The following is a 113,467-nucleotide window of genomic DNA, read 5'->3' as shown; positions in this document are numbered from 1 at the left end:
CGAAGCCGACGATGCCGGTGGACATGCCGATCGGGATGAACAGCATCGCCGTCCACACGAACAGGAACGGCATGAGGCGCCCCGTGCGGTACTGGAACGCCTGCCGCAGGTACACGTAACTCCCGCCGGAGCCCGGCATCGCGGCGCTCAGCTCCGCCCAGATCAGCCCGTCGGCGAGCGCGAGCAGCGCACCCGCGACGAACCCGGTGACGGCCTGCGGCCCCCCGAACGCCGCGACCATCAGCGGGATCGTCACGAAAGGTCCGATGCCACACATCTGGCTCATGTTGATGGCGGTGGCCTGGAAGGGGCCGATGCGGCGGACAAAACCCTTGTCTGAGCCCGTTCCTGGCATGGGAGCCTCCTGGGCGCGACGGAACCGGTCGGTACGGCTGATCGTCAAAGGTACGGACGATCGCCGCCGCGCCCAAGAGGTCGGACGAAAACGGGAGTTGGGGCTGGAACGCCTTGGGGCTCAATGAGCGTTGAACGGCTCCGCCGGGCGCAGGGCGGCTATGAGGGCGCGGAGCTGGCGGGGGCCGGTGGTGAGGATGGTGTCGGGGTCGTCGCTTTCGCGTAGGTGGACGGTGCCGGTTGCCGACGCGGCGACGTATACGCAGTTGGCGGCCTCTGCGCTGAATGTGGACTTCTGCCACTGGAGTTCGGACATCGGGGGTTCCTCAGCTGTCGCGGGCGATGCGTTCGATCAGGGTGCGGGACGAGGCTTCGGGGAGGGCGCGTGACTCCATGCGGTCCAGTACGGACCGGTAGCGCTCCAACTGGGCCTCCGCGTCCAGGAATTCGCACCCATGGTCGGTGTCGAGGACCACGGTGTCGAGCTGCGGGACCGGCCCGGACGCGTACGTGATGGGCTGGCCCGAAGCCGGGAAGCGGGCTTCGCCGAAGGGGATGACCAGCACGGTGACGGTGTCGTGCTCGCTCATCTCCCGCAGATACGTGAGCTGCTCCCGGGCCACGTCGGGCCCGCCGAAGCCCATCCGCAGGGCTGCCTCGTGGACGATGGCGGTGTACGGCGTCGGCGTGCCCTCGAAGAGGACTGCCTGGCGCTTCACGCGGTACGAGACGCGGTGCTCGATCTCGTGCGGGCGCAGGGGCGGGACGGATTCGCGCATGGTGGCGCGTGCGTGGTCGATGGTCTGCAGCAGCCCCGGCATGTGCATCGTGACCGCCACGCGCAGCGCCGTTGCGTAGTGCTCCAGTTCGGCCAGGTCGAGCAGTCCGGTGGGGAGGGTGTCGCGGTACTCCTCCCACCAACCGCGCTTGCGGCCACCGGTCATCGCGGTGAGTGCGTCGATGTAGTGGTCGTCCGCGCAGGTGTAGTTCCGGGCCATGGTGCGGACGCGGTCGGCGCCCACCGCGTAGCGCCCCGCTTCGATGTTGCTGATGCGGGCCTGGGGGCCGCCGAGCAGGGCGGCCGCCGCGGTCGAGGTGAGCCCCGCGCGCTCGCGGAGCTTGCGCAGTTCGGTACCGAGTCGCTGCTGGCGCAGGGTCACGGTGTTACTGGGTGGCATCGGGCGTCACTTTCCCTGAGGCGTGCCGGAGTCGTCACCCACACGAGTGGGAATGGAAGCTCTTCGCTCCAACAATGGAAGACCTTACATTTTCGCCGCTACGGTGAGTCGTGTACGAGTCGACCCACCGTCCCCCAGGAGCCAGCCATGGCCACCGTATCCCCGCCACAACCCCCAACTCCCGCCCCCGCCTGGGCGTACGCCCTCCACCTCCCGCACGACCCCCGCTCCCCCCCGGATCGCCCGAGCCACCCTCCGCACCGTCCTCTCCGCGCACGGCCTCTCCGTACTCAACGACGTGGCCGAACTGCTGACGTCGGAGCTGGTCACCAACGCCTACCGGCACAGCGGGGGCCCCGCCGCGCTGCGGCTGCGCGAGCTGGACGGCGGGCGCGGCCTGCGGGTCGCGGTGTGGGACACCGACCCGCGCGTCCCGCCCCCGTTCGACCGGGGCGACGGCGAGCACGGCCGGTGCGGGGCCCTCCGCCCGGTCCCGCTCACCCCGGCTGCGGCGGGCGACGGGGGACGCGGGCTGTTCCTCGTCTGCCACTACGCGCACGTGTGGGGCGGCTACCCGCTGGGGGACGACCTCTTCGGCCGGGGCGGAGAGCTGCTCTGGTTCGAGCTGGGGGCGGGGCGGCCGGACGGCTGGGCGGTCGCGGCGTGAGTGCGGCGGAGGAGTCGTCCCCGTGGGGTGGGGGGCCCTTGGCTCCCGCCGGGGCTACCGTGGAGGCAGCGACACGTTCTGTAGCCGATGGAGGACCGTGGTGACCACCATGACCGAGCGGCCGGCGGCGACCATGGAGCCCTCCTCGGGTGAAACCTTCGAGGACCTGCTGCGACTCGTCGAGGAACTCAACACGCCTGACGGCTACAAGACCGAGCTCATCCGGGGGAAGATCGTCGTGTCGCCGTGGTCCAAGCTGCGCTACAAGAAGCCGATGAAGTCGCTTCGGCGCCAGCTGGAACCGCATGCCCCGGAGGGGCACGACGTCGACACGTCTCCCTTTCTCTTCAGCTTCCCGAGTGTCGGGCGGGCCTTCGGGCCGGACCTGCACGTCGCCGACGAGGCCGCGTTCGAGGGCGAGGGCCGCCACGCGGACGGCGCCGCCCTCTCCCTCGTCGCCGAACTGACCTCCGTGTCCACCAAGGACGTCGACTGGCTGGACAAGCTGGATGCGTACGGGTGCGTGGTGCCCGTCTATCTCGTGCTCGACATGCAGGCCGAGGAGGTCACGGCCTTCTGGGAACCGTCGCCGAGGGGGTACCGGTCCCGGACCACGGTGCCGTTCGGGGACGTGCTGCACATCCCCGAACCCTTCGGCTTCGAACTGGACACGGCCGACTTCGTCACTCGGGGTGCCGAGACGGCGCCCACGGCCCAGTAGCCGCCGTCAGGCGGCCTCCACCCGCTCCCGCCGCACCGAGTACAGGACGAACCCCGCCCCAAGACCCAGGAACGCCGTGCCCCCGGCCACGTACGGAGTCGTGTCGACGCTGCCGGAGTCGGCGAGGCGGCCGTCGGCGTGGGCTGTCTCGTGCGTCGAGCTCGCCGAGTGGCGCGCGATGTCGCCGGGCGCGCCCGGTGACGCGGTCGCCTTCGCGGAGGGGACGAACCACAGGGCGCCGAGCAGGGCCCCGGCTGCGGCTGCGGTCAGCAACGGTCGACGTGCGATCACGGGAAACGGATCCCCCTTGTGGAGCTGGCGAATTGGCCGTCTGGGGCGATGCTAGTGAAAGGCGCGGGTCGCGGGAAAGCCGAGCCGGTGACGGGCCGTACGCTCCGGCGTATGAGTACGGACGAGACATCACGCTTTGTGCGACTGCGCGTCGAATTGGTGGTCGAGGTCGACGGCCCCGAGGACCTGCGCTCCACCGCCCTCGGGCGCATCGCCCAGGACACGTACATGCCGGACGACGAGCGGGCGCACGCCCAGGCGGCCGTGAAGGAGGACGACGCGGAGGCGCTCGCCTACCTCGTGGACCCCGTCGACCTCGTCGGGAACGTCCCCGGCGTGGAGCTGACCCAGGCCTCGTGGAGCAGCGAGGTGATCGACTACGACCCCGATTCGCCGGAATGGGACCCGGACGAGCATGATGACGCCGAGGACGGCGACGAGCCGTAGCCGCGGCGGGCGAACAGCGTCCCGGGAAGCGTTTTCCGAAACTCGGAGCCCCGGGCGGCAACCGCCGCCCGGGGCTCAGTCGTCTCCTGGATGCACGGCAGTCCCGGCCGCACCGCCGACGTGGCGTTCACCACATCTTCGGCTGAAATGGAACGGGATGAACCGGCAAGGCGTTAGGCGGGGTTGCGGGGGGACCCGCGGGGTCTTGGGGATTCGGCGACGATGGAGAAGCGTGTAATGACGGACAGTAAGCGGCGCAGGGGTCTGATGGCCGTGTCCGCCCTGGTCGGCGGGGTGCTTGTGCTCTCCGCCTGTAGCGACGACGGCGGCGACAAGAGCGGCTCCGGCAGCGGCAAGAAGTCGCAGAACCAGGTCGACGAGGCGGCGGCCGAGAAGACCTCGGAAGCCAAGATCGAGATCGCGCCGAAGAACGGCTCCGACAACACCGGCATCAACAACGACGCCAAGGTCACGGTGAGCGAGGGCACGCTCACGAACGTGGCCATGAAGACCGAGGACGGCACCGCCGTCGCCGGCCGGATATCCGCGGACAAGAAGTCGTGGAAGCCGAGCGCCCAACTGGAGCGCGCCACCACCTACAAGATCGCGGTGACGGCGAAGGACTCCGAGGGCCGCAAGGCGCACGAGAACTCCTCGTTCACCACCGTCTCGAAGGCCAACAGCTTCATCGGCAGCTTCACGCCGGAGGACGGCTCGACCGTCGGCGTGGGCATGCCGGTGTCGATCAACTTCGACAAGGCGATCACGAACAGGAAGGACGTGCAGTCCCGCGTCAAGGTGTCCTCCAGCAGTGGCCAGGAAGTCGTCGGGCACTGGTTCGGGGCCAACCGCCTCGACTTCCGCCCCCAGGACTACTGGAAGGGCAACTCCACGGTCACCCTGAAGCTGAACCTGGACGGCGTCGAGGGCGCCGACGGGGTCTACGGCGTCCAGCAGAAGACCGTCACCTTCAAGATCGGCCGCAATCAGGTCTCGGTCGTCGACGCCAAGACCAAGCAGATGAAGATCATGCGGGACGGCAAGGTCGTCAAGACGATCCCGATCTCCGCGGGCTCGCCGGAGAACAAGACGTACAACGGCAAGATGGTGATCTCCGAGAAGTTCAAGGAGACCCGGATGAACGGCGCCACCGTCGGCTTCACGGACAACGACGGCAAGGGCGAGTACGACATCAAGGACGTGCCGCACGCCATGCGCCTGTCCTCCTCCGGCACCTTCATCCACGGCAACTACTGGGGCTCGCCGTCGATCTTCGGCAACGTGAACACCAGCCACGGCTGCATCGGTCTGCAGGACGCGAAGGGCGCGGGCGACAAGTCGAAGCCCGGCGCCTGGTTCTTCGAGAACTCGATCACCGGTGACGTCGTGGACGTCCGCAACACCGGCGACAAGGTCATCGCCCCGGACAACGGCCTCAACGGCTGGAACATGAGCTGGGCGCAGTGGAAGGCGGGCTCCGCCGTCTGACCGGCGAACCCCTCCGGCCCACGCGCAGTGGCCCGCACCCCACCGGGGTGCGGGCCACCGTCGTGTCCACGGTGTTGCGGCACCATGTTGAACCGGCCAACAACACCAACTAATCACTTCTGCCTCATAGTTGAGCAGATATCGTCCTCCTTGACATAGTGCGTGACTCAGTGCTTTCACCTTGAGGGGGAAACTTGCTCAGACAAGTACAGAAAGCGAAGAGACCGGTCACCGCGCGGCGTGCCGCAGCGGCCGCCGTCGCCACCGCCGCAGCCGTGGCGCTCGCGGCGGGCATGACCAGCCCGGCGCAGGCCGACCCGGACGCGGCCCGCCCGGCCGGTACCTCGGCTGACGAAGTCAGGGTGCCGGTACGCCACCACATCACGCTGCTCACCGGCGACCGCGTCACCCTGGACAGCTCGGGGCGCCCCATCGCGTTCGACCCCGCCAAGGGCCGTGAGCGGATACCCGTGCGGACCACCCAGCGGGACGGCCACATCCTCGTCGTACCGGCGGACGCCCAGCGCCTGATCGCCGACGGCACGCTTGACCAGCGTCTGTTCGACGTCACCGAGCTGAGCAAGAAGGCCAACCGCACCGCCCAGAAGCAGGGCCTGAAGGTCATCGTCGGCTACAAGGGCGCGGCCGGTGCGGCCAGGTCCGAGGTGCGCGACGCGGGCGGCACCAAGCTCCGCCGCGCCCTGAAGACCCTCAACGCCGACGCGGTGCAGACCCCCAAGCGGGACGCCGCCCAACTGTGGCAGGCCCTGACGGCCGAGCGGGACGGGGAGCGCACGACCGCGTCCGGCATCAGCCGCGTCTGGCTCGACGGGGTGCGCAAGGCCAGCCTCGACAAGTCCGTCAAGCAGATCGGCGCTCCGAAGGCGTGGGAGGCCGGGTACGACGGCAAGGGCGTCAAGATCGCCGTCCTGGACACGGGCGTCGACGCCACCCACCCGGACCTGAAGGAACAGGTCGTCGGGGACAAGAACTTCACGCCGTCGCCGGACACCAAGGACCGCGTCGGGCACGGCACGCACGTGGCGTCCATCGCGGCGGGCACCGGCGCCAAGAACGCCGCGTACAAGGGCGTCGCCCCGGGCGCGAAGGTCCTCAGCGGCAAGGTGCTCGGCGACACCGGCTCCGGCGACGACTCGGGCATCATCGCGGGCATCGACTGGGCCGCGGCCGAGGGCGCCGACGTCGTGAACCTGAGCCTCGGCGGCGGTGACACCCCGGGTGTCGACCCGCTGGAGGCCGCGGTCAACAAGGTCTCCGCCGACAAGGGCATCCTCTTCGCCATCGCCGCCGGGAACGACGGCTCGCCCCGCTCGGTCGGCTCGCCCGGCAGCGCGGACGCGGCGCTGACCGTCGGCGCGGTCGACGACAACGACAAGCTGGCGGAGTTCTCCAGCCAGGGCCCGCGTGTCGGCGACGGTGCCATCAAGCCCGACGTGACCGCGCCCGGCGTCGGCATCACGGCCGCCGCCGCGCCCGGCAGTGAGATCGAGAAGGAGGTCGGCCAGAAGCCGGAGGGCTATCTGACGATCTCCGGTACGTCGATGGCGACCCCGCACGCCGCGGGCGCCGCCGCCCTCCTCAAGCAGCAGCACCCCGACTGGAAGCAGCCGGAGCTGAAGGGCGCGCTGACCGCGTCCACCAAGGGCGGCAAGTACACGGCGTTCCAGCAGGGTTCGGGCCGTATCGCCGTGGACCGGGCCATCAAGCAGACGGTGATCGCCGACCCGGTGTCGGTCAGCTTCGGCACCCAGCTGTGGCCGCACACCGACGACAAGCCGGTCACCAAGAAGGTCACCTATCGCAACCTCGGCAAGGACGAGGTCACCCTCGACCTCACCGCCGAGTCCGTCGACCCGAAGGGCAGGCCCGCGCCTGACGGGTTCTTCACGCTCGGCGCGAAGAAGGTCACCGTCCCCGCGGGCGGCACGGCCTCCGTCGACCTCACGGCCGACACGCGCTTCGGCGGGGCGGTCGACGGCGGCTACTCCGCGTACGTGGTGGCGACCGGCGGCGGCCAGAGCGTCCGCACGGCCGCCGCGGTCGACCGCGAGGTCGAGTCGTACGACCTGACGGTCAAGCACATCGGCCGGGACGGACAGGCCGCGAAGCACTACAACACCACGCTCGTCGGCATCTCCGGGCTCGGCAAGGAGCAGTTCCTCCCGGTGTACGACGAGTCCGGGACCGCCAAGGTCCGGGTGCCCAAGGGCGGTTACGTCCTGGACGCCGGTGTCCTCGTCGACCCGCAGGACGTCACCAAGGGCGCCGACTGGATCTCGCAGCCGAAGCTCGACGTCACCAAGGACGCGACGCTGACGGTGGACGCCCGCACCGCCAAGCCGGTCGACATCAGCGTGCCGTCGTCCGCCGCGAAGTCCGTGTTCGCCTCGCCCTCGTACGAGATCACCGCGGGTGAGGACGGCTACGGCTTCGGCTGGTGGCTGGACTCGTACACCGGGCTGCGCAGCGCGCACCTCGGCCCGCAGGTCACCGACGGCTCGCTGTTGCAGAAGTGGGAGGGGCACTGGACGAAGGGCGAGAAGGCGCAGTACAGCACCGTCGCCGGCGGCCCCGTGAAGCAGCTCGCGACCGGCTTCACCCGCGAGTACAAGGACGCCGACCTCGCCACCGTGAAGGCGGGCCTCGGCGCGTCCTCCAGCGGCAAGCAGGCCACGGCCACCGCCTACGGCCGCCTGCCCGGCAGCTTCAGCGCCACCGGCTTCAGCGCCCCGCAGAAGGCGCCGAGCACCCGCACCCTGTACGTCTCCACGGACGACAAGGTGAAGTGGAGCCTGGAGTACGAGCAGCGGGGCGGTGTCGACGAGGACGGCTGGCCGATCATCGACGCGCAGTACACGCTCGGCAAGCCGCAGGCGTTCGCCGGGGGCAAGACGTACACCAAGACGTTCAACACGGCCGTCATCGGGCCGCGCGTCGGCGGTGACTACGGAGTCGTGCGCGACGGCGACAAGCTCGCGGGCTACCTGCCGGTGTTCGCCGACGGCAAGACGCACGCGGGCGGCTCGCTCTACACCTCGGTGAAGACGACGCTGACCCGCGACGGCACCCAGATCGGCACCAACGACGACCCGCTGACCGGCGACAAGCCGTTCACGGTCCCCGCGGGTGACGCCGAGTACAAGCTGTCGACGTCCGTGAAGCGCTCGGTGGCCGTCTCCGCGGCCTCCACGCGGGTCGACGCCAACTGGACGTTCCGCTCCAAGAAGACGTCCACCGCCACGAAGCTGCCCGTCTCCGGCGTGCGCGTCGACGCGGCGGTCGGCCTCGACAGCCGGGCCCCCGCGGGCGCCAAGCAGTCCGTGCCGGTGAAGGTGACGGGCGCGGCGGCCGGCGCCAACCTCAAGACGCTCTACTTCTACGTCAGTTACGACTACGGCCAGAAGTGGGACCCGCTGAAGGTCAAGAACGGCAAGGTCGAGGTCACGAACCCGGAGAAGGGCAAGGCGATCTCGTTCCACGCCAAGATCACGGACAAGAAGGGCAACAAGTCCACGATCTCGATCTACAACGCGTACTACGGGAAGTGACCCGCACGCCAGGGGAACTGATCCGCGTCCGGCGGGAACCGACCTGATTCCCGCGGACAGTTGAAGGAGTGTGAGGAGCGGCTCCCGAAGCCTGAAGGGCTTCGGGAGCCGCTTCCTGTGTACGGACCACACTTCGACGGCAGGGGGAGATCTTGCGTCAGCACAGGAAGAAGGCGTACGCGGCGGTGATCGCCGCGGCGCTCGCGGCGGGCGTGGTCGGGCCCGCGGCGGCGGGGACGGACGGCGGGGCGGAACGCCGGAGCCGCCAGCAGGCGTCCGGGCAGGCCGGGACCACGCACCGCCTGACCCTCGTCACCGGCGACCGTGTCACCGTCGACGCCAGGGGGCGCCTGGTCGGCTTCGCACCGGCGGCGGGGCGCGAGCGCATACCCGTGAGCACCCGGACCGTGCGCGGCCACGCCCTGGTCCTGCCGTACGACGCCGAGCGGCTCATCGCCGAGGGCAAGGTCGACCGACGGCTCTTCGACGTCACGGAGTTGACCAGCAAGGCGAACCGAAAGGCCCAGCGGCGGGGCCTGAAGCTGATCGTCGGCTACCAGGGCACCGCGCGCGGCGCCAAGGCCGGGGTCCGAGCCGTCGGTGACACCACGGTCCGCCGCAGCCTGACGTCCCTGAACGCGGACGCCGTGACCACGCCCAGGAAGGACGCGGCCGCCCTCTGGAAGACCCTCACCGGCGGCAAGCGCGGCACCGCGTCCGGCGTCGGCCGCGTCTGGCTGGACGGGACGCGGAAGGCGAGCCTCGACAAGAGCGTCGAACAGATCGGGGCGCCGAAGGCCTGGCAGGCCGGGCTCGACGGCAAGGGCGTCAAGATCGCCGTCCTGGACACGGGCGTCGACGCCACCCACCCGGACCTGAAGGACCAGATCGTCGGCGAGAAGAACTTCTCCGCGGCCGTCGACACCAAGGACCGCGTCGGGCACGGCACGCACGTCGCGTCGATCGCGGCCGGTACGGGGGCGAAGTCGGGCGGCAGGTTCAAGGGCGTCGCCCCGGGCGCGAAGGTCCTCAGCGGCAAGGTCCTCGGCGACGACGGCAGGGGCAGCGACTCCGGGATCATCGCGGGCATGGAGTGGGCGGCCGCGCAGGGCGCCGACGTCGTGAACGTCAGCCTCGGCGGCACCGACGACATCGGCGTCGACCCGCTGGAGGAGGCCGTCAACAAGATCTCCGCCGACCAGGGCGTCCTGTTCGCCGTCGCGGCGGGCAACGAGGGCTATCGCGGCTCCATCGACTCGCCGGGCAGTGCGGACGCGGCGCTGACCGTCGGCGCGGTCGACGACAACGACAAGCTCGCGGGCTTCTCCAGTCAGGGCCCGCGTGTCGGCGACGGTGCCGTCAAGCCGGACGTGACGGCGCCGGGCGTCGACATCACGGCCGCCGCCGCGCCCGGCAGTGAGATCGAGAAGGAGGTCGGCCAGAAGCCGGAGGGCTACCTGACGATCTCCGGTACGTCGATGGCGACCCCGCACGCCGCGGGCGCCGCCGCCCTCCTCAAGCAGCAGCACCCCGACTGGAGGGCGGCCGACCTCAAGCGGGCCCTGACGTCGTCCACGAAGGGCGGCGCGTACACGCCGTACCAGCAGGGTTCGGGGCGTATCGCCGTCGACAGGGCCGTCGGGCAGAAGGTGGTCGCCGACCCGGTGTCGCTGAACTTCGGCGCGCCGAAATGGCCGCACACCGACGACAAGCCGGTCACCAAGAAGGTGACGTACAAGAATCGCGGCACGAAGGACGTCACCCTCGACCTCTCGGTGACCGCCACCGACCCGAAGGGGCGCCCGGCCCCGGGCGGCTTCTACACGCTCGGCGCGAAGAAGGTGACGGTGCCCGCGGGCGGGCGCGCGGCGGTCGGCCTGACGGCGCACACCAAGCTCGGCGGCTCGGGGCGCGGCACCTACTCCGCGTACGTCGTGGCGAAGGGCGGCGGGCAGAACGTGCGCACGGCCGCCGTGGTGCAGCGCGAGGGGGAGACGTTCGACCTGACGCTGAAGTACGTCGGGCGTGACGGTCGGCCCGCGAGGTTCTACTCGTCCGGCCTGATCGGCCTGAGCGGGCCCGGCGCCGACGCGGACTTCGAGGTCCACGACGTCTCCGGAACGGTCAAGCTCCGGGTGCCCAGGGGCGGTTACCTCCTCGACGCGAAGATCTACCAGGACCCGGAGGACGCCGCCAAGGGCGTCGACTGGCTCGCCCGGCCGAAGCTGAACGTCACCAAGGACATGACGCTCACGGTGGACGCGCGGACGGCGAAGCCGGTGGACATCACGGTGCCCGACAAAGGCGCCGAGCAGGTGACCGCCTTTCCCCAGTACGAGCTGCCGGACGACATGGGCGCGGGAGTGAGCGTCGACTCCTACGCCCAACTGCGCACCGCGCACCTCGGCCCCGAGGTCACGGACGGCTCGCTGCACCAGCAGTGGGCCGGGTCGTGGGTCAAGGGCGGCGACGAGCAGTACGACATCCTCGTCGGCGGCAAGGTCGACCGGCTCGCGACCGGCTACACCAAGCACTTCGAGGACAGCGAACTCGCCACCTTGAAGACCCGCTTCGGGGCGTCGGCCAAGGGCAAGAGGGGGGTGGCCAGCGCCACGGGGTGGCTGCCCGGGGGCAGCGGCATCGGCACCGGCTGGATGGCCCCGCAGAACGCCCGCACCACGCGGACGTTCCACGTGTCCACGGCGGACAAGGTGGAGTGGGACACGTTCTTCCACCAGTTGGGGAAGGACCAGAACGGCGACGTGACCGCCGAAGCGACCTACAGCGTCCACCCGTCGGCGGTGTACCAGCCGGGCAGGACCTACACGAGGACGTTCAACACGGCCGTGTTCGGGCCACGCCTCGGTGGTGACCTGGGGATCCACCGCGAGGGCAACGGGATCTACGGCTTCGTGCCGGTGGTCGCCGACGGCGAGGGGAACGAGGGCGACTCCCTGTTCTCCTCGGTGCGGACGACCCTGTACCGCGACGGCCGCAAGATCGGAGAGAACAAGGACCCGCTGTCCGGCGACGAGTCCTTCAAGGTCCCGGCGTCTGACGCCGAGTACCGCCTCGTCACGTCCGTGCGGCGGGACCCGCGCGTGGCACCCGTCTCCTCGCGCGTCGACGCGAGCTGGACGTTCCGCTCCAAGAAGGTCGGGGAGGAGACCCGGCTGCCCGGGTCGACGGTCCGCTTCACGCCGAAGGTGGGCCTGGACAGCCGGGTGCCCGCGGGGGTGACCCAGTCCGTGCCGGTGACGGTCCAGGGCGACGCCGCGGGCGCCGGCCTCAAGTCCCTCGCCGTGTACGTCTCCCACGACCGGGGCCGCACCTGGAAGAAGGCGACGGTGCGCGACGGCCGGATCTCCGTGCGGAACCCGGCCGCGGGCAAGTCGGTCTCCTTCCGCGCCGAGGTCGAGGACAAGAAGGGGAACAGGGCGACGGTCGCGATCCGCGACGCGTACATCGGGAAGTGAGGGGCGCGTACGGAGTGAAGTGAGGGGCGCGTAGGGCGTGAGATGAGGGATGCGTACGACGCGCCCATGAGGGACGCGTGCCTCCACGGGGGTGGGGCACGCGTCCCTTCGCGGTCAGGCGTCCCGGCGCCCCGCACCGAACGGGCTGTCGATCAGATAGCGCCAGTACCCGTCGGCGCCCCGGCGCGCCACGTCCGTGGCGGTGGCCCGCACCTTGCCGTCGATCTCCCAGTCGACGAGCAGGAGCGCGATGTCGTCCGCGACGTGCACGCGCCGGGGCGTCACGGAGATGGGCAGGCCGAGGGCGAGGAACGGGGCGTTCTGCGCGGCGATCGCGTCGGCGCCGTGGACGGGGGTACCCGACTCGGGGACGAAGGAGGCACCGGGTTCGTACAACTCACGGACGGCGGCCGCGTCGCCGCTGTTGAACCGCTCGGCGAACGCCGACGGGACGTCCTCGGGGCGCTGGGGCAGGATGAAAGTGCTCATGACCGGCACAGTAGGAGGCGCGCCCGTGGCTCACCGAACGGTAAGGCAGGCACCCCCGGCCACCCGGGAGCCGCGCCCCGGCCTGCCCGACGACCCCCGCGCCCGCGTCCCCGCGCCGAGCCCCGACTGCCCCGTCGAGGTCACCCTCGCGGCGCTGCGTGGACGCTGGACGACGCTTTTGGTGCGCGAGTTGCTCGCCGGTGACGTGTACGCGTACAGCGAACTGGCCGCCGCGCTCCCGCAGTTGTCCGACAAGGTACTTGCGGAGCGGCTGGCGCAGCTGGCCGCCGCCGGAGTCGTCCGGCGCACCCGGACTCCCGGATGGCCGCCCACCGTCACCTATGAACTGACTTCGCACGGCCGGGATCTGGGTCCAGTCCTGCAGGCTCTCTGGGACTGGGGCGCCCAGCATCCGGCTCCCAGGGAAGAGGAAGCCGCCACCCCATGAGCGCCCACACCGTCGAGTACATCCGCTACCGCGTCCCCGAGGACCGCGCCGCCGAGTTCCTCGCCGCGTACACCCTCGCCGCCGTCCCGCTGGCCGCCGCGCCGCAGTGCGTGGACTACGAACTCACCCGCTGCGAGGAGGACTTCGAGCACTTCATCCTGCGCGTCACCTGGACGTCCACGAAAGACCACCTGGAGGGCTTCAGATCCTCCCAGCAGTTCAAGGACTTCTTCGCGCACATCCGCCCGTACGTCTCGAACATCGAGGAGATGCGGCACTACACCCCGACGTCCGTGCGCGGATCGGGCGCCGCCACCCCGACGCTGTACACGTGGGCGGGCGGCGCCGAGCGCTTCGACCGCCTCACCGAGGTCTTCTACGAGAAGGTGCTCGCCGACGACCTGCTCGCCCCGGTCTTCGCGGGCCTCGCCCCCGAGCACGCCGCGCACGTCGCGCAGTGGCTCGGCGAGGTCTTCGGCGGCCCGGCGGTGTACTCCAAGGAGCACGGCGGCGAGGGCGGCTCCGGCGCCCACGCCCACATGGTCGGCAAGCACTTCGGCAAGGGCATCACGGAGCCGCAGCGGCGCCGCTGGGTGAACCTCATCCAGGACGCGGCGGACGAGGCGGGCCTGCCGACGGACGCGGAGTTCCGCTCGGCGTTCGTGGCGTACATCGAGTGGGGCACGCGCCTCGCCGTCTACTTCTCGGGCCCCGACGCGGCCCGCCCCGTCAGCCAGCCGGTGCCGCTGTGGAACTGGGGGGCGGCGCCGCCGTACCAGCCCTGATCCCCGTCCGGGGAAGGGCCGGGTGGGTCCGGGGCGCGGCCGGGTCCCGTCTTCACGGGACCCGGCCGCGCCCTGGTGCCGCGCCTGACCCCTGGCGGGCTAGGACACCCCGTGCCGTGAGGAGTCCACGGCGTCGATGCCCCAGCTCGCCAGGAGTCGCAGGCCCTCCGCCGAGGGGGAGCCGGGCTCCGCGTGGTACGTCACCAAGGACTGTTCCGTGTCGTCCGTGAGGCGCATCGTCTCGAAGGAGAGGGCCAGTTCCCCGACCAGGGGATGGCGCAGGCGCTTCACGCCGTGGCCCTTCTCCCGGACGTCGTGCGTGGCCCACAGGCGCCTGAACTCCTCGCTCTTCACGGAGAGTTCGCCGACCAGGGCGGACAGGAGCGGGTCGTTCGGATAGCAGCCCGCGTCCATGCGCAGGAAGCTGACGATGTCCGACGCCTTCTGGGCCCAGGTGTCGGAGAACAGCTCCCGCATGTGCTCGTCGAGGAAGACGAGCCGTGCCCAGTTCCGCTCCTCGGCCGGAAGGCGTCCCCAGTCGCCGAACAGCGCGGCCGCCATCCGGTTCCAGCCGAGGATGTCGGAGCGCCGCCCCACCACGTACGCGGGCACACCGTCCATCGCGTCCATCAGCTGCCCCACCGCGGGCCGCATCGCCTGCGTGCGCGGGACCCGCTTCTTCTTGTGCGCGGCGGGCTTGGCGAGGTGCATGAGGTGCGCGTGCTCGGCGTCGGTCAGGCGCAGAGCGCGCGCGATGGCGTCCAGGACCTCCGCGGACACGTTCCGCCCGTTGCCCTGTTCGAGCCGGGTGTAGTACGCCACGGACACCCCGGCGAGCTGGGCCAGCTCCTCGCGGCGCAGGCCGGGCACCCTGCGGTGCCTGCCGTAGCTGGGCAGGCCCACGTCGTGCGGCTGGAGGCGGGCCCTGCGGGTGCGCAGGAACTCGCTCAGCTCGGCACGGCGGTCCAGACCCTCCGGGGGCGGCGTGCCCTGCGGGGCGTTCTCGTCCATGCACTCCAGTATTCAGGGTCGTACGCCACTGAGCCTGATACCAGTGGTGGTAGGACCGTCCTGCGTAGGCACAACGGAGGGCTGGGTGGTCCTTTCCGCAGGTGGCAGCGTCGAGGGCATGACCGCACAGACCATGAACGTCCCCGCTTACGCAGCCCCCTCGGCCAAGGCCCCGCTGGCCCGCACCACCATCGAACGCCGCCCCGTCGGCGCCTCGGACGTCCTGATCGACGTCAAGTACGCCGGTATCTGCCACTCCGACATCCACCAGGCCCGCGACGGCTGGGGCGAGGGCATCTTCCCGATGGTGCCCGGCCACGAGATCGCCGGTGTGGTGGCGGAGGTCGGTGCCGACGTCACCAAGTTCAAGGTCGGCGACCGCGTCGGCGTCGGCTGCATGGTCGACTCCTGCCGCGAGTGCGAGAACTGCGAGGCCGGCCTGGAGCAGTACTGCGCCAAGGGCAACATCCAGACGTACAACGCCCTCGACAAGGAGGGCCGGCCCACCTACGGCGGCTACTCCACCCGCATCGTCGTCGACGAGGCCTTCACCCTCCGCATCCCCGACGGCCTCTCCCTCGACGTGGCCGCGCCGCTGCTGTGCGCGGGCATCACCACGTACTCCCCGCTGGCCCACTGGAACGCGGGCCCCGGCAAGAAGGTCGCCGTCGTCGGGCTCGGCGGTCTCGGCCACATGGCCGTCAAGATCGCGCACGCCATGGGCGCCGAGGTGACCGTCCTCTCGCAGTCCCTGCGCAAGAAGGACGACGGCCTGCGCCTGGGCGCAGACCACTACTACGCGACCAGTGACGACGCCACCTTCGAGCAGCTCGCGGGCAGCCTCGACCTGATCGTCTCCACGGTGTCGGCGCCGCTGCCCCTGGACAAGTACCTCGGCCTCCTGAAGACGGACGGCGCGTTCGTGAACGTGGGCGCCCCCGAGGAGCCCGTGTCCCTCAACCTCTTCTCCCTGATCTTGGGCCGCAAGAGCCTCGCGGGCTCCGGCATCGGCGGCATCCAGGAGACCCAGGAGATGCTGGACTTCTGCGCCGAGCACGGCCTGGGCGCGGACATCGAGCTGATCCGGGCGGAGCAGATCAACGAGGCGTACGAGCGGGTGCTCGCCAGCGATGTGCGGTACCGGTTCGTGATCGACGCGGCGACGATCTGACCTGGCCTGCGGCGACGATCTGGCCTGACCCGGCCGGACGGCCCGCCTGGTCCCGGGCCCGGTCTCCGTGACCGGATCTCGCCTGGGACCAGGGGCCTAGGGCGCAATGCGCAGCGCGCGCCGACCCGCTGACCGATGTCGGGCCGGGCGCCCGTACGTAACGTGGTCGATGTCAGGCACACAGGTCATACACCGCAAGGCCTACGAGGAGGTCCGCACGATGACCATCGAGCTGAACCACACGATTGTGGCGGCCACGGACAAGAAGGCGTCCGCGCAGTTCCTCGCCGACATCCTGGGGCTCGAAGTCAGCCCGCAGTACGGCCCGTTCATCCCCGTGGAGATCCCCAACGGCGTCACGCTCGACTACTACGAGGGCGGCGGCGGCCCGTCGGTGCCGCAGCACTACGCGTTCCTGGTCTCCGAGGACGAGTTCGACGCGATCTTCGGGCGCATCAAGGAGCGGGGCCTGACCTACTGGGCGGACCCGTACCACCAGCGGGAGAACGAGATCAACACGAACGACGGCGGCCGTGGGGTCTACTGGGACGACCCGGACGGCCACAAGCTGGAGATCATCACGCGGGCGTACGGGTCCGGGGCGTAGCCCTGCGGGGCGGCGGCGTCCCGGCCGGGGCCCCGCGGCCGGGACGCCCTGCGGCCGTCGCTGTCGCCGTCACCCGGGGGTGTCGCCGTCGCGCAGGAACCCCAGCACCAACGGTGTGGCGACCTCCGCGAACTCCTCGAAGTAGGCGTGCCGCGCGCCCGGGACGAGCCGAGTCCGGGCGTCCGGCAGGCGCCGCGCGAGCAGCGGCGCGTTGGCGGTGGGGTTGAAGGTGTCGTCGTCGCCGTGCACGACGAGGGTCGGCGCCTTGATTCGGACGAGGGCGTCCCAGGCGTCGTGCCGGGCGCTGGCGCGCAGATGGCGACGGCGGGCGTGCGCGGGCATGGTCGGATCCCCGAGGGTGCCGAACTCCCGCCGCCCGCTTGCCTCCTGGGCGGCGATCCAGCCGGGTGTGTACATCAGCTCGAGCAGCGCCCGCCGTGCGGCAGCAGGGTCGCCCTGCGCGAGTGCCCGCCGCACCTCGGCCCCCCGCTCCACACCGTGCGGTGCCCCCGGCGACGTACACCCGAGCACGAGCCGCTCCACCCGCTCCGGAAACTCCGCGGCGAACCACTGCGCGACCCGTCCGCCCATGGACGTCCCGTACACATGGGCCCGCCCGATCCCCGCGTCATCGAGCACGACGCCCACATCATCGGCGAACCCACGCGTGCTGTACGTGTCGCTGTCGGGCCGATCACTGTCCCCCGTCCCCCGCCAGTCCAGCGTGACGGTGGTGAACACGGCGGCGAAGTCCTCGACAACGGGATCCCACCAGTGCCGACTGTTCGACTGCCCACTCAACAACACCAACGGCTCACCGGAGCCCCGGATTTCATAGTGCAGCGCGGTGCCGTCGGGGGCGTAGGCGTGGGGCATGGGGGTCCTTGGCCGCGGGGGATGTCGGTTACTTGTCCGCCGCCTCGGGCGCCGGAGCGATCCCCGTCGGGCAGGACACGCCCCAGTTCGTCTCGAAGGGGTCGCCCAGCTTCACGCCCGTGCCGCCGATGCCGCAGTAGCCGTCGGGGTTCTTGTCCAGGTACTGCTGGTGGTAGGCCTCGGCGGGCCAGAAGGCGCGGTCGGCCGCCGGGAGGACCGTGGTGGTGATCTGGCCGTGGCCCGCTGCCGTGAGGACCTGCTGGTAGGCGTCGCGGGAGGCCGTGGCGGTGGTCTCCTGGGCGGGGGTGTGGGTGTAGATCGCGGAGCGGTACTGGGTGCCCACGTCGTTGCCCTGGCGGAAGCCCTGGGTGGGGTTGTGGGACTCCCAGAAGAGCTTGAGCAGTTCGGCGTACGTGACCTTCGTGGGGTCGAAGACGACGCGCACGACCTCCGTGTGGCCGGTCAGGCCGGAGCAGACCTCTTCGTAGGACGGGTTGCGGGTGTAGCCGCCCTGGTAGCCGACGAGGGTCGTCCAGACGCCGTCGGTCTGCCAGAACTTGCGCTCCGCGCCCCAGAAGCAGCCGAGCCCGAAGTCCGCGACCTCCAGGCCATCGGGGTAGGGGCCGAGCAGGGCGTTGCCGAGCACCGTGTGCCGGGAGGGGACCTCGAACTCGGGCGTCTCGCGGCCCTTCAGGGCCTCCTCGGGGGTGGGGAGGACGGGCGTGCGACCGAAGATCATGGGGTTTCACTCCTTGTGGCGGGCCTGGCGGCGGCAAGTCACTAGAACGCCGGGGCGGGGCCCGGCATTCCTGCCGGTCAGTGGGGCAGCGTGGCGGGGCTGCCGCCGTTGGCCTCGTAGCCCGCGACGGCCAGGGCGCGGTAGACCGCGTAGTCCGCGGCCGGGTCGGGGGACAGGGTCCAGGGGAGGGCGCCGACGTGGCCGTCGACGTGGACCAGCTGGTCCATGGCCTCGCCCCAGCGCTCGCAGCGCACCAGGAAGAAGACCAGGAGATGGCGGACGTGGGCCAGCATCGGGTCGTCCGGGCGGGCGGAGTGCACCGCGAACTTGGCGCCCTCGATCGCCTTGGTGACGACCTCGCTCTGGTAGAACCCGCGGACCAGGTTCACCTCGGGCAGGTGCTCGTACACCGCGAACAGGGGCAGCGCGGAGAGCAGGGAGCCCTTGGGGGCGCGGGCCGCCGCCGCCTCCGCGAAGGAGTAGGCCTCCTCGCGGGTGCCGTGCCACTTCTCGCACCAGTAGTGCAGCGCCGCCAGATGCGCCCCCATGTGGGCCGGGGCGCGGTCCAGGATCTTCAGCCACAGCTGCTCGAAGTCCGCGCGCGGATAGGCCATGCCGCGGGCGATCGACAGCTCGACGATGTACGGAATCGGGTCGCCGGGGGAGAGGAGCGCGGCCTGGCCGCAGGCCTCCTTGGCCTCCTCCAGGATGATCCGGAACTCGTCCGTCCCCGCCGTCGAGGAGCGCCAGGCCTGCTGCACCAGGAACTCCGCGTGCACGGCCGCGCCGCCCGCGTCCTTCGGTGCCTCGGCCCGCCACACCCGCAGCCACTGCCCGCCCGGGGTGTCGCTGACCCCGCCCGGCCGCTGCGCCAGCTCCAAGGACGCCGCGCCCGCGAACGCCTGCACACGCTGCCACCGCCGCTCACCGTGCACCTCCGTCCCGGCGAGCAGCTGTGACGCGGCACGCCAGTCCTGCGTGCGCTGCACCAGGTCGAGGACCTCGATCAGGTCCGCGTCCGGTCCGGGCATGCGGATGTCCAGCTCCTCCTGGCGCGCGAAGCCGTAGTTCGCCGGGTCCGCCGCGTCCGGGGCGCCCGGGTGCACCTGGCGGATTCCGCCGCGCCTGCGCAGCAGGACCGGCCCGAGAACCGCCCCGATCATGACCACTGCCATCAGGACCCAGAGAATCTCCATACGTACAAGCGAACCAGACGCCTGTGACAATTGGCCAACCTGGCCGTCCCCGCCGGTCAACCTGTCCCGCGGGACCCGGGCCACCAGCCGCCCCGCCCGGCCCCGGGGCCCGCGCAGCATTACGCTCAGGCCGCATGAGTGACTCGCGCAGCAGCCAGAATTTCGAGACCGTCGCCATTCACGCGGGCAACACCGCCGACCCGCTCACCGGCGCCGTCGTCCCGCCCATCTACCAGGTGTCCACGTACAAGCAGGACGGAGTCGGCGGGCTCCGCGGCGGCTATGAGTACAGCCGCAGCGCCAACCCGACGCGCACCGCCCTGGAGGAGAACCTCGCCGCCCTCGAAGGCGGCCGCCGCGGCCTCGCCTTCGCCTCCGGCCTCGCCGCCGAGGACTGCCTGCTGCGTACGCTGCTCGGCCCCGGTGACCACGTCGTCATCCCCAATGACGCGTACGGCGGTACGTTCCGCCTGTTCGCCAAGGTCGTCTCGCGGTGGGGCGTGGAGTGGTCGGTCGCCGACACCTCCGACCCGGCGTCGGTGCGGGCCGCGCTCACGCCGCGCACGAAGGCCGTGTGGGTGGAGACCCCCTCCAACCCGCTGCTCGGCATCACCGACATCGAGGCCACGGCCCAGATCGCCCGGGAGGCGGGCGCGCGGCTCGTCGTCGACAACACCTTCGCGAGCCCCTACCTCCAGCAGCCGCTCGCCCTCGGCGCGGACGTCGTCGTGCACTCCATGACGAAGTACATGGGCGGGCACTCCGACGTCGTCGGCGGCGCGCTCGTCGTCAACGACGCCGAGCTCGGCGACGAGTTGGCGTTCCACCAGAACGCGATGGGTGCCGTCGCCGGGCCCTTCGACTCCTGGCTGGTCCTGCGGGGCATCAAGACGCTGGCCGTCCGCATGGACCGGCACAGCGAGAACGCCGAGCGCGTCGTCGACATGCTCACGCGGCACGCGCGCGTGACGAAGGTGCTGTACCCGGGGCTCGCCTCGCACCCCGGGCACGAGATCGCCGCCAAGCAGATGAAGTCCTTCGGCGGGATGGTGTCCTTCCAGGTCGAGGGCGGCGAGGAGGCGGCCGTCGCCGTCTGCGACCGGGCCAAGCTGTTCACCCTCGGCGAGTCCCTCGGCGGCGTCGAGTCGCTCATCGAGCACCCCGGCCGCATGACCCACGCCTCCGTCGCGGGCTCCGCCCTGGAGGTCCCGGCCGACCTGGTGCGCCTCTCCGTAGGCATCGAGTCGGCCGACGACCTGCTGGCGGATCTGCAGCAGGCGCTGGGCTAGGCGCGCGGGCGCTCGGGGGTGGGGGCGGCCGGGGCGACCCCGGCCGCCCCGGGTCACCAGCTGGTCAGGGGCGGGGTGCGGCTCGACGGGGGCTCCACCCACGGCTGGGCCTCCGCCGCCCAGACCGCGAACGCGACGACGGCGACCAGCAGGAGCAGCCACATCAGTCGCCGCGCGACCGTGCGGCGACGCAGCATCCGGGCCCCGCGCCGCACGGCGTCCGCGTGCAGTTCGGGCGGCACCGACGCCGGCGCCCCGGCGTCGAGCATCCCCCGCACCACGGCCTCCCGCCGCTCCTGCTGGCTCATGACGAGGCCGCCTTCCCGAGGGGCGCGCCGGGCGGCACCCCGGGCGCGGCGGGTGTGGTGGGCGCGGGCCCGCGCGGCGGATGGAGCACTGTGGCGACAGCCCGGGCGGACAGCACCCGCACCCGCTCCACGCCGAGCCCGAGCAGCGCCGCCGTCTGCTCCTCGGCCACACCCTCGTACAACCGGAGAACGAGGACGAGCCGCTCCTGCGGGGACAGCCGGGCGAGCGGCCCGCCGCGCCCGCGGGACCGCCGCCAGGCGCCCCGCGCGAAGCGGACGACGAGGACGGTGCGGGTGCGGTCGTACGGATCCTCGCCGCGCATCCTGTCCCAGGAGGCGTACGTGGACGCGAGCGCGGCCGTGAGCAGCGCCCGCGCGCGCGGGTTGGCGTCCGGCCGCTCACCGGTGAGCAGCGTGGCGGCATGCAGGAGACGCCCTGCCGCGCCCGCGACGAACGCCTGGAACTCCCGGGCACGGCGGGCCTGTTGGGCGGCCTGCCGCTCTCGCACCGCGCCTCCCGCCGTCCGGCGTAGGGGGACTCGGTTTCATCTGAGGCCAGGCACGGTGCCCAGGTCAAGAGCCCTGCGCGAGCGGAACCTGCCGCCCTGCGCCCGGCCGCGGTGGTCGGCGTACCGCGGCCGGGGGCTCAGGAGTCGGTCGGAGCGACGGGGTCCGGTACCGCCTGGGACGACTGCCGCGCCGAGAGCGCGGTGTTGAAGCGGGTGAGGAGCGCGGTGAAGCTCTCGCGTTCCGCCGGAGCCCAGTCCTGCGTGAGCTCCGCCATCAGCTCGCGCCGCGAGGAGCGCACCTCGTCGAGGCGGGCCTGCCCGCGCGGGGACAGCTGGAGGACGACGGCACGGCCGTCCTCGGGGTGGGAGGTGCGCTTGACCAGGCCGGTGTCGACCAGGGGCGCGACCTGCCGGGTCACGGTCGACGAGTCGATGCCCATGCTCGCCGCGAGCGCCTTGACGCCCATGGGACCTTCCTTGTCGAGGCGGTTGAGCAGCAGGTACGCGGCGCGGTCCATGGAGTTGCGGACCTGTCCGACGCCGCCGAGGCGGGTCTGCTCCGCACGCCGTGCGAACACCGCAACCTGATGCTGCAGGGTATCGAGGAGGCCGGGATCGCTGGCGGTCGTCATGTCCGGAGTTGTGGGCATGGCCGGGGGCTCACTTCATGGGAAGGGTGGTGGGTTGGGGGACAGGGTACGCGGCCCGGGCGCTACCCGTACCGGCGCTGCGCAAACCCGTCTCGCCGCTTGGTCACGCCGGGAGGGGGCGGGCGTGAACTGCGAGACTGCAGTCATGAGCTACCGCACGACTCGCTCCTTTCCCGCCGTCACGCTCGACGACGTACGGGGCGCCCAGAAGATGCTCGTCGGCGTCTCCAGGGTCACGGCCATGGAAGGCAGCAGGCACCTGTCGCAGTTGGTCGGCGCGCCGGTGCACCTGAAGTGCGAGAACCTCCAGCGGACCGGCTCGTTCAAGCTCCGCGGTGCCTACGTGCGCATCTCCGGGCTGCTGCCCGAGGAGCGCGCCGCCGGAGTCGTCGCGGCCAGCGCCGGGAACCACGCGCAGGGCGTGGCCCTCGCCTCGTCCCTGCTCGGCGTCCGCGCCACGGTGTTCATGCCGGTCGGGGCCCCGCTGCCGAAGGTCGCGGCGACCCGGGACTACGGCGCGGAGGTCCGGCTGCGGGGCCAGGTCGTCGACGAGACGCTGGCCGCCGCGCAGGACTACGCGCGCGAGACGGGCGCGGTCTTCATCCACCCCTTCGACCACCCGGACATCGTCGCCGGTCAGGGCACGGTGGGCCTGGAGATCCTGGAGCAGTGCCCGGAGCTGCGCACGCTCGTCGTCGGCGTGGGCGGCGGCGGCCTCGCCGCGGGCATCGCGGTCGCGGTCAAGTCGCTGCGCCCGGACGTACGCCTGGTGGGGGTGCAGGCGGCGGGCGCGGCGGCGTACCCGCCCTCGCTCGCCGCGGGGCGCCCGACGTCGATCGACAACCCTGTGACCATGGCGGACGGCATCAAGGTGGGCCGCCCCGGGGACGTGCCGTTCCGGCTCGTCGAGGACCTCGTGGACGACATCGTCACGGTCTCCGAGGACGATTTGTCGAGTGCCTTGCTGCTGTGCCTGGAGCGGGCCAAGATGGTCGTCGAACCCGCGGGCGCGAGCCCGGTGGCGGCGCTGCTGAGCGATCCGCGCGCCTTCAAGGGCCCGGTCGTCGCGCTGCTCTCCGGCGGCAACGTGGACCCGCTGCTGATGCAGCGCATCCTGCGCCACGGCATGGCGGCGGCGGGCCGCTACCTGTCGCTGCGGCTGCGTCTGACGGACCGGCCGGGTGCCCTGGCGACCCTGCTCGGGGTGCTGTCGGCGGTGGACGCCAATGTCCTCGACGTGAGCCATGTGCGGACCGACCCTCGGCTCGGGCTCACGGAGGCGGAGGTGGAACTGCATCTGGAGACCAAGGGGACCGAGCACTGCGCGGAGGTCGCGACGGCGTTGCGGGATGCCGGGTACACGGTCATCGGCTGACGCCGGACACGTTGATCGGCTGGCGTCGGGGCACGGTCATCGGCTGACGCCGGGCATGTCGATCGGCTGACGCCGGGTACGTCGCGCACGCCGTGGAGGGCGCGCGGGCGGCGAGGGGGGCGTGCGAGAGATCCCGCGCCCCACTGGTTTCTGCAAGGCTCATCCAATGCGTTGAGTGACGCGATGTATCGCGTTAGTGTTTGTGAGGCACGTCACTGAGTGTCGGGCGATCGGAACCCGGCGATTCTAAGCTTTTCGCTAGGAAACCACCCAAAACATGGGAGACCCCCTATGCCAGGCGCCATCTACGCCGAAGGTCTGGTGAAGACCTTCGGTGACGTAAGGGCTCTGGACGGCGTCGATCTCGATGTCCCGGAAGGCACGGTCCTCGGCCTCCTCGGGCCGAACGGCGCGGGAAAGACGACGGCGGTGCGCTGCCTGACCACGCTGCTCACCCCCGACAGCGGCAAGGCGTTCGTCGCCGGGATCGACGTCCTGAAGCATCCGAACGAAGTGCGGCGCTCGATCGGCCTCTCCGGCCAATTCGCCGCCGTGGACGAGTATCTGACGGGCCGTGAGAATCTCCAGATGGTCGGCCGGCTGTACGAGATGCGGGCCAAGGAGGCCAAGGCGCGGGCGGGTGAGCTCCTTGAGCGCTTCGACCTCGCGGACGCGGCGGACCGCCCCTCCAAGACGTATTCGGGCGGTATGCGCCGCCGCCTCGACCTCGCCGCCGCCCTGGTCGTGTCGCCGCCGGTGATGTTCATGGACGAGCCCACGACCGGCCTGGACCCGCGCAACCGCCAGGGGTTGTGGGAGGTCATCCAGGAGCTCGTCGCCGGCGGCACCACCCTCCTGCTGACCACGCAGTATCTGGAGGAGGCCGACCACCTGGCGCACGACATCTGCGTCGTCGACCACGGCCGCGTCATCGCCCGCGGCACCGCCGACCAGCTCAAGGCCCAGATCGGCGGCGAGCGCGTCGAGGTCGTGGTGCACGAGCGGGACCACATCGCGACCGCCACCGAGGTCCTCACCGGCTTCGGCAAGGGCGAGGCCACCGTCGACCGGCACACCCGCAAGCTGACCGTCCCCGTCACCGGCGGCGCGAAGCTGCTCGCCGAGGTCATCCGTGAGCTCGACACCCGCGGCATCGAGATCGACGACATCGGCCTGCGCCGTCCCACCCTCGACGACGTGTTCATCTCCCTGACGGGCCACACGGCCGAGGTCAAGGACGAAGAGAACGGCGCGAACAGCGCGAACGACGTGCAGGGAGGCAAGGACGCCAAGGGCGCGCCCGTCGCCAAGGACAAGCACAAGAAGGAGGCCGCCCCGTGAGTGCCGTCACGCGTACCGCTCCCGCCCCCAGGCCCGCCGGCGGTATCGGCAAGTCCGTCCGCGACTCCCTGGTCATCGCCCGCCGGAACTTGATCAGGATGTCCCGGATTCCCGAGATGGTGCTGTTCGGCCTGATCCAGCCGGTGATGTTCGTGGTCCTGTTCACGTACGTCTTCGGCGGGTCCATCCAGGTCGGCGGCTCGCTCTCGTCGCAGGACTACCGCGAGTTCCTGATGGCCGGCATCTTCGCCCAGACGGTCACCTTCGCCACGGCCGGCGCGGGCGCCGGTATCGCGGACGACATGCACAAGGGCCTCATCGACCGCTTCCGCTCGCTGCCCATGGCGCGCGGCGCCGTCCTCACCGGCCGCACCGTGGCGGACCTGGTGCAGACCGCGCTGACCCTGGTCGTGCTCGCCCTGGTCGCGCTGCTCATCGGCTGGCGCACGCATGAGAACTTCGGCAAGATCCTCGCGGGCTTCGCCCTGCTGCTCCTGCTCGGGTACGCCTTCTCGTGGATCGGAGCCCTGATCGGCCTGTCGGTGCGTACGCCGGAGGCCGCGACCTCCGGCGGGCTCATCTGGCTCTTCCCGCTGACGTTCATCTCGAACGCCTTCGTGGACTCCAACAACCTGCCGACGTTCTTCCGGCACATCGCCGAGTGGAACCCGTTCAGCACCACCGTGCAGGCGTGCCGCGAGCTGTTCGGCAATCTGCCGCCCGGCTTCAAGACGCCGGACGCCTGGCCCATGCAGCACCCGGTCCTGGCCTCGGTGCTCTGGTCGGTGCTGATCCTGGTGGTCTTCCGCACGCTCGCGGTGCGCAAGTACCGCTCGGCGGCCGCCTGACACCCGGCCGCCGAGGCCCCCGAGCCCTCCGCCCCCCGGCACCCGGCCCCCCGGCCGTCCGACCCTCCGGGCGAGGTCACCCGCAGGCGGCGTGCACCCGGCCGTCCGCGGGGGCCCGCCGCCCGGTGAGCCCCGCCTGCCAGGCGACGCGGGCCACCTGCAGCCGGCCCCGGATGCCGAGCTTGCCGCAGATGCTGCCCACGTGGTCCTTGGCGGTGTCGGAGCTGATGGTGAGGGCCGCGGCGATCTGCGGGTTGGACAGGCCCTCGCCGACGAGTTCGAGCACTTCCAGCTCGCGCGTGGACAGGGTGGCGAGGAGGGCCCGTGCCTCGTCCCGAGCCGAAGGGGCGCAGCCGGGGCACGGACAGGCGCCGGCCACCACGTCGACCAGCTCGGGGCCGAGGACCGGCCCGCCCGCGGCCGCCGCGCCGACCGCCCACGGCAGATGGGCGGCCGCCGTGGCCCGGTGCAGGACGCCCGCCGGACGGCAGGACAGGATCCGGCGCAGGCCGCCGCAGGTGAACCGGCCGGCGAGCAGCAGGACGGCCACCGGCGCGGGCGCGGCGGCAAGCCGGTGCAGGGCGGTGACCGCCGACTCCTCGTCGCCCTGGCTGACCACGAGCACCCGGGGCCGGGCGCGGCGCACGAGCGCCACCTCCCGGCCGGGCTCGTCCTCGTCGGCGACCTGATGCCGCCCCTCCGTCTCCAGGGCGGCACGCAGCTCCGCCCGTTCCGGTCCGCCGCGCGCGATGACACCGACCGAAATCACAGTTGACCCCCGTGTCTCACTGCTTCCCCGTGGTGAGTGCGCAGCCAGTGGTCCATCACGGCAGTGACTACGTGAGCAGGCTGCGTACGCCCAAGATGGTGCGACGCGGAAGGTGAACTGCGGGTGGCATGAACATGAATAGTGCGTCGGGCGTGGCGCAAAAGATCCCCTGGGCGGGGGGTACTGCCGGGGTGCGCGGGGCTGGAGGCTACAGACGCCGAGAACGTCCGGGTGGCGCGCCCCGGCCGATTCGGCCGACCGACGTACAGCCAACGAGGGGAAGTCCATGTCGAAGGTGCGGATGGGTGCGGCCGCGGCCGTGATGGCGGCGGCGATGGTGGCGGGGGCGGCGTCCCAGTCGTCCGCCGCGGCACAGGAGTTGGAGCTGGTGGCGTACCAGCCCAAGGCGCAGAACGGCAAGGTGTGGGCCAGCGGGTTCTACGAGGGGTACAAGAAGGTCTGCGTCACGCTGCTCCAGGAGAGCCTCGGGACCATCCCGCCGATTCCGGTGACGAGCAAGTGCCAGAACGTGTCGCCCAGCTCGCTGGGCAGCATCAGCGTCGGCGCCAAGTGTCCCAGGGAAGGCATCTTCCGGACCCTGCTCTCGGGCACCCGGACCAACAACCGCAAGGACATCAAGGACTCGGCGCCGCGCTTCGTCAAGTGCAGGTGAGCGCGACGGACCGACGGAACGAGGGGAAGTCCATGTCGAAGGTGCGGATGAGCGCGGCCGCGGCCGTGATGGCGGCCGGAATGGTGATGGGGGCGGCGTCGCAGTCGTCGGCCGCGGCCCAGGAGCTGGAGCTGATCGCGTACACCCCGAAGGTCCAGAACGGCAAGGTCTGGGGCAACGGGTTCTACGAGGGCTACAAGAAGGTCTGCGTCTCGCTGCTCGGGCAGACGCTTTCGGGCTGGGTGCAGCTCACCAACAAGTGCCAGAACGTGTCGCCCAGCTCGCTGGGCAGCATCAACACGTCCGTGAAGTGCCCCACCCGTGGCGCCTTCAAGACCTTCCTGTCGGGCACCAGGACCAACAACAAGGTGGATGTGAAGCAGTCCGGCGGCATCTACCTCGAATGCAGGTGACACCCGGAAAGCGGGCCCCGCGCCCGTAGCGGCGCAGCCGCCCGCCGCCCGCACGCACGAGACCCCCGGCGCGGACCGCGCCGGGGGTCTTCGGTGTCCCTGGGGGACTCAGCCCTGGTACGGCTTGGCCTCGAGGATCTTGACGGAGGCCAGCTTGCCGTTCGGCAGCTCGTACTGCGCGTTCTCGCCGACCTTCTTGCCGTTGACGCCGCTGCCGAGCGGGGACTGCGGCGAGTACGTCTCGATGTCGTCGCTTGCGTACTCCCGGGACGCGAGCAGGAAGGTCACCGTGTCGTCCTCGTCGCCGTCGAACGCGATGGTGACGACCATGCCGGGGGCGGCGACACCCGACTCGGCGGGCGCCTCACCGACCTTCGCGTGTTCCAGGAGCTGCGTCAGCTGGCGGACGCGGAGCTCCTGCTTGCCCTGCTCCTCCTTGGCCGCGTGGTACCCGCCGTTCTCGCGCAGGTCGCCCTCCTCGCGCGCCGCCGCGATCTTGGTTGCGATCTCGGTGCGCGCAGGACCAGACAGGTACTCAAGCTCGGACCGGAGCTTGTCGTACGCCTCCTGGGTCAGCCAGGTGACGTTGTCGCTGGTCTGGGTCACAGGTGCTCCTCGTAGGTACTGGGAATACAAAGCATCGCCCTACCCAGAAGGATGTTCCCTAACGGGTGGGCGAAACCACGAGCCTAACAATTTCGGTGCCGGAGGGGGAGGACATAAGCCATCAGAGAAGTGTCAGCGCAGGTGAGCGCGTGGGCGCCGGGAGCGGCGAGGCGTGTCGCGGGCGGCGTCGGGCGGGGCGGGCGGCGTCGGGCAGCGATCAGTCGGCGTGGCAGCCGACCAGCTCCGCGCTGGTGGCGCGCCCGGTCGTGCGCAGCGTGACGGTCTTGTCGACGCGCCCCTTGTCCTGGTCGAAGCGGAAGTCGGCGCGGCCCACCTCGGAGCCGTCCTCGGCCTGGGAGCGGAGCGTGCAGTAGCCGTTCGCATCCGCGTCCTTGCGCACTTCCAGGTGCACCTCGACGGCCTTGTCCGAGACCACGTCGAACTTGATCAGCTCGCCGCTGAGCTTGGCCCCGGCGATCGAGTCGTACCCGAACCAGCCGATCACGCCGAGCAGCAGCACACCGAGGACGGAACCGACGATCTTGAGCTTGCGGTCGGCACGCTCGTCCGCCGACCTGCCGTAGCGGTCCTCGGGGACCCGCGTGGCCAGGCCGCCGCTGTCGCCGCCGCTCACCGCGGTCATGATCGTCCTCCATGCGGGCAGGGAATGCCGGAATTTTCCGCCCCCCGGTTCCGTCACTATAGAAGCCCCGTACAACGCCTGATGACCGAGGGCGCCACAGCACGCACCGGCGCCGGACACCTGAGGATCGAGTCTTGACTGAGCAGCTTCGACTGATGGCCGTTCACGCCCACCCCGACGACGAGTCGAGCAAGGGCGCGGCCACCATGGCCAAGTACGTGTCCGAAGGGGTGGACGTGCTCGTCGTGACCTGCACGGGCGGAGAGCGCGGCGACATCCTCAACCCCAAGCTCCAGGGCGACACGTACATCCAGGAGCACATCCACGAGGTGCGCAAGAAGGAGATGGACGAGGCCCGGGAGATCCTCGGCGTCAAGCAGGAGTGGCTCGGCTTCGTCGACTCGGGCCTGCCCGAGGGCGACCCGCTGCCGCCGCTGCCCGAGGGCTGCTTCGCCCTGGAGGACGTCGACAAGGCGGCCGGTGAGCTGGTGCGCCAGATCCGTTCGTTCCGCCCGCAGGTGATCACGACGTACGACGAGAACGGCGGGTATCCGCACCCGGACCACATCATGACCCACAAGATCTCGATGGTGGCGTTCGAGGGCGCGGCGGACGCGGAGAAGTACCCGGAGAGCGAGTTCGGCCCCGTCTTCACGCCGCAGAAGCTGTACTACAACCAGGGCTTCAACCGGCCGCGCACCGAGGCGCTGCACCAGGCCATGCTGGACCGCGGCCTGGAGTCGCCCTACGGGGAGTGGCTGAAGCGCTGGGACGAGTTCGAGCGGGTCGAGCGCACGCTGACCACGCACGTTCCGTGCGCCGACTTCTACGAGATCCGCGACAAGGCGCTGATCGCGCACGCCACGCAGATCGACCCCGACGGCGGCTGGTTCCGCGTCCCGATGGACATCCAGCGGGAGGTCTGGCCGACCGAGGAGTACGAGCTCGCGAAGTCTCTGGTCGATACCTCCCTCCCCGAGGACGACCTCTTCGCGGGCATCCGCGACAATGCCTGACATGAGCGGAAGCGCAAGCCTGGCAGTGACGCATCTCGTCCCCCTCGCCAAGGAGGTCGACGAGAACAAGGTGACCCCCGGGGTCCTGGGGTTCATCGTGTTCGCGGTGATGGCGCTCGCGGTGTGGCGGCTGATGAAGTCCATGAACCGGCACATGGGGAAGGTGGACTTCAAGGAGTCCCCGGACTCCTCGGACCTCTCGGACTCCTCGGGTGCCCCCGAGGGTGCCGAGCCCGCGGTCTCCGGGGCGGCTCGTGCCTCCGGTGCCGCGGGTGCGTCCGGCGACAAGGGACCCAAGGGGTCCAAGGGATCCAAGGGGTCCAAGGAAGCCTGAGGCTTCTGGCGGGGGCGCCCGGGCAGGTACGCCCGGCGCGCCCCACTCGGTGCTACGCCCCCGCCCCCCCGTGATCGGCGCTCCGCGCCTCGTCCTCGAACGCCGGACGGGCTGACGCTTGTCACCTTGAGTGGTCCGCCAGTGACAGCAGCAGGTGGGCTGACTCCGGACGCAGGTGGTCGGAGTGCGCGCCCGCGGGGCCGTGGCCGTGGACGAAGACGGCGCCCGCGTCGACGCTGACGAAGCGGTGGTCGAGGGCGTCGTGCGGGTACGCCTCGTCGGTGGCCCGCATCCGGATCCCGGACACCGGCGCGGGCGCCGTCCCGATCCCCGCGTACCCGATGCCTGCCCGCTTCTCGGCCCGCAGGTGCCAGAAGCCGGTGGCACGGTCGTGTTGCGAGTACGTCGCCACCACCGGCCCGTGCAGCGGCGCCCCCGCGAGCGCGGTGAACGTGGCCGCGAAGGCGTCCCGCGCCGCCGCCATCTGCAACAGCAGCATCGAGTCGACGGTGAACGGCCGCCCCGGCGGCGCGGGCGTGCTCCACCCCAGCGTCCCGCCCGGCGGCGCCGCGGCCCACTGCACCGCCTCGCACAGCAGCCGGCAGCCGAAAGAGTGCCCGACGAGGTGCAGGTACTGGCCGCCGCGGTTGGCGAGGACGGGCGCGGCACGCGGGTCGCCCCTGTGGGCGTCCAGATAGCCCAGGAGCTGCGCGATCACGCGGGCCGCGTGGCCCTCGGCGCCCATCGCGTGGGCGCGGTCGCGGATGCGGCGGTAGCCGCCGAGCGAGGGCAGGGAGCGCGACGGCCACCGGACCAGGACCGGCCACGGGGCGAAGTCCCGGTGCCCGGGTGCGCCCCGCCGGAGCCGCGGATACAGCCCTGCCCGCTCGCCCCGCTGCCGCTCCACCAGCCCCATCAGCGTCCGCAGCGCCCTCAGCGCCGACGCCTCCGAGGTCTGCCACCCGTGGACGTACACGACGATGTCCGTCGCCCAGGACGGCGGGGTCAGCCGCTGCGCGAGGTGGGCGTCGAGGCCGGGCGGCGGCACGGGGCGCGGGCCGTCGCGGGTGGGCCGCAGCGGCCAGCCACTCGCGTCGAGGTCGACGACGGCGATTCGGCCGTGCCCGTACGCCTCGGCCATCCCCGCGCCCTCGCCCATCTCTGCGCCCTCGGCCGTCCCTGCGCTCTCCGATGCCTCGGCCGTCCTGGCGTCCACGGTTGCCTCCGCCATCTCCGTGCTCTCGGGCGTCTCGGCCGACCCTGAGTCCTCGGACATCTCGGCCGTCCTGGCGTCCACGGTTGCCTCCGCCATCTCCGTGCTCTCGGGCGTCTCGGCCGACCCTGAGTCCTCGGACGCCTCGGCCGTCCCCGTGCCCTCTGATGCCTCAGCCATCCCCGCTCCGCCCAACTCCCCGGCCGTCCCCGCACCTGTCACCCGTCACTTGTCCCCGCACCCCTCGCTCATCCCGTCCCTCTCCGTGGAGCCCTCGTTCACGCCGTGCGCTCCAAGCGGCTGTCCATGCCGCTGTGCAGGGCGTACGCGAAGCCCAGCGGGTTGTGGCAGGTGTCGGCGAAGTGCCGGGACAGGGCGTGGGCGATGTCGCCCGCCGTCTCCCGGCCGGTCAGGTAGCGGGTGACGAAGGCGAGCGCGTACTCGGCGGCGAAGCGCTGCGGCATCTCGATCTGTGGGCCGAGGATGCCGCTGGCGCCCGCGTCGAACAGGGCCCTGCCGAGGTAGGCCAGGTCGGCGTTGCCGGGGAGCCCCGCGTAGCAGGCGTTGAGCAGGACGAAGGGGCGGAACGGCACGCAGGAGTGCGGGGGCGGGCGGTGGGCGCGCAGGCTGTGCGCGTCGATGGCCCGCTGGTCGGTCAACTTCAGGACGAGGTAAGGGGGTTCGTCGCCGGACGCGGTGAAGTGGCCGTGGCACCAGAAGTACATCAGCTGCTCGTCGAGGAGAGTGTCGCCGAGGGCGCGTTCCAGTTCGTCGCGGGTGGTGCGTTCGACGAGGTCGCCGCCGTCGGCGAGGGCGGTGGCGACGTCGGCGGCCCGGGTCAGGCCCTCCGCGTCGACGCCCGTGTCGTGGTTGAGGCTGACGGCGGGGGCCGAGCGCGGCGGCGGGTCGCGGTCGTCGGCGACGCGGGCGTAGGCGTTGCCGCCGGTGTGTTCGAGCTGGTGGCGATAGCCGAGGAAACGCCCGAACAGGCTCCCGGTGCCGGGCTCCGCGTCCTCGTCCAAGGCGACGGGCAGGCACAGCATCGGCCAGGGCAGGTACAGGTCCGAGTGGAAGCGGACGCGCAGGGGCCGGTCGCTGCCGAGGGCGTCCGTCAGGAAGCCGCGGAAGAGCTTCAGCTCCTCGGACTCGCCGCCGAGGAGGACGTCGTAGAGCAACTGGGTGCCGTAGCGGGCGAGTCGGGCGAGCGCGGTGCGCAGTTCGGCCTCGGGTTCGGCGGTCAGGTCGACGAGGGAGGCATACGGGAGCGGGGTGCGGCCGGGGGCGGGGCGGCCGGACGCGTCCAGCGGCTGGAGCGCCACGAACTCGTCCCTCCACACCTGCCGCAGCCGCGCCGCCACCGAACGCACCTCGCGGGGGCGGACGTTGAGCGTCACCGTGTGCTCGGAGCCGCTGAGCGAGGGCACGGCGGGCCCGTACATCCGGGCCTGCACGGGCTCGTCCTCACGGCGCGCGTCCAGCCCGACGACGAGATCGGGGTGCCGGATGACGTGCCGGGGAAGCCGGGTGAAGCCCAGGCTCGGGTCGTGCGTGACGCGGGTCGGCAGCTCGTGGGCCATGTGTCCTAGGCCCTCCGCAGTGCTTCGGGCGACAGGGCGTCCCGCGGGCCGCCCTCGCCGTCGGTGACGTCGATGTAGGTCTCGACCTGCTGGAGGACGGTGGCCGTCGCGGAGTCCTCCACCGTGAAGAGGAGCCGGTGGCGTCCCGCCTTGTGGGGCGTGAACAGGAACTCGGCGCCGTCCTGGTCGTGGGGTGAGGGCTTGAGCGTCAGGGCGTGCGCGGGTTCGACGTCGGCGGCCGTGAGGGGGGTGGCGCGGGCGGTCAGCCAGGGGAGTTCGGGGGTGGGGGCGGACCAGGGGTGTTGTGGGCCGGGGTCGACGTGGAGGGTGATGCGGGACGCCGTACCGGCGGTGGATTCGTCGTCGAGGAGGGTGAGGCGGATGCGGGAGAGGGCGGTGGGGAAGGGGGTGGCTCTGTCGGTGCGCGCGCCCGGCTCGGGGATCAGGTGGCGGGCGGTCAAGGGGATGTGCTCGGGGTGGCGGCCCCGGTCGAAGGCGTTGGAGCGCAGCGACATGGCCCACCCTTGACCGTGGGAGTCGCCGATGGCCTCGAACCGGCGCTCGGCGTCGCGGTAGAGGCCTGCCTCCGCCCTCGCCAGCGAACTTCCCCCCTCCCGCCGCCACAGCCGTGCCAGCTCCAAGGTGTTCCAGGCCTGGCCGTGCAGGCAGCCGCATCGGTTGAAGAGGTCCATCGCCGATCGGAGCTTCGGTGATATCGCAAGACTGGGGAACGGCAGGAGCGCACGACAGTGCTGTGCCCAGGCGGTGCCCAAAAGGTCGGGGACGTTGCGCAACTCCCGTTCCGCCGTACGGGCCAGAGGCGCGGCCCCCTCCCGGTCGCCGAAGGCCTCATGCGCGAGGGCGAGGTACAGGTACGTCCAGCCCTTCCCGCGCACGTCACCGTTCGACAGGTGAAGGCCGAGCGCCTTGTGCAACTGGTGGAGCGCCTCCGTGTGGCTCCCGAACAGCGCCTGGTTCCTGCCGAGTTCGGTCTCCGTCCAGGCCTGGCCCTGGCGGTCGCCGAGCTCCACGAACATGTGCCGGGCGGCCTCCAGCCGCTTCTGTGCCTCCTCCAGGTCGCCGCGCACCATCCGCAGCCGCCCGTAGTGGTGGATGGCCCAGGCCTCGCCGCGGGCGTCGCCCCGGACCTGGTGGGCTTCCACGGCGCTGCGCAACAGCCGGTCGACCCCGCGGAGTTCACCCATGTCGCACTGGACGGCAGCGCGGGTGTGCAGCACCCAGCCGTCCGGCGGTACGGCGTCGGGGGCGGCGTCGAGCGTGGCCGCGGCCTCGCGCAGGTGGCCCGCGCAGCGCTGGGCGACCGCCTTGTGGAAGGCGGCACGCGGGGAGTCGAGCGTGGCCAGGGTTTCCGCGGCGACCAGTGGCCTGCCGGTATCCCGGGCCGCGACGGCCGCCGTGAGCCTCGCCGGCTCCCAGTCGCCCGTCCGGTGCCAGTACGACTGCTTCAACCGCAGCAGCCTGAACACGCCCTGTTTACCGGTAAGTTGGGGTTCGAGCAGTTCGACCAGCGCGGTGGCGGTCTCCGCCGCCCCGGCCCGGGTGAGACGGATCACGAGGTCGACGTACGCGTCAGCGCCGCCGCGCGGCTCGACAGTGCCGTCCAGGAGCGCTTCGGCGAGGCCGGCGTCCAGGTGCCGGGCGGGCCCCGTGCGCAGGTCCGGGTGCGGCCGGAACCACTCGGGCCGCGTGGCCTGGAGCACTCCGCGGGCGGACAGCTCCCGCAGCGCCTGCCGGGCCCATGCGACGGGCCGCGGCCGCGCCGTGCGCAGCGTCGACGCGTACAGCCCCGCCGCCACCGACGCGTTGGCCTCTTCACCCTCCCAGTGCGCGAGCACCCGCAACAGCGCCCGGGTCGGCGCACTCAGCCCGGCGAACCCGGTGCCCCCGGCGTCCCCGCCGCCCGTGACCTGGTGGGAGCCCACCGGCACCTCGGTCACCTCGTGCGCGACCCCGGACACGGCAAGGACTCGCGAGTCCGAGCCCCGGACGAGCCACGCGGCAAGCCGCAACAACTCCGCCCCAGCCTCCCCGGTGGGCAGCCCGTCGAGCACCACCAGGTGGCGCCCCTGCACGAGTGTGTCGTGGCACGGCCAGGCCAGCGCGTCCTCCAGCCGATCGGGCTCGGCCAGCACCATGTCGTACAGGGAATTCGGCGGGCGGCCGTCAAGCAGCAGCTCAAGGAGGCGCAGCAGGACCAGGTCCGGCGTGGCGTCGGCCGCCCCGAGCGGCACCCAGCAGGGCGTGAACCGCACCCCTTCCGACGTGTCCCAGGCCGAATGGGCGAGCCGGACCGCGAGGTCGTACGCTCCGGCGCCAGGCTCCCCGTGCAGCTCCATGACCGCGGGGCCCTCGTCATCGGGACCCGGCCGCAGGAACGCGCGCAGCGCGCCCGGCAGCTCCGCCACCTCGCGAGGCCCGTCGTACGGCGACAGATCGTCCGGCAGCCACCCCTTCACGTACCCCACCCCCCGCTGCCCCCGAAGCGCCCAACTCCCCTACTATGGCCCGCCGCTCAAGGCGTGGTCACCGAAACCCCCATGATCTCCCTGGCATGCCGATCCGGCGTCATCCCCAACCGCCACGCCTGCCACCCCGCGTCCAGCTCGGCCCCGCGCTCAAGAAGCAGCAGATACGCCTCCACGTACTGGTCGAGCTTGCCGTCCCGCGACGGATGGACGGCGCGGGCCAGTTGGACCAGCTCCTCCTGGGCGACGGCCGTGCCGATCTCCCAGCCGCCGGGGGAGGCGTAGGGCAGGAGCGTGGCGCGCAGGAAGTGGGCCCAGTCCTCGCCGCGCCGGTCGCCGTAGGAGGCGAAGAGGGCGATGGCCTCGTCGCAGAGGGAGAGCGCGGCCTGCGTGCGGGCGTTGCCGGCGTCGACGACGGCCAGCTCCAGGCACGTCCAGGCCTCGCCGTGGGCGACCCCGATGCGCTGGAAGTCGGCGCGGGCGTCCATCAGGAGCTGGCGGGCGAAGCCGGAGTTGCGCAGCGAGCCGGTCTGCGCGGCGCGCTGGTCGCGGGTGACGCGGGCCGAGTGGTGGCGGGCGCAGGCGAGGCCGTACACGTCCCGCATGCGGGAGAACATCGTGCGGGCCCGCTCCAGGTCGCGGACGGCCTGTTCGAGGTTGCCGGTCTCCTCCAGGGCCTGGCCCAGGTAGTACAGGGACCAGGCCTCGCCGCGGGCGTCCTCGTTGTCGCGGTGCCGGGAGACCGCCTGGCGCAGGCCGTCGACGGCGGGCGCCGGGTCGCCCGCGACGAGCCGGGCCCGGGAGAGCTGGGTGAGGGCCCACGCCTCGCCGCGGGCGTCGCGCGTGCTGCCGTACAGGTCGAGGGCGCGCCGCAGCTCCTCCTCCGCGCGCGGCACATCGCCCTTGCGCAGGCACACCTGGCCGAGCTGGAAGTGGGCCCAGGCCTCGCCGTGCACGGACTCGCTCTCGCGGTGCAGGACCAGGGCGGTGCGCAGCATCTCCTCGGCCTCGCCGAGGCGGGAGCGGTCGCGTTCGACGGCGGCCAGGGCGTGCAGGGTCCAGGCGCGGTCGCCCGCGAGCTGCTCGGACACCTGCAGGTCGAGCGCCTCGCGGAGCCGGGCGGCGGCCTCGGACAGATTGCCCTGGTGGTGCAGGGTGATGCCGAGGGAGCCGAGCGCGCGGGCCGCGCCCGCGTCCTGGTGCGCCTCGAAGTACAGGTCGACGACGGACGACAGGGTGGAGCGTGCCTGGTCGAGGTCGCCGATCTGGCGGGCCGCTATGCCGGTGCGCCACTGCACGCTGCGCTCCATCCGGCCCCGCCCCGCCGCGCCCCCGGTGGCCGCCGCGCCCTGCTCCAGCTTCTCCAGGGACTGCGCGAACTCGCTGATCTCGCCGAGGCGGTAGAGGTCGCCGCGCAGCAGGCAGTAGTCGCACAGGGCGCCGAGCAGATTGAGGACCGCCTGCGGGTCGACGCCCTCGGCGTGCCGCAGCGCCGCCGTGATGAAGCTCGACTCGTCGTCGAGCCAGTGCAGCGCGGAGTCCAGGGACGTGAAGCCGTGCTGCCCGAAGTGGTCGGCGCGGGTGGAGGTCTTGCCGTCGACGAGGCGGATCACGGAGTCGGCCAGCTCGCCGTAGCTGACGATGAGACGTTCCTGCGCGGCGGTGCGCTCCCCGGGCTCCTCCTCGTCGGCGAGGCGTGCCTGGGCGAAGGAGCGGACGAGGTCGTGCAGGCGGTAGCGGTCGCCGCGGACGTGGTCGACGAGGCCCGCCCGGGACAGCGCGGTGAGCTGGCGGCCCGCCTCGGCCTCGTCGGTGGCGAGCAGCGCGGCGGCCGCGGCCGCGCCGAGCGAGGCGCGCCCGGCCAGCGCGAGCCGCCGCAGCAGTCGGCGCGCGGGCTCCGCCTGGTCGGCGTAGCGCAGCGAGAGGGCGCGCTCGACGGGGGCGAAGGCATGCGGAGGGCCGTACGCGGAGAGGTCGTTGACCAGCTCGAGCGGGGTGCGCGGCCCGAGCGAGGACCCGGCGGCGCGCAGCGCGAGCGGAAGGCCGCCGCACAGGTCCCGCACGGTCTCCAGGGACGCCGCGTCGTAGGGTCCGGTCAGCTCCTCCGCCGAGCTGCGCAGCAACTGCTCGGCGCCCGCCGCGTCCAGCTCCTCCACCGGCAGCTGGTGCACCCACGCGGGCAGGTCCTCGGGCAGGTCGAGGGGTTTGCGGGCGGTGACGAGGACGAGGCTGTCGGAGCGCTCGGGGATGAGGGTGCGCACCTGGTCCGGGTCGCAGGCGTCGTCGAGCACGACGACCACCTCAAGGCCCGTCAGATGCTGGTGGTAGATCTCGCTGAGCCGTCTGACCTGCTGCTCCTGCGTGGAGCGCTCGCGGAACAGAAGCTGTTCGCGGGGTGCGCCGAGGCGGTTGAGGAGGTGCAGGAGCGCGTCGCGGGTCGACAGGGGCGGGGTGTCGGGGCTCTCGCCGCGCAGGTCCACCAGGCAGGCCCCGCGGAACTGGTCCTTCACGTCGTGCGCCGCCCGCACGGCGAGCGCGGAGCGGCCCGCCCCCGGCGCCCCGTGCAGCACGACGACCGTCGGCTTGGTCTGGGTGCTGGCGCGCGCCGCGTGCACCCACTGCGCGATCCGCCCCAGCTCCGCCCGGCGTCCCGCGAACGTGCCGTGGGGCTCCGGCAGTTGGGCGAAGGACTGCTCCAGGACGGTGCGCCGCCGGGCCGCCGCGCTCTTGTCGGTGCGGCGCAGTTGCGGGGCCGCCTTCTTCTGGCCGCCGCTGCCGCCGGTCACCCCGCCGCCGCTCGCCGCGTTGAGGACCCGCTGCTGGTCGAGGAACGGCCGGATCCCGCGCACCTCAAGGGCCGTCAGCCACTGGAGCCGCAGTTGCTCGGGCCCGCCCGGCTGGCTCACCGCGCCCGCGTGCCGCTGTGCCGCCGGGACGTGCGACGCCGTCACCTTCACCACCGTCGCCGCGGCGCCCGCCACCGCGACCGCCGCGCCCGCGCCGAGCGCCGTGCCGCCGCCCGTGCCGAGCGCGAGGTCGGCGGCCGTGGCCGCGACGGCGGCGACGGCCACGACGAGCAGCGGCGTGCCCGCGCCCTCCTTCGCGTACCGCTGGGCGAAGGTGAGCTGCCCGGCCGCCGCCTCGTCCAGGGCCCGCGTGTACGCCTCGTACTCCTCGGCCGCCGTCTGCGCCATGGCGTCCAGAGCGCCGCGCGCCCGCGACAGGAGCACCCCGCCGTCCGTGCGCCCCCCGGTGCGCCGGACCTCCTCCTCGACGGCTCGTGCCAACAGCCGCTCGGCTTCGGCCCGATGGCTGTCCCGCATGTGGTCCCCCTCCGAGAGCGGCACGTGCCGTCGACACGTGTCCGTGCGTGTGCCCCGCGTAGGGGTACGTCTGCCCCGTACCTCTACATGTACGTGTCAGTGTCCTGCGTACGTGGCGTCGGCGCGAGGGAGTCGGCGGATCAGGGGCCGGTGTGCGCGAGGATGGGACCATGCCGAACCGACTGGCCCATGAGACGTCCCCCTACCTCCTCCAGCACGCCGACAACCCCGTCGACTGGTGGCCCTGGTCGGCCGAAGCGTTCGCCGCCGCCCGTGAGCGTGGGGTGCCGGTGCTGCTCTCCGTCGGGTATTCGAGCTGCCACTGGTGCCATGTGATGGCGCACGAGTCGTTCGAGGACGAGACGACGGCGGCGCTCATGAACGAGCACTTCGTGAACATCAAGGTCGACCGCGAGGAGCGCCCCGACGTCGACGCCGTCTACATGGAGGCCGTGCAGGCCGCGACCGGGCAGGGCGGCTGGCCCATGACGGTCTTCCTCACCGCCGACGCCGAACCCTTCTACTTCGGCACCTACTTCCCGCCCGAGCCCCGCCACGGCATGCCGTCCTTCCCGCAGGTCCTCGACGGCGTGCGGCGGGCGTGGACGGACCGGCGCGACGAGGTCGGCGAGGTCGCCGCGAAGATCACCCAGGACCTGTCGGAGCGTCAACTGGCCGTCGGCGACGGCGGCCGACCCGGCGAGGAGGTGCTGTCCCAGGCGCTGCTCGGCCTGACCCGGGACTACGACGCGACGCACGGCGGCTTCGGCGGCGCCCCCAAGTTCCCGCCGTCCATGGTCGTGGAGTTCCTGCTGCGCACCCACGCCCGCACCGGCTCCGACGGCGCCCTGGAGATGGCCGCCGACACCTGCGAGCACATGGCCCGCGGCGGCATCTACGACCAGCTCGGCGGCGGCTTCGCCCGCTACTCCGTCGACCGCGAGTGGGTCGTGCCGCACTTCGAGAAGATGCTGTACGACAACGCGCTGCTGTGCCGCGCGTACGCCCACCTGTGGCGGACCACGGGATCGGACCTGGCGCGCCGCGTCGCCCTGGAGACGGCCGACTTCATGGTCCGTGAACTGCGCACCGGAGAGGGCGGGTTCGCCTCCGCCCTGGACGCCGACAGCGAGGACGCCACGGGCAAGCTCGTCGAGGGCGCGTACTACGTATGGACGCCCGCGCAGCTCCGCGAGGTCCTGGGCGAGGCGGACGGCGACCTCGCGGCCGCGTACTTCGGCGTGACCGAGGAGGGCACCTTCGAAGAGGGCTCCTCCGTGCTCCAGCTTCCGCGCGGCGAGTACGGCACGGTCGCCGACGCCGACCGGATCGCCGGCATCCGCGAGCGCCTCCTCGCCGCCCGCGCCGAGCGGCCCGCGCCCGCACGCGACGACAAGGTGGTCGCCGCCTGGAACGGCCTCGCCATCGCCGCGCTCGCCGAGACGGGCGCCCTCTTCGACCGCCCCGACCTGGTCGCGGCGGCCGTCGCCGCCGGAGACCTGCTCGTCCGCCTCCACCTCGACGACCGCGCCCGGCTCGCCCGCACCTCCAAGGACGGGCACGTCGGGGCCAACGCCGGGGTCCTGGAGGACTACGCCGACGTCGCCGAGGGCTTCCTCGCCCTCGCCTCCGTGACCGGCGAGGGCGTGTGGCTGGAGTTCGCCGGGTTCCTGCTCGACCACGTCCTCGCGCAGTTCGTCGACGCGGAGTCCGGGGCGCTGTACGACACGGCGGCGGACGGGGAGCGCCTCATCCGGCGCCCGCAGGACCCCACCGACAACGCGGCGCCCTCCGGGTGGACCGCGGCGGCGGGCGCGCTCCTGTCGTACGCGGCGCAGACCGGGGCGAGCCCTCACCGGGAGGCGGCCGAGCGGGCGCTCGGCGTGGTCGCGGCCCTGGCGCCGCGCGCGCCCAGGTTCATCGGGCACGGGCTCGCCGTGGCGGAGGCCGCCCTCGACGGGCCGCGCGAGGTGGCCGTCGCCGGGGAGGTCGGCGGCGCCCTGCACCGCGTCGCGCTCCTGGGGACCGCGCCCGGCGCCGTCGTCGCCGCCGGCCGGCCGGACGGCGAACTCCCGCTGCTCGCGGGGCGGTCGCTGGTGGACGGCGAGGAGACGGCGTACGTGTGCCGGGGCTTCGTCTGCGACCGCCCGACGACGGACGCGGAGGAATTGGCGCGGGCACTGGGGGCGTCCCGCTAGCGGCCCCTGCCCGTCCCGGGCCACGGCCCACCGTCTGGTCCGGGGTCGTGCCTCCTGCCTGGCCTCGGGTCGTGCTTTCTGTCTGTTCCGGGCCGTGCCCACCGTCTGTCCCGGGGTCGTGCCCTCTACCCGCCCTCGGGCCGTGCCGTCTGTCTGTCCCGGGGGCGCACCCTCTGCCCGTCCCGGGCCGCATCCACCGCCCGCCCGGGGCCGCACCCACCCCCCCGCCCGGGGCCGCTCCCTCCCCCCCCCCCGCCCCGGACCGCACCCTCCACCCACCCCCGCCCCGTGATCCGTCAGCGGACCGTCAGTGGCCCCCGGCCAGCATCGACTGCCATCGGCACCCTTTGATGGAGGTCCCATGGCAGTCAGTCGGCGCAATCTGCTGCGGTCCGCCGCGGCCGTCGTACCGGCGCTCGCGGTCGGGAGCGCGCTGCCCGGCGCGGCCTCGGCGGCGGGCGTGGCGCAGGGGCGGTGGCAGGTCTTCCCGGTCGACGGGTCGAGGGGAGGCCACGCGTTCAACCGGCTCGGCTTCGCCCCGGGCGGCGGCGCCACCGCGCTCGCCACGTACGTCTCCTTCGACGGGAACAGCACCCAGCGGGAACCGGCCGCCTTCCAGTTCGACGGCAGGGACTGGCAGCCGTCCGCGTTCCACAGCTTCCCCGACGGGACCAGACCCCTGAACGGCCTGGCGGTCCAGGCGGACGGGGCCTGGGGCGTGGGTCTGAGGTGGAACAGGCAGACGATGCGGGACGACGCCCAGATCCTGTACTGGGACGGCACGACGTGGGCCGACCGGACGGCGGGCGCCGACATCGGCGAGCCCTTCGAGGCCGACGGGACAGGGAACGACGTCTGGGTGGTCGGCGGCGCCAAGCACCCGGCTCCCGGGGCGGTGGCGCTGCGCCGCAGCGGCTCGGGCTGGACCTCGGTCGGCCTGCCGTCCGGGCTCGGCGCCGGTGCCCGGCTGCTGACCGTGCGGGTCGTGGCCGCCGACGACGTCTGGGTGGGCGGCTTCACGGCCACCGAGGCCTTCGGGACGCGAACGCCGCTGGTGCTGCACTGGAACGGGTCGTCCTGGAAGCGGCTGCCCAACCCGTTCGGCACGGCCAACGGGCAGGTGTCCGCGCTCCTGCCGCACGACGGCGTGCTCTGGGCCGGGGGCTACTCCGGGACCGGCATCGGCGGCGGGAGCGGCGACCGCGCCGCCGTGGCCGCCTGGAACGGCGGCGCGTGGTCGCCGCGGACCCCCGCGGGCCTGGAGGCTTCCGAGGCCACGCAGTTGGCGGTGTACGGCACGGAGGTGTGGGCCGCGGGCCGGCGCACGCCGCTGCAGCGCTGGACCGGCGGCTCCTGGTCCCCGGCGGCGGGACCCGAGCCGGAGCCGCTGACCGTGGGTGCGCTGGCCACGGCTCCGGACGGGTCGCTGTGGCTGGGCGGCAACACGGAGGGCGGGCGTTCCTACTTCTTCGCGCGGCTCCCGGCTGCTTCCTGACCCGAGGGCGGGGGGGCTAGCCCGGCGGCAGCCCGACCGTGCCCTCCGACGCGGCGACGGCCTGCCGGACGATGGACTGGAGCCGTTCGTGGTGGGCGCCCCGCCAGTACACGCGGGCGCAGTCACCGCACTCCGCGAACACGTCGTACGTCCCCCGGGTGCCGCCCTCAAGGCGCTCCGCCACGTCCTCCTTGGTGGCGGCCCGCAGCGTTCCGTTGCAGGCCGTGCAGCGCGTCCACGGTCGCAGCGGCGGCGCGAACCGCTCCAGGATGTCGCTGAGCTGGTCCTCGGGCCGGTCGCTGTAGACGTACGCGCCCGCCCACAGCTCACGGCGGCGCAGCAGCCCCCGGTCCCGGCTCAGGAGCACACGGCGCTCGGCGGCGGACAGGGCGGCGAGCGCGGGGTCGCCGATGTCCGTGCTCTCGTACGCGGTGTCGACGCCGAGCAGCCGCAGGCGCCGGGCGAGGGTGCCGAGGTGCACGTCCAGGAGGAAGCGCAGCGGCTCCTCGGGGGGCTGCTCGTCGGGCCGCACCCGCTGGGGCCGCGGCACGCACCGCACTTCGACGCGCTGCCCGGCGGCGGGCACATGGCCCGCCGGGACCTCGTGGCCGTCCACGACGAGCGCGCCGACCTCGGTGAGGGGGACGCCTAGCGACTCCACGACATGCCCCAGCGAGGACGCGCCGTCGGTGACGGCGGTGGTGGTGCGGCCGCGCCGCTCGTGCGGGACGAACAGGGCCAGGTCTGGGGCGAAGTCGATGAGGATCTCCGGACCGTTCATGCGGCCCAGGATGGCATGTTCTGGCGGGGGTGCCTTGGGGTTTGTGGGTGCCGCCCTCGGCTGGGGCTGCGCCCCTTTCCCCCGCTTCGTCGGCGCTTCGCGCCTCGTCCTCAAGCGCCGGACGGGCTGGATCTTCCGGCCCCGTCAGTTCAGACGTGCGGGTCAGTACCAGGTCAGCCGCGACCCCTGATTGCCCTCATCTCTCACGCGTGCTGATACGCCACCATCGAGATCCCCACGTAATGCACCGCGAACGCCGCCAGAGTGAACGAGTGGAAGACCTCGTGGAAGCCGAACCAGCGGGGGGAGGGGTTGGGGCGCTTGAAGCCGTAGACCACGCCGCCGACGCTGTAGAGGAGACCGCCCACGACCACCAGGACCAGGACGGCGATGCCGCCCGTGCGCAGGAAGTCAGGGAGGAAGAAGACGGCTGCCCAGCCCATGGCCAGGTAGCAGGGGGTGTAGAGCCAGCGCGGGGCGCCGACCCAGAACACGCGGAAGACGATGCCCGCGGCGGCGGCCGCCCAGATGCCCCACATCAGCCACTGGCCCTTGGCGTCGGGCAGGAGGAGGAGGGTCAGCGGGGTGTACGTGCCCGCGATGATCAGGAAGATGTTGGCGTGGTCGAGCCTGCGCAGGACACCGTCCGCGCGGGGGGACCAGTCGCCGCGGTGGTAGAGCGCGCTGACGCCGAACAGCAGGCAGGCCGTGAGGACGTAGATCCCGCACGCTATGCGGCCGCGGGTGGAGTCGGCGAGGGCGGTCAGGAACAGACCGGAGACCAGCACCGCGGGGAACATCCCGGCGTGCAGCCAGCCGCGCAGTTTGGGCTTCACCGGATGGGTGGGCGCGGACGTGTCGGCCGCGGCCGCGTCGGGGCCGCCTGCGGGGGAGTTCACGAGCGCGTCGGGGGCGGGTGAAGTCATGGGCGGCATCGTACCTACGCAACCGTAAGTTAGGTGTCAAAGGTGACGCGGGCACAGCCTACTAGTGGTGAGGCTCACGGTCACGGGGTGCGGAGTGGCAATGCTCACGCCGCTCAGTTGTGAGGCACTCTGGACAGATGCGCATATGCGTCGGATGATCAAATGAGTGCGGTCGGCACCGGATGAGCGCCAGGGAGATCGAAGCAGTGAAGCATCCGGGTCGCAGCCCCCACGGGGCCCCAACCACAAAACCCTCGTATAGGAGCAATCGTGGCGCGCGATATCGCGGCTCCCCCGTCAGTGACGTCCCCGGACACCGTCCCCACCGACCACCAGGCACTCGTGTCCTGGGTGAACGAGATCGCCGAACTGACCCAGCCGGACAGCGTGGTCTGGTGTGACGGCTCCGAGGCCGAGTACGAGCGCCTGTGCGAGGAGCTCGTGGCCAAGGGCACCTTCAAGAAGCTGGACCCGATCAAGCGGCCCAACTCCTACTACGCGGCCTCCGACCCGACGGACGTCGCGCGCGTCGAGGACCGCACGTTCATCTGCTCCGAGAAGGAGGCGGACGCCGGGCCGACGAACCACTGGAAGGACCCGGCGGAGATGCGCGACATCTTCGCGGGGGAGAAGGGTGTCTTCCGGGGCTCCATGCGCGGCCGCACGATGTACGTCGTGCCGTTCTGCATGGGCCCGCTCGGCTCGCCGCTGTCCGCGATCGGCGTCGAGATCACCGACTCCGCGTACGTCGCCGTGTCCATGCGCACCATGACCCGCATGGGGCAGCCGGTCCTGGACGAGCTGGGCTCCGACGGCTTCTTCGTGAAGGCCGTGCACACCCTCGGCGCCCCGCTGGAGCCGGGCCAGGCGGACGTGCCGTGGCCCTGCAACTCCACGAAGTACATCTCGCACTTCCCGGAGTCCCGCGAGATCTGGTCGTACGGCTCCGGCTACGGCGGCAACGCCCTGCTCGGCAAGAAGTGCTACGCCCTGCGCATCGCCTCCGTCATGGCGCGCGACGAGGGCTGGCTCGCCGAGCACATGCTGATCCTCAAGCTGACGCCGCCGACCGGTGAGTCCAAGTACGTCGCCGCCGCCTTCCCGTCCGCCTGCGGCAAGACCAACCTGGCCATGCTGGAGCCCACGATCTCCGGCTGGACCGTGGAGACCATCGGCGACGACATCGCCTGGATGCGCTTCGGCGCGGACGGCCGCCTCTACGCGATCAACCCCGAGGCCGGCTTCTTCGGCGTCGCGCCCGGCACCGGCGAGCACACCAACGCCAACGCGATGAAGACGCTGTGGGGCAACTCCGTCTTCACCAACGTCGCGCTGACGGACGACGGTGACGTCTGGTGGGAGGGCATGACGGAGGAGACTCCGAAGCACCTCACCGACTGGAAGGGCAACGACTGGACCCCCGAGTCCGGCGTCCCCGCCGCGCACCCGAACGCCCGCTTCACCACGCCCGCCTCGCAGTGCCCGATCATCGCGCCCGAGTGGGAGGACCCCAAGGGCGTGCCGATCTCGGCGATCCTCTTCGGCGGCCGCCGCGCCTCCGCGGTGCCGCTGGTCACCGAGTCCCTCAGCTGGAACCACGGTGTCTTCCTGGGCGCGAACGTCGCCTCCGAGAAGACCGCCGCGGCCGAGGGCAAGGTCGGCGAGCTGCGCCGCGACCCGTTCGCCATGCTGCCGTTCTGCGGCTACAACATGGGTGACTACATGGCCCACTGGGTGGACGTGGCCAAGGACAAGGACCAGTCCAAGCTGCCGAAGATCTACTACGTGAACTGGTTCCGCAAGAACGCGGACGGCAAGTTCGTGTGGCCCGGCTTCGGTGAGAACTCCCGTGTCCTGAAGTGGATCGTCGACCGCCTCGACGGGCGCGCCGAGGGCGTGGAGACCCCCATCGGCGTCCTGCCGACGCCCGCGTCCCTGGACACGAACGGCCTCGAACTGCCCGCCGCCGACCTGGAGTTCCTGCTCACGGTCGACAAGGAGGTCTGGCGCGAGGAGGCCGCGCTGGTCCCCGAGCACCTGAACACGTTCGGGGACCACACCCCGAAGGAGCTGTGGGACGAGTACCGCGCGCTGGTCGCCCGACTGGGCTGACCCCGTCGGCAGATGACACCCGGGCCGCACGCCGCTGAGGCGCGCGGCCCGGGGTCGTTCAGGCGGCGCCCACGAGGTGGGCGGCGGCCGCGTGCGCGTCCATGCGCTCGGCGGCCAGGATCGCCGCGCCCGTGTCGGCGCGGGACGCGGCCACGACCAGGGCACGGCCCGCGAGGGCGTGCGCGCGCTGGTGCAGGCCGGACGCGTGGGGCTCGTGGATGGCGGCGACCACGCCCGCGCGGACCGGCGGCAGCCCGCCGCGCAGGCGGGTCACCTGGGCCGCCAACTGCTCGGCGGCGGCGTCGAGGCCGGGGGAGGGGGCGAGCGCGCGCAGCTCGTCGGTGACGGCGAGCAGTGCGGCGAGGTGCCCGGCGAGCTGGATGTCCAGCTCCTCCTCGCGGGAGCGGTGCGGGAAGTCGCCCGGGTCGGCCATGGCGTGGACCGACTTGGTGCGGATCGGCTCGTACATGAGAGGGCCTCCAGGCGGTTGCTTGAAAGCCATCCTAGCTTAGATTCTGTCTAAAGTTGAGTCGATCCTGGAAAGCGGGATCAAGGGCGGCCGCGGGGGCGGGTCACGGCTGGCTGTAGCCGTCCAGGAAGGTGCCGATCCGGGTCACCGCGTCCGCCAGGTCCGGCGCCGTCGGCAGGGTGACCACGCGGAAGTGGTCGGGCTCGGGCCAGTTGAAGCCGGTGCCGTGGACGACCATGATCTTCTCGGCGCGGAGCAGGTCGAGGACGAGCTGACGGTCGTCCTTGACCTTGAAGACCTTCGGGTCGAGGCGCGGGAAGAGGTACAGGGAGCCCTTCGGCTTCACACAGGTCACGCCCGGGATCCGGGTCAGCAGGTCGTACGCCGTGTCGCGCTGCTCCAGGAGGCGCCCGCCCGGGAGCACCAGGTCGTTGATCGTCTGCCGCCCGCCGAGCGCGGCGACCACGCCGTGCTGGCCCGGCATGTTCGCGCACAGGCGCATGTTCGCCAGGATCGTCAGGCCCTCGATGTACGAGGCGGCGTGGGCCTTCGGCCCGGAGATCGACATCCAGCCGACGCGGTAGCCGGCCACGCGGTACGCCTTCGACATGCCGTTGAACGTGAGCGTCAGCAGGTCCGGGGCGACCGCGGCGGTCGGCGTGTGCGTGGCGCCGTCGTACAGGATCTTGTCGTAGATCTCGTCCGAGCAGACCAGGAGGTTGTGGCGGCGCGCGATGTCGGTGAGGGCGCGGACCATCGCCTCGTCGTAGACCGCCCCGGTCGGGTTGTTCGGGTTGATGATCACCATCGCCTTGGTGCGGTCGGTGATCTTGCGCTCGATGTCGGCGAGGTCGGGCATCCAGTCCGCCTGCTCGTCGCAGCGGTAGTGCACGGCGGTGCCGCCGGAGAGGGAGACCGCGGCGGTCCACAGGGGGTAGTCGGGCGCGGGGACCAGGACCTCGTCGCCGTCGTCGAGGAGGCCCTGCATGGCCATCACGATCAGCTCGGAGACGCCGTTGCCGATGAAGACGTGCTCGACGTCGGTCTCGATGCCGAGGGTCTGGTTGTGCATCACCACGGCGCGGCGCGCCGCGAGCAGGCCCTTCGCGTCGCCGTACCCGTGGGCGTCGCCGACGTTGCGGAGGATGTCCTCCAGGATCTCCGGGGGGCACTCGAAGCCGAAGGCCGCGGGGTTGCCGGTGTTGAGCTTGAGGATGCGGTGGCCTGCGGCTTCCAGGCGCATCGCCTCATCGAGCACCGGGCCCCGGATCTCGTAACAGACGTTGGCGAGCTTGGTCGACTGGATCACCTGCATCCCCCGAGCGTACCGGGCGGGGCGCCTTGGGCAGGGAGAGCTCGGTCACGGTCCCTGTCGTTCGCGGGTGCGGCCCGTCGGGGGCTGGTCGCGCAGTTCCCCGCGCCCCTTTGGGGTGCGGTCTTGTCCCGCCCGCCGGATACCCCAACAATGCGCATGACAAAACCGAGGGCTCAAGAGGCCCTCGGTCACACAGGCATCAGAGGGGACCCCCACATGAACAAGCCTCTCGTCGGAGCCGCACTCACCGCCGTACTCCTCGGCGCGGCGAGTGTGCCCGCGGCGGCCGTCAGCAATGACGCGCCGTCGTCCGACAAGCGGACGGCGGCCGCCGTCAAGGCACCGGCCGCCAAGGCCGTGAGCTTCGCCGGCACCGTGGCGCTCAGCAACTGTTCCGGCTCCGTCGTCCGCGTACCGTCGTCGCAGCCCACCGACCCCGCGCTCGTGATGTCCAACGGGCACTGCCTGGAGACCGGCTTCCCGGCCCCCGGCCAGGTCATCGTCGACCGCGCCTCCTCCCGCAGCTTCACGCTCCTGAACGCGAGCGGCGGGAACGCGGGCACCGTGCGCGCCAGCAAGATCGCGTACGGCACGATGACCGACACGGACGTCTCGCTCTACCAGCTGACCAGCACGTACAAGGACATCGAGACCCGCTACGGCATCAAGGCGCTGGAGCTGGACTCCGTGCGTCCGGCGCAGGGCAAGGCCATCACGGTCGTGTCCGGCTACTGGAAGCGGATGTACAAGTGCAACGTCGACGGCTTCGCGTACCAGTTGAAGGAGGGGCGCTGGACCTGGAAGGACTCGGTCCGCTACACCTCCGCGTGCCAGACGATCGGCGGCACGTCGGGCTCGCCGGTGGTCGACGACGCGTCCGGCAAGGTCGTCGCCGTCAACAACACCGGCAATGAGAACGGCGAGCGCTGCACGGACAACAACCCGTGCGAGGTCGACCAGAACGGCAAGGTGACCGTCCGCCAGGGCATCAACTACGGCCAGCAGACGTACACCATCGTCCCCTGCGTCGGGGCCGGTAACAAGATCGACCTGAACCGTCCGGGCTGCACGCTGCCCAAGCCCTGACCCCCCGGGATCAGGTTCCGGTCCGGCGCACGGCACGTCCCGCGAGGACGTCCGTGCGCCGGCCGTCCTCGATCACGAACCTGCCGTCGATGAGGACGTGCGGGATGCCCACCGGCAGGGTGCGCGGCGCCTCGAACGTCGAGCCCGCCGCGACCGTGTCCGGGGCGAAGAGGACCAGGTCGGCGCGGTAGCCCTCGCGGACGAGGCCCCGGTCGGGCAGGCGGAGGCGGGCCGCAGGGCGCGAGGTGAGGTGCGCGACGCACTCCTCCAGGGACAGCACCCCCAACTCCCGCACGTACTTGCCCAGATACTGCGGAAATGTGCCGTACGCCCGCGGGTGCGGCTTGAAGCCCTGCAGGATGCCGTCGCTGCCGCCCGTGTGCACCGGGTGGCGCATGATCGCCCGGACGTTCTCCTCGTGGCCCACGTGCTGGAGGATCGTCGAGCCGAGCCGGTCGTTGATCAGCAGCCGCCGGGCCGTCACCCACGGCTCCTCGCCGCGCATGTCCGCCGACTGCTGGATCGTCTTGCCCACGCAGGAGGCGAGCCCGGGGTCGGACACGCCCGAGATCTCGATCGTGTCCCACTCGATGGGCACGCCGTGGCACCCGTCCGCGCCGATGACCTCCATGTGGTGACGGATCCGCGCCGCCGTCCCGTCGTCCCGCAGCCGGGCGAGGATCGCGTCCGGGCCGCCCTCGCTCGCCCAACTCGGCAGCATCGCCACGAGCGTCGTGCAGCCGGGCGTGTACGGGTACGTGTCCAGGGTGATGTCGGCCCCGGCCGCGAGCGCGTCGTCCAGGAGCGCGAGGAGCTCCGGGGCCCTGCCCTTGTTCACGCCGAAGTTCATGGTGGCGTGGGCGAGGTGGAGGGGGCAGTTCGCGGAGCGCGTCAGCTCCACCATCTCCTCGTACGCCTCCAGGGCGCCCGCGCCGTAACTGCGGTGGTGCGGGCAGTAGTAGCCGTCGTACGCCGCCACCACCCGGCACAGCTCGGTGAGTTCGGCGTCCTTCGCGTACATGCCCGGGGTGTACGTCAGGCCCGACGACATGCCGACGGCGCCCTGCTCCATGCCCTCGGCCACCAGCCGCTTCATCCGCTCCAGCTCGGCCGGGGTGGCCTCGCGGTCCTCCCAGCCCACCGCGTACATCCTGACCGTGCCCTGCGGGATCAGGTACGCCGCGTTCACCGCGATGCCCCGGCCGTCGTGCGACCTGTCCAGGCGGTCCAGGTACTCGCCGACCGTGCGCCAGTCGAAGTCGATGGACGTATCCCCGGGCGCACCGCCGTTCCAGCCCGTGATCGCCTGGCGGACCTGGGTGAGGGTGCGGTCGTCCACCGGGGCGTACGACAGGCCGTCCTGGCCGATGACTTCCAGGGTGACGCCCTGGGCCGCCTTCGCGCTGTGGTCGGGGTCGCGGAGGAGGGCGAGGTCGCTGTGGGCGTGCATGTCGATGAAGCCGGGGGCCAGGGCGAGGCCGTCAGCCTCCACGGTTCTTGTGCCCGCCGTGGCCGTCGGGCGGGGGCCCGTGCCCTCCTGGCGGATCTCGGTGATGCGGCCGGCTGTTATGGCCACGTCGGCTCTGTACGAGGCGCCGCCCGTGCCGTCGATCAGGCGGGCTCCGCGGATGAGCAGGTCCATGGTGGGGTGCCTTTCTGGTGCGGGTGGTGGTGGCCTCGCGGGGCGCCCCGGGCCCGCCCCTTCTCCGAAACCGGGGCTGCGCCCCGGACCCCGCTATCGGCGCTTCGCGCCTCGTCCTCAAACGCCGGACGGGCTGAATGCCTCCCCGGGGCGGGCCGGAGAGGTGTTTCGGGGCCAGGGGGTGCCGGGCTTCTGGGCGGCCCTGGGGGAAGGTTGGGCGGGTGGGTGGGAGAAAGCCCGTCCGGCGATTGAGGACGAGCGCGGAGCGCGATTCGGGGGTGCCCCTGGACGGGCGGTCAGAAGTAGGTGCGGATGTAGTCCGTGACCGTTCCGTCCGCCTCGACCAGAGGGATCAGCTGCCACTTGTCGAAGGACGTGCAGGGGTGGGAGAGCCCGAGCCCGACCCAGTCCCCGACCTCCAGCTCCACGCCGGAGGCGGTCCGCAGCCACCCGTGCTGGTCGGAGAGCCCGGTCACGACGACCCCGTCGGCGGCGGCCTCCGTCCCGTCGCCGCGCCGGACGACCTGTGCGGCGGGCAGGTCCAGGTCGTACGCCGCGTCCCGCTTGCCGGCGTTGACGAAGGCCTGTTCGGCCGTGGGCCGCGACACGACCTGCGCCCACAGCCGGAAGGCGGGCTGGAGGGCCCCTTCCTCGGGGACGCGGTTGAAGGGGGTGAGATGCGCGTAGTGCCCGTCGTCGTGGGAGACGTACGCCCCGGACCGAAGCAGCTTGAGGACGGGCAGGGAAAGCCGCGGGACGGAGGCGAACTCGTCGGCCACCGCGTCGAACCACGCGGACCCCCCGGCGCTGACGACGATCTCGTCGAGCCCACCGGACTTGAACCGCCCCGCCACGTCGAACTCCTCGGCGAGCGCGACGAGCCGCCGCAGCCAGGTGTGCACCCGCTCGGGCGTGGCGTCCGGCACCTCCCCCTCGTACCCGGCGACGCCGACGAGCCGCAGCGTCCCGACGGCGGCGACGGCGTCGGCGACGTCCGCGCAGTCCGCCTCGGTGCGCGCGCCGGTGCGGGCACCGTCGCCGGCGGCGAGTTCGACGACGACGTCGACGGGGCGGCGGGCGCCCGCCGAGCGGAGGGCCGCGTCCATCAGTTCCACGCCGCGTACCGAGTCGACGTAGCAGATGAAGCGGAAGCCGGGGTCGGCGTCGAGTTCGGCGGCGAGCCAGCGCAGCGCGGCCGCGTCGACGAGTTCGTTGGCGAGGAAGATCCGCTCGACGCCGAACTCGCGGGCCACGCGCACCTGGTGGGGGACGGCGAGGGTGATGCCCCAGGCACCGTGGGCGAGTTGGCGCTCGAAGAGCTGGGGAGCCATGGACGTCTTGCCGTGCGGCGCGAAGGCGAGGGCGTGCCGGGTGGCGTACTCCTCCATGAGCGCGAGGTTGTGCTCCAGGCGCTCGGCGGAGAGCGCGAGCACGGGGGTGGTGAAGCCGCCGGTGAAGAGGTTGCGGCGCTCCGCGGCCAGCTCGCCGACGGTCAGCCCGTCGGCGTCCGGCGGCAGCGCCTTGAAGCGGTGGTCGATCCGCTCGTCGGCGAGGCGCGCGACGGCGTGCGCGCGGCGGTCGGCGGGGGCGGGCTTGTCGGCGGCCATGGGGCGCCTCCTCGGCTCTTCGGGCCCGTCAGCCTTGCGCTGCCCGAGCTCGTCGGTGTGGCTTCGCAACGCCCCCCATCGTGGGCGTTGCACAATATGCAACGTTCATTGCGTATGTCGCTTACTGCTGTCTAACATCCGAGCCAACGCCGGGTCAACGGATCCGGCGGGCGAGTGAAGCGAGCGAGAGGCTGACACCGACGTGACCCGAGCAGGCGCCGCCGGAGACACGAACTCCCTGGACACCGACGTGGTGGCGGTGGGCGAGTCCATGGTGACGTTCCTGCCGTCGCGCCCGGGACGGCTCGCCGACGTACCGTCGTTCGAGCGCGGCATCGGCGGCGCCGAGTCGAACGTCGCCTGCGCCCTGGCCGCCGCGGGCCACCGCGCCCGCTGGGTCAGCCGCGTCGGCGCCGACGGATTCGGCGACCACCTGGTCGAGACGATCGGGCAGTACGGCGTCGACACCTCCGCCGTCGGCCGCGACCCGCACCGCCCCACCGGCATCTACTTCCGCACCGCCGACGACCGGGGCGCCGACGCCCACGAGGTCGTCTACTACCGCGCGGGCTCCGCCGCCTCCGCGATGTCGCCCGCGACCATGCCGCACGACGCCCTGTGGTCGGGCCGCGTCCTGCACCTCTCCGGCATCACCGCCGCCCTCTCCGCCGACTGCCTCGCCCTCGTCCGCGACCTGTGCCACCGGAGGCCCGGCCGCCGCTCCCTGGTCTCCTTCGACGTCAACCACCGCCCGGGCCTGTGGCGCGCGGACGACGGCGCCGAGGTCCTGCTCGACCTCGCCCGCGGCGCCGACCTCGTCTTCGTCGGCGAGGACGAGGCCGCCGCGGCCTGGGACGTCACCGGCGGCCCGGCCGCGATCAGGGCCGCCCTGCCCGAGCCCGCCGTGCTCGTCGTCAAGCAGGGTGCCCGCGGCGCGACCGTCTTCGCCGCCGACCACGCCACCGGGTGCGACACCGTCACCTTCGTCCCCGCCCTGCGCGTCGACGTCGTCGCGCCCGTCGGCGCCGGGGACGCCTTCGCCGCCGGTTTCCTCTCCGCGACCCTGCGCGGCCTGCCCGCCGAGCGCCGTCTGCGCCACGGCCACCTGATGGCCGCCGCCGCCCTCACCGTCCCCGGCGACCTCGCGACCCCGCCGTCGCGCGGCCACGCCGACACCCTCGCCGCCCTGGACCCCGCCGACTGGGAGACTCTGCGTCTCCGCCCCGGCTGGACGGCGGCGGCCGACCCGACCAGGGCCACCGCCGTGGCCGACGAGGAGGTACGTCCGACATGAGCCAGACCGTCGACCGCGCCCTGTCCATCCTGCCGCTGCTCGCCGAGGGCCCCGCCGACCTCGGCCAGGTCGCCGACCGCCTCGGCGTGCACAAGTCCACGGCCCTGCGCCTGCTTCGCACCCTGCACGAACACGGCCTGGTCTTCCGCCAGTCCGACCAGCGCTACCGCCTCGGCGCCCGGCTCTTCGCGCTCGCCCAGGAAGCCGTGGAGAACCTCGACGTGCGCGAGATCGCGCACCCCCACCTCCTCGCCCTGAACGAGAAGTGCGGCCACACCGTCCACCTCGCCGTGTACGAGGAGCAGGAAGTCCTCTACATCGACAAGGTCGAGAGCCGCTACCCGGTCCGGATGTACTCGCGCATCGGCAAGCCCGTCGCCATCACCGTCGCCGCCGTCGCCAAGCTGCTCCTCGCCGACTTCCCCGAGGCCGAGCGCCGCGCCCTCGCGGACAAGCTCGACTATCCCGCGTACACGTCCCGTTCCACGCCCAACGCCGCCGCCTTCCTCAAGGAGCTGGCGCAGGTGCGCGAACAGGGCTGGGCCACCGACCTCGGCGGCCACGAGGAGTCCATCAACTGCATCGGCGCCCCCATCCGCGGCGCCGACGGCCGGGTCGTCGCCGCCATGTCGGTGTCCGCCCCGAACGTCGTCGTCACCGCCGAGGAACTCCTGCGGCTGCTGCCGTTGGTACGGCGTACGGCGGAGGCCATCAGCAGGGAGTACTCGGGGCACGCCCCGGAGAAGTAGTACTCCCGAGAAGCAACTCGACGTGACGGCGCGACGACGTGACCAAGTAGCGACGTAACGACGCAACGAAGCAACACCCCTACGGAGAAGGCAAGTCCATGAGCGAGAAGACCGCCATCACCCCCGCCACCCACACCGCCCCGCCCGCGAAGTTCTCGCACGGCGTCAAGAAGGGCAACATCCTCCAGGTCGCAGGCCAGGTCGGCTTCCTGCCCGCCGAGGAGGGCAAGGCCCCCACCCCCGCGGGCCCGACCCTGCGCGAGCAGACCCTGCAGACCTTCGCCAACGTCAAGGCGATCCTCGAAGAGGGCGGCGCCACCTGGGACGACGTGATGATGATGCGCGTCTACCTCACGGACGTGGACCACTTCGCGGAGATGAACGAGATCTACAACCAGTACTTCGAGGAGCAGGGCCTCAAGGCCCCGGCGTCCGCCCGCACCACCGTGTACGTCGGCCTGCCCAAGGGCCTGCTCATCGAGATCGACGCGCTGGCCGTACTCGGCTGATCGCCGCAGCGGGCGACGGCCGCACCGGTCACCACCCCTGACCGCGGCCCGTCGCCGCCCCCCACCCGCAAGCCGCACGTCATCACGGCGCGGTGCCGACCCGGGCGCCGCGCCGCGATCCCCCCTGCCCAAGAAAGCCCCATGCACTTACGAGGTCAACGATGTCCCCGTCCTCCCCCGTGTCCGCGACGCTCGCGGCCACCGCCCCCGCACAAGAGACCCCACCGCACACCGGCGGCCTGATGGCCCTGATCGACGGCACGGCGGGCCTTTTGACCGTCGCGGCCCTCGGCATCCTGCTGCTCCTCTTCCTGATCATCAAGGTCAGGCTCCAGCCGTTCGTGGCCCTCCTGGCGGTCTCCATAGCCGTCGGCCTGGCAGCGGGCCTGTCGGTCACCGAACTCTTCGGCACGGTCCAGAAGTCGGACGCGGTCTCCCTCATCGAGACCGGCATGGGCGGCATCCTCGGCCATGTCGCGATCATCATCGGCCTCGGCACCATGCTCGGCGCGATCCTCGAAGTCTCCGGCGGGGCCGAGGTGCTGTCCCGGCGCCTCCTCGACCTCTTCGGCGAGAAGCGCGCCCCCGTGGCCATGGGCCTGACCGGCCTCATCTTCGGCATCCCGGTCTTCTTCGACGTCGGCATCTTCGTCCTCGCGCCGATCGTGTACGCCGCCGCCAAGCGCAGCGGCAAGTCGATCCTCCTGTACTGCCTGCCGCTGCTCGCGGGCCTGTCCATGACGCACGCCTTCCTGCCCCCGCACCCCGGGCCCGTGGCGGCGGCCGGACTGCTGAAGGTGGACCTCGGCTGGGTCATCCTCATGGGCATCGTCTGCGGCGTCCCCGCCGTGCTCGCGGCCTGGGTGTTCTCCGCCTGGATCGGCAAGCGAATCTTCGTCCCCGTACCGCAGGACATGCTGGAGGCCTCCGAGGAGGCGAAGGCGGCCGTCGCCGACGAGCAGCGCGCGCAGGGCCTGACCCCGACGGAGGAGCCGGTCGCGCTGAGCACCGTGTTCCTGATCATCGGCACCCCGCTGCTGCTCATCCTGCTCGCGACGTTCTCCTCCATCGCCTTCGACCCGTCCACGCTCCGCAGCGTGATCGAGTTCTTCGGCCACCCCTTCGTCGCCCTGACGATCGCGCTCCTGATGGCGTACTACCTGCTGGGCATCCGCCGCGGCTGGTCCCGCAAGTCCCTGGAGACGGTGTCGACGGCGTCCCTGAAGCCCGTCGGCAACATCCTCCTCGTCGTCGGCGCGGGCGGGGTCTTCGGCGCCGTGCTCAAGGGCAGCGGTGTCGCGGGCGCCCTCGCCGACACCTTCAACGACGTGGGTCTGCCGGTCATCGTCCTCGCGTACCTCATCTCCCTGGTCCTGCGCGTGGCCCAGGGATCGGCGACGGTCGCGATCGTCACCACGGCGGGCATCGTCGCACCGCTGCTCGCCGAGGGCGACTACTCCAACGCCTTCACCGCCCTGGTCATCATGGCCATCTCCGCGGGCTCGATCTTCGCCTCGCACGTCAACGACGGCGGCTTCTGGATCGTGGCGAAGTACTTCGGCATCTCCGAGCGCGACACCCTCAAGACCTGGACGGTCCTGGAGTCGGTGCTCTCGGTGGCGGGGTTCGCGGTGGCGGCGGTGGTGAGCCTGTTCGTGTAGCCGTACGTCCGCTGTCCGGCGGCATGTGAACGGGGATGCGCGGCGATCCGGCCGCGCATCCCCGTTCACATGCCGCCCGAGGGAAGCCCCTCGGCCTCAGTACGGCTGCTTCTTGCTGACCGCGTGGGCCACGCTGTAGGCGCCGACCATGGCCACGGCCAGGCCCGCGAGGGCGATGCCGCCGTTGAGGCGCTCCCACCAGAACTTGTGCGGAGACATGGGCTCGTGGTCGAGCATCGCCTCGAGCAGGTCGGTGCCGCCGATGTCGAGCAGGGTGAACACATAGCCGTTCGCGACGCCGAGGTACGCGCCGAGGGCGGCCAGGATCGCGGCCCAGACGTGCGGTCCGGCGGCGCGGCCGCCCGTGCGGCCGGTCACCACGCCCACGACCACCGCGAGCACCGCGGCACAGGCCAGATAGGTGGCCTGGAGCCCCACCCGCGAGAGGTCCTTGTGGCTGGCGACCAGCAGGCCCGCGTAGGCAAGGCCGATGCCCAGCGAGACGAGCAGTCCGAGGAAGAAGGCCCTGCCCGGCTGCGCGCGGCCGCCGGGGGGCGGGAAGCCGGGGGCGTAGGGGTAGCCGTGCGGCGCCGGCTGCTGGGGAGGGTAGGGGGCCATGTTCTGGCCCGGGCCCGGATAGCCGTATCCCGGCTGCTGTGGTGGCTGGCCGTACTGCGGTGGCTGGCCGTACTGCGGTGGCTGCGGCTGCCAGTTGCTCATGAGTCCCCCGATGGTGGATGTCTTCCCTGCACATGGGTGCGTGAGCGGTCAAGGTACCAAGGGGTCCGTGCGGCCACGGAGCCCGCGACGGAGGGCGGTGCCGTACGGCCTGCGAGCCCGCCGGGGCGGGCTACAGGATGGGTACGGGTCGGCAACGGGAGTGCTACGCGTGCCGACGCCGACGGATTTCCGGGAGCGACCGGGTAGCCTGCCCGGGGCTCTACGCCTTTCAATCACCTGTTCGCACCGTCCGCTCTGTGCGAACTGTCGGAAAAATTCAGTACTCGGGGGATCAGTACATGCGTGTCCGTCGCGCCGTCGGCGCCGCCGCTCTCGCTCTCACCGCCGTCGCCGTGCTCTCCGGTTGCACCGACAACCCGGAGGACAAGGCCTTCGGCGGTGGTGACGCGCCCGCGCCACCGACCATGCCGACCATGCCGAATCCCTCGCTGTCGCCGAACCCCAGCGGGCTGCCCGACACCCCGGGCACGTCGTCGGGCGGCTCCAGCGATTCCGGCGGGCTCAGCTCCGGCGGCTCCAGCGGCTCGGGCGGGCTCACCTCCGGCGGGTCCACCGGCTCGGGCGGGCTCAGCTCCGGCAGCAGCAGCCAGCCGACGTACGACTCGAACGCCATCGGCGAGGTGATCGGCCAGAACTGCAGCTACGAGCGCACCAACGGCCGGATCACCTACGACGTCGACATCCAGAACTCCTCCTCCGACCAGGCCTTCCGGTACTCCTTCTCGGTGGTGTTCAAGGTCGGCCAGTCATCCAGCTCCGCCGTCGCGAGCAGGACCCTCGCCTACCGGAGCGACACGGTGACCGTCTCCTCGGGCGGCGACCGGACCGTCGAGATGCACGCGCCGTACAGCACCAACGACCGCCTCGTCTACTCCTGCCAGGTGACCTCGGCCCGCAAGTACCCGGCGACGTAGCAACGGCCGCGCGGAACAGACCGCCGTCCGACCCGGATCCGACCCCGAACCGCCCCGCCGCGCCCCGTTCCCGACCGGCCCCTCGTGTGCAATGGGAGGCCGGGGGGAGCCGGGTGGGCGGGGCTTGTGGCGGGTGTGACGCGGTGCGATCCTTGCCGCCATGCCGGTCACTCCCCGTCCACCCGATCACGGATCGGTTCTCGCGGAGGTGAGGAGAGTGCGGCGTGCCGGACTCCTCAGGCTGCGCGAACTCGAGACACCCGAACTGATCCGCATAGCCCGCGAGTTACCCTCGGCGGCGCCGTCCCCGACGGACAGCGGAGCCGTGGAACGGCTGCTGCGGACCGCCGTCTCCGCCGTCGGCGGCGGCTCGCTCCAGGAGGCCGCCGAATTCACGCTCGGGCTCGCCCAGGGCACCCGGGACTGGCCCGCCTCCTCCCGGCGCAGGCGCGCCGCGCAGGTCTACGGCGTCAGCGTCGAACGCTTCCGCAAACACCATGAGCTGATGGTGCTCGGACAGATCGCGGAGCGGATCGTGGACATCGCGGCCCCGCGGCCGTCCCCGGAGGCGGCGGTGGGGGCGGTGGCGGCGGTGGGCGCTGCGGAGCGTGCCCGACCGGGTGCCGAAGTCCCCGCGGCCGCCCAGCGGCTGACCCTGCCGCCCGCCCACCGCACCGTCCCCGTCCGCCTCGCCCACCGCACCGTTCCCGTCACCGTGCACGTCCACTCGGTGGACCTCCTGCGCGACGTCGACGTCGTCCTGTCGCCGTCCAACACCTACTTCTCGCTGCCCGCCGCCTACAAGTCGTCCGTCGCGGCGACCCTGCGCAGGGCCGGGGCGCGCAGGGACGCCTCAGGGGGACTCGTCGAGGACCGCGTCCACGACGAGCTGGCGCGGTGGGCCGCACGGCACGCGGCGCCGGGGCGCGAGGCGCTGCCCGGCACGGTCGCCGCCACCTCGGCGGGCGCGCTCGCCGAACAGGGCATCCGGCGCATCTACCACGTGGCCGTGGCCGTGCCCCGGCCCGGCACCAACGACTACGACGTCCAGCCCGCCGACCTGACCCGCGGCGTCGCCCGCGCCCTCGCGCTCCTCACGGCCGAGAACGCGCACGCCGAACCGCCGCTCACCTCCGTCTGCCTGCCGCTCCTCGGCGCGGGCCGCGGCGGCCTGTCACCGCTGGAGAGCTTCTCCGCGCTGTGGGCGGCCGTGGAGGCGGAACTCGTCCGCGGCGCCGACCTCGACGTGCACTTCGTGGTCCGCAGACACGCCCGCGGCGACCTCGTCGAACGGCTCCTCGCCGGACTCGGCGGAGCGGACGGCCCATGAGGCCCGGGGCGCGGCGGCATCGGCCAACACCCAGGAAAGCCGGGCCCACCCGGCACCGACGCATCGACGAACGCCCATGAAGGCCGGGCCCACCCGGCACCGACGCATCGACGGACGCCCATGAAGGCCGGGCCCACCCGGCACCGACGAACGGGAGAAGGCCAGTGAATCCGTACGTCGTACTGGGCGCCGCGGCGGCCACCTGGGACCGCCTCGCCGCCCGGCTCGCGGGCCCGCCCCGCGACCGGCTCGCCGAGCTGCTCGCCGTCGTACGCCGTCGGGGCGCGGCCGAGACCGAACGGCGGGAGGCGGCCGAGCGGGCCGCGGAGCTGCTGCGGCACCGGTTCCCGGAGGAGTTCGGCGCCGGGCCGGACGCGCGCCTCGCCGGCGGCCTCATCGACGTCGCCGCCGACACCGACCCGCACCCCGCCTACCAGGGCTACTCGGCCGAGGACTTCGCCGTCCTGGTGATGGACGGACACCGCATGGTGGGGCCGGTGCTCGGGCCCGTGCGTGAACGGCTGCTCGCCGAGCCCGCGTGGGACGCCGACGTGCTGGCCCGGCAGGGCGGCGACCCGGAACTGCCCGCGCTCATCAGGCTCCCCGGCGAGGGCGGGCGACGGCGACTGCCCCGCTTCCAGTTCGACGGCGACGAGGCGGCGCCCCGCCCGGTCGTCCTGGAGGTCAACGCACACCTCGCCGCCGACCGGGACCCCTGGGGCGCCGCCGACTGGTGGCTGTCGGACAACGCCTGGCTCGGCGAGCGCCCCGCCCGGCTCCTCGACACCGGCAGGGACCGCCAACTGGTCGACACCGCACGGCTGTTGATGGAGGAGGGGTAGACGTGCCGAACTACCGCCCCCCGGCCGAGCCACAGGGCACGCCCGCCAAGGCGACCCTCCCGCGCGGCACCACCCTGTACCGCGTGCACTCCGGCCACCGCGACGCCGCCGCCTTCAACCCGCGCCCCTCCCACTGCCTGTACGGCGGCGGCCGGTTCGACGGCACGTCCTGCGATCCGTACGCCTACCTCTACGCGGGCATCGGCACGGCCGCCGCCGTCTGCGAGACCCTGCTGCGCTCCCTGCCCTTCGACCCGGACGGCGGGCCCCGCCTGCTGCCCCGCGTGAGCGTCGAGCACCGGCGCCTGAGCACCCTGCGGCTCGCCGCCGACACCGACGTCGTCTCCCTGACCACCGCACGGGACCTCGCCGCCGTGCACCAGGACAGCTGGCTGGTGCACACCGAGGCGAGCGAGTACGCGTACACCCGTGACTGGGCGCACTGGATCCGCGACCACACCGGCCCCTGGGCCCGGGGCCTGCTCTGGGCCTCCAAGCGGGAGCCGGGCGACCGCGCGGTGGTCCTCTTCGGCGACCGCTGCCCGCCGGGGACCGTCGAGGTCGTCGAGGACGGCGTCGTGGACTTCGGCACGGATGAAGGCCAGGAGTGGCTCAACTCCCTCCTTGAGCCGTACTTCGTCCGGATCGCGCCCTGAGCCCTGCTCCTTCCCGCCCACCGCGGGCCCCGCCCGTCGCCGTCCGCCGCGGGCCCACCCCGCCCCTTCCCGTCCCGTGCGGGCCCGCCCCGCTCCTCTCACCCCGTGGAGGCCGCCCCGTGACCACCGAAGACGCCGCGGCCCCCGCCGGTGCCGACGGCCTCCGCGCCCAGCGCGACGAACTCCTCGACATGCTCTGCGGGCTTGCCCCCGACGACCCGGACGCGCCCGAACTGCACGCCCGCGCAGGGTTCCTCGGCCTCCTCGCGTTCATGGAGGAGTGGCGCCCGGACGACCTGAGCCGGGCGGCCACGGCGTTCGACGCGGCCTTCCTCGCCCCCGGCGACTCGGCCGACTGGAGCCTGTGGCGGGCCGCGTACGCGCACGTCGTCGCGTTCCGCTACGAGGCCGACCCGCGGCCCGAACTCCTCGACGAGGCACTGCGCCGCTACGAGGAAGCGGTCCGCTGCGAGGGCCTCGACGACGCCGTCGTCCTCGGCATCCGCGCCAACCAGGGCCACCTGTACCTCCAGCGCACCCTGCGGCACGGCGGCACCGCCGCCGACGCCGAGGCGGCCGCCGCGCACTACGGGGCGGTCCTCGACGCGGGTCATCCGTCCAGCGACCTGCAGGAGGTGCGGTACGGCCTGGGGGTCGCGCTGGCGGAGCTGGCGTTCGCGTCCGGGAGCCTCGTGGCCAGGACGGTCGAGCGGGCCCGACTAGAGGAGGCCGCGGCGGAGTTGGACCGCGCGCTCAGCGAGGTGCGGCAGCGCCCGGGGGACGAACCGCCCTGGGTGCGGGACGCGGTGCTCCGCTCCGTCTACGTCCGCAGCGCGGTCTGGAGCGCCTGGCCCGATCCGCAGCAGGCCGAGGCCCTTGAGGGGAAGGTGCTCGACCTGCTCGACGACCCGGGGTACGAGGCGCTGCTCGGTCCGGGCCACTTCGACGGCTTCGGGAAGATCCTCTACGAGCGGGCGACACACCGTGGTGACGCCGCGGGCCGTGACCGGGCCATCGACCTGATCCGGCGCGCGATCGCGGTATGGCGGCCCGAGCGGGACGGCGGCGTCGCCAGGACGGCGCTGTGCCTGGCCCAGTTCCTCCAGGCGCGCTACTACGACGACAAGGACATACGCCGCGTCCAGGAAGTCGCCGAGGTCGCGGAGCTGGTCCTCGCCGAGGGCCGGGCCGAGGACCGGGTGTCCCGCGTCGTGCACGCGGGCGGGCAGATGATGGCCGGCTGGGCCCGGTTCGTCCTCCACGAACGCGGCCTCGTCCCGGACTCCGGCGACGCCATGTCCGCGGCCATCCAAGGGATGATGGACGCGGTGGAGGAGGGGTCGCTCTACTTCGACCACAGCGGCGGCGTCGAGGGCATGCCGGGCTGGTCGTCCGGCGCCACGCCGTCGGACGAGCTCGTCCCCCGCCTCGACCGGGCGTTCGCCGCCTGGAGCAGGGAGGAGTCCGAGGAGCACCGCGCGGAGGCGGCCCTCGAAATGCTGCGGTACATGCCGCACATGCCGATGTTCTTCGACCGGGCGAAGGAGAAGGACGCGCTGATCGCCTGCGTCCTCGCGTTCCGCCCGGACGACCCCGACTGGCAGCGGCAGGCCCACGCCGCGGTCGGCAACGTACGGCTTCGGGACTCCGTGGCAGGACTCGACAACCGGTTCGACGACATCGTCGACCACTTCATACGGGCCGGAGCCCGCCCGGCCACGGGAGCACCGGGAGCCCCCGGGGACGCGGACGAAGCCGGTGCCGTGACGGACGCGGAACGGCAGCACCAGCACGCCGCGGAGATCGGCTACCTCCAGGCCCTCGGCGCGCGCTCGGAGCACGCCGCGACCGGCGACGACCGGGACGCCGCCCGGGCGACGTGGGCGCGCCTTCGCCACAGCCCGCAGATCACCGAGCACAACCGCCGCCTCCTGGACGCCAAGTACGCCGCGGCCGACACCCTGGACGCCGTGGCGCGCGGCGACGTGGCCGAGGCCGACCGGAACATCCGCGTCGCCGCCGAGGCCCGCGACGGGCTCGCGGACGACCACCCGGCACGCGCCGAACTCGGCACGGTCATCGAGGACCTGCTCTACGCCCGCGACCGGCTCGCCCGCGCCCTCGGACTTCCGCCCGCGCCGCCCCTCGCCGACCGGCTCAGCGCGGCCCGGATGCGCGCGGAGGCCCGCCGCCTGCCGCGCGACCGCCGGGCCCGGGTCCTCGGCGACAGCGGCGCCGTGCGCGTGGGGCGCGCCGCCGACCCCTGGGACCCGGCCGCGTTGCGGGAGGCCATGGAACTGCTGCAGGACGGGTACGACCTGGCCGAGCAGGGCAGTGACGACAGCCTGCGGTACGCCACGGGTCTCGGCGGGGGCCACTGCACCCTCGCCGAGGCGGAGCGCGACCCCGCCGCCCGCGCCCGCTCCCTCGCGACCGGCATCGACCTCCTGGAGACGGCGCTGCGCGGCTGCGGCGGCCCCGAGCACCGCCTCTACGCCCACACGGGCCGCACACTCGCCCATGCCCTGCGCCTGCGCGGCGACCTCGACACCGCACGCCGCACCGGACTCGACGCCCTCCGCGGCCACACCTGGGCGGCCCTCCTGCAGTCCGGCACCGGCCACGCCGCGCAGGCCGCCGCGCAGGCCACCGACGCCGCACTCGAAGTCGCCGCCTGGTGCCTGCGCGACAACGCCCTGGAGGAGGCCGTGCAGGCGCTCGACGCCTGCCGCGGCCTGGTCCTGCACGCGGCCACCACGTCGAGCACCGTGCCCGAACGCCTCGTCGCCGCCGGCCACGAGGAACTGGCCCGGGAGTGGCGGGAGTCCGGCGCGGAGGCCGCGCTCGACCCGGCCGCCGCCGCGCCGACCCTGCCCAGCTCGCTGCGCCGCCGCGTGCTCGCCGCCCTCACCGGCTCCGGCGGCGCCCAGGGCCGGCTCCTCGACCCGCCCACGACGGCCGAGATCGCGGCGGCCCTGCGCACCCAGGGCAAGGACGCCCTGGTCTACCTGGTGCCCGCGTCCGACGACATCGGCGGCACCGCCGTCGTCGTCACGTCGAGCGGTGACGTGACGTGCGTACCGCTGCCGCTCCTGAACCGGGACGCGGCGCCGCTGCGGGAGTACGCTCCCGCAGCTCCCGCAGCTCCCGCAGCTCCCGCAGCTCCCGCAGCTCCCGCAGCTCCCGCAGCTCCCGCAGCTCCCGCAGCTCCCGCAGCTCCCGCAGCCACCGCAGCCCCTGCCACCGCCGCCGATGCCGCCCCCGCAGTCACCGCCGCCGATGCCGCCACCGCCGCCCGCGACCTGGGCCCGGTGCCGGGCGCCGCGCCCGGCCGCCGCCCGCGGCCGCCCCTGCGCGCCCAGCTCGACCGGCTCTGCGGCTGGGCCTGGTCCGCCGGATTCAAGCCGCTCCTCGACGCCTTCGCCGCCCCCGCGGGGCGCGGCCCGCGCCTGGTCCTCGTCCCGATGGGCACCCTCGGCCTGGTCCCCTGGCACGCGGCCTGGACCCGAGACCCCGACGGCCGCCGCCGGTACGCGCTCGCCGACGCGGAGATCTCCTACGCCGCGTCGGCGCGGCTGCTCTGCGAGGTGGCCGCCCGCCCCGCCGTCCCGCACACGGGCGCCGCCCTGGTCGTCGGCGATCCCACCGGCGACCTGCGGTACGCGGGCGAGGAGGCGGACGCCGTGCAGCGCGTCTTCTACCCGCGCGGCCAGTTCCTCGGGCGCCGCGCGGTCGGGGACGGCGCCGGTCCGGGGACGCCGCACGAGGTGGTGTCCTGGCTGACGCGCGACGGCGGCGACGACGGCGCCGTCCTGCACCTCGCCTGCCACGCCGCCGTCACGCCGAGCGCCCGGCGCAGCTCCCACCTGAGCCTGTACGGCGGCGAGTTGTCGGCCGAGGAACTCACCGAGGCGGTCGGCGCGGGCCGCCGGGGACGGCTCGGCCTCGTCCTGCTCGCCGCCTGCCGCAGCCATGTCTCCGGACACGGCCACAACGAGGCGTACAGTCTCGCGACCGCGTTCCTGGTCGCGGGCGCGCGGTCCGTCGTGGGCTCGCTCTGGCCGGTGCCCGACGACGCCACGTCGGTCCTGATGTTCATGGCCCACCACTACCTCAGGGCCGAGGGCGAGCCGCCCGCGCGGGCCCTGCGCCGCGCCCAGTTGTGGATGGTCGACCCGGACCGGGTCCTGCCACCCACGCTCCCCGCGTCGCTCGCGTTCCGGGCCCGCCGCGTCGACCCGGACGACCTGAGCGCGTGGGCGGGGTTCACGCACCTGGGTCAGTAGGCGTCAGTAGGCGTCCGGTAGGTCAGCAGGCGTCCGGCACGACGGTACGCAGGCTGATCGTGCGGGCGGTCCAGCGGCCGGGGGACCCGGAGCTGACGCCGCCGAGGTCACGGCCGGCCGCTTCGGGCGGGTCGAGCCGCAGCGCCCCCGTACCGAAGCCGACGACGGCGTCCCGCGCCCCCGAGCGATCCGCGTCCCACGCGGGCAGGTGGAACGGCACCGTGTTCAACTCGCCCTCGGCGACGACGAGCTTCAACCAGTCGCGCGCGAACGCCCCCGGCACGGCCGCCCGGGACGCGGGCAGCGACAACTGCACCGGCTCCCCGTCCAACGCGTGGCCGGTGCGGCCAGGCCCGATGAAGTGGCCCGGAAACAGCACCGAGTGGCTTCCGTAGCTGTCGGTGAGATCGAGCAGCAGACACCACAGCGTGCGTCCGGGCGACCGGTTGTGCAGCCGGATCGACACCCACGGCTCGCGCGGCTCCGCCCCCTCCGGCCCGTACGCGCAGACGATCTCACCGCTGCCGTCCGGCACCAACGCCTGTCCCGGCGGGGCGCCCCACGGTGTGATCTCCACCTGGATCAGGTTGTCGAGCACCGAGGGCCGCGGCGCCAGATCGCGGATCTGATGCCAGCGGGTGAGGTGCGACAGGCAGTTCACGAGCCGCGGTACGTCACCGGGCTCGGCGAGGGGCAGCGGCGCGGTGAGGGGGGTGTCGTCGCGCCGGAGGATGTGGGCGAGGCCGTCTCGGGGGGATATGCGGAAGTGGAGGTCGGCGGGGGTGGACGGGGTGGACGGGGTGGCGGTGGCGTCCGCGTCAGTGGGGGCGGCGGTGGCGTCCGCGTCGGCGGGGGCGGAGGGGGTGGCGGCCTCCGAGTCGGCGGGCGTGGGGGCGGAGGCCAGGCGGAGCAGGGGGGAGGGGCCGTTGCCTGGGCCGGAGGTCGCGACGGCGTGCCTGAAGTCGGCTTCCAGGGCGGAGAGTCGCTTGCCGGTGGGTTCGGCCGCGCGCGTCCCGCCCGAAGGCGCCTCGAAGCTCACCGTTGCAAGCGGAAGCGCCAGGGCCGACAGCGCCACCGGGTACACCCGCCCCGCGTCGGGCTCCCACCCCAACGGGTCCACGAGCGTACGGTCGGCGTACACCTCGCGCGCCCGCAGCTCCCGGGCCCGGGCTTCCTGTGCCCGGGATTCCTGTGCCTGAGGTTCCTGTGCCTGAGGTTCCTGTGCCTGAGCGTCCCGGCCCTGCGCGGGACGCTCAGCCGCGCCCTCGATCTCCCCTCCGTCCCCGACGCCCTCGTCCCCCACAACCCGGAACTCCGTCCCCGAAGCCCCCGCCCCGTCCCGCAGCCCGTGCCCCGTCCCGCAGTCGACCTCCCACCCCCGCGCGCCGAACCGCAGCAGATAAGGACCCGGCACCCGGACCACGGCCCCACCCAGGAACGGCAGATCGGCGACGCCCCCCGGAGTGGCCGGGAACAGCACCGGCTGCTGCCCGACGCCACCGCGCCGCACCCGCGCGTCCGCCGCCGCGAGAAGATTCCGGTACGTCACGTCGGGCCCCGCGTCCCGGACGGCGCCGAGGAGGGCGTACGTGAACGCGCCGTGCGGTCGACCGCCGAACTGCCCCTCGTACGAAAGCTGGTCGAGCCGACTCGCGGCGAGGAGCACGTGCCGCGCGGTGTCCTCGCGTACAGGCACGTCCCGGGCCTCGGCTGTGCGGGAGGCACGCGGGTGCGACGGCTCGGAGGCGGGCGTGGGCGCAGGCGCGAACCGGGCGATGAGGCCCTCCGGCTCCCGGGTCGCACCGCCCGAGAAACAGCAGTCGAGGACGGCGGCGACGTGCGCGCCGCGCGCGGCCACCGCGTCGAGCAGCGCGCCGAGGCGCTTGTCGGGCAGCGGCCCGTCCGCGCACAGCAGGGCCTGGTTCCGGCCGGTCGCCTCGACGAGCAGGTCGGCGCCCGTGGCCCAGGTGCGCGTGCCGTGCCCGGAGAACCAGAAGAGCGCCGTGTCGCCCGGCCCCGCGGCGCCGAGGAAGCGCCGGATGCCGGCCTCGACCACGTCCACGGTCGCCTCGCCGTCACACACCAAGGCGGTCCTGGCGGTGCCGTTGGTACGCCGGGTCAGCAACTCGCGGGCGGCGGTGACGTCGTTGACGCAGCCGCGCAGGGGCCTGGCGAGCCGCGGATCGTAGGCGTTGAGGCCCACGAGGAACGCGAAGATCGATCCCATGCCGGGAGTCTGACAGTGGGGCAGCACCGACGAAATGCTTCAACTGGGCGTCAGCTGGCTGACTTTGGGGTCACATCGGGCCACGTGTCCCTGAGGCGGGGCTGTGAGTCGTCGGGCGGGCGCCCGCTGTGGCTGCCGGGACGCGCCGTTCGCGGCAACGCACGTGCTTTGGCTGGTACGGCGCGGTCGTCGGCGCGTGGTGTTCCGTGAGCGTGCCTGGACAGGGCAAGGCGCCGGGCGACGGAGTCGGTGGGTCGGCCTGGTGGACCTGGACCTCGTGATGGCTGGAACTGACGTCATGGGTGATCATCTGAATACGGACTGTCGTACCCCGTGGCTAGAGTTGCTCAGTAGTTCGCGATAGCTATGTGATCTGACTGTGGTCGTTCGGGGGTGGACTGGTGCTGTCAGGCTCGGGTGGGGCGACGCCGTCAGGGAGGTCGGGCGCCGCGTCGTGGATGCCGGACGTGCTCGGCGGCGTACGGGACGCGGCCGCTGATGTGGCCACGGAGTTCTCGTCCTTCGTCAAGTTCAAACAGCGCGTCGACGAGCTGATCCACGACCTCAAGGGGTCCCCGGCAGGCCCGGGCAAGGTGGGACAAGAGCCGCTGGCGCGCGCCCAGTTCGGCGCCGGGGACGGGGCCTGGGCCGAGGCGTCCGGCGTCTTCGGCGCGTACGAAACGGTGATCACCGAACTCGAGACCCTGTCCAAGCTCCTTTCCGACTCCATAGAGGGCATGGGCATCGCCGTCCTCGCCTCGCACAAGGGGTATCGGAACGTCGACGACGACATTCGCGATCGCATGGCGGAGATCAGCGCGGGGATCGCGGAGCGGTACGGGTCCGGTGGCGCGGGTGGCGCAGGGGGCACCGGTGGCAGGGAGGAGCCGGGCCGGGTGGACCGGGGCCCGGCGGATCGGGCGGGCGACGCGGGAGGGACGATCTGATGGGCGGCACCTCGTTCGAGTCCATGAGCCACGAGCAGATGCTGGCGTAGCTGGACCAGGCGAACAGCGGCCACGTCCACGCGGCCGCGGACCGTCTCGTCGCCGCGGCCACGGAGATCCGCAAGATCGCGGACGAACTGGACGTGCGCCCGCAGTGGGTGCGGTGGAAGGGCGAGGGCGCGTCGGCGTTCCGTACGTGGAGCGGGGACCTGGCCAACTCGACGCTTCGCCTCGGGGACTTCAGCGAGGAGTCGGCGAGGTGGCTGTCGCGGGCGTCGGAGGCGATCGCCAACGCCCAGGCGTCGATCCCTCGTGACAAGGGTGCCGCGCAAGGGAACTCGGCGGCGGCGCAGGCCAACGCCAACGACCCGGACGCGCGGGCGGTCGGCGCGAAGTCGGCGGACGAGCTGGAGCGGATCGCGGCGGCCAAGGAGAAGGTCCGGCAGGAGGCTGCGGCGGAGATGCGGAAGCTGGGGCAGGCGTATCGGTTGAGCGACCTGGCCACCGGCGGAGGCTGCGCCGACAGCGCGGCCTTACTGAAGCGCAAGGCGGAGCTGGCCGACTGGAAGGGCGTCAACGCCACGGTGGGCAAGGCGTTCGTAGTGAAGACGGCGTCCGAGTTCGACGACGCCGTCACACGTCGGCGCAGAGCGTACTCGCGGTCCTTCAGGGTGCGCTGAAGGCGTTCGCCCAGCACAAGGACGAGATGGAGCGCGTGGCGGACGGCGCAGCGAAGCGCAACATCCGCATCACCCCGGCAGGCGGGGCGGAGGCCCGCTCGCCGCGGTAAGCCGCCAAGGACGGCACTCCCACGCAGGCGGATCTCGTCGCGGTCATGCTGGACGCCACCCGCGTCCTGCGAGAGGCGGACGAGACGGACCACATCGCCGAACGGGCCCTACGCGCACTGGCACGCGGCAAGCACGACTTCTCCGACGTCCGCGTGAACAGCCTCGACCACGCGAAGGACCTCCAGGGCCGGGCGGACGCGAACCGCACGGCAGTAACGCGAACATCGGCAACCTCGGCATGACGACCGTGCGGAATCTCCTGGGAACGGTGGGTACGGACCCCGGAGCCTACGGCGCCATCCTCAACGCCCAGCAATCCACCACGACCCAGCTCATTCACGAGACGGTCCAGAAACCCTGATGGCCTTTCTGAGGCGACGGTCAAGAGCGATGTGAGCAACAGGGTCGCCCCGGGCGCTGGGATCGCCGGAATCATGGCCGAAGCGCGCGCAAGCTGTCCATGACGACCGAATCGCGGCTGACGAGGAATTCAACAGCAGCATCGATACGACGGGCAAGTGGGCGGAACGCGCCATCACGATCGGCGTGAGTGGTATTCCCTACGTCGGCGATGTAGTGGGCTGGATCGCTGAGGACGCACGTGAGAGTGTCGTCGACAAGTACCGCAGAGATTCCAGTGAAGACGCGGCGCAGGAGCGGCAGGAATTCCTGGACGAGCAGCGCGAGAATTCTGCCGATGCCACGTACGATGCCGTGCGCAGCGCGGCGAGGCAGCATGGGCAGAGTCCTGCCGAGTTGGACACGGACAGCTTCAAGACTCGTCACGAGGCGGAAGAACAAGTCGAACGTGTCGCCAGCAACCCGGGAAGTGCCCCGCTGCGACTCGGTGAAGCTCGGGGATACACCTCGAAGCGTGCCGCTGTGCTGCTCCTGAACTGCCCAATGCAGGGCTACCCGGGCGCTATCACAGCGAGGGTCTACGACATGGACGAATTCCCGTCGGACAGCTCGGACGCCAAGGCCTTCGCCGAACTGACCGCCGAAACCCTGCGCCTGGCCGCCCAGAAGGTCTACAAGTGCGGCACCAGCCCGGCCCTCCCCGCCGGCTCCCCGAGCCTCGGTCAGCCGAGGAGCGAGTGACGAGTGACGAGTGACGAGTGCCGAGTGACAGACAGGAGTACGGCGAGCAGCAGGAACACGGCGAGAGGTCTCAAGGAGACACCCCTCGCCGTGCCCGCGTAGCCCTGACTGCCGTCAGTCGGCTGCCGTCAGCCGCCGTCAACTACCGGAGCAGTACTGCTGCTCCTTCCCGATGGACCGATACATGCAATCCGCGTTCTCCAGAAGCTGGAGCACAGCGTCCCGGTTCCGGGACGTCTCGCGTTCGATGACCTCGTCGGGCGGGTAGAAGCCGCCGCCACCGGAGCGCGGGTACATCTCGAAGGTGTAGCTGAAGATCTTCTGGTTGCCCCACAGCCAGTCGTCGATGGAGCCGTCGGTGATGTAGAGGTCGCTGGCCTGTTCGGGGGTGTAGCCGTTGCTCGCGGCCATCTTGCGGCCGACGGCCGCGTGCGCGTCGCGGTCGTCCTGGGTGAGGCCGGGGGCCGTGTCGGCGGTGGTGTAGCCGTAGGGCCACAGGATCAGTTCGCTGTAGGTGTGGAAGTCGATGCCGGCCTTGATCTGCTGCTTGCCGCCGACGACCCGGCTGCGTACGAAGTCCGCGACGACCTTGACCTCGGGGGCGGACTCGGCGCGCGGCCCGCGGTAGGTCTCGGAGCCGGTGGAGCCGGAGGAACCGCCGCAGCAGCCCCACTTGAAGTTCCAGTTGCGGTTCATGTCGGTGCCGACGTTGGCCGAACCGGCGTTGGGCTGGCGGTTCTTGCGCCAACTGCGGTAGGAGCCGCTGGCGATGTCGTACTCGCCGCCGTCGGGGTTGAGGTCCGGCACGATCCAGATCTCGCGGGAGTCGACGACCTTCTTGACGCGGGCGTCGGTGGAGTAGCCGGCGCCCAGCTCGCGCATCAGGTAGAGGGCCATCTCCACCGTGAGGTGCTCACGGGCGTGCTGGTGGTGGGTGAAGAGGACCTCGGGCTCGCTCTCGTCGGTGCCGACGTTGTCGCTGATCTTGATGGCGACGATGTCGCGGCCCTGGTGGGTCTTGCCGATGACGCGCTTGCTCATCAGGTTCGGGTACTGCTGGAGCCGCTGGTCGATCTCCGCGTTCATCTCGGCGTAGTTGTGGTAGCGGGAGTCGGCGGGCGGGAAGTCGCGCACCTCGACGCGCTTGCCGTCGGTGCGGGCGGGCGGCGCGGGAAGCACCTTGAGCTTGTACCCGAGGGCGCGCAGCTTCTTGGCCTGGGCGGCGTCCGCGGTGACGACGACCGCGTGGTCGTCGGCCTCGTCGATGGACACGCCGGTGGCGGCGACCGCCGTGCGCGCGGCGGGGGTCGAGGGACCCGGGATGGAGTACTGGCGGACGTCCTCGTCGGCCGCGGTGGCGGCGGCCGCCTTCTTGGCCGAGGGGGACGAGGAGTCGGACGCGTTGGCGCTGAGGGGCGCCGCGACCGCGAGGGCCAGCATGGCCGCGAGGGCCGCTGATCTCTTTCCGCGTATGCGAAGTCGCATGAATGCTCCTGTGGGGGTGGGGGGTTGTGCCGTGCGGCGTGCGGCTTACAGGAGGAGCGGGGCGCGCGGCGTACGCCGAGTGCGGCGCGTACGCCCGGTGGTACGGCCGTGCGGGCCCATGGTCGCGGCATGGCATGCTCCGGTCAATGGCGCCTTTGAGCCGTCCCTGCGCGCCTCTTGTGCACCAGGAGTCTTTGCGCTTTCTTGATCGCATGGCTGAAATCACGGGTGGCGAGGTCGGTGAGAACGGCGGAGCGGGTGCGGGCGGGGTCAAGGTCCCGCTGCGCAAACCCAGCTGGAAGTACGTGGGCCCGGGCATCGTCGTCGCCGCGACCGGCGTGGGAGCGGGCGACCTCGTCGCCACGCTGATCGCGGGCAGCAAGTTCGGCTACACCCTCCTCTGGGCCGCGATCATCGGCTGCCTGGTCAAGATCTCCCTCGCGGAGGCCACCGGCCGCTGGCATCTGGCCACCGGCCGCACCCTCTTCGAGGGCTGGCGCAGCCTCGGCCAGTGGACGACGTACTACTTCGGCGTCTACGTCGTCGTGTGGGGCTTCGTGTACGGCGCCACGGCGATGTCGTCCAGCGCGCTGCCGCTGGTCGCGCTGTTCCCGGACGGGCCGGGCCTGAAGACCTGGGCGGTCGTCTGCGGGCTGCTCGGCCTCGCCTTCGTGTGGTTCAACCGGTACGCCGTCTTCGAGAAGGTCATGACGGTCGTGATCGGGATGAAGTTCCTGGTCGTCGTGTACGTCGCGATCAGGGTCGCCCCCGACCTCGGCAACGCGTTCGCGGGCCTCGCCCCGGTCCTGCCGGACGGCTCCATCCTCTACACCCTCGGCCTGATCGGCGGCGTCGGCGGCACCATCACCATGGCGGCGTACGGGTACTGGGTGAACTCCAAGGGCTGGACCGACATCACCTGGATCCGGGTGATGCGCCTGGACAACCGCGTCGCGTACATCACCACCGGCGTCTTCGTCGTCGCCATGCTCATCATCGGCGCGGAGCTGCTTCACTCCTCGCACATCGCGCTCACCTCGGGCGACAAGGGCCTGATCCAGCTCGGCGACGTCCTGGAGGACCGCTTCGGCGCGGTCACCGCGAACCTGTTCCTCATCGGCTTCTTCGCGACGTCGTTCGGCGCGCTGATGGGCGTGTGGCACGGGGTGAGCCTGATGTTCGCGGACTTCGTGGAGCGGTTCCTGCGGGAGCGGGGGGCCGGGGACGGCGCCGCGGTGTCCGGGGGCGCCGAGGGGGAGGCCGTCAGCGCCGACACGGGCCCGGACCCCACTGCGGGGGTCGCCGCCGAGAGCGACATGGTCAAGGAGGTCGCCGCGGGCAGGCGCGAGAAGTCCCTCCCCTTCCGCGCCTACCTGCTCTGGCTGACCTTCCCGCCCATGGGCCTGCTCTTCCTCGACGAGCCCTTCGGCCTGGTCGTGGCGTACGGCGTGCTCGGCGCGTTCTTCATGCCCTTCCTCGCCCTCACCTTGCTCTGGCTCCTCAACACCTCGCGCACACCGGCCCCGTGGCGCAACAGCTGGCTGAGCAACGGCATGCTGACGATCGCGGGCCTGCTGTTCCTGGTGCTGTGCGTCAAGCAGGTCATCGACGTGGACTGGGAACGCCTCTTCTGACCCGTACGAGTCCGAGGACGCCCCCGTGCAAGACGGCAGCGCCGCCGGGGGAGCGGCGGCGCTGCGGACAGAGGGTGACCCCGGACGGTACGGCTACGGCAGCCCGTGTACGTGCGGACCCACGGCGTTGGACCACGCGTTGCCGTTGGCCGCGTCCCAGTTGGTCGACCAGGTCATCGCGCCCCGGATGCCGGGGTAGGTCCTGGACGGCTTGAAGGAGCCGCAGTTGGTGCCCTTGGCCAGGCAGTCGAGGGCGTTGTTGACGACGGACGGGGCGACATGGCCCGACCCGGCGCCGCGCGTCGAGGCGGGGGTGCCGATGCCGACCTGGGACGGCGCGAGCCCGCCCTCCAACTGGATGCAGGCGAGGGCGGTCAGGAAGTCCACGGACCCCTGGCTGTACACCTTGCCGTCGCACCCGAGCATGGAACCGCTGTTGTAGTACTGCATGTTGACGACCGTGAGGATGTCCTTCACGTTCAGGGCCGTCTTGAAGTACTCGTTGTTCTTGTTCTGCATGTCGATGGTCTGCGGCGCCATCGTCAGGACGAACCCGGGACCGGCCTTCTGCCCCAGCGACTTCAGCGCCTGCGTCATGTAGGTGGAGTTGAGCCCGTTCTCCAGGTCGATGTCGACGCCGTCGAACCCGTACTGCTGCATCAGGGAGTAGACGGAGTTCGCGAAGTTCGTGGCGGCGGCGGAGCTGTTGACCGCGACGGCACCGCGCTCACCGCCGACCGAGATGACGACGGACTTGCCCGCCGCCTTCTTCGCCTTGATGTCGGCCTTGAACTGATCGACGGTGTACCCGCCGAGCCCGGCCGAGTCCAGGTTGAAGGTCACCTGCCCCGGCGTCCCGGTGGCATCGGCGAAGGCCACCGCGATGATGTCGTACTGGTCCTGCACCTGGCTGAGCTTCTGCACGGTGGCGCCGTTGTTGAAGTTCTGCCAGTAGCCGGTGAGGGCGTGCTTGGGCACGGCGTTGGCCCCGGCGGCGGCCTGCGTCCCGGCGGCCGCCCGGAAACCGGTGTCCTTCGCGTCCGGCGACGCGTCGGCGCTCGCGGTGCCACCGGTCGCGAGCCCGGCGATCGCGAGCCCGAGCGCGGCGAGCCCGCCGACGAGGGCGCTCCTCTTCCTGTGTGCGCGGTCCATCTTCTGCCTCCGTGGGGGGAGTTGGGGAGGAGGTACGAAAACGGGTGGCCACCGCTGGTCGTACAAGCTGGTCCAGACCATTGGGGTTGTCAAGACTTCTTGCGCGACCGGGTGCGCGCCGGGCGGGCGGGCCCGCGCGAGCCGCCACGAACCGCCCCCGGTGGCCCGTGGACCGCGGGCGATCGACCCTCCGGACACTCCGGCGAGCACAAGCAACACGACAACCCGGAGGTGAACAGTGCGAAGTTGGGTGTTAGCCAGGGCTCCGCGTGGATATGGTGCACAGTCAGAGGCGCACGTGAACGTGGGCGTGCGGACGGGAGCGTGAGGACTCGGAGCCGGGGGTGTGCGCATGCCGACCGCGATAGCCGTCACCAGCCCCGGGCTGGTGCTGCCCTCGCCCGACCGGCACACCCCGACCGCCGCCGTCCTGCAGAGCGCCGTGCAGGCCGCGCGGGGGCACGCGGGCAAGGGGCACGCCGCCAAGTCGGCGGTCGCCAAGGCCTCCGCCGGGAAGACGAAGGCGCAGGCGTCCCAGGCACAGTCCCTGGACCAGGCGCTCACCGAGATGCACACCCTCATCGAGCACCACGGCTACGTGATCGTGCTCTGCCCGTCCTCCGCCCCGCCCGCCGTCCTGCACCGGCTGCACGCCATCCGGTCCGTCCTCGAGAGCGACCGCATCGCTCTCGTGCGCAGTGACCTGCCGCCGCTCGGGCTCTCCGTCCTCGCCCTCCAACTGCGGCAGTTGTCGATATGCGACTTCAGCCCAGGGGTGCTCGCCTGCGCCGCCCGGCTGCTCAGCCACTACATCTACGCGGGCGCCCTCCTCGGCTCCGTCGCCAAGCTCGACCGGGTGCCGGTGACGCTGCGGTCGCACACCAAGTCATGGGTTCCGGGAGCGCAGTTCGCGGTACTCGCCGCGCCGCGGCCCGAGCTGGTGAAGGTGGGCGGCGACGGGCTCCCGGCCGGGCCCGGGTTCAGTACGAAGCTGCTGTACGCGGCCGGACAGCTCGCCCCCGACTGGGTCGTGGACACGCTCGCGCCCGCGTGGAACGTCCAGGGTTGCGCCGACATGGAGCTGCCCGCGGAATCGCCGCGCTGGTGGGCCACCGGCAAGCTCGTCGAGTTCGCCGCCGCCATCCCGGACATCTCCGTGCTCTACCAACTGGTGTCGTCCGTGCGGAGGGAGGACTGCCACTGGTGCGGCCTCGAACTCATCGGTGACCGCTGCGCCTTCTGCGCCGCCCCGATGCCGTCCGCCGCGCCCGAACCGGCGGTGCACGCCCTGCCCCGCGGCGGGACCTAACGCCGAACCCGCCCGCGTACCCACGCGTCCGACACCCACGCACCACCCCGCTCACTGTCCGTAGCCACACGCACTCGCTGCACGAACGAGGTAGGTAGTCCGGCCCATGAACTCACGCCAGCGCCGAGGTGTCATCCTGCTGGTCCTGTCGGTCCTGTGCGCGCTCGGCGCGTTCGCCGGGGTGCTCTCGGTGATCCGCGACGTGAACTCCAAGGTCGGGCCCGAGGTCGAGGCGTACGAGCTGAAGAGGGACATCGCGCCGTACAAGGAGCTGGCGCCGGACCAGTTCAAGAAGGTCGAGATGCCCGAGCGGTGGCTGTCCGACAACGCCGTGACCAACCTGCGGGAGATCCGCGGGAAGATCGCCGTCACGCAGTTGCGGAAGGGCTCGCTCCTTCAGACCGACATGATCGTGAAGCGGCCCCAACTGGAGCCGGGACAGCAGGAGATCGCGATCATGATCGACGCGGCGACGGGCGTGGCGGGCAAGATCACACCCGGTTCCACCGTCAACATCTACGCCACCTTCAAGGCCGAGACCGACCGCGGCAAGGACCAGTCGAAGGTCATCGTGGAGGGCGCCAAGGTCATCGACGTCGGGAAGCTGACCGCCCTCGACAGTGACCGTGACGACCGCAGCCGCCGCCGCGACGACGAAGCCGTGCCCATCACGTTCGCCCTCGACACGCGGGACGCCCAACGCGTCGCGTACGCCGAGTCGTTCGCCTCCCACGTGCGGCTCGCCCTGGTCGGGCAGGGGGGCGAGGCCGATGTGCCGCGCGGGGACCGTACGTACACCCTGGACGAGGACAAGTAAGGGGAGCAGGCCTATGTACGTGCCCTCTCGTCGCACCCGCCGGGTCAGGACCCGGGGAGGCCGCGCGTGACCACCCGCATCCTGCCCGCCGTCGGTGACGTGGACGCCGCCCGCGCCCTCACCGGCCTCGCCGCGCAGCTCCCCGACGCCGAACCCGCCGCGCCCGTCACCGACTCCACGGCGCTCCTCGACACCCTGGCCCGGCTCGCCGCGGCCTCCCTCGACGAGCTGCCCGAGGTCGTCCTCGTCCACGAACGCATCGCGCCCGTGCCCGCGCTCGACCTGATCCGCGACCTGGTCCTGCGGTTCCCGGCGGTGGGCGTCGTGCTGGTCACGGCCGACACCAGCCCGGCGCTGCTCACCGCCGCGATGGACAGCGGTGCCCGCGGCATCGTCACCTTCCCGCTCGCCTACGACGCCCTCGCCGAGCGGGTGCAGGCCGCCGCGGCCTGGTCGAGCGGGATGCGGCGGCACCTGGGGTCGAGCGCCGTCGAGCTGTACGGCGGCGGGCCCGGCGCCGCGGTGCCCGGCGGCGGGCAGGTCGTGGCCGTCACCGGCGCGAAGGGCGGCGTCGGCACCACCCTCGCCGCCGTCCAGCTCGCCCTCGCCGCGCAGGCCTCCGGCCGCAGCACCGCGCTGCTCGACCTGGACCTCCAGTCCGGCGACGTCGCCTCCTACCTCGACGTGCAGTTCCGCCGCTCCGTCGCCGACCTCGCCGCCATCAGCGACATCTCGCCACGTGTCGTCCAGGACGCGGTGTACGCCCACGAGTCCGGCGTCGGCCTGCTGCTCGCCCCGGCCGACGGCGAGCGCGGCGAGGAGATCACCGACCGGGTCGCCCGGCAGACGGTCAACGCGCTGCGCGGACGGTACGACGTCGTGGTCGTCGACTGCGGTACGTACGTCACGACCGCCACCGCCACCGCCGTGGAGATGGCCGACCAGGCCGTCCTCCTGGTCACCCCCGACGTGGTCGCCGTGCGCGCCGCCAAGCGCATGGTGCGGCTCTGGGACCGGCTCCAGATCCGCAAGGCGGAGGAGACGGTCACGGTCGTCAACCGCGCCGCCCGCGGTGCGGAGATCCAGCCGTCCCTCGTCTCCCGCGTCACCGGCACCCGCGCCGCCCGCGCCACCGTGCCCGACGCCCCCAAGGAACTCCAGGCCCCCGTCGACGCCGGCCGCCTCCAGGACCTCGACAGCAAGTCGACGGTCAAGCAGGCCCTGTGGGGGCTCGCGGGCGAACTCGGCCTGGTGGAGCCGGAGTCCGCGGGGCACGGACGCAAGGGCGGGCGCGGGACGCGGCGGCTCGGGAAGTCGGAGCGGGGGCGGGGCGACGGTCCCGGGAGCGGTGCCGGGGGCGGGGGTGGGGGTGGGGGTGGCGGCGGCGTCGGCGTCGGCAAGGACGGGCTGCGGTCCGACCGCGGTGCCGTCACCCTCGAATTCGCCGGGATGTTCCCGCTCCTGCTCACCGTGATCGGGCTGCTCTGGCAGTGCGCCCTGTACGGCTACTCGTACTCGCTCGCCGGGAACGCCGCCGACGAGGCGGCACGGGCCGCGACAGCCGCGGCGGCGGTGCACGGTGACGCCCAGGGCGCCTGCCAGGCCGCGGGCAAGGACCACCTGCCCGGCGCCTGGCAGGACGCCGACATCGGCTGCGCGCCGGAGGGCGACGTGTGGAAGGCCCACGTGGACGTGGAGGTCCCGCTGTTCTTCCCGGGCGTCGACGCCGGGTGGACCGTGAACGCGGAGGCGGGGGCGGCTCGCGAGGGGGACTCGCCGTGAGGCGCGGGGTGCGGTGGCCGGGGGCGGCCCTCGGCGTGCGCCGGGCCCGGGTCGCCCGCCGCCGGAACCACCCCCGGCCCCGCCGCCCCTACGACGACGCGGGCGTCTCCATCCTCGAATTCGCCGGCTTCCTCCCCATCCTCCTCATCGTTGGCCTCGCCGCGATCCAGCTCGGCCTCGTCGGCTACGCCGCGAACCAGGCGGGTTCCGGCGCCCGCGCCGCGGCCCGGGTCGCCTCGCAGGGGGAGGGCGGCGGGCAGGCGGCCGGGTACGCCGCCATGCACGACGGACTCGGCGCCGACGTGGACGTCGAGGAGGGCGGCGAGACGTCGACGGCGACCGTCACCGTCGAGGTCCCCACGCTCCTCCCGTTCGTGGACACCGACTGGACCGTCGAGAAGTCCGTGACGATGCCCAACGACGACCCCGAGGCCGGAGGCTGACCCGGATGAGCCTGAGAGCCCGTATCGCCTCGCCCGCCGACGCGGTCACGCCCGACCGCGACGAGGGCCTCGTGGCGACGTACCGCGCGAAGCTCCTCGAAGAGATAGACCTGGCCGAGATGTCGTCGCTCGCGGCGGCCGACCGGCGGCTGCGCCTGGAGCGCGTGCTCAACCACATCATCAGCCGCGAGGGCCCGGTCCTCTCCTCCTCCGAACGCGCCCACCTGGTCCGCCGCGTCGTCGACGAGGCCCTGGGCCTCGGCGTGCTCGAACCGCTCCTCGCGGACGCCTCCATCACGGAGATCATGGTCAACGGCCCCGACTCGATCTTCGTGGAGCGCGCGGGCCGCGTCGAACAGCTCCCGCTGCGCTTCGCGTCGAACGACCAGCTCATGCAGACCATCGAACGCATCGTGTCGACCGTCAACCGCCGCGTCGACGAGTCGAATCCGATGGTCGACGCCCGCCTGCCCACCGGCGAACGCGTCAACGTCATCATCCCGCCGCTGGCCCTGACCGGCGCGACCCTCACCATCCGCCGCTTCCCGCGCGCGTACACGCTCCCCGAACTCATCGGCCTGGGCTCGCTCGACGAGCACATGCTGATGCTGCTCGCCGCGTTCGTACGGGCCCGCTTCAACATCATCGTCAGCGGCGGCACGGGCTCCGGCAAGACGACCCTCCTCAACGCCCTCTCCGGTCTGCTCCCCGCCCACGAACGCATCATCACCATCGAGGACTCCGCGGAACTCCAGCTCCAGCAGGACCACGTCATCCGCCTGGAGTCGAGGCCCCCCAACGTCGAGGGCAAGGGCCAGATCACCATCCGCGACCTCGTACGCAACTCCCTGCGCATGCGCCCCGACCGCATCATCGTCGGCGAGGTCCGCGGCGGCGAGACCCTGGACATGCTCCAGGCGATGTCCACGGGCCACGACGGCTCCCTGGCGACCGTCCACGCGAACACCGCCGAGGACGCCCTGATGCGGCTGCAGACCCTCGGCTCCATGTCCGAGGTGCAGATCCCCTTCGAGGCGCTGAAGGACCAGATCAACTCGGCCGTCGACGTCGTCGTCCAGCTCGCCCGGCACGCCGACGGCTCCCGCAAGGTCGCCGAGATCGTCCTCCTCGTCTCGCACGGCCGCGAGCACTTCCGCATCGCCCCCGTCACCCGCTTCGTGGCCCACCCGGTCGGCCCGGACCGCATCGTCCACGGCTACTTCGAGCATCTGCCGCTGCCGCGCCCCGTCGCGGAGAAGCTGTACGTGGCGGGCGAGCCGGTGCCGCCCGCCTACGGCGTGGCCGAGGCCGTCGACGTACTGAACACCAGGGAGGCGATCGGCTGATGGACACGAACACGAGAGAATCGATCGGCTGATGAACAACCCCACGCTGCTGGCCCTCGGCGCCACGCTCCTCACCGGCACGCTGGCCGTCGCCGGACTCCAGACGTACGCGTCCGGGCGCGCCCAGCGCCAGGCCCTGGAGGACCGTCTGGCGGGCGAGGGCTCGCGGCCGGCCCTCGAGGGCGGCGGCCGCGTCCGCCGCTTCACGGCCGTGGACCGCCGCCTGCGCCGCACCCGCGTCGGCCGCGAGCTCCAACTCCGCCTCTCCGCCACGGGCCTGGACCTGACCCCCGGCGAGTTCTTCACGTACGTCATGGCGGTCGTCGCCGCCCTCTGGCTGATCGCGGCCGCGTCCCTGGCCCCCTTCTTCGGCCCCATCGCCGGGATCGTGGCCGTCTGGAGCGCGGTCATCTTCCTCAACTGGCAACGCCAGAAGCGCATCGAGGCCTTCATCAACCAGCTCCCCGACGTGGCTCGCATCCTCGCCAACGCCACGGCGGCGGGCCTGGCCCTGCGCACGTCCCTGGCGATGGCCGCGGAGGAACTGGAGGCCCCCGCGGGCGAGGAACTCTCCCACGTGGCGCACCAGCTCACCCTGGGCCGCTCGATCGACGACACCCTCGAGGAACTGGCCCAACGCCTCCCGTCCCGCGAATTGATAGTCCTAGTAACCACCCTGGTCCTCTCCAACAAGGCGGGCGGGTCAGTGGTGAACTCGTTGCGGAATCTGACCCAGACCCTGGAGGACCGCAAGGAGACCCGGCGCGAGGTCCGCACGATGCTGTCGGAGGTCCACGCGACGGCGTTCACGGTCCCGCTCCTGGGCCTGGGATCGTTGTTGCTGATCAACTCGTCGAACGAGGGCGCCCTTGAGCGCGTGACCGGCTCCCCCCTCGGCCAGACCCTGATCCTGATCTCCCTCGGCCTCTACGCCGTCGGCTTCTTCGTGATCAGGCGCCTCGGAAAGATCGAGGTGTGAGGGTGGACGCCACACGCGTACGAGGGGAGCTGGGGCCCCGATGACCGCACTGCTCCTCGCCGCCCTCATGGCCCTGGCCGTGGCCGGCGCCGCCCAGGGCATCCGCATGTACCGCGCGGAGGCGAAACTCCCGGCCGACCTCGCCGTCGCCCTGGAGGTGGGCGCGTCCCGCGTCTCGGTGGCAGGCGGCGCGGTCGACCGCCTGGGCATGCGTTTCGCGCCACTCGTCCTACGCCTCATGGGCCCGAAGCGCGTCACCGCCAAACGCCGCCGCATCGACATGGCGGGCAACCCCGGCGGCCTCACGATCGACCGCTACGCGGCGCGGAGGGCGGTGTATGGCGTGTTCGGGGCGGTGCTCGGCCTGATCTTCCTCACCAACGGCCAGCCCCTCTTCGCGGCCCTGACCTTCGCCTTCGGCGCGGTGGCCGCTGACGCCCTGATCTGGCAGGCCGTACGCGAACGCCGCGAGGTCATCGACCGCACGCTCCCCGACTTCCTGGACGTCCTCGCGGTGGTCGTGTCCGCGGGCCTCGGCTTCCGCCAGGCCCTCGACCGCGTAGCCGAAAAGTACGAGGGCCCTTGGGCGGACGAACTCCGCATCACCCTCCGCCAGATGGACATGGGCGTGAGCCGCCGCCAGGCCTTCGACGAACTACGCAAACGCAACTCCTCGGAACAGGTGGCCCAGTTCGTCTCCGCCCTCCAACAGGGCGAGGAACTAGGCTCCCCCATCGCCGAAACCCTCATCCAACTAGCCACCGACATGCGCCGCACCGACGCCCAGAACTCCCGCCGCCGCGCCGCGAAGACAATCCCGAAGGCGACGATGGTGACGCTCGTCTTCATGCTTCCGGCGACGATGATCCTGATCGCGGCGGGGATGTTTCTGGGGTCGGGGTCGGACTTCGGGTCGATTTTGGGACGGTGAGAGTGGTCAATGTCTTCCCGGAAGCAACGCGCGAAGGGCGTGGCGGAGAAGTTTGCGCGCCGCCTCACCGCACATCGGCGAATACGCCAACCTGCTGCGTGCGGGGGCGCAAGCCGGTTGCGCGGACGGCCTCTTGGGGCAGTTGTTGTGTCGTACGGTGCGCGCGAGCATGTGCGCGTGATCGGCCAGTTCGGCCGGTTCGGTCAAGTTGTCGGTATCGGGTGGGAAAGAAGGGTCGTCCGTCATGCTGAAGGATCGCGTGCTGGGAGCGTGGATGACGTGGACGCTGACGGTGGCTTCCCGGGTTCGGGGGATGCGGGGGAGCGAGCGGGATCGGGGGGCGGGGTTCGTGGAATACGCGGGGTTGATGATTCTGATCGCCGGGATCTTCGTCCTCATCGACGGCCTCGGCCTGGACGGACAGATCTCCGGAGCCATTCAGGACGCCGTGTCCGACGTCATCGGCGGCTGAGGCGGGCCCGACTCCGCAGTGACGCGGGCTCGACTCTGCCCCTCTACATCTGGTTGACGGGAATCATCCTCTTCGTCGCACTCGCGTTCTTCGCCTTCGCCCAGGCCGCCTCGGCACGCAACGGGGCCCAATCCGCGGCGGACGCTGCGGCGTTGGCGGCCGCGCAGGACACCCGCGACGAACTGGTCGAGGGGCTGGGCGAGGCGATTGCCTCAGGGGAAGAGGACGAATGGCTGGACTGGCTCGAGGGTGACATGGCCACGGGCGAGGGTGCGCAGGGAGCGGCGGACGCCCTGGCTGCGGAAAACGACGCGTACGTGAGCGATTTCGGAGGGACCGAGGTCGAGGGCTACCCGGGCTACGACGTGGAGGTGACCACCAACTACACCGTCGGGGACTCGATCATCCCGGAGACGGAGGGCCAGCACGCGAAGGCCGACGCGACCGCCGTTATCAAGCCCCGTTGCGATGTGGCCGAGTCAGCCGATCCGGAGAAGGCTGTGGAGTTCGTCTGCGACGGTGATGATGTCCCCATCGAGATCGACCCGGACGACTTCGACCTGGACGACCTCCCGGACGCCTCGACGCTCTTCTCCGTACATCTGGCCAACTGACAAGCGAGCAGAGAGAAAAGGAAGCCGTAGCGATGAAACTTCGGCGCACCATGAAGACCCGCAGGGCTATGACCGCGGTGGCGATCACGACTGGGCTGGTCCTCGCGGTGGCCGGCTGCGGCGGAGGTGACGGCGGGGACGACGACTCGAAGAAGAACCCTTCGTCCGAGGCCCCCAAGAACGACCAGAACGGTGACGAGACACAGGAGGAGGAACAGCCGCAGTCCTCCGACGAGGTGCTGGCCGAGGTCAAGGGCGAGGAGAGCATCACGCTGACGGTCAAGTCGGCGGTCCGGGACGAGGGCGGCTTCGTCACGGTCTCCGGCACCGTCACGAACAACGGCAGCCGCTTCTTCGCGGCGGCCAACTGGCGTGGCGAGGAGCGCGAGCTGAACAAGAACGGCTCGTCCGTGGCCGGCGCGAACCTCGTCGACGGCAAGGGCAAGAAGCGGTATCTCGTGCTGCGTGACACCTCGGGCCGCTGCCTGTGCACGAAGTTCACCGGCGGCGTCAAGCCCGGGCAGACCAGCGACTGGTACGCACAGTTCCCCGCCCCGCCGGAGGGGACCAGCGATATGACCTTCCAGGTCGGCGCGATGCCCCCCGCCCTCATCGAAATCTCCGAGGGCGAGTAGCCATGACCCGCTCCCGATCCCTGGCCACCGCCACAGTCACCACCCTCACCGCCTTCCTCCTCCTCGCCCCCACCCCCGCCGCCTGGGCCGACGACGAGGACCCCAGCGCGCCCCCCGGCAGCTCCACCACCTCCCCGCCCCCCAAGGTCGACTCGAACAGCCCCGGCCTGAAGCTCGCCGACGGCGCCACCCTCGCCCCCGCCAAGGTCCTCGACATCAAGTCCGTCGTGGAGGACATGGGCGGCGAGGAGCGCCGCGAGGACACCAACACGGACGTGAAGTTCGCGCTCCAGGCGGAGGTCCTCTTCCCCAAGGACAGCCCCAAGCTGAACCCGGAAGCGGCGGCCCGCATCAAGGCGATCGCTGAGGAGGCCAAGGCCCAGAAGGCCACGGACGTCCGCGTCTTCGGGTTCACGGACAACCTCGGCTCGTACGGCCACGGCAAGAAGCTCTCGAAGGACCGCGCCGAGGCGGTCCACGACGAGCTGGCGACCCACTTGGGCCCGGAGGTCACGTACGCCGTGCGCGGCTACAGCGAGGACTATCCGATCGCGGACAACAGGTCGGAGGAGGGGCGCAAGAAGAACCGGCGGGTGGAGGTGTCGTTCCCGCGGGGCGCTTCGAGCGGTCCCTCGGCGGAAGGCGGCAGCTGAAGGAGGGTCTCGTTTTTCGTGGCACAGTCTCAGCCGTGAGGGGTGAGCAGGCTGGGGGTGCCGTATGCCGGTATCGGCTGAGGCGGACGGGGTCGTACCGTACGTCGAGGCGTCGTGCGTGGAGGGCAAGTGCGAGCGTGAAGCTTTCCCTTGATCCTGGACACCTGGACACCTGGACACCTGGACACCTGGACACCTGGAGACTGGGACCTGAGGTTTCAGAGGAAGTAGCACCAGGTGGGAAACAAGTACGCGAAGCGGTACGCGGAGGAGTTCAAGCGGGACGTGATCGCGCCCGTCGATTCCTCGGGCAGGATGGTCACCGCCGTGGCCCGGGAACTCGTCACTTGATGCGTTCCTCGAGTTGGATGGTGACCTTGTCGCCGGGGCCCTTTCCGAGCAGCTCGCGTACGGCGGTCTTGACGGGCAGCTTGTGCGTGCCGTCGCCCAGCGCCATGAAGGAGCTCCGGAATGGGTGGCCGTCGATCGTCCCTCGGATTTTCACGAGCCCGCGGGTGCCGAAGTATTCGGCCGATCCGGGCATCACCACATAGGTCCAGCCGCCCTTGTTCGGGCTTTTCTGCAGGGTCGCGGTGAACTCTTTGTCCAGTGCGGTCATGGCGCGCTCCTATTCGACGACAACCAGGATGTTGCCGTCACGGTCCCGAAGGGTGAACATGGGCGGCACTCCAGGCCACTGGAGCAGCTCGTCCACGTCGGCCTCCTGCTCCTTGAGACGTGTGTGGACGGCCGGGACGTCGCCGGCGTTGAGCCTGATCCCGGTGTCGACGCCGGTGGGCTCGCCGGGGATCAGCGCGATGCTGGTCACAGCCCCGACGGGGGCGACGGTGATCCAGCGCCCGCCGATCTGCTCCAGCGGAACATCCATCCGCTTCTCCAGCCCCAGGACGCCGACGTAGAACTCGACGGCCTTGTCCTGGTCGCTGACGGGAACGGCGACGGTGCCGATTCCGGTGATGCGTGCCTGGTCGTGCTCAGCCATCTGTGCTCTCCCCGGTGTGGTGGATTCACCCACTAAGACCGGCGGGCCCGGCAAAACTCATCGCTCCACCCCTCTGAATCCGTCCCAAGAAATCACCCGAACATCCCGGCCGTCGGCGGCCGCTCACTACCACGCAGGGCACACGATGTTCGAGCGAGTCAACGCGAGCCCCGGAGCTGACTGGACGCGTGTCAGTCAGCGGTCGCCGCGCATCAGCCTGGGCCGATGACGGCCCGGGTCTCCTGCTCGACGATCTCCCACAACGGCGCGCCGTCCTGGTTGGTGAGGATGACGCCGACCCAGCCAGTGTCGGGATAGATGGTCCAGTTGGCGCCGACGCCGGGGTTGGCGCCGGCGCGGCTCCACACCCACTGGCCGCTGACCAGGCTGACCGGCACCTGGTAGGCCCCGAACGACGCGTCGGCGGTGGCTGCCCGGCGGGCCAGGCCGCCCCCCTCGGGGGCCAGGGGGATCTTGGGTCCGGTGAACAGTTCGGCGTAGTGCCGGTCCAGCACTGTGCCGTCGCCCAGCGCACGCGCGAACCGGACCAGATCTGGGGCGGTGGCGAAGCCGCCGTCCCCAGGGGCATCGATGAAGGCGCGGCCCGGGTTCTTGCCCCGTACATACGGGTCTGGACTGCCCTTGTCCAGATTCCGGACCGCGTCCACGTGGCTGCCGTCGGACAGCGCCATGTACGGGTGCGCGATGTGCTGGTCGGTGAGCCACTGCGGCCTGGTGTAGAACCCCGAACCGGTCATGCCGCAGCGCTTGAAGATGTTCTCCTGGACGTAGTCCCAGTAGGTCTGGCCGGTCACGGCTTCGATGATCTGCGCGGGAATGGCGACCTCGGCGCCTGAGTGACTGCTGGGTGTGCCGGGAGGAGCCTCCGGCGTCGCCTGCCGGGCCCACTGCTCGTAGAACTCGTGCACCTCCTTCCGGCTCTGGAAGATGCGTCGCACGTCCTCATCCGGGGTTTTCATCCCGGAGGTGCCGGTGAGCAGATGGTGGATGGTGATCCGCTCGGCGATCTCCTTGGCGTAACCCGTCAGGTGAGTGCCCACCGTGTCCGACAACTGCAGCTGGCCCCGCTGCGCCAGCTGCAAGATGGCCACCGCGTGGAACGGCTTGCCCGCCGAGCTGAGGCTGAACGCGGTGTTCTCGCCGTTGGGGACCCCCTTTTCCTTGTCGGCCATGCCGTAGCTGCGCGACAGCACCGTCCGGCCCCGGTGCGACAGCATCACCACGCCGGAGAACCTGCCCTCGGCGGCCAGTTTCGCCACGTACCGGTCGTAGGCTCCGCCGGGCCGGGTGTCCGGCGGGATGCCGGAGCCGGCCGGGGCCGCATCGGCGCGGGCGGGCCGGGCGCCCACCAGCGGCGCGCCCGCCGCGACCATCCCGGCGGCAGCCAGCCCGCCCCACCCCAGCAGCCGCCGCCGGTCGACACCACCTACGGAATCCGAATCCATGATCACGGTCCTTTTCTGATCGACGAACTGACCGTGCCTCCACTCAAGACGGACGACTGTTGCTGTGGCGTATGCGTTTTTCGATACGCCCGCGATACACCCGGCCCCCCACTCCCCAGCACCTGGAACATGGATCGGCCAGACGAGGGGCGTGGACCCGTGCGGCGACGACGGAGTCGCTGGTGGGGTTCGAGTCACGGCTGGAGCGGGACCGGGCCATGCTCCTCGCTCATGACCGGAGGGTGGTGGGGCCGGCCTCGCGGTGAGACAACAGGGAACCAGCAGGTCACAGAAGGTCGCCATGCCATCGGCGGCGAGACCCTGCATCGCTGACCGCCCACACTCGCCCTCAGTCGCCCTGAGAAGTGTGGTGCGCGGGCCAGGCGTCGCGAAGTTGCCACTCCTTGGCAGGGGGGGCAGGGGGGCAGGAGGCAGGGGCGCGGCATCCACGCTCAGTGTCCGCTCGCCGGTCGCGGTGGCAACTGTCTCCCCGTAGGGACCGGTCGCGCGTTCGCGGTATCCGCCGGGGGGAGAGAGACGATCTCAGGCCAGGCCGATGGCTTCCGCGTCGAAGGGAGCCTCTTATTCCTCGGACTTCCTCGGACTTCCTCGGACTTCCTCGGACTTGTGCGCTGTGATGCCGCGACATGCGGTAGCGGAATCAAGCCCCTTCTCTCCCAACTGCGTTGCGTCTGCAATGTGGTGTGGGAGAGTATGTTCGATGCGCTACGTGGCGTGTGTGCCTGGTGGGCGTGGAGTGATGTCGTTGCGCCGGTCAACTACTGGTTGGTCGGCGGATGGTTCGAGCGGGGGTGGCTTGTGAAGTTCGATATGGGTGAGACGACGCTTGCTGTGTTGGGGAGGCAGACGTCGGGGTCGAGTGATGATCTGGGGTCGTTGATCCGGGCGTTGGTGTCTGCGGCGGAGCCGTTGGAGGGGAAGTTCAACGGTGCGGGTAAGGCGACGTTTGATTCGTTCAAGTTGCGGGCGGATGAGATCACGGCTGCGTTGAACGGGTCGTTGTCGTCGATTCTGGGTGGTCAGGCGGGGATGGACGAGGCGTTCGGTACGGGTGTGCAGGAGCAGTCGGACAACGCGCACAAGAACATGGGCGCGGCTAATTTTCAGGCGGCCCGGTTCTCCGGCTGAGGGCTTTGACCGCGGGGTAGCCGGGGGAGCTTGCCCCTTCCACCACTCAACAACACACCGTTACACGGGGAGTTTCGTCATGGCTGGGAACCAGGACCGGCGTTCGTACGACACGGGTGCGTCCGCCGATGTGCAGGGCGGCCTGCACATCATCATCGGGAATCTGGAGCGGGTCCTCGGTGACCGGGACCGCGCCGTGAAGGCGGCGATGGCCGACTACCAGGCCGACGGAGTCTCGGACGAGTACCACGGCAAGGAAGTCCGCTGGAACAAGGCGGCGAACGAGGTGCGGGAGATCATCCGCCTTGTGCGGTCGACGTTGGAGGAGAACGACGGGACGGCGCAGACCACGTTGTCGCGGGCGCGGGCCGCGGTCAACAACATCGGCTGAGTACGCGCCGCGCAGGTATGTCGACGAACCGGATCGCTGGCAGGTGGTCCGGCGCACGGAGATCGAGGGGGCGTGTGATGACGGCGTGGGACATCGAACCCGGTGGAGTCCAGGGAGTACTCCAGCGGGCCGGTACAGCCGCCGAGACCATGGCGACCGCCGGCAAGCAGATGCAGAAGACGCTGCCGCAGGCGGCGAAGCACGCGGGGACCATCACAGAGGGTGGGCACGAGGGGCAGGGCACTCAGGGGCCGGTGGGATCCGCCCTTGGTGTGTTCTTCAACCAGTGGTCGAAGAGCCTCACGTACATCGCGAAGAGGACCGGAAGTTCGCTGAACGGCGCCAACTTGGCCACCCAGGAGTACATCAAGGGTGACCTGGACATGGCTGCGACGAAGCAGGGCAAGGCGCTCGCCGAGATGCCGGTGCCCGACATGCCCGGTGTCGGTGGTGGTGCGCGGGGTGGTGGAAAGTGAGCAGCGAGCTCATTGACCCCAATGGCATACCGCAGTTCACGGGCGACCTGGAGCAGCTTGAGCGGGACGCCACGGACCTCAGCATGGAGGCATCGCTGTTCCGCCTCAGCGGCGGCCAGGTGCATTCCACTTTCCAAGGGCTCTCGGCGTTCTACGAGGCTCCTGAGGCGGAGGATCTGTTTGCGACGACCAAGCCGGTGGCCACGCGATCGGATGCCTTCGCGGGCCAATTGGAGAAGGTCGCCCAGGCCTTGAGCGACTACGCGTCCGAAGTGCGGCCGCTGGCGAAGAAGCTCAAGCAATTGCAGATCGAGGCCAGTGCCTTTGTCATCGACGACGTCTCGACCGACGACGAATGGCGCAAGGACCAGGACAAGGTCGACCACAACAACCGGATGGTGGAGGACGTCAAAGCCGCCACGCAGGCCTTCCACGCGGCCGAGATCGCCTGCCACAACACGATCACCAAGCTGGTCGACGGCATTCAGCTGAAGCCCAGCAGCGACGGCAACACCAGCTGCGGAACGTATGGCTACACCGATGAGGTCCTCGACCAGGCCGAGGAACTTCCCTGGGGCGCCAAGGCGGAGCGGGACTACGACGGTGTCGACTGGTTCGTCCACCAAGCGAAGGAGGTCGGCAAGGGCTTCTTCGTGGACGGTGTGGTCGGCACGGCCAAGGCACTTGGCACGCTGGCGGGCAAGGACGGCTGGGGCGCGGCCGGGGAGGCATGGACCAACCTGGCCAAGCTGAGCACCGGTCTGACGCTGACCATGACACCCCTCGGCGGAGCCTTCTGGATGGCCAAGGACGACCAACTGCCCGGCTGGCTCCGGGATTCCCGCCAGGCCGTGGTCGCCACGGGCAAAGGGTTGATCGCCTACGACCAGTGGAGCAGGAACCCGGCGCGGGCCGGAGGGCTGGTCGGCTTCAACGCGGTGACCATCGTGGCGACGCGCGGCGCGGGGGCGGCGGCCAAGGGCGGGGCCATGGCGAAGGTGGTCTCGGCGACCGGCAGAGTGGGCCGGGCGGTCGATCCGTTCACATACGCCGCGAAGGGCGTGAAGTTGGCGACGGTCAAGGTCGGGGACTTGGTGGCGCCGCTGAAGAACTCCCGCCCGGGTGCGTACGCGGACATGGCCGAGAACGGTTTTCGGCTGCCGGAACGCGGCGCGGATGTGCCCGTGCGTCCTGCGGCTGTGCCGGACAATGCGCTGCGGTACGTCGACGGCAAGGGTAGATCGGTCTACCTCACCAAGGAGGGGGCTGTCCTCGACGGGAACGGCAAGGTGCTGCAGAAGGCGGAGGACGCCCGGCCGGAGCCGTCCGCTGCGGACCGCGCTGCCCCGGTGGTGAAGGAGGAGGCTCCGCCTGCCCTTCGTGCGCCGGATCGTCAGCCTGTGCTTGCTGGTAGGCATGCGGGTGAGCACGTGGATGGTGCCGTGGGCCGGGTCGGTGATGATCTTCAGGACGGCGGCGCAGCTCGCGATGCCACTGGTGAGGCCGGCAGGCGCACCCAGGGTGGCAGGGCTCATGAGGCGGGTCACGATGCGTCCGCTCATCACGAGCCTCCTGCGGGGCCGCCACGTGACGGTTCCTCGTCTGGTGCAGGCTACGGGTCCAGCGGCGGGCACCACGGTCCTGACGGGGCTCACCACAGCGGCGAATCGCCACCCAACGGCCACTCTGGGGATGGTCACACAGCAGACTCATCCAGTACCGGGCACGACATTCCGGGCCACGCGGACGCTCCCCATGGCTCTGGTAACCCCGCAGACCATTCGCCTGGTTCTGGTCCGTCAGGGCCGTTGCAGTTGGGCGGGGATGCCGAGCATACGCTGCGGGAAGCGATCAAGGGCATCCCCAAGAACACCATGAAACCCAAGGTTCTCGAGCGAGCGATCAGCCGCCTGGCGGAACATCCGTACGGCCGCGAAGTCGCGGAGGTCATCAGCTCTGGCAAATTCTCCCATGCGACCGGATTTCGGGACCTCGTGTCCCAGTTGGGCTCGGGAGTGGCCGGGCAGCACATCCGTGCCATCGACCAGATCAGGTTTGGCGATCAATTGCACGCGAGTGGCCTGCGGAACATTGAGTTCGAGATCAAGAACTCAGCGCACAAGGCGGATCTTGATGTCAAGGTGACGGACGATGCCGGGAACTCCTACGGCTACCAGATGAAGCGGCTCAACAACCCCAAGGACCCCTTTGAGCAGATCGCGCGGGCCGATTATCTGGGGCAGCTGTCCAAGTCGCAGGCGGACGTCAGAGTCATGCTGGTGGACGGTCAAGGGACCGTGGCGGACTGGACGAGCAGGGGCATTCCAGACGAGTTGCTGCGAGTCCATCGCGGCGAGCACGCGCTCAAGAGTGAAAAGGGTCGTGGCATTCTGTTCGTGCTCCGACTCGATGACGGGACGATCGTGATCCCGCCGGGCGCCAAGGTCGATCCGCGAGGTGTTCTGTGATTACGACGATTCCCGTCGGCAGCTGGTACTGGGAGACCAAGACACAGGGTGGCGGTGACGATCTTGCCTGTCGCGGTGTCCGGGACCTCCTCGAAGTGTGGGGTGTCATGACCGATGTCGGTCTCGCCCGGGGAGACGCTCGGGCGGACATCAGTGTGCAGGATCGCGCCGATGGCGCCGTCGTGTTCACCAAGCGGGATGTGCAGGTGGCGGCCGGGACCGAGGCCGCCGAATCGGATCTGCTCCTGATGTTGAGGTCCGTGGCCCAGACGCAGAGCGCGGGGCTTGTGACGGTCGACCTTTCTGTCCCGGGTGTTTGCCTGCGGGGAGGCAAGAGTGTCCAGGTCGAGAAGCTCTTCCTGATCTCGGTCGACGCCTGGCCCAGCGGGGCGGGGACCGTGGCGCTGCACGCCTACTCCGACGTGTGGATGACCCATGACCTGCGAGGGCGAAAGCACCCTGATGTTCAGAGGGAGAACGCCCCGCTGTTGGCGGCTGCTCTTGCTGGGATCGCCAGGCTCTTGGGAGCTGACGTCATTCCTGGAGATGCCACCTCTTATGGTGTGCCGTCGGCGACCGGGTTCGAAGACCTCCCGGACGAGGATCCGGACCTGCTGGATTCCTGGTACATGTTTGAAGTGCCCCGAAGGACTGAAGCGCTTCAGGCTCGACTGCCCTCAGAAGCACCGCAGTTCGCGACGGACACCGAATTGCCCGTCAGCTTTGTGGAGATTGCGATGGGAGGCAAAACCATCGGCTACTTGTGGGTGGCCGACGGCGACAGCGCTGCTGGGTACGAGCCGTACACCCCTGCTGGCGACGTTTCGGTCGAAGCTGGTGTGCGTTGGCTGGAGCGGTTGAGCGATGCCAAAGCGCGCGGTGCGGCTCCGTCTCACGCGCTGCGCCTGCTGGCGTCGGAAGCCGACGAATCGACGTCTGGGATGATTGTTCCTGGCTCCCAGGGAGTCGCCGACTCGCTGGAGGATCTGCAAGAGCTGTCCGGACGCGAGGACCGTTCTTTCAGCGGCATCTAGTGACGAATGGGTACCTATGGCGGCTCAGGACTATGACAGTCAGTTGTTGGAATCCGTGGCCGTCCGGCGGCGGCGTCTGCGTGATGCCGTCGTGTTCGGTGGGGAGCGGCAGCGGCGGGGGTGGGACGAGCGGTTGGGGAAGTTGGTCGGGGGGATTGTGATCGGGGCTGTGTTGTGTGCGGGGTGTGTGGGGTGGTCGTTCGTTTCGCATCGGGTGATGAAGGACAAGCCCGGGGGAGTTTCCTCCGTGCCCGGTTCGGGTTCCTCGGTTTCGCCTTCGAGCGGTGCGTCTAAAACGCCCTCTGTGTCCGCTTCTTCTCGGTGATAGGTTCGAACTTGTGATATCTGCGGGGGCAATGAGCCGTAGCCAGGGGCGAGTGGCGTTGAGCCGGGTGACCTTGGTGGGGGAGCGGCGGCGGGTCGATCTCGTACTGCCTTCTCAGGAGCCGGTCGGGCTGTTGCTGCCCGAGGTGATGCGGCTGCTTGACGATCGGGTGGGGGCTCGGCCCGAGTTGCGGTATCTCGTGGCTGCTGATGGGGCCGCGCTCGCGCAGGACAGCACGCTGGAGTCGGCCGGTGTCGCCGATGGGGCCGTGTTGCGGCTCGTGCGCGCCGAGGACGCGCCCTCCGCGCCCGTCGTGCATGACGTCACCGATGAGGCCGCTGGTGATCTGGATGTGCGGGCCTGGCGGTGGGGCGCGGGTGCCCGGCGTGTGGTGTGTGGTGTTGCTGTGGGGGTGTGGGCTCTCGTAGCCGCGGTGCTGGCCCGGGAGGAGTTCGACGACTCCCGGGTGGGGGCGGGGCTGCTCGGGGTCAGTGCGGTGACCGCTGTGTGCGGTGCGGTGCTCGGGCGGGCGCGGCGGCGCGGGCTTGCCGCCACGCTCATCGGGGCCGCGGGTGCGCTTGGAGTCTTTGGGTCTTGGACGCTGGGGGGCGCGAACGGCTGGTCCGGGGGCGCGCGGTTGGCGAGTGTCGTCTGCGTTCTGGTTGTTGCCCTGTTGCTGCTCGGGTGGTTCACGCCATTGGGGCGTGGTGGGCTCGTCGGCGGTGGCGCGGTCGCCGGGTGTGCTGTGGTGTGGGAGGGCGTACTCGGGATTCAGGGCGGTGGGCACGTCGACCGCGTGGGTGCCGTGCTCGCCGTGGTGTCGGTCGTCGCCCTCGGCGTGCTGCCGCGGCTCGCCCTGATGGCCGCAGGGCTCTCCGGTCTCGACGACCGGCGGTCGGGCGGGGCCTCCGTCAGTCGGTACGACGTGGGGAGCGCCCTTGCCGCCACCCACCGCGGGCTCGCGCTCGCCACGGTGGCGTTCGCCGTGTCCGCGGGGGCTGCCGGAGTGCTTGCCCTGCGTGACGTGTCCGTGTGGTCGGTGCTCCTCGCGGCGGCGGTCGCCCTGGTGCTTGCCCTGCGTGCGCGGGCGTTTCCGCTCATCGTCGAGGTGGTCGCCCTGCTCGCGGCCGCGGCGGCCGTTGTGGGGCGGCTCGCGTGGGTGTGGCTCGGCGAGTCCGGGGCCGCGGGCGGGCCGCTGACGCTGCTGGTCGTGCTCGCGCTGGCCCCGCTCCTCGTACTCGCCGTGCGGCCCGCCGAGCATGTGCGGGTGCGGCTGCGCCGGGTCGGGGACGCGCTGGAGTCGCTGGGCGTCATCGCTCTGATTCCGCTGGCGCTCGGGGTGTTCGGTGTGTACGGGCGACTGCTCGACACCTTCGCGTGAGGGTGCGGGACGACGACATGGCTGAGGCTAGGGACTGGCAGCGGGATTTGCTGCGGGAGCTGGGCGCTGGCGCGGCTGCGGGGGGCGGCGGGAGGTCGACCCCGACGTCCGCGCCCGCCGTTGCGCCGACGCCAACACCCACCACTGGTACGCCCGCACCCGCCGCCGTCACCGCCGCGAGTGTGCCGGCCACACCCGGACCCACGGCCCCCGCGCCCACAAGCGGCCCACCCGCTCCCCGACGCGGAGCGCCCCCCACTCCCGAATCCACCCCCACAGCCGACCCCCGCCTGGCCCTCGCCCTCGGCCGTCCCCAGCACGGGGACTCCCTCCCTCGGCGCACCAGCCGCTCCCTGCGCAAGCTCGTCGGCTCCGCGTCGCAGGACGTGGCGGACGAGAGCCGGATAGCCCGCGAGGTGCAGCAGCCGGTCACCACCGGCCGGGTCGTCGCGGTGACGTCGATTCGGGGCGGGGTCGGCAAGACCACCGTCTCGGCGCTGCTGAGCCGGACGTTCCACCACTACCGGCACGACCCGGTCCTCGCCCTGGAGGCCGACGCCGCCCTCGGCACCCTGCCGGTGCGGCTCGGCGCCGATTCGGTGCGCTGGTCCTGCGCGGACCTCGCGCGGATCCTGACGCCGTCCATGCAACTGACCGACATCACCGGCTACTTGGTGCCGGTGCCGGACGGCGGCTGGCTGCTGCCCGCCAGCCAGGGCCGCGTCGGCGCCCCCCTCGACGTACCCACGTACCGCACCGTGACCCTCGCCCTGCGCCGCTACTTCGCCGTCACCGTCGTCGACTGCGAGACGCTGCCCGGCGAGGTGGCCCGCACTGCCATGGACACCGCCCACGCCCGCGTCGTCGTCGCCCCCATGACCGTGGAGGGCGTGCACGGCACCCGGCTGGTCCTGGACTGGCTGGCCCAGCTGCCGCACTCCGCCCTCGCCACCACCGTCGTCGCCCTCACCGCCAACTCGCCGGACATGACCCTCGACCTGAAGACCGCCGCCGCACACCTGCGGGAGACCGGCGTGGCCGTGGTGCCCGTCGCGTACGACCGCCATCTCGCCCAGGGCGGCCCCATCCGCGGACCCCAGCTCGGCAAGGCAGCCCGCGACGCCGCCGTCCACCTCGCCGCCGAGGCGATGAGGCGCGCGGTACGCGTGCGATGAGCGGGACGACCACCGCCGCCGGGACCACTGCCGCCGCAACGGCCACCGCTCAGGCAGCAGAGGCCGCCCTGGTGACCGAGGCCGACACCACACCCATGAGGACGCGATGACCCACCGCCTCGTACACCGCCCGGCCCGCTCCACCCGCCCCCCGTCCGCCACCGCCCAACGCACCATCGAACCGCCCCCGAACCTCCCCGAGGGCAAGATGGGCAACGCCGCCACCGCGCTGCTGCCGATGGCCGGTGTCATGGGCTCGGTCGTGATGATGACCGTCATCCGCAACAGCCAGTTCGCCGCCCTCGGCGCCATCGTGCTGGTCTTCGCGCTGCTCGGCGGCGTCGCCCTGTTCTGGTCACAGCGCGGCAAGGCGCAGCGCACCCGGCGCACACAGCGGGAGCGATATCTGGAGTACGTGGAGGAGCAGCGCGACGAACTCGGTGCCACGGAGAGGGAGTTGCGCCAGCGGGCGCGGCTGCTGAACCCGCCGCCGCAGGCGCTCTACGACCTGGTACGGGATCCGGCCCGGCTGTGGGAGCGGCGCCGCGGCGATGCGGACTTCCTCGCCGTGCGGGTGGGCTGTGGCGACGTACCCGTACAGGAAGTGGTGATCGGGCAGCACGGCGGCAGTGGGGTACTCACGCCGCCGGACCCGTTCATGCTCAACGAGGCGCGCGCCCTGCAGGCGCGGTTCGCCGTCGCGCCGGACTTCCCGCTGGCCGTGCCGCTCGACCGGGCGGGAAACGTGAGCGTCGTCGGCGACCGCGAGGGGGTGCTGCGCGTCGTCCGTGCCCTGCTGGTCCAGGCCGCCGTGACGCACGCGCCGGACGATCTGGGGATCGCGCTCGGTGTGCCGGGGGAGCGGCTAGCGGAGTGGGAGTGGGCGAAGTGGCTGCCGCACGTCCAGGACGCGACGGCCGACCCGGAGGCGTGCGACGGGCCGGTCGCCGCCCGGCGCATCGCACCGGACGTGGCGCAGCTCGCCCGGCTGTGCGGCGCCGACCTGCGCCGCCGCTCCTCGTACGCGGCCGAGGTGCGGCGCGGGCTGTCCGGCAGGAACGCGCTGCGGCTCACCGATCGGCTCCTCGTGGTCAGTGACACCCACAGCGAGACCGCCGCGGAACTGCCCCGCCCGGACACGGCGGTCGGCCTCGCCGACATGGGCGTGACCGTGCTGCACCTCCTTGAGCGGCAGATCCACGAGCCGGACGAGGTGAGTGTGCGGATCACCGTCGACGGTGATCAGGTCGCGGTCGAGGACCTGCGTGCGCCGAGGGCGGGTGGCGCCCAGCCAGACGCCGCGCAGCCGACCGCCGGGCAGCCCGCCGCCGGGCAGCCCGCCGCCGCCCACGGCCTCGCCGACGACGTCAGCCTCGCCGGCGCCGAAGGGCTCGCCCGCATGCTGGCATCGCTGTGCCTGTCCGCCGAGTCCGCCGCCGAAGGCACCCCGGTGTCCGGCCCCGTCGACTTCCCGGCGCTGCTCGGCATCGACGACCCGGCCGCGGTGGACCTGGACCGGCTGTGGGCGCCGCGCACCGAGCGGGACTTCCTGCGCGTGCCGATCGGGCTCGACGACCGGCACGAGCCGGTGCTGCTCGACCTGAAGGAGTCCGCCGAGCTGGGCATGGGCCCGCACGGGCTGTGCGTGGGCGCGACCGGCTCGGGCAAGAGCGAGCTGCTGCGGACCCTGGTCCTGGCGCTCACCGCCACGCACTCGCCCGAGGACCTCGCGATGGTCCTCGTCGACTACAAGGGCGGCGCGACGTTCGCCCCCTTCACGGGCCTGCCGCACGTGGCCGGTGTCATCACGAACCTGGAGAACCAGGCCGACCTCGTCGAGCGCGTCCACACCAGCCTCGCGGGCGAGATCAAGCGCCGCCAGCAGGTACTGAAGGACGTCGGGAACATCGCCGACATCGGGCACTACGGCGCCCTGCGGGCGAAGGAGCCGGGCCGGGGCCTTGAGCCACTGCCGCACCTGTTCGTCGTCATCGACGAGTTCGGTGAACTCATCACCGCCAAGCCGGACTTCATCGACCTGTTCCTGTCCATCGGCCGCATCGGCCGGTCCATCGGCGTACATCTGCTGCTGTCCAGCCAGCGCATCGAGAGCGGCAAGCTGAAGGGTCTGGAGACGTATCTGTCCTACCGGCTCGGGCTTCGGACCTTCTCCGCCGACGAATCCAGGACGGTTCTTGACCGGGTCGACGCCTTCGAGCTGCCGCCACTGCCGGGCTTCGGCTATCTGAAGGTGGACACGTCCACGTACACGCGCTTCAAGGCGGGGTACGTCTCCGGGGCCCATCACGGCCCCACGGCGGGCGAGCCCGCGGATGACGCGCCGCGGGCCTGGACGTACCCGGCGTTCAACGCTCCCGCACGGGGCACGGACGGACCCCAGGAGGAGACCGGGACACGGGAGCGCGAGACCGGGCCGACCGTGATGTCCACGATGGTCGGTCAACTCGCCGTCGCCGCCGCCCCGGTCCGCCGCATCTGGCTGCCGCCGCTGCCCGACGCCGTCACCCTGGACGCGGCGGCGGGCCCCCTCCACGTCTCCGAGCACGGCCTGCGGCTGTCCCGCGGTGACGGCCACCTGCGCGTTCCCCTCGGTGTACTCGACGACCCGGCCCGGCAGTGGCAAGGGCAGTGGCTGCTCGACCTGAACGTCGCGGGCGGCCACGCGGCGGTCATCGGAGGCCCCCAGTCGGGCAAGACCACCCTGCTGCGCACCCTCGCCCTCTCCCTCGCCCTGACCCACACACCCGCCGAAGTCGCCGTCTACGGCCTGGACCTGGTGGGTGGCGGGCTCACCGCGCTGGCCGGGCTGCCCCATGTGGGCGGCATCGCCACCCGTGCCGACCCCGAGCGCGCCGCCCGCACCGTCGCCGAGGTGGGAGCCCAACTGGCCCTGCGCGAAGAACTGTTCCGCGAGCACGGCATCGACTCCCTCGACCAGCTGCGCCGCATACGCGCCAAGGGCGGGCTTCCCGAGCTCGGCTCCACCGACATCGTGCTGCTCGTCGACGGCTTCGGCGCGCTGCGCGAGGAGTTCGACGAGCTGGACGAGCGCATCGCCGAACTCCTCAAGCGCGGCGGCGGCTACGGCATCCACGTCGTCGCCGGAATGCTGCGCTGGAACGACGTGCGCATCGCCACCCAGTCCATGTTCGGCACGCGGGTCGAGCTGCGCCTGAACGACCCGTCCGACTCCACGGTCGACCGCAAGCTCGCGGAGACGTTCACCGCGGACACCCCGGGACGCGTCCTCACCGACGGAAAGCTGTTCGCGCAGACCGCGCTGCCGCGTACCGACGGCCTGCCGAGCGCCGAAGACCTGGGCGCCGCCCTCGACGACGCGGCGCGCACCATCGCCGCCACCTGGCACGGCGAACTCGCCCCGCCCGTACGCGTCCTGCCCACCCGGCTGCCCGCCGCCGGCCTGCCCTCCGCCCACGCCGAACCGCACCGGGTGCCGCTCGGCGTCGACCAGGACACCCTCGGCCCGGTGCTGCTCGACCTGTTCGGCCAGGACCAGCACCTGCTGATCCTCGGCGACAACGAGTGCGGCAAGACCAACCTGCTGACCTTGATCGTCGACCAGCTCATCGCCCGCCACGGCGACGACGCACTCGTCTTCGGCGTCTTCGACCCGCGCCGCGGCCTGCGCGGCGTCGTCCCCGAGCCCTACCGCGGCGGCTACGCCCACAACGCCAAGCTCGCCGCGGCCCTAGCCACCGGCATCGCGGGCGAGCTCGACAAACGCCTCCCGGAGACCGCCGACCCCGACGCGACCAGCCTCGAACCCGCCTTCACCGGCCCGCGCATCGTCATCCTCGTCGACGACTACGACATCCTCACCACCGCGGGTCAGCAGCCCCTGGCCGCCTTCCTGCCCTACGTCTCCTCCGCCCAGGACATCGGCCTGCACTTCGTCGTGGCCCGCCGCACGGCGGGATCCGCCCGCGCCCTGTACGAGCCGTTCCTCACCACCCTCCGCGAGACCGGCACCACCACCCTCCTCATGAGCGGCGACCGCGCCGAGGGACAGCTCTTCCCCGGCCTGTACGCCTCCTCGCAACCCCCTGGCCGAGGCACCCTCGTGCGCCGCGGGCACTCCCACCGGCTGATCCAGACGGCCCTCGCCCACGAGACCGAAGCCCCGGACGACGAACCGGAAGCGACGAAGCACCTGTGACCAAGGACGTCATCGCCCTCACGCCCGCGATGCCCGACGCCATGGCCCTGCTGGCGGGTCTGCACGCGGGCGGGCCCGATCTCAGCGTCCACTCCCTGGCCGACGGAGCCGTCGTCCAGTTGCGTACGCAGGACGGCCGGCCCCTGGTCTCCGTCGAGGCACCCGTGCTCGTCCAGACGCCCGGGGAGGCCCAGCGCCTGCTCGGCTCCCACTTCGCGGCGCCCGACGTGCCGTTCTGGTGGACGGAGGTCCGCGCGTCCACCGCCGTCGCCGAGGCGGCGGACCTCGCCGGATCGTTCTGCGGCCGCCTCACGCTGTTGCTCGGCGGCACCACGTGGCCGCCGGAGGCCGCGACCATCGGTGTCGTCCACATGCCCGACGGCCCGACCGGCGAGGAGGCCGTTCCCGAGCCCGAAGGCGCCCTGCCCGCCGTCGACGTCCTCACCGACTCCACCGCCGTCGTCCTCGCCGACCGCCCGGTCGTCGCCCTGACGGCCTGGCTCTCCGAAGTCCTGCGTGCCACGGCGGCCTCGGGCAGGGCACTGCACCTCGTCACCCCGTCCCCTTCCCGCCTGAGCCTGTCCCTGCGCACCGCCCTGACCGGCCCGCCGAACCGATGGGTGGTGCAGGCTCCCGAAGGCGGCTACTACGACGGCCTGTCCGGCGCCGTACTGCAGTGGCGGGACGGCACCTTCACTCCTGCTCTCGACAACGACGGCGAGACCGTGGCGGCCAAGGGCTTCACGCCGCCCGAGCCACCGTCCGAACAGCAGCTCACCGTCTCCGTGCGCACCCACCACACCCCCGACGCCGACCTCGTTCTGGGCCGCACCCTCGAAACCGCCTGGCACCACCTCACCGGCGCGGCCCCGGCGGGCTGGGGCACCGCCGAACCCGTCAACCTGCCTTGGTCACCTCGCCAGTTGACCGCACTGGCCCGCGACCGGGCCCCGGCCCCGAGCCACCTCCTGGCCGTCGGCCACGCCGACCGCCCCGCGATCGGGAGCCTCCGGGTGACCCGTACGAGGTCCGGAGTCGCGGAGGAGGCCGCGCTCACTCTCGGATACGCGGCCGACGAGCCTCCGCCCCTGGACACCCTGGAGACGCTGGCCGAAGCCCTCGCGTCCGCGCCCGGCCTGAGCGCCATGCTCATCACCCTGCGCCGAGCCCGCCACGACCTCACGGTTCCGGCCCACCTCGAAGGCCCGCCCATCCCCGTCTCGTTCACGCTGGGTCCCACGGACGTACAGGCCATCGGCCTCGACCACGCCCGCCGCCCGCCCCTGCCCCAGCGCCCCACCCCGCTCGGCCCCACCACCGCCCCGGCCCTGCACTACCACCTGAGCGACGGCACGAGCCCGGACGCCTGGACCGATCTCGGCGTGCTCACCCGACACCTCAGAAACACATAGCCCGCCCGGCGCCCCCGTGCCTACGATCACCCCCATGCCCACATCGCCCACCTTCGACCAACTCGTCGCCGAAGCCGAAGCCGCCCCCACCGAAGGCTGGGACTTCTCCTGGTTCGAGGGGCGGGCCACCGAGGCGCGGCCTTCGTGGGGGTACGCGCGGGCCATGGGGGAGCGGCTCGGGCGGGCCGGGGCCGCGCTCGACATTCAGACCGGTGGTGGGGAGGTCCTCGCCGCCGCGCCCGCGCTGCCCCCGCTCGCCGTCGCCACGGAGGGGTGGCCGCCCAACGTCGCCAAGGCCGCCGCGCTGCTGCACCCGCGCGGCGTGGTCGTCGTGGCCTCGCCCGAGGACGCGCCGCTGCCGTTCGCGGACGGGGTGTTCGACCTCGTCACCAGCCGGCATCCGGTGACGCCGCACTTCGACGAGATCGCCCGCGTCCTGCGGACCGGCGGGACGTACTTCGCCCAGCACGTGGGGCCGAGCAGCGTGTTCGAACTGGTGGAGTACTTCCTGGGGGAGCAGCCCGCGGAGGTCAGGGGCGCGCGGGACCCGGAGGGGGAGCGGGCCGCCGCCGAGGCCGCCGGGCTCGATGTCGTCGCGCTGCGCGCCGAGCGGCTGCGGATGGAGTTCTACGACATCGGGGCCGTCGTCCACTTCCTGCGGAAGGTCGTGTGGATGGTGCCCGGGTTCACCGTCGACGCCTACCGGCCGCGCCTGCGCGAGCTGCACGAGCGGATCCGCGAGGAGGGGCCGTTCGTCGCCCACAGCACCCGGCACCTGTTCGACGCGGTCAAGCGGTAGGCAGAGGTTGTCGGTGGCGGTCGGCCGTATTCATCCGTTCGGCGGTACTGTCGGTTCGGTAAGTGAGGCGGCGGAGCCGGTACGTGGACGAGGAGTTGGCATGGCGCATCGCAAGGGACCGTACCTCTGCGGCCTGGACGCGGCCGTCGATGTCGTCGGCGGCAAGTGGAAGCCCCTGATCCTGTGGGCGCTGCACGCCGGTCGTACGCTCCGCTTCGGTGAGCTGCGACGGCACGTGCCCGGCGTCAGCGAGAAGATGCTCATCCAGCAGCTCCGCGAGATGGAAGCCGATGGCATCGTCCACCGCGAGGTCTACCGCGAAGTGCCGCCCAAGGTCGAGTACTCCCTCACCGAGCTGGGCCAGACCTTGAACGCGGCCCTTGTGCCCCTCGGTATCTGGGGCGACAAGCACATGGAGCGGCTGGTGGAGCGGCACGCCGAGAAAACCGGCGCCACCTCCGTGCAAACCGGGGCAAACTGACAAGGTTCCGCCAGTCGATTCCGCATCGTTATGCGAACTGGCTCGATTCCGCTCCACGCGTCCCGTAAGTTCAGACCAACGCTAATTCGCGTGAGCAAATCCGCGCGGGCGGTGCCGCGCAGTGGAGGGGGCTGCGCGGCCTCGCGCACCCCTCGAAGTCCGGCCTCTCCCCGGCTTCCGCCCATCGAGCCGCGCCCTCGCCCTGCTCCCGCCCCGCCGGTCCACCCATCGCCGTCAAGCCCGCTCCCCACGCCCGCGTCACCCTTCGGGAGTACCCGCGCCCGGCGACCGGATCCCGCCGGGAGGGCCGAAATCCGGTGGGAGAACAGGCTCAGCCAGTTGTCGGGCGATTTCGGAGCGTAGTTGTGGCACGCCGATGCACCCCGAACCACTTACGAAGGGTTATGGTGGAAACCCCCCCTCGGGCCGGTCCGTCTCCCCCCCCACGGACCGGCCCGTTTTTTGTGCCCACTTCCGCACCCGCCGGAGGGCATGCGCCGGACACCCACTCAGCCCGTCCGGCGCTTGAGGGCGAGCGCGCAGCGCGACCGGGGGCGCCCCGGCCACGAGCAACCGTCCCCGGCCAAGAGCAACCGCCCCGGCCAAGACCCCCTGCGCAAGGGCACCCCCAGGCCACCCAAGGCCCCCGGCCAGAACTAGCTCCGACCAGCCCAGATGTTCGTCCCGGGCGTGGACACCGCGAACGTGTCGATCTCCGCGAGCTCCCCATCCGTCAGCTTCGGACCCGAAAGCGCCGCCACGTTCTCCTCCAACTGCTTCACGCTGGAGGCCCCGATGAGCGCGGACGTCATGCGCTCGTCGCGCAGGACCCAGTTCAGCGCCAGTTGCGCGAGCGACTGGCCGCGCCGGGAGGCGATGTCGTTCAGGCCATTGAGGCGGCGTACGACCTCGTCATTGAGCAGCTCCGGGTCGAGGGACTTGCCCTGGGTGGCGCGGGAGCCCTCGGGGATGCCCTTCAGGTACTTGTTCGTGAGCAGGCCCTGGGCGAGCGGCACGAAGGAGATGCAGCCCATGCCGGCCGCCTCCAGGGTGTCGAGCAGCCCGTCGTCCTCGGTCCAGCGGTTGATCATCGAGTACGACGGCTGGTGGATGAGGGGACGGACGCCCATCTCGCGCAGCAGCCGCGCCGCCTCCGCGGTCTGCTCGCTGTTGTACGAGGAGACGCCGACGTACAGCGCCTTGCCCTGCTGGACGGCCGAGGCCAGCGCGCCCATCGTCTCTTCCAGCGGGGTGTCCGGGTCGAAGCGGTGCGAGTAGAAGATGTCGACGTAGTCGAGGCCCATGCGCTCCAGGGATGCGTCGAGCGAGGACAGCAGGTACTTGCGGGAACCCCACTCGCCGTACGGGCCGGGGTTCATGAGGTAGCCCGCCTTGGTCGAGATGACCAGCTCGTCCCGGTAGGGGGCGAAGTCCTGGGCGAAGAGCTTGCCGAAGTTCAGCTCCGCGCTGCCGGGCGGCGGGCCGTAGTTGTTCGCCAGGTCGAAGTGGGTGACGCCCAGGTCGAAGGCGCGGCGAAGGATCGCGCGCTGGGAGTCCAGGGCGCGGTCGTCGCCGAAGTTGTGCCAGAGGCCGAGGGAGACGGCGGGCAGCTTCAGGCCGCTGCGACCACTGCGCCGGTACTCCATGGAGTCGTAACGGTCCGCCGCCGCGCGGTATTCGGAGGTGTCGTTCATGAGGACGAAGCTACTTCAGGGAACCGCGACGTGGCCCGTACGCGTGTACTCACAAGGCCCGTGCCGGAAACGGAAGGCGGGCCGCACCCCGGATCGGGAGGCGTCCGCGCAGCGGTACGCTTTCGCCTTCGGGGACTGCCGTCTGTATGGAGGGGCTGACAAAGGTGAAGCTGCGCGACCTGGTGTACGGACTCTACGCACGCCGGGTGGAAGGCCGCCTCGACCACGACCAGGTGCCCAAGCACATCGGCGTCATCCTCGACGGCAACCGCCGCTGGGCGAAGGCCTCCGGCGGCACCACCGCCCAGGGCCACCAGGCGGGCGCGTACAAGATCGAGGAGTTCCTCGGCTGGTGCGCCGAGACGGACGTCGAGGTCGTCACGCTGTGGATGCTCTCCACGGACAACTTCGACCGCCCCGAGGAGGAGCTGGGCCCGCTCCTCGGCATCATCGAGGACACCGTCCGCAGCCTCGTCGACGACGGCCGCTGGCGCGTCCACCACGTCGGCGCCCTCGACCTGCTCCCGGCCCGCACCCAGGGCGTGCTGAAGGAGGCGGAGCAGGCCACCCACACCCGAAGCGGAATACTCGTCAACGTCGCCGTGGGCTACGGCGGCCGCCAGGAGATCGCCGACGCCGTCCGCTCCCTGCTGCTCGACCACGCCGAGCGCGGCACCTCCATCGAGGACATCGCCGAGAGCGTCGACGTCGAACAGATCTCCAAGCACCTCTACACGAGCGGCCAGCCCGACCCCGATCTGGTGATCCGGACGAGTGGAGAACAGCGTCTGTCGGGCTTCATGCTCTGGCAGTCCGCTCACTCCGAGTACTACTTCTGCGAAGTCTTCTGGCCGGCGTTCCGGAAGGTCGACTTCCTGCGTGCGCTGCGCGATTACGCCGCGCGCCACCGCCGTTACGGCGGATGACGCAAGCACCCCGATGAGGTCTCGGTAACCAGGAGTTAACCAACGCGCCGTCATATGCCATGGCATGGCTGCGCTTGTTCGAGGGAATACCACTTGCAGGTCGGCGTCCGATTCACGGACGCCGGATCTCAGCGGACGGCACGGGGCCGTCCGCCCGGGAGGCCCTTTGCACCAGGACGACCGCGCGCCGAGCGCGGACGACAGGGAGGGCCGGTGCTCGGCCCGCGCAGGGCGGCCAGTCACCGGCCCAGTTCCCTCCGTCGCTCCCCGACCTCATCCGAGGGGGTACGTCCTTCCGTGGTGACCAGCACAAAGCGCCAGCAAGGCCGGCGCACCTATGTTCTTGACACCAGCGTTCTGCTCGCCGACCCGAACGCCCTGTCCCGCTTCGACGAGCACGAAGTCGTGCTGCCGATCGTCGTCGTGACGGAGCTGGAGGCCAAGCGGCACCATCCCGAGCTCGGCTACTTCGCCCGGCAGGCGCTGCGCCTGCTCGACGACTGCCGGATCCGCTTCGGGCGCCTGGACGCGCCGATCCCGATCGGCGACCTGGGCGGCACGCTGCGCGTCGAGCTCAACCACTCCGACCCCGGCGTGCTCCCGGCGGGCTACCGCCTGGGCGACAACGACTCACGGATCCTCGCGGTGGCACGCAACCTCCAGGCGGAGGGGTACGAGGTCACGGTCGTCTCCAAGGACCTGCCGCTCAGAATCAAGGCATCGTCCGTAGGTCTCCTCGCCGAGGAGTACCGCGCGGAGCTCGCCATCACGGACGCCTCCGGCTGGACCGGAATGTCCGAACTGACCCTCTCGGGGGAGCAGGTCGACCTTCTCTTCGAGACGGAGAGCCTGTACGTCCCCGAGGCCGCCGACCTGCCCGTGCACACGGGCCTGACCATCCAGTCCGAGCGGGGCAAGGCCCTCGGCCGGGTCTCGCCCGAGGGCAACGTCCGTCTCGTACGCGGCGACCGGGAGGCCTTCGGCATCAAGGGCCGCAGCGCGGAGCAGCGCATCGCGCTCGACCTCCTCCTCGATCCGGACATCGGCATCATGTCGATGGGCGGACGCGCGGGCACCGGCAAGTCGGCGCTCGCCCTCTGCGCGGGCCTGGAGGCCGTCCTGGAGCGCCGCCAGCACCAGAAGGTGATGGTGTTCCGGCCGCTGTACGCGGTGGGCGGGCAGGAGCTCGGCTATCTGCCGGGCACCGAGGCCGAGAAGATGGGGCCCTGGGCACAGGCCGTCTTCGACACCCTCGGGTCCGTCGCGGGCAAGGAGGTCATCGAGGAGGTCTCGGCGCGCGGCATGCTGGAGGTGCTGCCGCTGACCCACATCCGGGGCCGCTCGCTGCACGACGCCTTCGTCATCGTGGACGAGGCCCAATCCCTGGAGCGGAACGTCCTCTTGACCGTTCTGTCCAGGATCGGGGCGAATTCACGTGTCGTACTGACCCATGACGTCGCCCAGCGCGACAACCTCCGGGTCGGCCGGTACGACGGAGTCGTGGCCGTCATCGAGAAACTGAAGGGGCATCCGCTCTTCGCGCATGTCACCCTCACCCGGTCCGAGAGGTCGCAGATCGCGGCACTTGTGACCGAAATGCTGGAGGATGTTCAGATCTGACACCGCCTGGTACCAGCGGACCGAGAGGTCCGATGGATCTGGGGCATCTGTCCAAGTTCGGTTCCCCTACGGGGTAGTTGGCGCCGCCCGGCGAAGCGAGTGAGCCTAGCCGGGCGGCGTCTTGATGTGCGGGGGTTTCCGCAAAACTCCTGGGGCAAACGGGGTGTGAGCTTTCCCACGCAACGCGGAATTGCCTCCCGGTATCCCGCTACGGCAGAGTCTGGGTCCTGTCAGGCCCCGCATACGGCACTCCTGTACCCCCAGCGGTACGGAACAACAGAACTTCATAGTGGTAGCCGTATGCCGCCCGAGCATCAAGCGGCGCTCCTGTCCCAGGAGTTGTCCACCGGGCCCGCGCCTCCCGTGACCGATGTACCCAGCGGAGGCCAGCGTCAGGGGCACGATTGCGTCCGCGGGGTCACCTATGCGGGCGATGCTGGAAGGAAACCGTGTGAGCCGGATCTCGGTCCGGGGATTCGCGGTGGCTTCGGCCACTGCGGTCACCACCGTCGGCGCCGTCGTGGGAGTCGCCTCGGGCGACACCCAGTCCTCGAAGTCCAACGACCTCGAGACGACGGCAAGCGACGCGACTCTCCTCGCAGACATACCCGCGGGTCAGCACGCCCAGGTGCAGACCACCTCCGTGGCGCAGCAGGCCGACGCCCAGGCGATGGCCGCCGACACGGCCGCGAAGAAGTCCGCCGCCGAGGCCGCGCGCAAGCAGGCCGCCAAGGACGCCGTGGCCAAGCAGCAGGCGGCCGAGAAGGCGGAGAAGGCCGAGAAGGAAGCCGCCGCGAAGAAGGCCGCGGAGAAGAAGGAGCGTGAGAAGGCCGCCGAGTCCAAGGCGAGCCGCTCCTCCGGACGCGACGCCTCCAGCTTCGCGCCGCAGAGCTCCTACTCCGTCGCGCAGGTCCAGGCGATGGCCCGGCAGATGGTCCCGGCCGGTCAGTTCCAGTGCTTCAGCAACATCGTGAACCACGAGTCGACCTGGAACTACAAGGCCACCAACGCCTCCTCCGGCGCGTACGGCCTGGTCCAGGCACTCCCCGGTTCCAAGATGGCCTCCGCGGGAGCCGACTGGCGCACCAACCCGGCCACCCAGATCAAGTGGGGCCTCAACTACATGAACGACCGCTACGGCAGCCCGTGCGGTGCCTGGGACTTCTGGCAGAACAACAACTGGTACTGAGGTGCGCGACCGGCGCTGACCAGCAGTGGACAGCGCCGAGATCGCTCTCAACCTTCAGGGACCCCTCACCGTCCTACGGTGAGGGGTCCCGTCCGTGTACGGTCGGTCCGGCAGTCCCCCGAGAAGAACCCGGGGGACTTGGTACGTGGTGGGGCAAGACGGGGGTAGAGGACGGATCATGGCGCGAGTTCCAGGGTGGCGCGGCCGCGTGGGCGGCGCGCTGACCAGGATGGGAGAACGCCTGGGCGGCTCCAAGGAGCAGTCGGCGGTGGGCGCGGGCGCGGCGGCGGATGAGTCCGGCGCCGGGGCGCGGGACGTACCGGCCGACGCGACGCCGGTCGGCGTGGCCGCGTCCGCCGCGGGTGCCGACTCCGCCTCCGGCGCGGGTGCCGCCGCCGTGCGTGCCTCCGGCAGCGCCCCGGCCAACGGTGTCACCGCCGACGGCGCCGGCGCCCACGGGAAGCTGTCGCTGCGCAAGCGGTACGCGGACCGGGTGCGGGCCGCCGCTGCCGCCGAGGACGAGCTGGACCGCCTCGACGACCTGTCGGACGACGACACGTCGGGGGAGACCGGTGCGGGTGGCTCCGGCACCGCCGACCAGGTCCCCGCGCCGCCCGCCTACGCGCCCGACATAGGGGCACGGCCCGACCCCGTCGCCGCCGTGCCCTGGGGCGTGCGGGTCGCCGCCGAGGCCGGCTGGCGGCTGCTCGTCCTCGCCGGGACCGTCTGGGTCCTGATGAAGGTCATCAGCGCCGTCCAGCTCGTCGTGTTCGCGTTCGTCGCCGCGCTGCTCATCACCGCGCTGCTCCAGCCCACGGTGGCCCGCCTCAAGCGGCTCGGGCTGCCGCGGGGGCTCGCCACCGTGTGCACCGCCGTGCTCGGCTTCGTGGTCATGGGGCTCGTCGGCTGGTTCGTGGTCTGGCAGGTCATGGAGAACGTGGACACGCTCTCCAGTCAAGTCCAGGACGGCATCGAGGACTTGCGGAAGTGGCTGCTCAACAGCCCCTTCCACGTCACCGAGGACCAGATCAACGACATCGCCAAGTCCCTGCGCGAGGCGGTCGGTGCCAACTCCGAGGAGATCACCTCCGCCGGGCTCGAGGGCGTCACCGTCATCGTGGAGGCGATGACCGGGATCCTCCTCGCGATGTTCTCCACGCTCTTCCTGCTGTACGACGGGCCGCGCATCTGGAAGTGGTTCCTGAAGCTGGTGCCCGCCGCGGCCCGGCCGGGGGTCGCGGGGGCGGGGCCGCGGGCGTGGCGGACGCTCACCGCGTATGTGCGGGGCACGGTGATAGTGGCTCTCATCGACGCCGTGTTCATCGGCGTCGGCATCTACTTCCTCGGCGTGCCCATGGCCGTGCCGCTCGCCGTCTTCATCTTCCTGTTCGCGTTCATCCCGCTCGTGGGCGCCGTGGTGTCCGGGGCGCTCGCCGTGGTCGTCGCGCTCGTCACGCAGGGCGTGTTCACGGCGGTGATGGCGCTGATCGTGGTGCTCGCCGTGCAGCAGATCGAGGGCCACATTCTGCAGCCGTTCATCCTGGGGCGGGCTGTGGCCGTGCATCCCCTGGCCGTGGTGCTCTCCGTGGCCGCCGGGGGGATGGTCGCCGGGATCGGCGGGGCGGTGGTGGCGGTGCCGCTGGTCGCGGTGACGAATACGGTCGTCGGCTATCTCCGCGCGTACGCTCGCGAGGCCGCGCTCAAACAGGCCCCCCAGCCCCGCGGTGCCACAGCCTCCGAACTGGCCCCCACCCCCACGAAGCCGGACGCCTGAACGGCCGGGCCGGGGGCCCTGCGCGGGGCCGGGTGTCCCGTGCGGGTGGGACGGGCCTCCGCCGATCGGGGTGGGGTACGCGTAGGGCCCCGCTCGATGTGAGCGGGGCCCTACGCGTGCGTAGCAGGAGCCGGCGGCGGGTCAGCCGGCCAGGTGCTCCTCGGAGTCCAGGGTGACGCCGACCGCCTGGAGGACGGCGGCGATCTTGACTGCTTCCTGGATGGTCTCGCGGTCGACGCCGGCCTTGCGGAGCACCTGCTCGTGCGAGTCGAGGCACTGCCCACAGCCGTTGATCGCGGACACCGCGAGGGACCAGAGCTCGAAGTCGACCTTCTCCACACCCGGGTTGCCGATGACGTTCATCCGCAGACCGGCCCGCAGCGTGCCGTACTCCGGGTCGGAGAGCAGGTGCCGCGTGCGGTAGAAGACGTTGTTCATCGCCATGACGGCGGCAGCCGACTTGGCAGCGGTGTACGCCTCGGGGGAGAGGTTCGCCTTCGCCTCGGGCTCGAGCTCGCGCAGCACCTTCGGGGAGCGGGAGGCGATCGCGCAGGCGAGCACCGTGCCCCACAGCTGCTGCTGCGGCAGATCCGAGTTGCCGATGACCGAGCCGAGGTTCAGCTTCAGGTCCTTGGCGTAGTCCGGGACGGCGGACTTGAGCTCATCGAGGGCCATGCTCACTCACCGGCCAGGAGCGCGACCGCGTCCAGGGTGTCCTCGCCCTTGCTCCAGTTGCACGGGCAGAGCTCGTCCGTCTGGAGGGCGTCGAGGACCCGCAGGACCTCCTTGGGGTTACGGCCGACGGAACCGGCGGTCACCATCGTGAACTGGATCTCGTTGTTCTGGTCCACGATGAAGACGGCGCGCTGCGCGAAGCCGTCCTCGCCCTCGATGCCGAGGTCACGCATGAGCTCGTGCTTGGAGTCCGCCAGCATCGGGAAGGGCAGGTCGGTCAGGTCCGGGTGGTCCTTGCGCCAGGCGTGGTGCACGAACTCGGAGTCGCCGGAGAAGCCGAGGACCTGGGCGTCACGGTCGGCGAACTCGTCGTTCAGCTTGCCGAAGGCGGCGATCTCGGTCGGGCACACGAAGGTGAAGTCCTTGGGCCACGCGAAGACGATCTTCCACTTGCCTTCGTAGGTCTTGTGGTTGATCTGCTCGAACTCCTTGCCCTTCTCCAGCGAGACACAGGCAGTCAGGTCGAACTCGGGGAACTTGTCACCGACAGTGAGCACGCGCTCTCCTTGCAGCGTAGGGGCCCGGTAAGGGGCTCCAGGGGGTTGGACTGCTGTCGATCGTGGCACAGAGTGCATTGATTAGGGAAATAGCTACACTCGGTCGTGTTGATCGGAGGTAGTTATCAGTGCGAGCCATAAATAGGGGCAAGCAACCCAGCCTGGCGCAGCTGCGCGCGTTCGCGGCCGTGGCCGAGCATCTGCACTTCAGGGACGCGGCGGCAGCAATCGGGATGAGTCAGCCCGCGCTGTCCGGAGCGGTGTCCGCCTTGGAGGAGGCACTGGGTGTCCAGCTCCTGGAGCGCACCACCCGCAAGGTGCTGCTGTCCCCGGCGGGGGAGCGGCTCGCGGTGCGCGCCAAGGCGGTCCTCGACGAGGTCGAGGCGCTGATGGAGGAGGCGGACGCGGTGAAGGCGCCGTTCACCGGCGCGCTGCGGCTCGGTGTGATCCCGACGGTGGCGCCGTATCTGCTGCCGACGGTGCTCGCCCTCGTCCACGAGAAGTACCCGGACCTGGACCTCCAGGTGCACGAGGAGCAGACGTCCTCGCTGCTGGAGGGCCTCGCGGCGGGCCGCCTCGACCTGCTCCTGCTCGCCGTACCCCTCGGCGTACCCGGCATCACCGAACTCCCCCTCTTCGACGAGGACTTCGTCCTGGTCACGCCGCTGGACCACTGGCTGGGCGGCCGCGAGGGCATTCCGCGCGAGGCGCTGCGCGAGCTGAACCTGCTGCTGCTCGACGAGGGCCACTGCCTGCGGGACCAGGCCCTGGACATCTGCCGCGAGGCGGGCCGTGGCGACGCCCCCGTCACCACCACCGCCGCCGGGCTCTCCACGCTCGTCCAACTCGTCGCGGGCGGCCTCGGCGTGACCCTGCTGCCGCGCACGGCGGTCCGCGTGGAGACGAGCCGCAGCAGCCAACTCCTGACGGGGTACTTCGCCGACCCGGCCCCGACGCGAAGGGTGGCCCTCGCGATGCGCACGGGCGCGGCGCGGGCGGCGGAGTACGAGGAACTGGCGGACGCCTTGAGGGAGGCGCTGCGGCCGCTGCCGGTACGGGTGTTGTGAGAGTGCCCCCGGGGGGCGCGCTTCATGGGCGGGCCAGCAGCCGGGGGCACTCCGGGGACAAGCTTCACGGGCGGGCGGGTGGGAGCGGCCGCCGCGCAGCGGCGGCGAAGGGCTGCCGCGCCGTGGACATCACTCCGTACGGAGCCCATCCGGCCGCATCATCCGCCACAGCGCCGGCAGGCTCAGCAGCGTCACCACCGCGACCAGCGCGGCACCCGCCGCGCACAGCGGCAGGAACACCAGCCAGTCGGTGACGGACTTGTCCACCATCCGGCACATCACGGTCCCGAGGGCCAGGCCGCCGGTGATGGCGAGGCCGAGGCCGAGCACCACCGGGATGGCCGTCTGCCACAGCACCGACCAGGCCATCGACGAGCGCCGGGTGCCGAAGGCGGTCAGGGCCGCCAGGAGCCGCTTGCGCTCGCGCAGTTGCTCAAGGGTGGAGACGAGCATGGACGCGGCGATCAGCAGCATGGTGGCGATCGCGCCCGCCTGCAGCCCCTTCTGCACCGAGGCGTACTGCTTGTCGCGCTCGATCATGCGGATCGTGTACACGCGGATCAGCGGATCGATCTGCGTGGCCGCGTTGCGCACGTACTCCTCGGCGTCCGTGACCTTCGGGTCGATCTGCACCAGGGCCTGGGTGCTCGCGTCCGACAGCTTCGCCACGTCGATCGCGCCGGGCGTCACGAAGACGCCGTTGTAGCGGTCGCCCACCGGGTCGGGGCGCGAGGTGACCGTGCGGGTCGACTTCGGCAGCGTCCACGGGGCGTGCTTCCCGCGTGCCTCGCTCGCGTAGTCGCCCCAGCTCTCGCTGTTGAGGTCCAGCTTCTTGCCGGGCCGTGCAGTCTGGTCCACCCACTGGTCGAGTTCGCGGTCCCCGGTGTGCACGACGAAGGTGTCGCCGTCCTTGCAGGAGCTGACCCGCGCCAGCTCGCGCAGGGTCGCGCAGGTACCGACGGACAGCTCCGTGGTGGGCCGCATGTCGTCGGCGTTCTTCAGCTCGCCCGGCTTGACCACGTACGACGAGACCCGGCCGATGACGCCCTTGACGCCCTTCGCGGCGCGGAAGTCGTCGATCATCCGCTGGGCGAGCGGACCGCTGGCCTCCGGCGAGCTGACGTTGAGCTGGGCGCGCCGGGGGTCCTGGTCGGTGGTGGTGTTGAAGTCGTCGTGCATGGACGCGAAGAGCATCTGCAGGGCGACCGCGCCCGCCACCGCGACCGTGATGCCGCTGACCGCGCGGGCCGCCGTGCCGCTGCTCAACTGCAGCCGCCGGGTGGCGAGCTGCCAGGGCACGGGCCCGCCGCGCAGCCGGGCCACGGCCGCCTCGACCAGCCAGGGCATCAGCGTCGCGAGGCCCACCAGGACGAGGGTGGCGCCCAGGGCG

General features: G+C 71.5%; 101 protein-coding genes and 1 pseudogene (2 of these 102 only partly in view). 64 read left to right on the top strand and 38 right to left on the bottom strand.

Annotation, left to right across the window (positions count from 1 at the left end; genetic code table 11):
* The 3 genes from ACZ6BG_RS11260 to ACZ6BG_RS11250 form a co-directional block, all read right to left on the bottom strand.
* Positions 1-355 carry the 5' end (the start) of an APC family permease gene (locus ACZ6BG_RS11260; protein ID WP_468999653.1) on the bottom strand. The gene continues 1,145 nt to the left of window position 1, outside the view, so the window shows 355 of its 1,500 coding nt (coding positions 1-355); its start codon is at positions 353-355; the stop codon falls past the left edge of the window.
* A 120-nt stretch (positions 356-475) separates the two neighbouring features.
* Positions 476-670 carry a DUF397 domain-containing protein gene (locus ACZ6BG_RS11255; RefSeq protein ID WP_468999652.1) on the bottom strand — a complete coding sequence of 65 codons (195 nt, stop codon included), beginning with the start codon at positions 668-670 and terminating at the stop codon, positions 476-478.
* A 10-nt stretch (positions 671-680) separates the two neighbouring features.
* The gene (locus ACZ6BG_RS11250) at positions 681-1,532 is read right to left on the bottom strand and encodes a helix-turn-helix domain-containing protein (RefSeq protein WP_468999651.1); all 852 of its coding nucleotides are present in this window, start codon (positions 1,530-1,532) and stop codon (positions 681-683) included.
* Positions 1,533-1,830: 298 nt separating this feature from the next.
* Between ACZ6BG_RS11250 and ACZ6BG_RS11245 the strand changes: the two genes are divergently transcribed.
* Positions 1,831-2,199, top strand: a complete 369-nt coding sequence (locus tag ACZ6BG_RS11245; protein ID WP_468999650.1) for an ATP-binding protein — start codon at positions 1,831-1,833, stop codon at positions 2,197-2,199.
* 109 nt (positions 2,200-2,308) lie between these two features.
* On the top strand, positions 2,309-2,920 hold the full coding sequence (locus tag ACZ6BG_RS11240) for a Uma2 family endonuclease (protein WP_469000215.1): 612 nt from the start codon (positions 2,309-2,311) through the stop codon (positions 2,918-2,920).
* A 6-nt stretch (positions 2,921-2,926) separates the two neighbouring features.
* Here ACZ6BG_RS11240 and ACZ6BG_RS11235 read toward each other — a convergent pair whose 3' ends face one another.
* Positions 2,927-3,211 (bottom strand): hypothetical protein, encoded by a 285-nt coding sequence (locus ACZ6BG_RS11235; RefSeq protein WP_468999649.1) that lies wholly within the window; start codon positions 3,209-3,211, stop codon positions 2,927-2,929.
* A 111-nt stretch (positions 3,212-3,322) separates the two neighbouring features.
* Between ACZ6BG_RS11235 and ACZ6BG_RS11230 the strand changes: the two genes are divergently transcribed.
* The 4 genes from ACZ6BG_RS11230 (at position 3,323) to ACZ6BG_RS11215 (ending at position 12,191) form a co-directional block, all read left to right on the top strand.
* Entirely contained in the window at positions 3,323-3,658 is a 336-nt protein-coding gene (locus ACZ6BG_RS11230; protein WP_385714259.1) for a hypothetical protein, read from the top strand.
* A 237-nt stretch (positions 3,659-3,895) separates the two neighbouring features.
* Positions 3,896-5,146, top strand: coding sequence for a L,D-transpeptidase (locus ACZ6BG_RS11225; RefSeq protein WP_468999648.1), 1,251 nt, complete (start codon positions 3,896-3,898; stop codon positions 5,144-5,146).
* 293 nt (positions 5,147-5,439) lie between these two features.
* The gene (locus ACZ6BG_RS11220) at positions 5,440-8,715 is read left to right on the top strand and encodes a S8 family peptidase (protein WP_469000212.1); all 3,276 of its coding nucleotides are present in this window, start codon (positions 5,440-5,442) and stop codon (positions 8,713-8,715) included.
* Between the two features lie 152 nt (positions 8,716-8,867).
* Positions 8,868-12,191, top strand: coding sequence for a S8 family peptidase (locus ACZ6BG_RS11215; protein ID WP_468999647.1), 3,324 nt, complete (start codon positions 8,868-8,870; stop codon positions 12,189-12,191).
* 114 nt (positions 12,192-12,305) lie between these two features.
* Here ACZ6BG_RS11215 and ACZ6BG_RS11210 read toward each other — a convergent pair whose 3' ends face one another.
* Positions 12,306-12,680: a YybH family protein gene (locus tag ACZ6BG_RS11210; RefSeq protein WP_468999646.1), complete on the bottom strand. Its 375-nt coding sequence runs from the start codon at positions 12,678-12,680 to the stop codon at positions 12,306-12,308.
* 25 nt (positions 12,681-12,705) lie between these two features.
* On the opposite strand from ACZ6BG_RS11210, the gene ACZ6BG_RS11205 reads away from it, so the two are divergent.
* On the top strand, positions 12,706-13,128 hold the full coding sequence (locus tag ACZ6BG_RS11205; RefSeq protein ID WP_468999645.1) for a winged helix-turn-helix transcriptional regulator: 423 nt from the start codon (positions 12,706-12,708) through the stop codon (positions 13,126-13,128).
* Positions 13,125-13,913, top strand: coding sequence for a globin domain-containing protein (locus tag ACZ6BG_RS11200; protein ID WP_468999644.1), 789 nt, complete (start codon positions 13,125-13,127; stop codon positions 13,911-13,913). The genes ACZ6BG_RS11205 and ACZ6BG_RS11200 overlap by 4 nt, the downstream gene beginning before the upstream one ends.
* A 99-nt stretch (positions 13,914-14,012) precedes the next feature.
* Here the strand turns inward: ACZ6BG_RS11200 and ACZ6BG_RS11195 are convergent, their stop codons facing one another.
* Positions 14,013-14,924 carry a helix-turn-helix domain-containing protein gene (locus tag ACZ6BG_RS11195; protein ID WP_468999643.1) on the bottom strand — a complete coding sequence of 304 codons (912 nt, stop codon included), beginning with the start codon at positions 14,922-14,924 and terminating at the stop codon, positions 14,013-14,015.
* 118 nt (positions 14,925-15,042) lie between these two features.
* On the opposite strand from ACZ6BG_RS11195, the gene ACZ6BG_RS11190 reads away from it, so the two are divergent.
* Both ACZ6BG_RS11190 and ACZ6BG_RS11185 read left to right on the top strand, forming a co-directional pair.
* Positions 15,043-16,095 carry an NAD(P)-dependent alcohol dehydrogenase gene (locus ACZ6BG_RS11190; RefSeq protein WP_468999642.1) on the top strand — a complete coding sequence of 351 codons (1,053 nt, stop codon included), beginning with the start codon at positions 15,043-15,045 and terminating at the stop codon, positions 16,093-16,095.
* Positions 16,096-16,315: 220 nt separating this feature from the next.
* Positions 16,316-16,702 (top strand): VOC family protein, encoded by a 387-nt coding sequence (locus tag ACZ6BG_RS11185; protein WP_469000209.1) that lies wholly within the window; start codon positions 16,316-16,318, stop codon positions 16,700-16,702.
* Between the two features lie 69 nt (positions 16,703-16,771).
* On the opposite strand, the gene ACZ6BG_RS11180 is transcribed toward ACZ6BG_RS11185, so the two are convergent.
* From ACZ6BG_RS11180 to ACZ6BG_RS11170, 3 genes are all read right to left on the bottom strand, one after another.
* Positions 16,772-17,578: an alpha/beta fold hydrolase gene (locus ACZ6BG_RS11180; RefSeq protein WP_468999641.1), complete on the bottom strand. Its 807-nt coding sequence runs from the start codon at positions 17,576-17,578 to the stop codon at positions 16,772-16,774.
* A gap of 28 nt (positions 17,579-17,606) precedes the next feature.
* Positions 17,607-18,317, bottom strand: coding sequence for a peptide-methionine (S)-S-oxide reductase MsrA (gene msrA / locus ACZ6BG_RS11175; RefSeq protein ID WP_468999640.1), 711 nt, complete (start codon positions 18,315-18,317; stop codon positions 17,607-17,609).
* A 77-nt stretch (positions 18,318-18,394) separates the two neighbouring features.
* Positions 18,395-19,513 (bottom strand): hypothetical protein, encoded by a 1,119-nt coding sequence (locus ACZ6BG_RS11170; protein ID WP_468999639.1) that lies wholly within the window; start codon positions 19,511-19,513, stop codon positions 18,395-18,397.
* A 134-nt stretch (positions 19,514-19,647) separates the two neighbouring features.
* Here ACZ6BG_RS11170 and ACZ6BG_RS11165 point away from each other — a divergent pair, with 134 nt between their 5' ends.
* Positions 19,648-20,802 carry a cystathionine gamma-synthase gene (locus ACZ6BG_RS11165; RefSeq protein WP_468999638.1) on the top strand — a complete coding sequence of 385 codons (1,155 nt, stop codon included), beginning with the start codon at positions 19,648-19,650 and terminating at the stop codon, positions 20,800-20,802.
* Positions 20,803-20,855: 53 nt separating this feature from the next.
* On the opposite strand, the gene ACZ6BG_RS11160 is transcribed toward ACZ6BG_RS11165, so the two are convergent.
* The 3 genes from ACZ6BG_RS11160 to ACZ6BG_RS11150 form a co-directional block, all read right to left on the bottom strand.
* A complete protein-coding gene (locus ACZ6BG_RS11160) occupies positions 20,856-21,110 on the bottom strand; it encodes a hypothetical protein (protein ID WP_468999637.1) in 255 nt (84 codons plus the stop codon).
* The gene (locus ACZ6BG_RS11155; protein WP_468999636.1) at positions 21,107-21,619 is read right to left on the bottom strand and encodes a sigma factor-like helix-turn-helix DNA-binding protein; all 513 of its coding nucleotides are present in this window, start codon (positions 21,617-21,619) and stop codon (positions 21,107-21,109) included. The genes ACZ6BG_RS11160 and ACZ6BG_RS11155 overlap by 4 nt, the downstream gene beginning before the upstream one ends.
* 137 nt (positions 21,620-21,756) lie before the next feature.
* On the bottom strand, positions 21,757-22,269 hold the full coding sequence (locus tag ACZ6BG_RS11150; protein WP_468999635.1) for a MarR family winged helix-turn-helix transcriptional regulator: 513 nt from the start codon (positions 22,267-22,269) through the stop codon (positions 21,757-21,759).
* 145 nt (positions 22,270-22,414) lie between these two features.
* On the opposite strand from ACZ6BG_RS11150, the gene ilvA reads away from it, so the two are divergent.
* The 3 genes from ilvA to ACZ6BG_RS11135 all read left to right on the top strand — a co-directional run bounded on the left by ilvA (position 22,415) and on the right by ACZ6BG_RS11135 (position 25,833).
* Positions 22,415-23,644, top strand: coding sequence for a threonine ammonia-lyase (ilvA, locus tag ACZ6BG_RS11145; RefSeq protein WP_468999634.1), 1,230 nt, complete (start codon positions 22,415-22,417; stop codon positions 23,642-23,644).
* A gap of 291 nt (positions 23,645-23,935) precedes the next feature.
* Positions 23,936-24,985 carry an ATP-binding cassette domain-containing protein gene (locus ACZ6BG_RS11140; protein WP_468999633.1) on the top strand — a complete coding sequence of 350 codons (1,050 nt, stop codon included), beginning with the start codon at positions 23,936-23,938 and terminating at the stop codon, positions 24,983-24,985.
* Entirely contained in the window at positions 24,982-25,833 is an 852-nt protein-coding gene (locus ACZ6BG_RS11135) for an ABC transporter permease (protein ID WP_468451194.1), read from the top strand. Before ACZ6BG_RS11140 ends, ACZ6BG_RS11135 begins: the two co-directional genes overlap by 4 nt.
* 76 nt (positions 25,834-25,909) lie before the next feature.
* On the opposite strand, the gene ACZ6BG_RS11130 is transcribed toward ACZ6BG_RS11135, so the two are convergent.
* Positions 25,910-26,602: a helix-turn-helix transcriptional regulator gene (locus ACZ6BG_RS11130; protein ID WP_468999632.1), complete on the bottom strand. Its 693-nt coding sequence runs from the start codon at positions 26,600-26,602 to the stop codon at positions 25,910-25,912.
* A 286-nt stretch (positions 26,603-26,888) separates the two neighbouring features.
* On the opposite strand from ACZ6BG_RS11130, the gene ACZ6BG_RS11125 reads away from it, so the two are divergent.
* Positions 26,889-27,275: a hypothetical protein gene (locus ACZ6BG_RS11125; RefSeq protein ID WP_468999631.1), complete on the top strand. Its 387-nt coding sequence runs from the start codon at positions 26,889-26,891 to the stop codon at positions 27,273-27,275.
* A gap of 32 nt (positions 27,276-27,307) precedes the next feature.
* A complete protein-coding gene (locus ACZ6BG_RS11120; RefSeq protein WP_468999630.1) occupies positions 27,308-27,688 on the top strand; it encodes a hypothetical protein in 381 nt (126 codons plus the stop codon).
* 108 nt (positions 27,689-27,796) lie between these two features.
* Here ACZ6BG_RS11120 and greA read toward each other — a convergent pair whose 3' ends face one another.
* Positions 27,797-28,294, bottom strand: a complete 498-nt coding sequence (greA, locus tag ACZ6BG_RS11115; RefSeq protein ID WP_468451200.1) for a transcription elongation factor GreA — start codon at positions 28,292-28,294, stop codon at positions 27,797-27,799.
* A 217-nt stretch (positions 28,295-28,511) separates the two neighbouring features.
* Positions 28,512-28,937: a DUF4307 domain-containing protein gene (locus ACZ6BG_RS11110; protein WP_468999629.1), complete on the bottom strand. Its 426-nt coding sequence runs from the start codon at positions 28,935-28,937 to the stop codon at positions 28,512-28,514.
* A 134-nt stretch (positions 28,938-29,071) separates the two neighbouring features.
* Here ACZ6BG_RS11110 and mca point away from each other — a divergent pair, with 134 nt between their 5' ends.
* Together mca and ACZ6BG_RS11100 are read left to right on the top strand one after the other, a co-directional pair.
* Positions 29,072-29,953: a mycothiol conjugate amidase Mca gene (mca, locus tag ACZ6BG_RS11105; RefSeq protein ID WP_468451204.1), complete on the top strand. Its 882-nt coding sequence runs from the start codon at positions 29,072-29,074 to the stop codon at positions 29,951-29,953.
* Positions 29,946-30,191 (top strand): annotated as a pseudogene (locus tag ACZ6BG_RS11100) (hypothetical protein); the annotation flags it as partial. The gene mca and the pseudogene ACZ6BG_RS11100, both read left to right, overlap by 8 nt.
* A gap of 217 nt (positions 30,192-30,408) precedes the next feature.
* Here ACZ6BG_RS11100 and ACZ6BG_RS11095 read toward each other — a convergent pair.
* From ACZ6BG_RS11095 to ACZ6BG_RS11080, 4 genes are all read right to left on the bottom strand, one after another.
* Positions 30,409-31,680 carry a hypothetical protein gene (locus tag ACZ6BG_RS11095; RefSeq protein WP_468999628.1) on the bottom strand — a complete coding sequence of 424 codons (1,272 nt, stop codon included), beginning with the start codon at positions 31,678-31,680 and terminating at the stop codon, positions 30,409-30,411.
* A gap of 98 nt (positions 31,681-31,778) precedes the next feature.
* Positions 31,779-33,077: a CHAT domain-containing protein gene (locus tag ACZ6BG_RS11090; RefSeq protein ID WP_468999627.1), complete on the bottom strand. Its 1,299-nt coding sequence runs from the start codon at positions 33,075-33,077 to the stop codon at positions 31,779-31,781.
* Positions 33,078-33,082: 5 nt separating this feature from the next.
* Positions 33,083-35,554, bottom strand: coding sequence for a hypothetical protein (locus tag ACZ6BG_RS11085; RefSeq protein ID WP_468999626.1), 2,472 nt, complete (start codon positions 35,552-35,554; stop codon positions 33,083-33,085).
* 56 nt (positions 35,555-35,610) lie between these two features.
* Positions 35,611-38,886, bottom strand: coding sequence for a tetratricopeptide repeat protein (locus ACZ6BG_RS11080; protein WP_468999625.1), 3,276 nt, complete (start codon positions 38,884-38,886; stop codon positions 35,611-35,613).
* A 170-nt stretch (positions 38,887-39,056) separates the two neighbouring features.
* Here ACZ6BG_RS11080 and ACZ6BG_RS11075 point away from each other — a divergent pair, with 170 nt between their 5' ends.
* Complete coding sequence (locus ACZ6BG_RS11075) at positions 39,057-41,084, top strand: thioredoxin domain-containing protein (RefSeq protein WP_468999624.1); 2,028 nt, start codon at positions 39,057-39,059, stop codon at positions 41,082-41,084.
* Between the two features lie 361 nt (positions 41,085-41,445).
* Entirely contained in the window at positions 41,446-42,579 is a 1,134-nt protein-coding gene (locus ACZ6BG_RS11070) for a hypothetical protein (protein WP_468999623.1), read from the top strand.
* A 16-nt stretch (positions 42,580-42,595) separates the two neighbouring features.
* Here the strand turns inward: ACZ6BG_RS11070 and ACZ6BG_RS11065 are convergent, their stop codons facing one another.
* Positions 42,596-43,360: a Mut7-C RNAse domain-containing protein gene (locus ACZ6BG_RS11065; RefSeq protein ID WP_468999622.1), complete on the bottom strand. Its 765-nt coding sequence runs from the start codon at positions 43,358-43,360 to the stop codon at positions 42,596-42,598.
* Positions 43,361-43,563: 203 nt separating this feature from the next.
* Positions 43,564-44,286, bottom strand: coding sequence for a PAQR family membrane homeostasis protein TrhA (gene trhA / locus ACZ6BG_RS11060; protein WP_468999621.1), 723 nt, complete (start codon positions 44,284-44,286; stop codon positions 43,564-43,566).
* A 270-nt stretch (positions 44,287-44,556) separates the two neighbouring features.
* Here trhA and ACZ6BG_RS11055 point away from each other — a divergent pair, with 270 nt between their 5' ends.
* The gene (locus ACZ6BG_RS11055; RefSeq protein WP_468999620.1) at positions 44,557-46,398 is read left to right on the top strand and encodes a phosphoenolpyruvate carboxykinase (GTP); all 1,842 of its coding nucleotides are present in this window, start codon (positions 44,557-44,559) and stop codon (positions 46,396-46,398) included.
* Between the two features lie 58 nt (positions 46,399-46,456).
* Here the strand turns inward: ACZ6BG_RS11055 and ACZ6BG_RS11050 are convergent, their stop codons facing one another.
* Positions 46,457-46,867, bottom strand: coding sequence for an SCO4983 family protein (locus ACZ6BG_RS11050; RefSeq protein WP_468999619.1), 411 nt, complete (start codon positions 46,865-46,867; stop codon positions 46,457-46,459).
* Positions 46,868-46,970: 103 nt separating this feature from the next.
* The gene (locus ACZ6BG_RS11045) at positions 46,971-48,182 is read right to left on the bottom strand and encodes a pyridoxal phosphate-dependent aminotransferase (RefSeq protein WP_468999618.1); all 1,212 of its coding nucleotides are present in this window, start codon (positions 48,180-48,182) and stop codon (positions 46,971-46,973) included.
* Positions 48,183-48,398: 216 nt separating this feature from the next.
* Here ACZ6BG_RS11045 and ACZ6BG_RS11040 point away from each other — a divergent pair, with 216 nt between their 5' ends.
* Positions 48,399-49,268: a S1 family peptidase gene (locus ACZ6BG_RS11040; RefSeq protein ID WP_468999617.1), complete on the top strand. Its 870-nt coding sequence runs from the start codon at positions 48,399-48,401 to the stop codon at positions 49,266-49,268.
* A 10-nt stretch (positions 49,269-49,278) separates the two neighbouring features.
* Here the strand turns inward: ACZ6BG_RS11040 and ACZ6BG_RS11035 are convergent, their stop codons facing one another.
* Both ACZ6BG_RS11035 and ACZ6BG_RS11030 read right to left on the bottom strand, forming a co-directional pair.
* Positions 49,279-50,910: an N-acyl-D-amino-acid deacylase family protein gene (locus ACZ6BG_RS11035; RefSeq protein ID WP_468999616.1), complete on the bottom strand. Its 1,632-nt coding sequence runs from the start codon at positions 50,908-50,910 to the stop codon at positions 49,279-49,281.
* A gap of 296 nt (positions 50,911-51,206) precedes the next feature.
* Positions 51,207-52,517 carry an alanine racemase gene (locus ACZ6BG_RS11030; RefSeq protein ID WP_468999615.1) on the bottom strand — a complete coding sequence of 437 codons (1,311 nt, stop codon included), beginning with the start codon at positions 52,515-52,517 and terminating at the stop codon, positions 51,207-51,209.
* Between the two features lie 202 nt (positions 52,518-52,719).
* Here ACZ6BG_RS11030 and ACZ6BG_RS11025 point away from each other — a divergent pair, with 202 nt between their 5' ends.
* The 4 genes from ACZ6BG_RS11025 (at position 52,720) to ACZ6BG_RS11010 (ending at position 56,730) form a co-directional block, all read left to right on the top strand.
* The gene (locus ACZ6BG_RS11025; RefSeq protein ID WP_468999614.1) at positions 52,720-53,811 is read left to right on the top strand and encodes a sugar kinase; all 1,092 of its coding nucleotides are present in this window, start codon (positions 52,720-52,722) and stop codon (positions 53,809-53,811) included.
* On the top strand, positions 53,808-54,560 hold the full coding sequence (locus ACZ6BG_RS11020) for an IclR family transcriptional regulator (RefSeq protein WP_468999612.1): 753 nt from the start codon (positions 53,808-53,810) through the stop codon (positions 54,558-54,560). Before ACZ6BG_RS11025 ends, ACZ6BG_RS11020 begins: the two co-directional genes overlap by 4 nt.
* A gap of 98 nt (positions 54,561-54,658) precedes the next feature.
* Positions 54,659-55,069, top strand: a complete 411-nt coding sequence (locus ACZ6BG_RS11015; protein ID WP_030357976.1) for a RidA family protein — start codon at positions 54,659-54,661, stop codon at positions 55,067-55,069.
* 161 nt (positions 55,070-55,230) lie between these two features.
* A complete protein-coding gene (locus tag ACZ6BG_RS11010; protein WP_468999611.1) occupies positions 55,231-56,730 on the top strand; it encodes a GntP family permease in 1,500 nt (499 codons plus the stop codon).
* Positions 56,731-56,826: 96 nt separating this feature from the next.
* Here ACZ6BG_RS11010 and ACZ6BG_RS11005 read toward each other — a convergent pair whose 3' ends face one another.
* The gene (locus tag ACZ6BG_RS11005) at positions 56,827-57,450 is read right to left on the bottom strand and encodes a hypothetical protein (RefSeq protein WP_468451242.1); all 624 of its coding nucleotides are present in this window, start codon (positions 57,448-57,450) and stop codon (positions 56,827-56,829) included.
* Between the two features lie 299 nt (positions 57,451-57,749).
* On the opposite strand from ACZ6BG_RS11005, the gene ACZ6BG_RS11000 reads away from it, so the two are divergent.
* From ACZ6BG_RS11000 to ACZ6BG_RS10980, 5 genes are all read left to right on the top strand, one after another.
* The gene (locus ACZ6BG_RS11000; RefSeq protein ID WP_468999610.1) at positions 57,750-58,385 is read left to right on the top strand and encodes a hypothetical protein; all 636 of its coding nucleotides are present in this window, start codon (positions 57,750-57,752) and stop codon (positions 58,383-58,385) included.
* 160 nt (positions 58,386-58,545) lie between these two features.
* The gene (locus ACZ6BG_RS10995; protein WP_468999609.1) at positions 58,546-59,715 is read left to right on the top strand and encodes a macro domain-containing protein; all 1,170 of its coding nucleotides are present in this window, start codon (positions 58,546-58,548) and stop codon (positions 59,713-59,715) included.
* Between the two features lie 164 nt (positions 59,716-59,879).
* Positions 59,880-60,557 carry a hypothetical protein gene (locus ACZ6BG_RS10990; RefSeq protein WP_468999608.1) on the top strand — a complete coding sequence of 226 codons (678 nt, stop codon included), beginning with the start codon at positions 59,880-59,882 and terminating at the stop codon, positions 60,555-60,557.
* A 2-nt stretch (positions 60,558-60,559) separates the two neighbouring features.
* The gene (locus ACZ6BG_RS10985; protein WP_468999607.1) at positions 60,560-61,213 is read left to right on the top strand and encodes an RES family NAD+ phosphorylase; all 654 of its coding nucleotides are present in this window, start codon (positions 60,560-60,562) and stop codon (positions 61,211-61,213) included.
* A 119-nt stretch (positions 61,214-61,332) separates the two neighbouring features.
* Positions 61,333-65,499 (top strand): CHAT domain-containing protein, encoded by a 4,167-nt coding sequence (locus ACZ6BG_RS10980; RefSeq protein ID WP_468999606.1) that lies wholly within the window; start codon positions 61,333-61,335, stop codon positions 65,497-65,499.
* A 22-nt stretch (positions 65,500-65,521) separates the two neighbouring features.
* Here the strand turns inward: ACZ6BG_RS10980 and ACZ6BG_RS10975 are convergent, their stop codons facing one another.
* The gene (locus ACZ6BG_RS10975; protein ID WP_468999605.1) at positions 65,522-67,726 is read right to left on the bottom strand and encodes a caspase family protein; all 2,205 of its coding nucleotides are present in this window, start codon (positions 67,724-67,726) and stop codon (positions 65,522-65,524) included.
* A 401-nt stretch (positions 67,727-68,127) separates the two neighbouring features.
* Here ACZ6BG_RS10975 and ACZ6BG_RS10970 point away from each other — a divergent pair, with 401 nt between their 5' ends.
* The 3 genes from ACZ6BG_RS10970 (at position 68,128) to ACZ6BG_RS10960 (ending at position 69,706) form a co-directional block, all read left to right on the top strand.
* Complete coding sequence (locus ACZ6BG_RS10970; protein WP_468999604.1) at positions 68,128-68,673, top strand: hypothetical protein; 546 nt, start codon at positions 68,128-68,130, stop codon at positions 68,671-68,673.
* A gap of 143 nt (positions 68,674-68,816) precedes the next feature.
* The gene (locus tag ACZ6BG_RS10965; RefSeq protein WP_468999603.1) at positions 68,817-69,353 is read left to right on the top strand and encodes a hypothetical protein; all 537 of its coding nucleotides are present in this window, start codon (positions 68,817-68,819) and stop codon (positions 69,351-69,353) included.
* A gap of 155 nt (positions 69,354-69,508) precedes the next feature.
* Positions 69,509-69,706 (top strand): hypothetical protein, encoded by a 198-nt coding sequence (locus tag ACZ6BG_RS10960; protein ID WP_468999602.1) that lies wholly within the window; start codon positions 69,509-69,511, stop codon positions 69,704-69,706.
* Positions 69,707-69,896: 190 nt separating this feature from the next.
* Here the strand turns inward: ACZ6BG_RS10960 and ACZ6BG_RS10955 are convergent, their stop codons facing one another.
* Positions 69,897-70,202 (bottom strand): hypothetical protein, encoded by a 306-nt coding sequence (locus ACZ6BG_RS10955; protein ID WP_468999601.1) that lies wholly within the window; start codon positions 70,200-70,202, stop codon positions 69,897-69,899.
* A gap of 207 nt (positions 70,203-70,409) precedes the next feature.
* On the opposite strand from ACZ6BG_RS10955, the gene ACZ6BG_RS10950 reads away from it, so the two are divergent.
* Positions 70,410-70,565: a hypothetical protein gene (locus ACZ6BG_RS10950; RefSeq protein ID WP_468999600.1), complete on the top strand. Its 156-nt coding sequence runs from the start codon at positions 70,410-70,412 to the stop codon at positions 70,563-70,565.
* 138 nt (positions 70,566-70,703) lie between these two features.
* Here ACZ6BG_RS10950 and ACZ6BG_RS10945 read toward each other — a convergent pair whose 3' ends face one another.
* Positions 70,704-72,050, bottom strand: a complete 1,347-nt coding sequence (locus tag ACZ6BG_RS10945) for a M14 family metallopeptidase (RefSeq protein WP_468999599.1) — start codon at positions 72,048-72,050, stop codon at positions 70,704-70,706.
* Between the two features lie 212 nt (positions 72,051-72,262).
* Between ACZ6BG_RS10945 and ACZ6BG_RS10940 the strand changes: the two genes are divergently transcribed.
* Positions 72,263-73,684, top strand: coding sequence for an Nramp family divalent metal transporter (locus ACZ6BG_RS10940; protein WP_468999598.1), 1,422 nt, complete (start codon positions 72,263-72,265; stop codon positions 73,682-73,684).
* A 93-nt stretch (positions 73,685-73,777) separates the two neighbouring features.
* Here the strand turns inward: ACZ6BG_RS10940 and ACZ6BG_RS10935 are convergent, their stop codons facing one another.
* Positions 73,778-74,836, bottom strand: coding sequence for a chitinase (locus ACZ6BG_RS10935; protein WP_468999597.1), 1,059 nt, complete (start codon positions 74,834-74,836; stop codon positions 73,778-73,780).
* Positions 74,837-75,188: 352 nt separating this feature from the next.
* Here ACZ6BG_RS10935 and ACZ6BG_RS10930 point away from each other — a divergent pair, with 352 nt between their 5' ends.
* The 11 genes from ACZ6BG_RS10930 (at position 75,189) to ACZ6BG_RS10880 (ending at position 84,817) form a co-directional block, all read left to right on the top strand.
* Positions 75,189-76,145, top strand: a complete 957-nt coding sequence (locus tag ACZ6BG_RS10930) for a hypothetical protein (RefSeq protein ID WP_468999596.1) — start codon at positions 75,189-75,191, stop codon at positions 76,143-76,145.
* A gap of 106 nt (positions 76,146-76,251) precedes the next feature.
* Complete coding sequence (gene cpaB, locus ACZ6BG_RS10925; RefSeq protein WP_468451276.1) at positions 76,252-76,962, top strand: Flp pilus assembly protein CpaB; 711 nt, start codon at positions 76,252-76,254, stop codon at positions 76,960-76,962.
* Positions 76,963-77,028: 66 nt separating this feature from the next.
* A complete protein-coding gene (locus ACZ6BG_RS10920) occupies positions 77,029-78,744 on the top strand; it encodes an AAA family ATPase (protein ID WP_468999595.1) in 1,716 nt (571 codons plus the stop codon).
* Positions 78,741-79,187: a TadE family protein gene (locus ACZ6BG_RS10915; RefSeq protein WP_468999594.1), complete on the top strand. Its 447-nt coding sequence runs from the start codon at positions 78,741-78,743 to the stop codon at positions 79,185-79,187. The genes ACZ6BG_RS10920 and ACZ6BG_RS10915 overlap by 4 nt, the downstream gene beginning before the upstream one ends.
* A gap of 5 nt (positions 79,188-79,192) precedes the next feature.
* Complete coding sequence (locus tag ACZ6BG_RS10910) at positions 79,193-80,533, top strand: CpaF family protein (RefSeq protein ID WP_468999593.1); 1,341 nt, start codon at positions 79,193-79,195, stop codon at positions 80,531-80,533.
* A gap of 31 nt (positions 80,534-80,564) precedes the next feature.
* Positions 80,565-81,512, top strand: coding sequence for a type II secretion system F family protein (locus tag ACZ6BG_RS10905; RefSeq protein ID WP_468451284.1), 948 nt, complete (start codon positions 80,565-80,567; stop codon positions 81,510-81,512).
* A 40-nt stretch (positions 81,513-81,552) separates the two neighbouring features.
* Complete coding sequence (locus ACZ6BG_RS10900; RefSeq protein WP_468999592.1) at positions 81,553-82,443, top strand: DUF5936 domain-containing protein; 891 nt, start codon at positions 81,553-81,555, stop codon at positions 82,441-82,443.
* Positions 82,444-82,717: 274 nt separating this feature from the next.
* Positions 82,718-82,915, top strand: coding sequence for a hypothetical protein (locus tag ACZ6BG_RS10895; RefSeq protein WP_380845098.1), 198 nt, complete (start codon positions 82,718-82,720; stop codon positions 82,913-82,915).
* 53 nt (positions 82,916-82,968) lie between these two features.
* Positions 82,969-83,529 (top strand): pilus assembly protein TadG-related protein, encoded by a 561-nt coding sequence (locus ACZ6BG_RS10890; RefSeq protein WP_468999591.1) that lies wholly within the window; start codon positions 82,969-82,971, stop codon positions 83,527-83,529.
* Positions 83,530-83,561: 32 nt separating this feature from the next.
* The gene (locus ACZ6BG_RS10885; protein WP_468999590.1) at positions 83,562-84,164 is read left to right on the top strand and encodes a hypothetical protein; all 603 of its coding nucleotides are present in this window, start codon (positions 83,562-83,564) and stop codon (positions 84,162-84,164) included.
* A 2-nt stretch (positions 84,165-84,166) separates the two neighbouring features.
* Positions 84,167-84,817, top strand: coding sequence for an OmpA family protein (locus ACZ6BG_RS10880; RefSeq protein WP_468999589.1), 651 nt, complete (start codon positions 84,167-84,169; stop codon positions 84,815-84,817).
* Positions 84,818-85,035: 218 nt separating this feature from the next.
* On the opposite strand, the gene ACZ6BG_RS10875 is transcribed toward ACZ6BG_RS10880, so the two are convergent.
* From ACZ6BG_RS10875 to ACZ6BG_RS10860, 4 genes are all read right to left on the bottom strand, one after another.
* Entirely contained in the window at positions 85,036-85,164 is a 129-nt protein-coding gene (locus ACZ6BG_RS10875) for a hypothetical protein (RefSeq protein WP_468999588.1), read from the bottom strand.
* Complete coding sequence (locus ACZ6BG_RS10870; protein ID WP_468999587.1) at positions 85,161-85,436, bottom strand: DUF1905 domain-containing protein; 276 nt, start codon at positions 85,434-85,436, stop codon at positions 85,161-85,163. Before ACZ6BG_RS10870 ends, ACZ6BG_RS10875 begins: the two co-directional genes overlap by 4 nt.
* Before the next feature lie 9 nt (positions 85,437-85,445).
* A complete protein-coding gene (locus ACZ6BG_RS10865) occupies positions 85,446-85,820 on the bottom strand; it encodes a VOC family protein (RefSeq protein WP_468999586.1) in 375 nt (124 codons plus the stop codon).
* Between the two features lie 212 nt (positions 85,821-86,032).
* A complete protein-coding gene (locus ACZ6BG_RS10860; RefSeq protein ID WP_468999585.1) occupies positions 86,033-87,286 on the bottom strand; it encodes a serine hydrolase domain-containing protein in 1,254 nt (417 codons plus the stop codon).
* Positions 87,287-88,105: 819 nt separating this feature from the next.
* On the opposite strand from ACZ6BG_RS10860, the gene ACZ6BG_RS10855 reads away from it, so the two are divergent.
* The 12 genes from ACZ6BG_RS10855 to ACZ6BG_RS10800 all read left to right on the top strand — a co-directional run bounded on the left by ACZ6BG_RS10855 (position 88,106) and on the right by ACZ6BG_RS10800 (position 102,575).
* Positions 88,106-88,435, top strand: coding sequence for a hypothetical protein (locus tag ACZ6BG_RS10855; protein WP_469000205.1), 330 nt, complete (start codon positions 88,106-88,108; stop codon positions 88,433-88,435).
* Positions 88,436-88,514: 79 nt separating this feature from the next.
* Entirely contained in the window at positions 88,515-88,826 is a 312-nt protein-coding gene (locus ACZ6BG_RS10850) for a pore-forming ESAT-6 family protein (RefSeq protein ID WP_468999584.1), read from the top strand.
* A gap of 77 nt (positions 88,827-88,903) precedes the next feature.
* A complete protein-coding gene (locus ACZ6BG_RS10845; protein ID WP_468999583.1) occupies positions 88,904-89,302 on the top strand; it encodes a DUF6507 family protein in 399 nt (132 codons plus the stop codon).
* On the top strand, positions 89,299-91,770 hold the full coding sequence (locus ACZ6BG_RS10840) for a hypothetical protein (RefSeq protein ID WP_468999582.1): 2,472 nt from the start codon (positions 89,299-89,301) through the stop codon (positions 91,768-91,770). Before ACZ6BG_RS10845 ends, ACZ6BG_RS10840 begins: the two co-directional genes overlap by 4 nt.
* A complete protein-coding gene (locus ACZ6BG_RS10835; RefSeq protein ID WP_468999581.1) occupies positions 91,767-92,804 on the top strand; it encodes a hypothetical protein in 1,038 nt (345 codons plus the stop codon). The genes ACZ6BG_RS10840 and ACZ6BG_RS10835 overlap by 4 nt, the downstream gene beginning before the upstream one ends.
* Positions 92,805-92,820: 16 nt before the next feature.
* On the top strand, positions 92,821-93,129 hold the full coding sequence (locus tag ACZ6BG_RS10830; protein WP_468999580.1) for a hypothetical protein: 309 nt from the start codon (positions 92,821-92,823) through the stop codon (positions 93,127-93,129).
* A gap of 31 nt (positions 93,130-93,160) precedes the next feature.
* Positions 93,161-94,510 (top strand): type VII secretion integral membrane protein EccD, encoded by a 1,350-nt coding sequence (eccD, locus tag ACZ6BG_RS10825; RefSeq protein ID WP_468999579.1) that lies wholly within the window; start codon positions 93,161-93,163, stop codon positions 94,508-94,510.
* Positions 94,511-94,527: 17 nt separating this feature from the next.
* On the top strand, positions 94,528-95,685 hold the full coding sequence (locus ACZ6BG_RS10820) for a hypothetical protein (protein ID WP_468999578.1): 1,158 nt from the start codon (positions 94,528-94,530) through the stop codon (positions 95,683-95,685).
* Between the two features lie 106 nt (positions 95,686-95,791).
* The gene (eccCb, locus tag ACZ6BG_RS10815) at positions 95,792-99,883 is read left to right on the top strand and encodes a type VII secretion protein EccCb (protein WP_468999577.1); all 4,092 of its coding nucleotides are present in this window, start codon (positions 95,792-95,794) and stop codon (positions 99,881-99,883) included.
* Positions 99,880-101,295: a DUF6177 family protein gene (locus ACZ6BG_RS10810; protein WP_468999575.1), complete on the top strand. Its 1,416-nt coding sequence runs from the start codon at positions 99,880-99,882 to the stop codon at positions 101,293-101,295. The genes eccCb and ACZ6BG_RS10810 overlap by 4 nt, the downstream gene beginning before the upstream one ends.
* 34 nt (positions 101,296-101,329) lie before the next feature.
* Positions 101,330-102,094: a methyltransferase domain-containing protein gene (locus ACZ6BG_RS10805; protein WP_468999574.1), complete on the top strand. Its 765-nt coding sequence runs from the start codon at positions 101,330-101,332 to the stop codon at positions 102,092-102,094.
* 100 nt (positions 102,095-102,194) lie between these two features.
* Positions 102,195-102,575, top strand: a complete 381-nt coding sequence (locus ACZ6BG_RS10800) for a winged helix-turn-helix transcriptional regulator (protein WP_468999573.1) — start codon at positions 102,195-102,197, stop codon at positions 102,573-102,575.
* Positions 102,576-103,231: 656 nt separating this feature from the next.
* Here ACZ6BG_RS10800 and mgrA read toward each other — a convergent pair.
* Positions 103,232-104,269 carry an L-glyceraldehyde 3-phosphate reductase gene (gene mgrA, locus ACZ6BG_RS10795; RefSeq protein ID WP_468999572.1) on the bottom strand — a complete coding sequence of 346 codons (1,038 nt, stop codon included), beginning with the start codon at positions 104,267-104,269 and terminating at the stop codon, positions 103,232-103,234.
* Between the two features lie 164 nt (positions 104,270-104,433).
* On the opposite strand from mgrA, the gene ACZ6BG_RS10790 reads away from it, so the two are divergent.
* The 4 genes from ACZ6BG_RS10790 (at position 104,434) to ACZ6BG_RS10775 (ending at position 109,778) form a co-directional block, all read left to right on the top strand.
* On the top strand, positions 104,434-105,195 hold the full coding sequence (locus ACZ6BG_RS10790) for an isoprenyl transferase (RefSeq protein ID WP_468451732.1): 762 nt from the start codon (positions 104,434-104,436) through the stop codon (positions 105,193-105,195).
* Positions 105,196-105,492: 297 nt separating this feature from the next.
* Complete coding sequence (locus ACZ6BG_RS10785) at positions 105,493-106,815, top strand: PhoH family protein (protein ID WP_468999571.1); 1,323 nt, start codon at positions 105,493-105,495, stop codon at positions 106,813-106,815.
* 451 nt (positions 106,816-107,266) lie between these two features.
* Positions 107,267-108,004, top strand: coding sequence for an aggregation-promoting factor C-terminal-like domain-containing protein (locus ACZ6BG_RS10780; protein ID WP_468999570.1), 738 nt, complete (start codon positions 107,267-107,269; stop codon positions 108,002-108,004).
* Positions 108,005-108,182: 178 nt separating this feature from the next.
* The gene (locus ACZ6BG_RS10775) at positions 108,183-109,778 is read left to right on the top strand and encodes an AI-2E family transporter (protein ID WP_468999569.1); all 1,596 of its coding nucleotides are present in this window, start codon (positions 108,183-108,185) and stop codon (positions 109,776-109,778) included.
* A gap of 141 nt (positions 109,779-109,919) precedes the next feature.
* Here the strand turns inward: ACZ6BG_RS10775 and ACZ6BG_RS10770 are convergent, their stop codons facing one another.
* Both ACZ6BG_RS10770 and ACZ6BG_RS10765 read right to left on the bottom strand, forming a co-directional pair.
* Positions 109,920-110,453, bottom strand: a complete 534-nt coding sequence (locus ACZ6BG_RS10770) for an alkyl hydroperoxide reductase (protein WP_468999568.1) — start codon at positions 110,451-110,453, stop codon at positions 109,920-109,922.
* A gap of 2 nt (positions 110,454-110,455) precedes the next feature.
* The gene (locus ACZ6BG_RS10765) at positions 110,456-111,010 is read right to left on the bottom strand and encodes a peroxiredoxin (protein ID WP_150512830.1); all 555 of its coding nucleotides are present in this window, start codon (positions 111,008-111,010) and stop codon (positions 110,456-110,458) included.
* Positions 111,011-111,138: 128 nt separating this feature from the next.
* On the opposite strand from ACZ6BG_RS10765, the gene ACZ6BG_RS10760 reads away from it, so the two are divergent.
* Positions 111,139-112,077 (top strand): LysR substrate-binding domain-containing protein, encoded by a 939-nt coding sequence (locus ACZ6BG_RS10760; RefSeq protein ID WP_468999567.1) that lies wholly within the window; start codon positions 111,139-111,141, stop codon positions 112,075-112,077.
* Positions 112,078-112,206: 129 nt separating this feature from the next.
* Here the strand turns inward: ACZ6BG_RS10760 and ACZ6BG_RS10755 are convergent, their stop codons facing one another.
* Positions 112,207-113,467, bottom strand: the 3' portion of a protein-coding gene (locus tag ACZ6BG_RS10755; protein WP_468999566.1) for an ABC transporter permease. Its footprint extends 1,169 nt past the window's final position; only the last 1,261 of its 2,430 coding nucleotides appear in the window; its start codon lies beyond the right edge, outside the window; the stop codon is at positions 112,207-112,209.

Source organism: Streptomyces sp. NPDC041205, assembly GCF_055591765.1.
This window is presented reverse-complemented; position numbering and strand designations above follow the sequence as displayed.

What these genes read in the sequence shown, in the direction of transcription:
- ACZ6BG_RS10885 (WP_468999590.1), top strand. Translation starts at nt 83,562, where the DNA reads ATGAAACTTCGGCGCACCATGAAGACCCGCAGGGCTATGACCGCGGTG.
- ACZ6BG_RS10960 (WP_468999602.1), top strand. Translation starts at nt 69,509, where the DNA reads ATGCTGGACGCCACCCGCGTCCTGCGAGAGGCGGACGAGACGGACCAC.
- ACZ6BG_RS11000 (WP_468999610.1), top strand. Translation starts at nt 57,750, where the DNA reads ATGCGTGTCCGTCGCGCCGTCGGCGCCGCCGCTCTCGCTCTCACCGCC.
- ACZ6BG_RS11170 (WP_468999639.1), bottom strand. Translation starts at nt 19,513, where the DNA reads ATGGAGATTCTCTGGGTCCTGATGGCAGTGGTCATGATCGGGGCGGTT.
- ACZ6BG_RS10850 (WP_468999584.1), top strand. Translation starts at nt 88,515, where the DNA reads ATGGCTGGGAACCAGGACCGGCGTTCGTACGACACGGGTGCGTCCGCC.
- msrA (WP_468999640.1), bottom strand. Translation starts at nt 18,317, where the DNA reads ATGATCTTCGGTCGCACGCCCGTCCTCCCCACCCCCGAGGAGGCCCTG.
- ACZ6BG_RS10995 (WP_468999609.1), top strand. Translation starts at nt 58,546, where the DNA reads ATGCCGGTCACTCCCCGTCCACCCGATCACGGATCGGTTCTCGCGGAG.
- ACZ6BG_RS11095 (WP_468999628.1), bottom strand. Translation starts at nt 31,680, where the DNA reads ATGGCTGAGGCATCAGAGGGCACGGGGACGGCCGAGGCGTCCGAGGAC.
- ACZ6BG_RS11110 (WP_468999629.1), bottom strand. Translation starts at nt 28,937, where the DNA reads ATGACCGCGGTGAGCGGCGGCGACAGCGGCGGCCTGGCCACGCGGGTC.
- ACZ6BG_RS10900 (WP_468999592.1), top strand. Translation starts at nt 81,553, where the DNA reads ATGACCGCACTGCTCCTCGCCGCCCTCATGGCCCTGGCCGTGGCCGGC.
- ACZ6BG_RS11220 (WP_469000212.1), top strand. Translation starts at nt 5,440, where the DNA reads ATGACCAGCCCGGCGCAGGCCGACCCGGACGCGGCCCGCCCGGCCGGT.
- ACZ6BG_RS10910 (WP_468999593.1), top strand. Translation starts at nt 79,193, where the DNA reads ATGAGCCTGAGAGCCCGTATCGCCTCGCCCGCCGACGCGGTCACGCCC.
- ACZ6BG_RS10955 (WP_468999601.1), bottom strand. Translation starts at nt 70,202, where the DNA reads ATGCTGCCTCGCCGCGCTGCGCACGGCATCGTACGTGGCATCGGCAGA.
- ACZ6BG_RS10830 (WP_468999580.1), top strand. Translation starts at nt 92,821, where the DNA reads ATGGCGGCTCAGGACTATGACAGTCAGTTGTTGGAATCCGTGGCCGTC.
- ACZ6BG_RS11180 (WP_468999641.1), bottom strand. Translation starts at nt 17,578, where the DNA reads ATGCCCCACGCCTACGCCCCCGACGGCACCGCGCTGCACTATGAAATC.
- ACZ6BG_RS10775 (WP_468999569.1), top strand. Translation starts at nt 108,183, where the DNA reads ATGGCGCGAGTTCCAGGGTGGCGCGGCCGCGTGGGCGGCGCGCTGACC.
- ACZ6BG_RS11195 (WP_468999643.1), bottom strand. Translation starts at nt 14,924, where the DNA reads ATGGACGAGAACGCCCCGCAGGGCACGCCGCCCCCGGAGGGTCTGGAC.
- ACZ6BG_RS10905 (WP_468451284.1), top strand. Translation starts at nt 80,565, where the DNA reads ATGAACAACCCCACGCTGCTGGCCCTCGGCGCCACGCTCCTCACCGGC.
- ACZ6BG_RS11015 (WP_030357976.1), top strand. Translation starts at nt 54,659, where the DNA reads ATGAGCGAGAAGACCGCCATCACCCCCGCCACCCACACCGCCCCGCCC.
- ACZ6BG_RS10950 (WP_468999600.1), top strand. Translation starts at nt 70,410, where the DNA reads ATGGACGAATTCCCGTCGGACAGCTCGGACGCCAAGGCCTTCGCCGAA.
- ACZ6BG_RS10880 (WP_468999589.1), top strand. Translation starts at nt 84,167, where the DNA reads ATGACCCGCTCCCGATCCCTGGCCACCGCCACAGTCACCACCCTCACC.
- ACZ6BG_RS11070 (WP_468999623.1), top strand. Translation starts at nt 41,446, where the DNA reads ATGGCAGTCAGTCGGCGCAATCTGCTGCGGTCCGCCGCGGCCGTCGTA.
- ACZ6BG_RS11020 (WP_468999612.1), top strand. Translation starts at nt 53,808, where the DNA reads ATGAGCCAGACCGTCGACCGCGCCCTGTCCATCCTGCCGCTGCTCGCC.
- ACZ6BG_RS11030 (WP_468999615.1), bottom strand. Translation starts at nt 52,517, where the DNA reads ATGGCCGCCGACAAGCCCGCCCCCGCCGACCGCCGCGCGCACGCCGTC.
- ACZ6BG_RS10805 (WP_468999574.1), top strand. Translation starts at nt 101,330, where the DNA reads ATGCCCACATCGCCCACCTTCGACCAACTCGTCGCCGAAGCCGAAGCC.
- ACZ6BG_RS11210 (WP_468999646.1), bottom strand. Translation starts at nt 12,680, where the DNA reads ATGAGCACTTTCATCCTGCCCCAGCGCCCCGAGGACGTCCCGTCGGCG.
- ACZ6BG_RS11185 (WP_469000209.1), top strand. Translation starts at nt 16,316, where the DNA reads ATGACCATCGAGCTGAACCACACGATTGTGGCGGCCACGGACAAGAAG.
- ACZ6BG_RS10820 (WP_468999578.1), top strand. Translation starts at nt 94,528, where the DNA reads ATGGCTGAGGCTAGGGACTGGCAGCGGGATTTGCTGCGGGAGCTGGGC.
- ACZ6BG_RS10930 (WP_468999596.1), top strand. Translation starts at nt 75,189, where the DNA reads ATGCCGACCGCGATAGCCGTCACCAGCCCCGGGCTGGTGCTGCCCTCG.
- ilvA (WP_468999634.1), top strand. Translation starts at nt 22,415, where the DNA reads ATGAGCTACCGCACGACTCGCTCCTTTCCCGCCGTCACGCTCGACGAC.
- ACZ6BG_RS10945 (WP_468999599.1), bottom strand. Translation starts at nt 72,050, where the DNA reads ATGCGACTTCGCATACGCGGAAAGAGATCAGCGGCCCTCGCGGCCATG.
- ACZ6BG_RS10975 (WP_468999605.1), bottom strand. Translation starts at nt 67,726, where the DNA reads ATGGGATCGATCTTCGCGTTCCTCGTGGGCCTCAACGCCTACGATCCG.
- ACZ6BG_RS10800 (WP_468999573.1), top strand. Translation starts at nt 102,195, where the DNA reads ATGGCGCATCGCAAGGGACCGTACCTCTGCGGCCTGGACGCGGCCGTC.
- ACZ6BG_RS11080 (WP_468999625.1), bottom strand. Translation starts at nt 38,886, where the DNA reads ATGCGGGACAGCCATCGGGCCGAAGCCGAGCGGCTGTTGGCACGAGCC.
- ACZ6BG_RS11160 (WP_468999637.1), bottom strand. Translation starts at nt 21,110, where the DNA reads ATGAGCCAGCAGGAGCGGCGGGAGGCCGTGGTGCGGGGGATGCTCGAC.
- ACZ6BG_RS11010 (WP_468999611.1), top strand. Translation starts at nt 55,231, where the DNA reads ATGTCCCCGTCCTCCCCCGTGTCCGCGACGCTCGCGGCCACCGCCCCC.
- ACZ6BG_RS10770 (WP_468999568.1), bottom strand. Translation starts at nt 110,453, where the DNA reads ATGGCCCTCGATGAGCTCAAGTCCGCCGTCCCGGACTACGCCAAGGAC.
- ACZ6BG_RS11075 (WP_468999624.1), top strand. Translation starts at nt 39,057, where the DNA reads ATGCCGAACCGACTGGCCCATGAGACGTCCCCCTACCTCCTCCAGCAC.
- mgrA (WP_468999572.1), bottom strand. Translation starts at nt 104,269, where the DNA reads ATGAACGACACCTCCGAATACCGCGCGGCGGCGGACCGTTACGACTCC.
- ACZ6BG_RS11250 (WP_468999651.1), bottom strand. Translation starts at nt 1,532, where the DNA reads ATGCCACCCAGTAACACCGTGACCCTGCGCCAGCAGCGACTCGGTACC.
- ACZ6BG_RS10845 (WP_468999583.1), top strand. Translation starts at nt 88,904, where the DNA reads ATGACGGCGTGGGACATCGAACCCGGTGGAGTCCAGGGAGTACTCCAG.
- ACZ6BG_RS11035 (WP_468999616.1), bottom strand. Translation starts at nt 50,910, where the DNA reads ATGGACCTGCTCATCCGCGGAGCCCGCCTGATCGACGGCACGGGCGGC.
- ACZ6BG_RS11045 (WP_468999618.1), bottom strand. Translation starts at nt 48,182, where the DNA reads ATGCAGGTGATCCAGTCGACCAAGCTCGCCAACGTCTGTTACGAGATC.
- ACZ6BG_RS11255 (WP_468999652.1), bottom strand. Translation starts at nt 670, where the DNA reads ATGTCCGAACTCCAGTGGCAGAAGTCCACATTCAGCGCAGAGGCCGCC.
- ACZ6BG_RS11200 (WP_468999644.1), top strand. Translation starts at nt 13,125, where the DNA reads ATGAGCGCCCACACCGTCGAGTACATCCGCTACCGCGTCCCCGAGGAC.
- trhA (WP_468999621.1), bottom strand. Translation starts at nt 44,286, where the DNA reads ATGACTTCACCCGCCCCCGACGCGCTCGTGAACTCCCCCGCAGGCGGC.
- ACZ6BG_RS11090 (WP_468999627.1), bottom strand. Translation starts at nt 33,077, where the DNA reads ATGGCCCACGAGCTGCCGACCCGCGTCACGCACGACCCGAGCCTGGGC.
- ACZ6BG_RS11140 (WP_468999633.1), top strand. Translation starts at nt 23,936, where the DNA reads ATGCCAGGCGCCATCTACGCCGAAGGTCTGGTGAAGACCTTCGGTGAC.
- ACZ6BG_RS11065 (WP_468999622.1), bottom strand. Translation starts at nt 43,360, where the DNA reads ATGAACGGTCCGGAGATCCTCATCGACTTCGCCCCAGACCTGGCCCTG.
- ACZ6BG_RS11005 (WP_468451242.1), bottom strand. Translation starts at nt 57,450, where the DNA reads ATGAGCAACTGGCAGCCGCAGCCACCGCAGTACGGCCAGCCACCGCAG.
- ACZ6BG_RS11150 (WP_468999635.1), bottom strand. Translation starts at nt 22,269, where the DNA reads ATGCCCACAACTCCGGACATGACGACCGCCAGCGATCCCGGCCTCCTC.
- ACZ6BG_RS11120 (WP_468999630.1), top strand. Translation starts at nt 27,308, where the DNA reads ATGTCGAAGGTGCGGATGAGCGCGGCCGCGGCCGTGATGGCGGCCGGA.
- ACZ6BG_RS10935 (WP_468999597.1), bottom strand. Translation starts at nt 74,836, where the DNA reads ATGGACCGCGCACACAGGAAGAGGAGCGCCCTCGTCGGCGGGCTCGCC.
- cpaB (WP_468451276.1), top strand. Translation starts at nt 76,252, where the DNA reads ATGAACTCACGCCAGCGCCGAGGTGTCATCCTGCTGGTCCTGTCGGTC.
- ACZ6BG_RS11230 (WP_385714259.1), top strand. Translation starts at nt 3,323, where the DNA reads ATGAGTACGGACGAGACATCACGCTTTGTGCGACTGCGCGTCGAATTG.
- ACZ6BG_RS11225 (WP_468999648.1), top strand. Translation starts at nt 3,896, where the DNA reads ATGACGGACAGTAAGCGGCGCAGGGGTCTGATGGCCGTGTCCGCCCTG.
- ACZ6BG_RS11190 (WP_468999642.1), top strand. Translation starts at nt 15,043, where the DNA reads ATGACCGCACAGACCATGAACGTCCCCGCTTACGCAGCCCCCTCGGCC.
- ACZ6BG_RS11165 (WP_468999638.1), top strand. Translation starts at nt 19,648, where the DNA reads ATGAGTGACTCGCGCAGCAGCCAGAATTTCGAGACCGTCGCCATTCAC.
- ACZ6BG_RS11240 (WP_469000215.1), top strand. Translation starts at nt 2,309, where the DNA reads ATGACCGAGCGGCCGGCGGCGACCATGGAGCCCTCCTCGGGTGAAACC.
- ACZ6BG_RS10895 (WP_380845098.1), top strand. Translation starts at nt 82,718, where the DNA reads ATGACGTGGACGCTGACGGTGGCTTCCCGGGTTCGGGGGATGCGGGGG.
- ACZ6BG_RS11050 (WP_468999619.1), bottom strand. Translation starts at nt 46,867, where the DNA reads ATGTACGAGCCGATCCGCACCAAGTCGGTCCACGCCATGGCCGACCCG.
- ACZ6BG_RS10865 (WP_468999586.1), bottom strand. Translation starts at nt 85,820, where the DNA reads ATGGCTGAGCACGACCAGGCACGCATCACCGGAATCGGCACCGTCGCC.
- eccCb (WP_468999577.1), top strand. Translation starts at nt 95,792, where the DNA reads ATGACCCACCGCCTCGTACACCGCCCGGCCCGCTCCACCCGCCCCCCG.
- ACZ6BG_RS10940 (WP_468999598.1), top strand. Translation starts at nt 72,263, where the DNA reads ATGGCTGAAATCACGGGTGGCGAGGTCGGTGAGAACGGCGGAGCGGGT.
- ACZ6BG_RS11125 (WP_468999631.1), top strand. Translation starts at nt 26,889, where the DNA reads ATGTCGAAGGTGCGGATGGGTGCGGCCGCGGCCGTGATGGCGGCGGCG.
- ACZ6BG_RS11040 (WP_468999617.1), top strand. Translation starts at nt 48,399, where the DNA reads ATGAACAAGCCTCTCGTCGGAGCCGCACTCACCGCCGTACTCCTCGGC.
- ACZ6BG_RS10860 (WP_468999585.1), bottom strand. Translation starts at nt 87,286, where the DNA reads ATGGATTCGGATTCCGTAGGTGGTGTCGACCGGCGGCGGCTGCTGGGG.
- eccD (WP_468999579.1), top strand. Translation starts at nt 93,161, where the DNA reads ATGAGCCGTAGCCAGGGGCGAGTGGCGTTGAGCCGGGTGACCTTGGTG.
- ACZ6BG_RS10870 (WP_468999587.1), bottom strand. Translation starts at nt 85,436, where the DNA reads ATGACCGCACTGGACAAAGAGTTCACCGCGACCCTGCAGAAAAGCCCG.